The sequence below is a fragment of the Gilliamella sp. Pra-s52 genome (genome assembly GCF_009795805.1).
Lineage (GTDB): Bacteria > Pseudomonadota > Gammaproteobacteria > Enterobacterales > Orbaceae > Gilliamella.
The window spans coordinates 230,687-328,737 of sequence record NZ_WTEY01000002.1 but is presented as its reverse complement, the minus strand read 5'-3'; the positions used below and the strand labels follow the sequence as shown (position 1 = coordinate 328,737).

90 protein-coding genes and 7 pseudogenes (1 of these 97 cut by a window edge) are annotated in these 98,051 nt (G+C 35.4%); 44 read left to right on the top strand and 53 right to left on the bottom strand.

Translation table 11 applies throughout. The features are described 5' to 3' along the window. From GQ594_RS03700 to GQ594_RS03685, 4 genes and pseudogenes are all read left to right on the top strand, one after another. Window positions 1-242 (top strand): annotated as a pseudogene (locus GQ594_RS03700) (hypothetical protein); the annotation flags it as partial. Window positions 243-287: 45 nt separating this feature from the next. Further along, window positions 288-1,391 carry a DUF6708 domain-containing protein gene (locus tag GQ594_RS03695; protein ID WP_160411468.1) on the top strand — a complete coding sequence of 368 codons (1,104 nt, stop codon included), beginning with the start codon at window positions 288-290 and terminating at the stop codon, window positions 1,389-1,391. Between the two features lie 44 nt (window positions 1,392-1,435). After that, on the top strand, window positions 1,436-2,533 hold the full coding sequence (locus GQ594_RS03690; RefSeq protein WP_160411467.1) for a DUF6708 domain-containing protein: 1,098 nt from the start codon (window positions 1,436-1,438) through the stop codon (window positions 2,531-2,533). Window positions 2,534-2,577: 44 nt separating this feature from the next. Beyond that, a complete protein-coding gene (locus tag GQ594_RS03685; protein ID WP_160411466.1) occupies window positions 2,578-3,675 on the top strand; it encodes a DUF6708 domain-containing protein in 1,098 nt (365 codons plus the stop codon). Between the two features lie 155 nt (window positions 3,676-3,830). Here GQ594_RS03685 and GQ594_RS03680 read toward each other — a convergent pair. Both GQ594_RS03680 and GQ594_RS03675 read right to left on the bottom strand, forming a co-directional pair. Continuing rightward, a pseudogene (locus tag GQ594_RS03680) lies at window positions 3,831-3,986 on the bottom strand (integrase core domain-containing protein); the annotation flags it as partial. Between the two features lie 200 nt (window positions 3,987-4,186). Next, complete coding sequence (locus GQ594_RS03675) at window positions 4,187-5,518, bottom strand: replication-associated recombination protein A (protein WP_442903522.1); 1,332 nt, start codon at window positions 5,516-5,518, stop codon at window positions 4,187-4,189. A 179-nt stretch (window positions 5,519-5,697) separates the two neighbouring features. Here GQ594_RS03675 and lolA point away from each other — a divergent pair, with 179 nt between their 5' ends. After that, a complete protein-coding gene (gene lolA, locus GQ594_RS03670) occupies window positions 5,698-6,291 on the top strand; it encodes an outer membrane lipoprotein chaperone LolA (protein WP_160400269.1) in 594 nt (197 codons plus the stop codon). Between the two features lie 166 nt (window positions 6,292-6,457). On the opposite strand, the gene GQ594_RS03665 is transcribed toward lolA, so the two are convergent. The 6 genes from GQ594_RS03665 to smpB form a co-directional block, all read right to left on the bottom strand. After that, window positions 6,458-7,975 carry a UxaA family hydrolase gene (locus GQ594_RS03665; RefSeq protein ID WP_160411463.1) on the bottom strand — a complete coding sequence of 506 codons (1,518 nt, stop codon included), beginning with the start codon at window positions 7,973-7,975 and terminating at the stop codon, window positions 6,458-6,460. 70 nt (window positions 7,976-8,045) lie between these two features. After that, window positions 8,046-9,062 (bottom strand): zinc-binding alcohol dehydrogenase family protein, encoded by a 1,017-nt coding sequence (locus GQ594_RS03660; protein ID WP_160411480.1) that lies wholly within the window; start codon window positions 9,060-9,062, stop codon window positions 8,046-8,048. A 27-nt stretch (window positions 9,063-9,089) separates the two neighbouring features. Then, the gene (locus tag GQ594_RS03655; RefSeq protein WP_160411462.1) at window positions 9,090-10,529 is read right to left on the bottom strand and encodes a tagaturonate reductase; all 1,440 of its coding nucleotides are present in this window, start codon (window positions 10,527-10,529) and stop codon (window positions 9,090-9,092) included. 118 nt (window positions 10,530-10,647) lie between these two features. After that, window positions 10,648-11,565, bottom strand: coding sequence for a GntR family transcriptional regulator (locus tag GQ594_RS03650; protein ID WP_160411461.1), 918 nt, complete (start codon window positions 11,563-11,565; stop codon window positions 10,648-10,650). 92 nt (window positions 11,566-11,657) lie between these two features. Then, window positions 11,658-12,938 (bottom strand): MFS transporter, encoded by a 1,281-nt coding sequence (locus tag GQ594_RS03645; protein ID WP_160411460.1) that lies wholly within the window; start codon window positions 12,936-12,938, stop codon window positions 11,658-11,660. A 483-nt stretch (window positions 12,939-13,421) separates the two neighbouring features. Continuing rightward, window positions 13,422-13,904 (bottom strand): SsrA-binding protein SmpB, encoded by a 483-nt coding sequence (gene smpB / locus GQ594_RS03640; RefSeq protein ID WP_160400277.1) that lies wholly within the window; start codon window positions 13,902-13,904, stop codon window positions 13,422-13,424. Between the two features lie 33 nt (window positions 13,905-13,937). On the opposite strand from smpB, the gene GQ594_RS03635 reads away from it, so the two are divergent. The 5 genes from GQ594_RS03635 to GQ594_RS03615 are packed head-to-tail and all read left to right on the top strand — an operon-like array spanning window position 13,938 to window position 15,857. Beyond that, on the top strand, window positions 13,938-14,399 hold the full coding sequence (locus GQ594_RS03635; protein ID WP_160400278.1) for a type II toxin-antitoxin system RatA family toxin: 462 nt from the start codon (window positions 13,938-13,940) through the stop codon (window positions 14,397-14,399). A 1-nt stretch (window position 14,400) separates the two neighbouring features. Continuing rightward, window positions 14,401-14,679, top strand: coding sequence for an RnfH family protein (locus GQ594_RS03630; RefSeq protein ID WP_160400279.1), 279 nt, complete (start codon window positions 14,401-14,403; stop codon window positions 14,677-14,679). 16 nt (window positions 14,680-14,695) lie between these two features. Then, window positions 14,696-15,130, top strand: a complete 435-nt coding sequence (gene zur, locus GQ594_RS03625; protein ID WP_160411459.1) for a zinc uptake transcriptional repressor Zur — start codon at window positions 14,696-14,698, stop codon at window positions 15,128-15,130. Beyond that, complete coding sequence (locus GQ594_RS03620) at window positions 15,118-15,474, top strand: EamA family transporter (RefSeq protein ID WP_160400281.1); 357 nt, start codon at window positions 15,118-15,120, stop codon at window positions 15,472-15,474. The genes zur and GQ594_RS03620 overlap by 13 nt, the downstream gene beginning before the upstream one ends. Continuing rightward, window positions 15,474-15,857 (top strand): DMT family transporter, encoded by a 384-nt coding sequence (locus tag GQ594_RS03615; RefSeq protein ID WP_160400282.1) that lies wholly within the window; start codon window positions 15,474-15,476, stop codon window positions 15,855-15,857. The genes GQ594_RS03620 and GQ594_RS03615 overlap by 1 nt, the downstream gene beginning before the upstream one ends. Before the next feature lie 227 nt (window positions 15,858-16,084). Here the strand turns inward: GQ594_RS03615 and GQ594_RS03610 are convergent, their stop codons facing one another. The 6 genes from GQ594_RS03610 to GQ594_RS03585 form a co-directional block, all read right to left on the bottom strand. Further along, the gene (locus GQ594_RS03610; protein WP_160400283.1) at window positions 16,085-16,300 is read right to left on the bottom strand and encodes a DUF4177 domain-containing protein; all 216 of its coding nucleotides are present in this window, start codon (window positions 16,298-16,300) and stop codon (window positions 16,085-16,087) included. 296 nt (window positions 16,301-16,596) lie between these two features. After that, window positions 16,597-17,001, bottom strand: a complete 405-nt coding sequence (gene mutT, locus GQ594_RS03605; protein WP_065635591.1) for an 8-oxo-dGTP diphosphatase MutT — start codon at window positions 16,999-17,001, stop codon at window positions 16,597-16,599. A gap of 117 nt (window positions 17,002-17,118) precedes the next feature. Continuing rightward, a complete protein-coding gene (gene secA / locus GQ594_RS03600; protein WP_160411458.1) occupies window positions 17,119-19,848 on the bottom strand; it encodes a preprotein translocase subunit SecA in 2,730 nt (909 codons plus the stop codon). A 77-nt stretch (window positions 19,849-19,925) separates the two neighbouring features. Continuing rightward, on the bottom strand, window positions 19,926-20,270 hold the full coding sequence (locus GQ594_RS03595) for a hypothetical protein (RefSeq protein ID WP_160411457.1): 345 nt from the start codon (window positions 20,268-20,270) through the stop codon (window positions 19,926-19,928). A gap of 202 nt (window positions 20,271-20,472) precedes the next feature. Next, on the bottom strand, window positions 20,473-22,011 hold the full coding sequence (locus GQ594_RS03590; protein WP_160411456.1) for a multicopper oxidase family protein: 1,539 nt from the start codon (window positions 22,009-22,011) through the stop codon (window positions 20,473-20,475). A gap of 122 nt (window positions 22,012-22,133) precedes the next feature. Further along, window positions 22,134-22,511, bottom strand: a complete 378-nt coding sequence (locus tag GQ594_RS03585; RefSeq protein ID WP_160411455.1) for a hypothetical protein — start codon at window positions 22,509-22,511, stop codon at window positions 22,134-22,136. A gap of 218 nt (window positions 22,512-22,729) precedes the next feature. On the opposite strand from GQ594_RS03585, the gene GQ594_RS03580 reads away from it, so the two are divergent. Both GQ594_RS03580 and folA read left to right on the top strand, forming a co-directional pair. Continuing rightward, window positions 22,730-23,794 (top strand): MJ1255/VC2487 family glycosyltransferase, encoded by a 1,065-nt coding sequence (locus GQ594_RS03580; RefSeq protein WP_160411454.1) that lies wholly within the window; start codon window positions 22,730-22,732, stop codon window positions 23,792-23,794. 10 nt (window positions 23,795-23,804) lie between these two features. Further along, window positions 23,805-24,314: a type 3 dihydrofolate reductase gene (folA, locus tag GQ594_RS03575; protein ID WP_160400289.1), complete on the top strand. Its 510-nt coding sequence runs from the start codon at window positions 23,805-23,807 to the stop codon at window positions 24,312-24,314. A 48-nt stretch (window positions 24,315-24,362) separates the two neighbouring features. On the opposite strand, the gene relA is transcribed toward folA, so the two are convergent. The 11 genes from relA to trmB all read right to left on the bottom strand — a co-directional run bounded on the left by relA (window position 24,363) and on the right by trmB (window position 37,352). After that, window positions 24,363-26,621: a GTP diphosphokinase gene (gene relA, locus GQ594_RS03570; protein ID WP_160411453.1), complete on the bottom strand. Its 2,259-nt coding sequence runs from the start codon at window positions 26,619-26,621 to the stop codon at window positions 24,363-24,365. A gap of 3 nt (window positions 26,622-26,624) precedes the next feature. After that, on the bottom strand, window positions 26,625-27,962 hold the full coding sequence (gene rlmD, locus GQ594_RS03565) for a 23S rRNA (uracil(1939)-C(5))-methyltransferase RlmD (RefSeq protein ID WP_160411452.1): 1,338 nt from the start codon (window positions 27,960-27,962) through the stop codon (window positions 26,625-26,627). Window positions 27,963-27,980: 18 nt separating this feature from the next. Further along, window positions 27,981-28,469, bottom strand: coding sequence for a pantetheine-phosphate adenylyltransferase (gene coaD, locus GQ594_RS03560; RefSeq protein WP_160411451.1), 489 nt, complete (start codon window positions 28,467-28,469; stop codon window positions 27,981-27,983). A gap of 240 nt (window positions 28,470-28,709) precedes the next feature. Continuing rightward, window positions 28,710-29,708 carry a galactose-1-epimerase gene (gene galM / locus GQ594_RS03555; protein ID WP_160411450.1) on the bottom strand — a complete coding sequence of 333 codons (999 nt, stop codon included), beginning with the start codon at window positions 29,706-29,708 and terminating at the stop codon, window positions 28,710-28,712. Then, window positions 29,699-30,856 (bottom strand): galactokinase, encoded by a 1,158-nt coding sequence (gene galK / locus GQ594_RS03550; protein ID WP_160411449.1) that lies wholly within the window; start codon window positions 30,854-30,856, stop codon window positions 29,699-29,701. The genes galM and galK overlap by 10 nt, the downstream gene beginning before the upstream one ends. Beyond that, the gene (gene galT / locus GQ594_RS03545) at window positions 30,857-31,906 is read right to left on the bottom strand and encodes a galactose-1-phosphate uridylyltransferase (RefSeq protein ID WP_160411448.1); all 1,050 of its coding nucleotides are present in this window, start codon (window positions 31,904-31,906) and stop codon (window positions 30,857-30,859) included. 45 nt (window positions 31,907-31,951) lie between these two features. Further along, entirely contained in the window at window positions 31,952-32,968 is a 1,017-nt protein-coding gene (galE, locus tag GQ594_RS03540) for a UDP-glucose 4-epimerase GalE (RefSeq protein WP_160411447.1), read from the bottom strand. A gap of 44 nt (window positions 32,969-33,012) precedes the next feature. Further along, entirely contained in the window at window positions 33,013-34,287 is a 1,275-nt protein-coding gene (locus GQ594_RS03535) for an MFS transporter (protein WP_160411446.1), read from the bottom strand. A gap of 446 nt (window positions 34,288-34,733) precedes the next feature. Continuing rightward, entirely contained in the window at window positions 34,734-35,897 is a 1,164-nt protein-coding gene (locus tag GQ594_RS03530; RefSeq protein WP_160411445.1) for a histidine-type phosphatase, read from the bottom strand. After that, window positions 35,894-36,619 carry an oxygen-insensitive NADPH nitroreductase gene (gene nfsA, locus GQ594_RS03525; RefSeq protein WP_160411444.1) on the bottom strand — a complete coding sequence of 242 codons (726 nt, stop codon included), beginning with the start codon at window positions 36,617-36,619 and terminating at the stop codon, window positions 35,894-35,896. The genes GQ594_RS03530 and nfsA overlap by 4 nt, the downstream gene beginning before the upstream one ends. A gap of 31 nt (window positions 36,620-36,650) precedes the next feature. Continuing rightward, on the bottom strand, window positions 36,651-37,352 hold the full coding sequence (gene trmB / locus GQ594_RS03520) for a tRNA (guanosine(46)-N7)-methyltransferase TrmB (RefSeq protein ID WP_160400296.1): 702 nt from the start codon (window positions 37,350-37,352) through the stop codon (window positions 36,651-36,653). Between the two features lie 263 nt (window positions 37,353-37,615). On the opposite strand from trmB, the gene GQ594_RS03515 reads away from it, so the two are divergent. Beyond that, complete coding sequence (locus tag GQ594_RS03515; protein WP_160400297.1) at window positions 37,616-38,563, top strand: ribose-phosphate pyrophosphokinase; 948 nt, start codon at window positions 37,616-37,618, stop codon at window positions 38,561-38,563. Between the two features lie 75 nt (window positions 38,564-38,638). After that, entirely contained in the window at window positions 38,639-39,226 is a 588-nt protein-coding gene (gene pth / locus GQ594_RS03510; protein ID WP_160411443.1) for an aminoacyl-tRNA hydrolase, read from the top strand. 58 nt (window positions 39,227-39,284) lie between these two features. Here pth and GQ594_RS03505 read toward each other — a convergent pair whose 3' ends face one another. The 3 genes from GQ594_RS03505 to GQ594_RS03495 all read right to left on the bottom strand — a co-directional run bounded on the left by GQ594_RS03505 (window position 39,285) and on the right by GQ594_RS03495 (window position 41,996). Beyond that, entirely contained in the window at window positions 39,285-39,716 is a 432-nt protein-coding gene (locus tag GQ594_RS03505; RefSeq protein WP_160400299.1) for a DUF3597 domain-containing protein, read from the bottom strand. Between the two features lie 258 nt (window positions 39,717-39,974). Next, entirely contained in the window at window positions 39,975-41,156 is a 1,182-nt protein-coding gene (gene uxuA, locus GQ594_RS03500; protein WP_160400300.1) for a mannonate dehydratase, read from the bottom strand. 78 nt (window positions 41,157-41,234) lie between these two features. Further along, window positions 41,235-41,996, bottom strand: a complete 762-nt coding sequence (locus tag GQ594_RS03495) for a GntR family transcriptional regulator (protein WP_160411442.1) — start codon at window positions 41,994-41,996, stop codon at window positions 41,235-41,237. Between the two features lie 278 nt (window positions 41,997-42,274). Between GQ594_RS03495 and GQ594_RS03490 the strand changes: the two are divergent. The 7 genes and pseudogenes from GQ594_RS03490 to rpmE all read left to right on the top strand — a co-directional run bounded on the left by GQ594_RS03490 (window position 42,275) and on the right by rpmE (window position 49,304). Then, window positions 42,275-43,757 (top strand): annotated as a pseudogene (locus tag GQ594_RS03490) (mannitol dehydrogenase family protein). Window positions 43,758-43,803: 46 nt separating this feature from the next. Further along, window positions 43,804-45,147 carry a gluconate permease GntP gene (gntP, locus tag GQ594_RS03485; RefSeq protein ID WP_160411441.1) on the top strand — a complete coding sequence of 448 codons (1,344 nt, stop codon included), beginning with the start codon at window positions 43,804-43,806 and terminating at the stop codon, window positions 45,145-45,147. Window positions 45,148-45,412: 265 nt separating this feature from the next. Beyond that, complete coding sequence (locus GQ594_RS03480; RefSeq protein ID WP_160400305.1) at window positions 45,413-45,853, top strand: DUF721 domain-containing protein; 441 nt, start codon at window positions 45,413-45,415, stop codon at window positions 45,851-45,853. Window positions 45,854-45,915: 62 nt separating this feature from the next. Beyond that, complete coding sequence (locus tag GQ594_RS03475; protein WP_160411440.1) at window positions 45,916-46,302, top strand: YhcB family protein; 387 nt, start codon at window positions 45,916-45,918, stop codon at window positions 46,300-46,302. Window positions 46,303-46,406: 104 nt separating this feature from the next. Continuing rightward, complete coding sequence (locus tag GQ594_RS03470) at window positions 46,407-47,780, top strand: Do family serine endopeptidase (protein WP_160411439.1); 1,374 nt, start codon at window positions 46,407-46,409, stop codon at window positions 47,778-47,780. Window positions 47,781-47,894: 114 nt separating this feature from the next. Beyond that, window positions 47,895-48,947 carry an outer membrane-stress sensor serine endopeptidase DegS gene (degS, locus tag GQ594_RS03465; protein ID WP_160411479.1) on the top strand — a complete coding sequence of 351 codons (1,053 nt, stop codon included), beginning with the start codon at window positions 47,895-47,897 and terminating at the stop codon, window positions 48,945-48,947. Between the two features lie 141 nt (window positions 48,948-49,088). Continuing rightward, complete coding sequence (rpmE, locus tag GQ594_RS03460) at window positions 49,089-49,304, top strand: 50S ribosomal protein L31 (RefSeq protein WP_065636780.1); 216 nt, start codon at window positions 49,089-49,091, stop codon at window positions 49,302-49,304. Between the two features lie 80 nt (window positions 49,305-49,384). Here the strand turns inward: rpmE and metJ are convergent, their stop codons facing one another. Beyond that, a complete protein-coding gene (gene metJ / locus GQ594_RS03455; protein ID WP_202112447.1) occupies window positions 49,385-49,699 on the bottom strand; it encodes a met regulon transcriptional regulator MetJ in 315 nt (104 codons plus the stop codon). Between the two features lie 177 nt (window positions 49,700-49,876). On the opposite strand from metJ, the gene metB reads away from it, so the two are divergent. Next, window positions 49,877-51,043, top strand: coding sequence for a cystathionine gamma-synthase (gene metB, locus GQ594_RS03450; RefSeq protein WP_160400309.1), 1,167 nt, complete (start codon window positions 49,877-49,879; stop codon window positions 51,041-51,043). Between the two features lie 83 nt (window positions 51,044-51,126). Here the strand turns inward: metB and citX are convergent, their stop codons facing one another. The 7 genes and pseudogenes from citX to GQ594_RS03415 all read right to left on the bottom strand — a co-directional run. Continuing rightward, window positions 51,127-51,723 carry a citrate lyase holo-[acyl-carrier protein] synthase gene (citX, locus tag GQ594_RS03445; protein WP_160411438.1) on the bottom strand — a complete coding sequence of 199 codons (597 nt, stop codon included), beginning with the start codon at window positions 51,721-51,723 and terminating at the stop codon, window positions 51,127-51,129. Between the two features lie 16 nt (window positions 51,724-51,739). After that, window positions 51,740-53,269 (bottom strand): citrate lyase subunit alpha, encoded by a 1,530-nt coding sequence (gene citF, locus GQ594_RS03440; protein ID WP_237398354.1) that lies wholly within the window; start codon window positions 53,267-53,269, stop codon window positions 51,740-51,742. A 10-nt stretch (window positions 53,270-53,279) separates the two neighbouring features. Next, window positions 53,280-54,167: a citrate (pro-3S)-lyase subunit beta gene (gene citE / locus GQ594_RS03435; protein WP_160400311.1), complete on the bottom strand. Its 888-nt coding sequence runs from the start codon at window positions 54,165-54,167 to the stop codon at window positions 53,280-53,282. Next, window positions 54,164-54,454, bottom strand: a complete 291-nt coding sequence (gene citD, locus GQ594_RS03430; RefSeq protein ID WP_160400312.1) for a citrate lyase acyl carrier protein — start codon at window positions 54,452-54,454, stop codon at window positions 54,164-54,166. The genes citE and citD overlap by 4 nt, the downstream gene beginning before the upstream one ends. A gap of 21 nt (window positions 54,455-54,475) precedes the next feature. Continuing rightward, complete coding sequence (citC, locus tag GQ594_RS03425; protein WP_160400313.1) at window positions 54,476-55,510, bottom strand: [citrate (pro-3S)-lyase] ligase; 1,035 nt, start codon at window positions 55,508-55,510, stop codon at window positions 54,476-54,478. A gap of 4 nt (window positions 55,511-55,514) precedes the next feature. Further along, window positions 55,515-56,360: a fumarylacetoacetate hydrolase family protein gene (locus GQ594_RS03420; RefSeq protein WP_160411437.1), complete on the bottom strand. Its 846-nt coding sequence runs from the start codon at window positions 56,358-56,360 to the stop codon at window positions 55,515-55,517. An 89-nt stretch (window positions 56,361-56,449) separates the two neighbouring features. Beyond that, window positions 56,450-57,742, bottom strand: a pseudogene (locus GQ594_RS03415) (2-hydroxycarboxylate transporter family protein); the annotation flags it as partial. Between the two features lie 275 nt (window positions 57,743-58,017). Between GQ594_RS03415 and GQ594_RS03410 the strand changes: the two are divergent. From GQ594_RS03410 to GQ594_RS03395, 4 genes are all read left to right on the top strand, one after another. Then, window positions 58,018-59,607 carry an ATP-binding protein gene (locus tag GQ594_RS03410; RefSeq protein WP_160411435.1) on the top strand — a complete coding sequence of 530 codons (1,590 nt, stop codon included), beginning with the start codon at window positions 58,018-58,020 and terminating at the stop codon, window positions 59,605-59,607. A 15-nt stretch (window positions 59,608-59,622) separates the two neighbouring features. Continuing rightward, window positions 59,623-60,324 carry a response regulator gene (locus tag GQ594_RS03405; protein WP_160400317.1) on the top strand — a complete coding sequence of 234 codons (702 nt, stop codon included), beginning with the start codon at window positions 59,623-59,625 and terminating at the stop codon, window positions 60,322-60,324. 467 nt (window positions 60,325-60,791) lie between these two features. After that, window positions 60,792-61,652, top strand: a complete 861-nt coding sequence (locus GQ594_RS03400) for an RNA ligase family protein (RefSeq protein WP_160411434.1) — start codon at window positions 60,792-60,794, stop codon at window positions 61,650-61,652. Then, the gene (locus tag GQ594_RS03395) at window positions 61,652-62,794 is read left to right on the top strand and encodes an AAA family ATPase (RefSeq protein WP_160411433.1); all 1,143 of its coding nucleotides are present in this window, start codon (window positions 61,652-61,654) and stop codon (window positions 62,792-62,794) included. The genes GQ594_RS03400 and GQ594_RS03395 overlap by 1 nt, the downstream gene beginning before the upstream one ends. 75 nt (window positions 62,795-62,869) lie before the next feature. Here GQ594_RS03395 and citG read toward each other — a convergent pair whose 3' ends face one another. Both citG and GQ594_RS12390 read right to left on the bottom strand, forming a co-directional pair. Next, the gene (citG, locus tag GQ594_RS03390; protein WP_160401360.1) at window positions 62,870-63,781 is read right to left on the bottom strand and encodes a triphosphoribosyl-dephospho-CoA synthase CitG; all 912 of its coding nucleotides are present in this window, start codon (window positions 63,779-63,781) and stop codon (window positions 62,870-62,872) included. A gap of 99 nt (window positions 63,782-63,880) precedes the next feature. Next, window positions 63,881-66,922: a DNA translocase FtsK 4TM domain-containing protein gene (locus GQ594_RS12390; RefSeq protein WP_160411432.1), complete on the bottom strand. Its 3,042-nt coding sequence runs from the start codon at window positions 66,920-66,922 to the stop codon at window positions 63,881-63,883. Window positions 66,923-67,427: 505 nt separating this feature from the next. Between GQ594_RS12390 and GQ594_RS03380 the strand changes: the two genes are divergently transcribed. Beyond that, window positions 67,428-68,147, top strand: a complete 720-nt coding sequence (locus tag GQ594_RS03380; RefSeq protein WP_160411431.1) for an outer membrane protein — start codon at window positions 67,428-67,430, stop codon at window positions 68,145-68,147. 87 nt (window positions 68,148-68,234) lie between these two features. Here GQ594_RS03380 and rsuA read toward each other — a convergent pair whose 3' ends face one another. From rsuA to GQ594_RS03325, 11 genes are all read right to left on the bottom strand, one after another. Continuing rightward, window positions 68,235-68,924, bottom strand: a complete 690-nt coding sequence (gene rsuA, locus GQ594_RS03375) for a 16S rRNA pseudouridine(516) synthase RsuA (RefSeq protein WP_160411430.1) — start codon at window positions 68,922-68,924, stop codon at window positions 68,235-68,237. A gap of 25 nt (window positions 68,925-68,949) precedes the next feature. Continuing rightward, window positions 68,950-69,678, bottom strand: a complete 729-nt coding sequence (locus GQ594_RS03370; RefSeq protein ID WP_160411429.1) for a class I SAM-dependent methyltransferase — start codon at window positions 69,676-69,678, stop codon at window positions 68,950-68,952. Continuing rightward, window positions 69,665-71,692, bottom strand: coding sequence for an oligopeptidase A (prlC, locus tag GQ594_RS03365; RefSeq protein WP_160411428.1), 2,028 nt, complete (start codon window positions 71,690-71,692; stop codon window positions 69,665-69,667). The genes GQ594_RS03370 and prlC overlap by 14 nt, the downstream gene beginning before the upstream one ends. A 92-nt stretch (window positions 71,693-71,784) precedes the next feature. Continuing rightward, window positions 71,785-72,042 carry a BolA family protein gene (locus GQ594_RS03360; RefSeq protein ID WP_160401354.1) on the bottom strand — a complete coding sequence of 86 codons (258 nt, stop codon included), beginning with the start codon at window positions 72,040-72,042 and terminating at the stop codon, window positions 71,785-71,787. A gap of 113 nt (window positions 72,043-72,155) precedes the next feature. Beyond that, window positions 72,156-72,428 (bottom strand): STAS domain-containing protein, encoded by a 273-nt coding sequence (locus GQ594_RS03355; RefSeq protein ID WP_160401353.1) that lies wholly within the window; start codon window positions 72,426-72,428, stop codon window positions 72,156-72,158. Window positions 72,429-72,433: 5 nt separating this feature from the next. After that, a complete protein-coding gene (gene mlaC / locus GQ594_RS03350; RefSeq protein ID WP_160411427.1) occupies window positions 72,434-73,078 on the bottom strand; it encodes a phospholipid-binding protein MlaC in 645 nt (214 codons plus the stop codon). A 9-nt stretch (window positions 73,079-73,087) separates the two neighbouring features. Continuing rightward, window positions 73,088-73,678, bottom strand: a complete 591-nt coding sequence (gene mlaD / locus GQ594_RS03345) for an outer membrane lipid asymmetry maintenance protein MlaD (protein ID WP_160401351.1) — start codon at window positions 73,676-73,678, stop codon at window positions 73,088-73,090. A gap of 10 nt (window positions 73,679-73,688) precedes the next feature. Further along, window positions 73,689-74,468 (bottom strand): lipid asymmetry maintenance ABC transporter permease subunit MlaE, encoded by a 780-nt coding sequence (gene mlaE, locus GQ594_RS03340; protein WP_202112446.1) that lies wholly within the window; start codon window positions 74,466-74,468, stop codon window positions 73,689-73,691. After that, window positions 74,468-75,283, bottom strand: a complete 816-nt coding sequence (gene mlaF, locus GQ594_RS03335; RefSeq protein ID WP_237398456.1) for a phospholipid ABC transporter ATP-binding protein MlaF — start codon at window positions 75,281-75,283, stop codon at window positions 74,468-74,470. The genes mlaE and mlaF overlap by 1 nt, the downstream gene beginning before the upstream one ends. 209 nt (window positions 75,284-75,492) lie before the next feature. Beyond that, window positions 75,493-76,191: a methionine ABC transporter permease gene (locus tag GQ594_RS03330; protein ID WP_160411426.1), complete on the bottom strand. Its 699-nt coding sequence runs from the start codon at window positions 76,189-76,191 to the stop codon at window positions 75,493-75,495. A gap of 13 nt (window positions 76,192-76,204) precedes the next feature. Further along, window positions 76,205-77,236, bottom strand: a complete 1,032-nt coding sequence (locus GQ594_RS03325) for a methionine ABC transporter ATP-binding protein (protein WP_160411425.1) — start codon at window positions 77,234-77,236, stop codon at window positions 76,205-76,207. A 213-nt stretch (window positions 77,237-77,449) separates the two neighbouring features. Here GQ594_RS03325 and GQ594_RS03320 point away from each other — a divergent pair, with 213 nt between their 5' ends. Next, window positions 77,450-78,298 (top strand): MetQ/NlpA family ABC transporter substrate-binding protein, encoded by an 849-nt coding sequence (locus GQ594_RS03320; RefSeq protein WP_160411424.1) that lies wholly within the window; start codon window positions 77,450-77,452, stop codon window positions 78,296-78,298. A gap of 34 nt (window positions 78,299-78,332) precedes the next feature. Here the strand turns inward: GQ594_RS03320 and GQ594_RS03315 are convergent, their stop codons facing one another. Together GQ594_RS03315 and pepN are read right to left on the bottom strand one after the other, a co-directional pair. Then, the gene (locus GQ594_RS03315) at window positions 78,333-78,665 is read right to left on the bottom strand and encodes a rhodanese-like domain-containing protein (protein WP_160411423.1); all 333 of its coding nucleotides are present in this window, start codon (window positions 78,663-78,665) and stop codon (window positions 78,333-78,335) included. A 136-nt stretch (window positions 78,666-78,801) separates the two neighbouring features. Continuing rightward, window positions 78,802-81,435 (bottom strand): aminopeptidase N, encoded by a 2,634-nt coding sequence (gene pepN / locus GQ594_RS03310; protein WP_160411422.1) that lies wholly within the window; start codon window positions 81,433-81,435, stop codon window positions 78,802-78,804. Between the two features lie 155 nt (window positions 81,436-81,590). On the opposite strand from pepN, the gene pncB reads away from it, so the two are divergent. The 6 genes and pseudogenes from pncB to mdtH all read left to right on the top strand — a co-directional run bounded on the left by pncB (window position 81,591) and on the right by mdtH (window position 89,052). Next, the gene (gene pncB, locus GQ594_RS03305) at window positions 81,591-82,784 is read left to right on the top strand and encodes a nicotinate phosphoribosyltransferase (RefSeq protein ID WP_160411421.1); all 1,194 of its coding nucleotides are present in this window, start codon (window positions 81,591-81,593) and stop codon (window positions 82,782-82,784) included. Window positions 82,785-82,941: 157 nt separating this feature from the next. After that, window positions 82,942-84,345, top strand: a complete 1,404-nt coding sequence (gene asnS / locus GQ594_RS03300) for an asparagine--tRNA ligase (protein ID WP_160411420.1) — start codon at window positions 82,942-82,944, stop codon at window positions 84,343-84,345. A 285-nt stretch (window positions 84,346-84,630) separates the two neighbouring features. Beyond that, window positions 84,631-85,800: a porin gene (locus GQ594_RS03295; protein WP_160411419.1), complete on the top strand. Its 1,170-nt coding sequence runs from the start codon at window positions 84,631-84,633 to the stop codon at window positions 85,798-85,800. 301 nt (window positions 85,801-86,101) lie between these two features. After that, entirely contained in the window at window positions 86,102-87,247 is a 1,146-nt protein-coding gene (locus tag GQ594_RS03290) for a porin (RefSeq protein WP_160411418.1), read from the top strand. Between the two features lie 135 nt (window positions 87,248-87,382). Then, the gene (locus GQ594_RS03285) at window positions 87,383-87,841 is read left to right on the top strand and encodes a methylglyoxal synthase (RefSeq protein ID WP_160411417.1); all 459 of its coding nucleotides are present in this window, start codon (window positions 87,383-87,385) and stop codon (window positions 87,839-87,841) included. Continuing rightward, window positions 87,842-89,052: pseudogene (mdtH, locus tag GQ594_RS03280) on the top strand (multidrug efflux MFS transporter MdtH). Here mdtH and GQ594_RS03275 read toward each other — a convergent pair. Next, window positions 89,030-89,809: a class II glutamine amidotransferase gene (locus GQ594_RS03275; protein WP_160411416.1), complete on the bottom strand. Its 780-nt coding sequence runs from the start codon at window positions 89,807-89,809 to the stop codon at window positions 89,030-89,032. The pseudogene mdtH and the gene GQ594_RS03275 overlap by 23 nt on opposite strands. Window position 89,810: 1 nt before the next feature. After that, on the bottom strand, window positions 89,811-90,389 hold the full coding sequence (gene lpcA, locus GQ594_RS03270; protein WP_160401341.1) for a D-sedoheptulose 7-phosphate isomerase: 579 nt from the start codon (window positions 90,387-90,389) through the stop codon (window positions 89,811-89,813). A 391-nt stretch (window positions 90,390-90,780) separates the two neighbouring features. Between lpcA and ribH the strand changes: the two genes are divergently transcribed. The 10 genes and pseudogenes from ribH to hldE all read left to right on the top strand — a co-directional run. Continuing rightward, window positions 90,781-91,251: a 6,7-dimethyl-8-ribityllumazine synthase gene (gene ribH, locus GQ594_RS03265; protein WP_160411415.1), complete on the top strand. Its 471-nt coding sequence runs from the start codon at window positions 90,781-90,783 to the stop codon at window positions 91,249-91,251. 13 nt (window positions 91,252-91,264) lie between these two features. Beyond that, on the top strand, window positions 91,265-91,675 hold the full coding sequence (gene nusB, locus GQ594_RS03260) for a transcription antitermination factor NusB (protein WP_160401365.1): 411 nt from the start codon (window positions 91,265-91,267) through the stop codon (window positions 91,673-91,675). A 21-nt stretch (window positions 91,676-91,696) separates the two neighbouring features. Then, window positions 91,697-92,752, top strand: a complete 1,056-nt coding sequence (locus GQ594_RS03255; protein WP_160411414.1) for a TrmH family RNA methyltransferase — start codon at window positions 91,697-91,699, stop codon at window positions 92,750-92,752. A gap of 135 nt (window positions 92,753-92,887) precedes the next feature. Next, a pseudogene (gene nadR / locus GQ594_RS03250) lies at window positions 92,888-93,847 on the top strand (multifunctional transcriptional regulator/nicotinamide-nucleotide adenylyltransferase/ribosylnicotinamide kinase NadR); the annotation flags it as partial. 61 nt (window positions 93,848-93,908) lie between these two features. Further along, window positions 93,909-94,685, top strand: a complete 777-nt coding sequence (ubiE, locus tag GQ594_RS03245) for a bifunctional demethylmenaquinone methyltransferase/2-methoxy-6-polyprenyl-1,4-benzoquinol methylase UbiE (protein WP_160411412.1) — start codon at window positions 93,909-93,911, stop codon at window positions 94,683-94,685. Window positions 94,686-94,699: 14 nt separating this feature from the next. Next, window positions 94,700-96,241: a ubiquinone biosynthesis regulatory protein kinase UbiB gene (gene ubiB / locus GQ594_RS03240; protein ID WP_160411411.1), complete on the top strand. Its 1,542-nt coding sequence runs from the start codon at window positions 94,700-94,702 to the stop codon at window positions 96,239-96,241. Window positions 96,242-96,338: 97 nt separating this feature from the next. Beyond that, window positions 96,339-96,560, top strand: coding sequence for a twin-arginine translocase TatA/TatE family subunit (tatA, locus tag GQ594_RS12385; protein WP_160401364.1), 222 nt, complete (start codon window positions 96,339-96,341; stop codon window positions 96,558-96,560). 3 nt (window positions 96,561-96,563) lie between these two features. After that, window positions 96,564-96,857: pseudogene (tatB, locus tag GQ594_RS03230) on the top strand (Sec-independent protein translocase protein TatB); the annotation flags it as partial. A 59-nt stretch (window positions 96,858-96,916) separates the two neighbouring features. Further along, entirely contained in the window at window positions 96,917-97,684 is a 768-nt protein-coding gene (gene tatC / locus GQ594_RS03225; RefSeq protein WP_160401334.1) for a twin-arginine translocase subunit TatC, read from the top strand. 47 nt (window positions 97,685-97,731) lie between these two features. Continuing rightward, window positions 97,732-98,051, top strand: the beginning of a protein-coding gene (gene hldE / locus GQ594_RS03220) for a bifunctional D-glycero-beta-D-manno-heptose-7-phosphate kinase/D-glycero-beta-D-manno-heptose 1-phosphate adenylyltransferase HldE (RefSeq protein ID WP_160411409.1). Its footprint extends 1,105 nt past the window's final position; 320 of the gene's 1,425 nt are visible here — the first part of the coding sequence; it begins with the start codon at window positions 97,732-97,734; its stop codon lies off the right edge, out of view.

The window sequence follows — 98,051 nt, the reverse complement described above, 5'->3', positions numbered from 1 at the left end:
CTGTATTTTTAATTTTATTACCGTTTTACACCGTGGGTTACTTTATTTCGGAATGCCTGTGTTGGCAACCGCGATGGCCAAAAGTAATACGCCAAGCTGGTCAAGTGGGCAAACCGATCCCTAAAGAAACCACCTTAGCTGACTATCCCCCTAACATACAGCAAGCTCTATTAGATAGCCGTTTGCAATGGTGTGTGCGTGACGAAAAAACAGGAAAGCTCGTTGATTATGGTAATTCTTAATATAAAAAACACTTTTTAAAATAATAACAACAGGATTTAAAATCGATGTACGTTGGTGAATTTTTATTATGGTTTGGTAGTGCTATGAAAACCGAAACTCGCAAAAAATTAAAAATGGGTTATACCAGTGGCGATATGACGCTAAAAGAGGTTCAAAAAGATTACACGCAAGAATCCGTCAGTAATAATCCCAGACCAATAGGACCTTACTACGCCTATAACGATCGCTATTTAGAGATCCGTGGTGGCATGTTTGAAAATTTTCGGGGTATACTGACTTGGATTAGCTTGTTTATATTTACAATTCCTGGAATAGCAGGATATTTTGCTTTCAAAATAGCTTTTAAAATTCATAATAATCAATGGGATGAAACTAAAATAGGCTCTGGTATATTTGCTATTGTTTTTTTTTCAATCATTTGTTTAATTTCAACTTACTTATGTATCCGCTATTTCCGCTATATTTACCGTTTTGAACTATTTACCATCCGCCATATTCGGGTACGGTTTAATCGAGTCACAAAGCAAGTGTATATTCAACGCCCTAAATATTGTGGTGGCACGGTGGTATTTAAGTGGGAACATATTATGCCGGCTAACTTTGGCGAAACCGGCTCAGATATGGGGGGCACCAATATGGTTAACCTAATGACCTTTCACCCGTATAAAACTGGCTTTCCGGTTGCTCAATCAGTCGGCATTGGCAAAAATACTTATCATGCCCAAGATTATAAAGACGAATGGGAATTTATTCGCCGGTATATGGAGCACGGCCCCGAAAACTTGCCAAAACCACGCCTAAGCACCCATTTACCCATGCCTTTTCATGGCTTTGAGGGGCATATAAAGCCCATGATTCATGCAGCTAAAAATGCCCCAACGGCATGGGTGTATTTGCTGCTTATTCCTGTATTTTTAATTTTATTACCGTTTTACACTATCGGCTACTTTATTTCGGAATGCCTGTGTTGGCAACCGCGCTGGCCAAAAGTTATACGCCAAGCCGGTAAAGTGGGCAAACCGATACCTAAAGAAACCACCTTATCGGACTATCCCCCTAACATACAGCAAGCTCTATTAGATAGCCGTTTGCAATGGTGTGTGCGTGACGAAAAAACAGGAAAGCTCGTTGATTATGGAAATTCATAACATAAAAATACTTTTTAAAATAATAACAACAGGATTTAAAATCAATGTACGTTGGTGAATTTTTATTATGGTTTGGTAGTGCCATAAAAGCCGAAACTCGCAAAAAATTAAAAATGGGCTATATCAGTGGCGATATGACGCTAAAAGAGGTCCAAAAAAACTACACGCAAGAATCCGTCAGTAATAACCCCAGACCAATAGGGCCTTACTACGCCTATAACGATCGCTATTTAGAGATCCGTGGTGGCATGTTTGAAAATTTTCGGGGGATTTTGACTTGGATAACATTACTTATTTTTTTGATTCCTTATGTTAGTTGGAATTTAGGATTTAAAATAGCTTTAAACATATATAATCATGAAGATGACGGTATTATATCTGGGATGCTTTTTATAATAATATACTTAATTATTACTATAATTTTATCTTATTTATTGATCCGCTATTTCCGCTATATTTACCGCTTTGAACTATTTACCATCCGCCATATTCGGGTACGATTTAATCGAATTACAAGGCAAGTGTATATTCAGCGCCCTAAATATTGTGGTGGCACCGTGGTATTTAAGTGGGAACATATTATGCCGGCTAACTTTGGCGAAACTGGCTCAGACATGGGGGGCACCAATATGGTTAACCTAATGACCTTTCACCCGTATAAAACTGGCTTTCCGGTTGCTCAATCAGTCGGCATTGGCAAAAATACTTATCATGCCCAAGACTATAAAGACGAATGGGAATTTATTCGCCGGTATATGGAGCATGGCCCCGAAAATTTGCCAAAACCACGCCTAAGCACCCATTTACCCATGCCTTTTCATGGCTTTGAGGGGCATATAAAGCCCATGATTCATGCAGCTAAAAATGCCCCAACGGCATGGGTGTATTTACTGCTTATTCCTGTATTTTTAATTTTATTACCGTTTTACACTATCGGCTACTTTATTTCGGAATGCCTGTGTTGGCAACCGCGATGGCCAAAAGTTATACGCCAAGCTGGTCAAGTGGGTAAACCGATCCCTAAAGAAACCACCTTAGCAGACTATCCCCCTAAGGTACAACAAGCTCTATTAGATAGCCGTTTGCAATGGTGTGTGCGTGATGAAAAAACAGGAAAACGCGTTGATTATGGAAATTCATAACATAAAAATACTTTTTAAAATAATAACAACAGGATTTAAAATCAATGTACGTTGGTGAATTTTTATTATGGTTTGGTAGTGCCATAAAAGCCGAAACTCGCAAAAAATTAAAAATGGGTTATACCAGTGGCGATATGACGCTAAAAGAGGTACAGAAAAACTACACTCAAGAATCCGTCAGTAATAATCCCAGACCAATAGGACCTTACTACGCCTATAACGATCGCTATTTAGAGATCCGTGGTGGCATGTTTGAAAATTTTCGGGGAATTTTGACTTGGATAACATTACTTATTTTTTTAATACCCTTTACAACTTTTGACTTATTTATAATAACTGCAGTTCGATTATACAATCATGAAACAACTAAAATTGCCTCAAATACATTTGCTATGATATTTGTTCTCATTATATTTTTTACTTCAACTTACTTATGTATCCGCTATTTCCGCTATATTTACCGCTTTGAACTATTTACCATCCGCCATATTCGGGTACGATTTAATCGAATCACAAGGCAAGTGTATATTCAGCGCCCTAAATATTGTGGTGGCACGGTGGTATTTAAGTGGGAACATATTATGCCGGCTAACTTTGGCGAAACCGGCTCAGATATGGGGGGCACCAATATGGTTAACCTAATGACCTTTCACCCGTATAAAACTGGCTTTCCGGTTGCTCAATCAGTCGGCATTGGCAAAAATACTTATAATGTCCAAGACTATAAAGACGAATGGGAATTTATTCGCCGGTATATGGAGCACGGCCCCGAAAACTTGCCAAAACCACGCCTAAGCACCCATTTACCCATGCCTTTTCATGGCTTTGAGGGGCATATAAAGCCCATGATTCATGCAGCTAAAAATGCCCCAACGGCATGGGTGTATTTACTGCTTATTCCTGTATTTTTAATTTTATTACCGTTTTACACTATCGGCTACTTTATTTCGGAATGCCTGTGTTGGCAACCGCGATGGCCAAAAGTTATACGCCAAGCCGGTCAAGTGGGCAAACCGATCCCTAAAGAAACCACCTTATCGGACTATCCCCCTAAGGTACAACAAGCTCTATTAGATAGCCGTTTAGAATGGGGTGTGCGTGACGAAAAAACAGGAAAACGCGTTGATTATGGAAATTCTTAATATAAAAACCATTTTTTAAAACAATAACAACAGGATTTAAAACCTATAGAAGTCATTCGCATTTTTACAGTAATTTAAAAAATTGAGTAATAAACATAAAAAACAAAATTAACGTGTAAATACCCCCAAACTTAGTACACAACTCACGTAGAAAATTAAGCTGCCTGTTTTAATGTTTTATATTCGAGCGGTGTCATGTTATTTAATGCCTCATGTGGTCTTTCGGTGTTATAAATTGTTAGCCACTCTTCGGTTACCTTTCTTACCTGTTCCAGATTATTAAAAAGATATAAATCCAATACCTCTGTACGGTCTAAATAAAAACTTCAATAAAATCAATGCCTTTCCTGACCGATTTTTTATTGGCATAATAAAAATTGGTTTCTTATCATGATTATCGTTCAAATCAGTGAGTGTCAACCTTTTTAATATTGGCTTTGTTATATTCCCAATTCGTTTATATCTAAAACTAGCAGCATATTTTATCAATTTATTACCACCACCAAAGGTGTTAATTTTTTTTAGACTTATAACGTTGAATAGAACTTGCTTGGTTTTGAGCCTCTAGCCATGCTAATTTATCGGTGTAATTCTTCTCTGCACCACGAGGTGTTGGATGGTAGTATTTTGTGTCGGCCATTTCTTTCGGGAAGTAGTTTTCACCTGCGGCAAACGCGTTGGGTTCGTCGTGGGCGTAGCGATATTCAGCGCCGTAGCCGAGTTTTTGCATTAAGTTAGTTGGTGCGTTACGCAGATGCTCAGGGACATCGTAATCGGGTTTGGATTGAGCGTCACTCATTGCTTGTTTAAAAGCAAGGTAAACGGCATTACTTTTTGGTGCGCAAGCAAGGTAGATAATCGCTTGTGCAATTGCGCGTTCACCTTCGGCAGGACCTACGCGGGTAAAGCAGTCCCACGCAGATAGCGCCACTTGCATGGCTCTGGGATCGGCATTACCGACATCTTCTGAGGCAATGGCTAATAACCGACGAGCAACATAAAGCGGATCACCACCAGCCGAGATTATCCTTGCATACCAATAAAGTGCAGCATCGGGAGCGGATCCTCGAATCGATTTGTGGACGGCTGAAATTAAATCGTAAAAACGGTCTCCTTGGTTATCAAACCTAGCGCTGCGTTCACCCATGACTTCTTTTAGTAGTTCGGGTGTTAATGCCTGACCATCAGACATATCGACCAATAGTTCAAGTGTATTAAGCGCACGCCTTGCATCGCCACCGACAAATTCGGCAATCTGTTTTTTGGTTTCTTCAGGAAGTTGGATATTTTGATTACCGTAACCACGGTTTGGCTCGTCCATTGCTTGCTGTAAAATTTGCTCAATATCGTGTTGAGTTAATGACTTAAGCAGATACACTCGTGCGCGCGATAGTAAGGCTGAATTGAGTTCAAATGATGGGTTTTCAGTCGTAGCGCCAATAAACGTTACCGTACCGTTTTCAACATACGGTAAAAAGGCATCTTGTTGACTTTTATTAAAGCGGTGAACTTCGTCGACAAACAAAATAGTACGAACACCAGCTTGTTGGTTGATTTTTGCCCTTTCAATCGCTTCGCGAATGTCTTTAATGCCTGATGTCACGGCAGATACTCGCTCAACTTTTGCATTTGCATGGTGAGCAATAATTTCGGCCAATGTTGTTTTGCCTGTACCTGGTGGTCCCCAAAGAATCATTGAGTGTAAATTACCTGCTTCAATGGCTTTTGGGAGTGGTTTGTTTTCACCTAACAAATGAGTTTGCCCTATGTATTCTGATAAGGTTCTAGGGCGCATTCTGGCCGCTAATGGTTTAAATTCATCGGTAGTAAATTCAAAAGACATACTTGGCATGGCAGGTCATTATCCAAATTGGCAAATTGAATCTATTATATACTCGTTATTTAATAAGTGAAAAAAGAAAAGAAAATATCTTTTACCATTAGAATAAAAACGGTAATATTTTAAACTAATTTAGTTATTGGACTTTATTTAAGTTGTTAGATGAAACGTAAGGATTGGGCATGAAGAAGTGTTTATTGTTAATTGGATTGTTGGCAAGTTTATCAGTGTGGGCTGGTGATAAAGAAGTATTGCAACAACGTTTAGATAAAATTGAAGGGTTTTATGCTAGTTTTTCTCAAAATGTAAAAACGGCAGACAATCAACCCGTGCAGGAAGGTAAGGGGGATTTGTGGGTTAATCGACCTTATTATTTTAATTGGACAATGAATGAACCAGACCAAACCTCAATCATTTCTGATGGCAAAAATATGTGGGTATATACCCCTGCAGTTGAGCAAGTGAGCGTGATGGACTTAAAAAAAGCGGTAGATAATCGCTTAATGTTACTTATTACAGATAGTCATAACCCAATTTGGAATGTTTATCAAGTAACGCGTAAACAAGATTCCTTTACACTCAAACCAACGGATGGATCTAATCAAGATTTTATTATTTCGGTATTACCTACGGGGATGATTTCTAACTTTACGATTATTGAAGAAGATGGCCAACGCAGTTTTTATGACTTGTCTCGACAAAAATTAGGTAAAGTATCACTAGATAAGTTCCAATTTACGCCGCCATCAGGTGTGATGATTGATGATCAGCGTTAGTTGATTATAAGATCTTAAGGTGTTAATTTAATAACAATCTGATAGTTACTGATTTTATATTCGGTACCTGTCAGGTAAAGTGTCATTTTTAGTGATTAACGTTGCCAATATATTAAAGTATCAAAGCTTAACTTTAAGCACTATTTATCATTAATCGTTAGGTGCATTATTCTGTTACTCCATTTTTAAAGATAGAGAGATCACGAAATTCGTTAATTTCATTGCATGTTTGTTTGCCATTAACTAGTTGTACAATTAAATCAATAAACTGTTCTAACAATTTATCCATTTTTGTTCCGTTTACTAATTTCCCTGCATCAAAATCAATCCAGTGTGTTTTTTTGTGTGCTAATGATGAATTGGTTGATATTTTTACAGTTGGTACTACACCGCCATAAGGTGTCCCTCGTCCAGTTGAAAATAGCACCATATGGCAACCTGCTGCTGCTAAGGCTCCTGTTGCGACGGCATCGTTACCAGGAGCTGATAATAAATTCAAACCGGTTTTTTTGAGTCTATCGCCATATTCTAATACATCAACCACTGTACTGTTTCCTGCTTTTTGGGTACAGCCTAGTGATTTATCTTCTAGTGTCGTAATACCCCCTGCTTTATTGCCTGGCGATGGATTTTCGTAAATAGGCTGATTGTATGACATAAAATATTGCTTAAAGTTGTTAACCATATTGACTGTTTTTTCAAATATTTGTTCATTAATACAATGAGACATTAAAATTTTTTCAGCACCAAACATTTCAGGTACTTCAGTTAATACACTGGTGCCCCCGTGAGTAATAATATAATCAGAAAATTTTCCTAATAATGGGTTAGCTGTAATTCCTGATAAACCATCAGAACCACCGCATTCAAGCCCAAATTTTAGTTCACTTAACTTGCCTTGTTGGCGTTGATCTGATTTCATTACTTGATAGATTTCGTGTAAATAATTGACACCTTGTTTTATTTCATCTTCAACTTCTTGTGCGATCATGAAACGAATTCTCTCGTGGTCATATTCACCAAGACTTTCCTTAAATGCACTAAGTTGATTATTTTCACAACCTAAGCCAATGATTAAAACACCACCAGCGTTCGGATGTTTAACCATATCTTGTAATATCGTTTTGGTTGTTTGGTGATCAGTACCTAATTGTGAACAACCATAGGGGTGAGAGAGTAGATACACACCATCAAAATTAGGTGATTTTTGTGAGAGATCTTGAGAAATATTCGCTAAAAATTGTTTACGAATTTGTTCTGCGATACCATTAACACAACTTACGGTGGGAATTATCCAAAGTTCATTACGAATACCTACTTCTTTATTTTTTCTTCGATAAAGATTGACCTGTCTGTCGGAAAATGGTGTTGATATTTGTTCAATAATAGGTTGATATTGGTATTTATCAAGTTCGCCAAGATTGGTTTTTACATTATGGGTGTGGACATGTTCGCCTACTTGAATTGCTTGTGTGGCATGACCAATTGGAAAACCATATTTTACAATATTTTCACCCTTTGTAATTGGTTTTATGGCTATTTTATGGCCTGATGGAATATCTTGTAATGCAGTAATTTGTTGTTGGATTACTAATTGTTCACTAATGATTTTGTCTCCTTGCTGTAAAGTTTCTAATGCAATAATGACATTATCATTATCATTGATTTTAATTGTTTTTTTCATAATTCTATTCCTAAAACTACAGACTTCCGCTAATTTTGATAACGGAAGTCTGTAGTTGGTTGTTATTTGTTTAACCGATTTTAATTACTGATTTTAGTCGAGTACTTGGATCGTCACGCATTTCTTTGAATGCGTTTTCAGCATCAGCTAATTCGTATACATCGGTAATGATTTTTTTAACATCACATTTTCCTGAACTGACTAAATCAATTAACTCGACAAAATCTTTTTTGAGTGCATTACGGGAGCCAAAAATATCTAATTCTTTAGTTTGAATTTGGGTAAAGGCAAAATCTAATTTTTGCTTACTTACACCCACTAAACCAATACGCCCACGGAACGCAGCTGCATCAATACAGTTTTGGAAAGTTTGTGGTAGTCCAGCACATTCAATACAGACGTCAAAACCATTACCTTGTGTTAATTCTTTTACTCTTTCTTCAAAATTTTCTTTATCAGTACGAATCACATCCTTTGCACCAAGTGATAATGCTTTATCTAATCGTGACGGCATAACATCACTTACATAAACTTCCGCACCTTTTAATATCGCTGCCATAACCGCAAATAAACCGATAGGTCCTGCCCCCACAACGAGTACTTTGTCTCCTTCTTTTACTGAGGTACGTTGAATGGAATGGTAGCTAATACAAAATGGTTCAATCATTGAGAGAGTTAATGCATCTAATCCTTTACCATCATAAATACGTTCAATTGGCATACTGTAATATTCTCTAAAAATACCATCACGTTGTGCACCAAGAGTTTGATTGCTTGTACAACAGTTAACAAATCCACGACGGCAAGAGTAACATTTGCCACAATTAAAGTAGGGATTTGCTGTCACAATCATGCCTTTTTTGATGCCATAATCGTTTTCACCAACTTCTACTACTTCAGCCGAAAATTCATGACCAGGAATGCGGGGATAGCTAGCATAAAGGAATGTGCCTTTATATGTTCCCATGTCAGAACCACAAATCCCACCGTATAATACTTTTAAGATTGCTTCGCCCTTCTGTAAAGTCGGTTTTTCTGCTTCTCTGATTTCAACTTTCCCTGGTTCTGGAATAACAATATATTTCATTTTAGGCATTTGATTGACTCCTGATGTTTAATTGTTTGGAATATAATTTTTAATATTGTGGGATAAAATATTTTTTAGATTTTCCGAGACTAAATCGGTCAACCCAGTGACAGTATTTAAATCTTGTCCCCAATGTTCAGTCATTTTTAAGACGTTTGTTACTAATGTTTTGACGTCATTTTGATAAAGTGGCTGCCATTCTTTAAATTTTGCTAATAAGTGCGTATCATCAGTTAATGAAATCACTTGACCTTGGTACTCTCCACGATAAAAAGCAATAAGTGCGGCTAATGAAAACGAAATATATTTAGGAGGGCAGTTAAATCGTTGACTGTAGGTTAATAGCTGTGGTAATAAGCGAGTTTTAAATTTCGTTAATGAATTTAAAGAAATAGACATGAGTTCATGTTTGATGAATGGATTTTTAAAACGCTTTAATACTTCATCGGCAAATTTTTCTAGCTGCTTTTTATCTAAAGATAAGGTTGGGATCACTTCTTGATTCAAAAGATTTTTAACAAAGGTTTCAATTTGCGAATCATTCATACATTGACCAACAGTACGTAGCCCAGCAAGGTAAGCAACAGGAACCATTGCTGTATGGGCACCATTTAAAATGCCGACCTTTCTTTCTTTGTACGGTTTAATATCATCAACCACTAAAATGTTCAGATCTAATTGGTCAAGTTTTAATTTTTGTTTTAACCAATCTGGTCCTTGAATAACAAATAAATAGAAGTATTCAGCAGTATCTAAAAAACGGTCTTGATAACCAAGTTGTTGTTCAAGTTGTATGGCTTCGTCTTTTGGATAACCAGTGACAATACGATCGACTAATGTTGAACAAAATGTATTGCTTTCTTTGATCCAAGTAATAAAGCTATTACTAAGATTCCATAATTTTGCATATTCTAGTACTAGTTCTTTTAACTTTTCACCATTATAGTCAATAAGTTCACATGGAATAATAATTAAACCTTTATCTTTTTGTCCGTTAAAAAACTCGAATCGATGATGTAAAAAACAGGTTAGTTTAGCTGGGAAAGTCGTTGGTGGTGTATCGGTTGCTTTATCTTTATCGTTAAATGCGATTCCAGCTTCAGTGGTATTAGAGAAAATAAATTCTAAGTCAGGATTCTCAGCGCATTTTAAATATAATTGATAATCTTGATATATCAAAATTTCTCGGTTAACGGAATAGATAATTCTAGGTGTTGCAATAGCGTCACCTTGTTCATTCAACCCACGAATAATTGTGGTATAAAGTCCATCTTGTTCGTTGATGGATGGTTGATGAGTATCAATTGGTCTTACAATAGTTACGCCACTATTGAAATCTGTTTTTTGGTTTAGATTATCAACAATCCAATCAACAAATGCTCTTAGAAAATTTCCTTCACCAAATTGGAGAATTTTTTCAGGGTAGCTAGGGCCGGGAAAGTTAGTTCTATTTAATTGTTTTTTCATAGAATAGTTCTCTTTAATTATGTTGCGAGATAGTAAGTAAAGAGAACTATAAAAGAAGATAAAAAACAGTATTTATTTTTTTATTTGTTTCGTGTTGGGTATAAAAATTTTTTGTTTTTTATCTGTTTTTTATGGTTAATGTTCGACCAATCGATTCTTGCATTGATGTTTTAGCTGTATTTAAATGACGGCACAATGCTTCAATGGCATTGTGTTCATTTTTTTGTAAAATAGCTGTTAATACTGCTATATGTTCTGATACAGCAATACTATTGCGTTCTTTGAGGTCACTATTGTCCCACTGATAATGAAAGTGAAATATCACTGAAATTAAATCAAACGACTGCATAAAAAATGGATTATCATTACAAGATAAAATCAATTGATGGAAATCACGATCAAGTGTTGAAAAGTGCGTGTATTCATTTTGTATTTTTTGTTGAAAATTCTTATGGCGTTGTAATAATTCTCGTGCTTTTATCCAGTTAATATGGTTATCGGGTTGAGACATAAATGCTTTAAGTGCAAATATTTCTAAAACACTTCTAAATTCATAAAGCTTTTCTGCGTAGTCTTTAGCAAAGGTAACTAATTCCCATTCACCTTTTTTTATATTATTAATCAATCCATAGTGCAAAAAACGTAATAAAAATTCACGAACAACAATAGGATTTACTTTGGTTTCTTTCGCAAGTTGAATTTCATTAAAATTATCTCCAGGTAATAATTTTTTGTGATTGATTAAATCGTAAAAATAAGTTTCAAACTTTTTATCTTGTATTGATCTCTTTTCAAAAATACAGGCAATTTTATCCTCGTTTGTTGGTTCCCGTAATAAATGATATTCGTTATTGCTAAATAGTAAAATTTCAGTTCTACATAAATACTCAAGTACAGCTCGGATAGTTGTTCTACTCACGTTGAAAGCGTCAGCCAGAATTGAAATAGAAGGTAATGGAAAAGATAATATATTATTATTAATGCAATCAATAAATTGATTGATGGTATTTTGTCTTAATGTTTGACTTCTGCCCATATTATGTTTCTCGATAATGTTATTATAATAATAGGAGTTTGAAAAAATCCTACCAAATAGTCTTGCTAGGATTTTCTAATAAAATGGCTAATTTATAAAGTAGATTGACTTTCTGTAATTGGTTTAATGTCCTTTAATACGAGTAAATATACAAGTGCACCTATAGCACAAGCACACCCCGAAACCACTAATGCATACATAAATGAACCTGTTGCTCCAATAATATACCCTGTTACAATTGGACCTAATATACCACCACAATTTGAAACAGTGTTTTGGATTCCTCCTAAAACGGATGTCATATTTCTTGGTGCAATATCACCTGGTAGACACCAAATAGCTGAACCAGCAAAAGCAAGGCCAATATATGAAATACAAAGTAGTACCATCATGATAGTTATTGAATCAACTAAGCCAGCAAGTGAAATTGAAGTTGCAATTAACATTCCGCCAACTAAGTTAATTTTTCTTGCAAGATTGATGTTATTGGTTTTGATATAGATAAAATCAGTTAACCAACCACCGATCCATTGTCCAATGATGCCACATAAAGGCGGTAACATGGCAAGAAAACCCATTTCAGTCAAGCTTAAACCCCGTTCTTTCATTAAATAGGTTGGAAACCAAGTAATAAAAAAATAGACTGCATAATTAAGCATAAAAAAGCCAATACACATAGCAAGCACATTGCGGTATTTTAATAATTGATACCATTTCATGGGTTGTATATTGTCTATTCCTTCTTTTTTAATTTGACCTTCACGAATATATTTTAATTCTGTTTCACTAATCCTTGGGTGTTGCTCAGGATCTTGGTAAACACATAACCACCAAACAACCCAAAGAAGGCCCAAAGCGCCACAAATAAAAAATGCTGCATGCCATCCCCAACTAGCAATAATCCAAACAACAAGAGGCATTGCAAATGCTGTACCGAAGCGAGAACCACTATCAAACAGTGCCGTAACACGCCCCCTTTCTCTATCAGGGAACCATTTTGCGGTAATGCCACCATTACACGGATATGCAGCTGCTTCGCCAATGCCCATAAAAACTCGAGAGAAAATAAAACCAATTGGTGATGTTGCTAATGCTGTTGCGCCTGTAGCTAAAGACCACCACGTAACTGAACCTGCAAGGGTCTTTCTTTGTCCAAAACGATCAGCAAGGAAGCCAGCAGGAATTTGGCAACATGCATAGCTTAAGAAAAATGCAGACATGATCCATCCCATTGCCTCAGGTGAAATATTTAAATCAGTCGCAATAATAGGTGCAGCTGCAGACATTACAGTTCTATCTAAATAGTTAATCACAATAGCAAATAACATGAGTATTGCTATATGGAATCGAACACGACTATTTTTTTTAGGCATAAAAAAACCTCTTTCTATAAATTATTTAATAATATATTCATTTAGTTACCTTATTATTGATTAAGATAATAAAGATGATTAACGAATAAGCCATTTCACTAGAAATGGCTATATAGATAGTAGAGAAAAAATTCATTCGGATAAGGAATTGTTTGTTTGATTGTGGTCGGGATAATATTTTTCTGTTTTTTATTTGTTTTTTTATTTCTTTATTAATTGTATTACATCTTTTTTATATGTTCTTAGACTCGGGGGAATTGAGGTATATTATTTATGTAGTTGGAATATTTATCATAATTATTTTAGAAAACGTTCATCTTTTCAATTCATCTTTATTATCTGGTTATTATGATGGTTTGTTTTATAAAATTTGTTGAAGAAATTCAATAAATAGATTATGTTTACCCGCCAAACATAACTTTAGTTAAAGCTAATTGATGAGTAATTTGTTGCGATCAAGTTCAATCAAGGGAAAGCCAAACATTACCGATTGGCGTTCTTCATGATACGCGCTTTATCAACTTGCCATTGGCGTTCTTTAATATCGGAACGTTTATCGTACTCTTTTTTACCTTTGGCTACCCCAATTTTCACTTTCGCCCATGCATTCTTCCAATATAAAGAAAGGGCAACAACGGTATAACCTTGGCGATTGATTTGGCCAAATAATGAATTAAGTTCACGCTCATTTAGCAATAACTTACGGTTGCGCATAGGTTCGCAAATAACATGAGTTGAAGCAACATTCAACGGAGTAATGGTCGCCCCAAATAACCATGCTTCGCCATCTTTTAGCAGAACATAGCTATCGCTAATATTGACTTTACCTGCGCGCAGTGATTTGACTTCCCAGCCTTGCAGGGATAATCCCGCCTCGATTTCTTCTTCAATGAAGTACTCATGGCGTGCACGTTTATTTAATGCAATGGTTGCCGAACCTGGCTTATGTGATTTTTTCTTAGTCATAATGTGCGTTATTATAGAGTTACGTGATATTATATGCTACTAATTTTAGCTTTTTATTTTATTACTATGGCACATATTTTTCACGAAGTTATTGAACCTTATACCATTGAGCAAATGTTTGCTTTAGTCAACGATATTGAAAAATATCCAGAATTTATTCCAGATTGTATCGCAACGGGTATTATTAGAAAACAAAATAATACCATTGCCGCATTTATTGAGGTTGAAAAGTTCGGTTTTAAAAAATCGTTCACCACATTAAATCAAATTAACGAACCTAACTCAATTGATATGACGCTATTAGAAGGTCCATTTAAAAAATTATCAGGTCGATGGCAATTTGTTGAAATCGCACCCCAAAAAAGTAAAATCAGCTTTAATTTAGATTTTGAGTTCAAAAATAAATTATTGGATATGACTTTTACTCCCGTCTTTAAAGAGATCATGAACGGTATGGTTAATGCGTTTTCAAAACGAGCAAGGCAGATTTATTAAAATGATAAATATTCAAGTGGTTTATGCGTTACCGAATAACGCAACAGTCATTGATTGCAATGTCGATGAGCAAACGAATGTCTTGCAAGCAATTACAAAATCCAATATCTTATCGTTATGTCAGATTAAATTGGATGAACATCTAATTGGCATTTATGGAAAGCGTTGTGAACCGACTCAACGGGTAAAAGCGGGGGATCGCATTGAAATATATCGGCCATTAATCAACGACCCCAAAGAAATAAGACGAAGAAAAGCGACACAAAAAAATAATCGATAAAGGCAAAGGAAACTAAATGCATAATCTACTAATTGAAAAAATTGAAACTTTATGCAAAAAGCGTGGCATTAAACTGACAACGCAACGCCGAACCGTTTTAGACATTATGTTAACGGCTAATAAAGCGATGAGTGCGTATGATCTTTTAGATCTACTCAAAACCAGTGAGCCACAAGCCAAACCACCGACAATTTATCGTGCGCTTGAGTTTTTGCTTGAGCAAGGCTTTATCCACAAAGTGGAATCTTCTAATAGTTATATCATCTGTCCACATTTTCAAGATCCTGAACATATTTCCATTTTATTTATTTGTGATAAATGCCAACAAATTATTGAAAAACATTCTGAACAAATCGAAGAACAGCTAAAACAACTCGCACACCACAATCAATACTTAATAAAGCACAGTGTGCTTGAAATACATGGACTTTGTCAGCAGTGTCAACCTTAATTATTGCGCTTTGGCTCATTAACCTTACCTGCGACACGATCGGGCAAATTGCGTTTAAGTATGCGGCGATCACTTCTAAAAACAAACAAGGCTTACATTATTGGCAAAGATTATTTGCCAATATTTGGCTTTGGATTGGTTTTGGCTCTTACTTTCTTGGCTTTATATTTTGGCTAGCATTTTTAAGCGAAGTGTCTTTATCGGCAGGCATCTTATTAGGATCATTTAACATCATTACAGTTATGCTAGCAGGGCGCATCCTATTTAAAGAGCACCTTACCTTATTTCGTATTGTAGGGATACTTTTTATTACAACTGGCGTAGTATTAGTGGGGCTAACTTAATGAAAAAGTTTTACATTATCGGTTTTATCTTACTACTATTTTTTGATACTTTTGGGCAAACTAGCTTTAAATTAACTGCACTATCGGCCTTACCGTTTGAAATCAGTTTTGATTGGCTAGTGCGCATATTTTCTTATGGTTGGGCTTACTTAGTCATGTTGGGCTATACAGGGGCGTTTATCACATGGATGGTATTATTAAAAAAAGCTCCTGTCGGCCCAGCATTTGCGGCATCTCATCTACAGGTAGTTACTGTTATGCTGGTATCGGTAATTGTTTTTGAAGAACAAATCACCATAGCTCGGCTATTAGGGGCATTATGTATTATTATTGGCATTGTCTTTCTTGCTTTGGCTGAACAAAGATTACAGCATAAATCTTAGTTTCTCGCTTTTAGCTTTTTGTATTGAAACTTATGTTTAATTGCAAAAAATAAGCAATATTATTTTATGTATAAAAAAGGGAGGAGGAACGTTGAGTTGACTAAGCTAATGATCCTACTTAATAAATCACTATAGCAACTGCCAAATTAACTATCAGACATCCCTTATCTATTTTTGCTTTGTTAGACAAATTAGATACAAAAATAGATAAGCGAATTCAGTTTTATTTAGTTTCGTTCTCGTTCAAGTACCACTAAATAAGCTTCTCTTTTCCAAAATAAAAATAAGCGACGCATATCTTTTTCCATCGTGACAACTCGCCAACCCTGTTCTGCATTCTTATTTAACGCTTCTGTAAATTTAACTTCATTAACATTAGCATTACCCAAAAGCAATGAAGACAAAGCACCTTCTTGAAAAACAATAACCTTATATTCTTTCATAATAATTAGTTCCTTAATTTTTTATTAACATCATTCTCAATGGTAAGCACCATCAAAAATAGGCGGCATTATATACTTTTTAGCCTCTTATTCTCAACTTCTTAATAAATCTTTAAAAAATAGATGTTTTAATCCATTTTTTACGCCGTTTATTGTTAACTAATTTAAAAATAGTTTTTGAGCAATTGACAAAGCACATAGATATTATCATTTAATAAAATCACCACAAAAAATTGATCAGGAAAGGCATTGATTTTATTAAAGTTTTTGTTTTTTGCAAAAAACGAAATAATTCTCTATATCTGCTTATCTAAATTTTTTAGCATCTCAATAATCGGCCTATTGGCATCTGGAAATTCATCAGCATTTAGCTCTTCTTGATCAACCCAACGGCTTGGTTGCCCTTCTTTCGCAAATGGCACACCATCCCACTCTTCAACCAAATAGGCATGAATGGTGATATCTCGGTCTTCATAACTGTGCTCAAAAACTTTTAAAAACTGGGCTTGATGAATATGGATGTCAACTTCTTCGGCGATTTCTCGTTGTAAGGTTTGATATGGGGTTTCGTGGGCTTCTATTTTCCCTCCGGGGAATTCCCAAAAACCAGCAAGATGAGAATCTTCACCGCGTTGGGTAATAAAAATTTGACAATTTTGTGAACGAATAATACCTACAGCAATTTCAGTATGTTTTTTCATAATTCTGTCTGTTTATCTATAAATTTAGGGAAAGAGAGCATTTTTCCTTTTTATTAAATCACCGACTTTCATCGGTGATTTAAACATCAATTTATTTGATAATACTAAATTTTTGTCTTAATTAACAGCGCCATGACAATGTTTATATTTTTTACCTGAACCGCAAGGGCATGGATCGTTGCGTCCTACTTTGGCTTGTGCTCTCACCATGGGTTGTGGTGCTCCAGTTGGCTGCGCTTCACTTTCACCACTCATGCCTGCTAGTGATTCATGGTTAGCTTGCTGTTTAGCCATTAATTTTTCCATTTCGGCAAGGCGTTGGCGTTCTGCTTCGTCGACTTCTTCTTGTGAGCGAATTTGTACACGGCTTAAAATACCAATAACATCATATTTTAACGATTCTAACATGCTAGCAAACATATTAAATGATTCTCGTTTATATTCTTGTTTTGGATCTTTTTGTGCGTAACCGCGTAAGTGGATACCTTGGCGTAAGTAATCCATCGAGGCTAAATGCTCTTTCCATAGTGTATCAAGCGTTTGTAGCATGACGCTTTTTTCAAAATGTCTAAATGCTTCAGCGCCTGCGGTGTTTTCTTTTTCTAGGTATCGGTCTTGCGCCATTTGTAAAATACGTTCACGCAGGGTTTCTTCATGCAGATTTTGCTCTTCATCTAACCATTTTGCTATAGGTAAATCTAAGTCAAAGTCTGTTTTTAGTGCCGATTCCAGCCCCGGAATATCCCACATTTCTTCAATCGATTGTGGTGGAATGTATTGGTCGATTAAGGCGTTAAATACATCACCTCGGATCGAGTCTATGGTCTCTTTTATGTCGCTGTTATCAAGTAATCCGTTTCGCTCTTGGTAGATTACTTTACGTTGATCGTTGGCAACATCGTCATATTCTAGAAGTTGTTTACGAATATCAAAGTTACGACTTTCAACTTTCTTTTGTGCGTTGGCAATGGCTTTGGTTACCCATGGGTGTTCAATGGCTTCGCCTTCTTTCATGCCTAGTTTTCGCATCATGCCGCCAATGCGGTCTGATGCAAAGATTCGCATTAATGGATCTTCAAGCGATAGGTAAAAACGTGAAGCCCCAGGGTCACCTTGACGGCCAGCACGACCACGCAATTGGTTGTCGATACGACGTGATTCATGACGCTCAGTACCTAAAATATATAGCCCTCCTAGTGCAATCACTTCTTCGTGTCTTGCTTGCCAAGCTTGTTTGGCTTTTTCAATGTCTTCTGGCGTTGGGTTTTCTAGTTTTGCTATTTCGTTTTGCCAGTTTCCGCCTAGCATAATGTCGGTACCACGCCCAGCCATGTTGGTGGCAATGGTGACTGCGCCTTTGCTACCGGCATTAGCAATAATTTCAGCTTCTTGAGCGTGAAATTTAGCATTTAAAACATTGTGTTTAATGCCTGCTTTTTTGAACGCTTGCGATACGAGCTCTGATTTTTCGATCGAGGCGGTACCAACAAGGACAGGTTGTCCGCGTTTTACACATTCCTGTACATCAGCCACAATTGCATTGATTTTTTCTTTTTCGGTCATGTAGACAAGATCGGATTGATCTTTTCGTTGCATTGGGCGATTGGTTGGGATAACGATGGTATCTAAACCATAAATTTGGTTAAACTCAAATGCTTCAGTATCTGCTGTACCTGTCATTCCAGCTAGTTTTTCGTATAAGCGGAAATAGTTTTGGAAGGTGATTGAAGCCAGTGTTTGGTTTTCGTTTTGGATTTTAACGTGCTCTTTGGCTTCAACCGCTTGGTGTAAGCCATCAGACCAACGACGACCATCCATGGTCCGGCCAGTATGTTCGTCAACAATGATAATTTCATTGTCTTTAACAATATAATCAACGTCTCGGTGGAATAGGTGATGGGCGCGTAGGGCGGCATTGACATGATGCATTAATACGATGTTGCTTGGTGCATAAAGTGATTCTTCACCTTTCATGATGCCTTGTTTTATGAGCAATTCTTCAACTTTAATTAATCCACGCTCTGTTAAGTTAACTTGACGGGATTTTTCGTCAATCGAAAAGTCGCCATCGCCTTGAAATTGTTCAGAATCTTCTTTTTCTTGTCGAACTAGGTGTGGAATTATTTTGTCGACACTAATGTATTTGTCTGAGCTGTCTTCTGCTTGTCCTGAAATGATCAGTGGCGTTCTGGCTTCGTCAATAAGAATTGAGTCAACCTCATCGACTAAAGCGTAATGTAGTGGGCGCTGTACGCGTGATTCTTTGTTAAATACCATGTTATCACGTAGGTAATCAAAGCCATATTCGTTGTTGGTACCATAGGTGATATCAGCATTGTAGGCATCACGTTTTTCGTGTGGCGGCATGTTTGGTAGGTTGATGCCAACGGTTAACCCTAAAAATTCGAATAACGGGCGGTTATTTTCAGCATCGCGTTGTGCTAAATAGTCATTAACGGTAATGACATGTACCCCTTTGCCTGTTAAAGCATTTAAATAAGCTGGTAATGTTGCTGTTAAGGTTTTACCTTCACCAGTACGCATTTCAGCAATGCAACGTTCGTTTAATACCATACCGCCGATTAGCTGTACATCAAAATGACGCATACCAAATACACGTTTACTTGCTTCACGCACTACGGCAAAGGCTTCTTCTAAAATATCGTCTAATTGAGTTCCTTCTGCAATCTTTTGTTGGAATTCTGTGGTTTTGGCTTTAAGCTCAGCATCTGATAATGCTTCCATTGCAGGTTCAAGGGCGTTGATTCTTTCTACTCGCTTACGCATGTTTTTTAATACGCGCTCATTGCGGCTACCAAATACTTTTGTTAATAACTTTAATAACATAACTTTTCTCTTGTTTTTTAATACGGATTTTAAGGCATTCGTCTTGTATAAAAATTAGTTTTATTTGAGTGTAAATTCTAACAGGTCGTTTTTGGCCCAGCGCGTATGCCGTTGTAAGGAGATAGTCGGATTGCTTTGCTAGGGGAAAGATCATCATAATTAGGCGTTATTAAAAATGCTGTAATATGCTGTTTTTGGGTATGTGCTAGCGTTTGTGACTGTTTTGGGGCTGTTTCTTGGTGATCTTGTACAATTGATGTAATTGTCATGATTCCACTTTGAGAAACATCCGATTCTGACGGCAGCGCTTCGTTTTGACATAAACCAAATCCAGCAGCAATCACACCTAATAATAAGTGCGATAAAGCGGTTTTGATAATCAACCGTTTGCTGAGTTTTTGCCAATAATTAATGACGACCATAATCCGCGCATTTTAGCATTTTTTAGCAAAATAAAAAACCTTTATTACAAGGGGAATAATTTAATAAAAGGAATTTTAATAAGTGGATAGGCTTATAAAAACTCGCTTTTTTCGGTAGTAATAAGCGAGTTTTTGTTCATTTATCTTCCCTTAATCCAATCATATTAAGCGTTGAATTAAGGAAAGAAAGTAGGGGGGAATATTATTCCACCATTAATTGCCCCATCATGCCGAGTGTTTCATGTTCAATAATGTGACAGTGATACATGCGAAGCCCAGGAAGGTTTTGCTGTATTTTGATGGTGAGTTTTTCGTGTGGTCGTAAATTAATGGTATCTTTTAAGGCAATATAGTCTGGCTGAGTTTTTTTACCATTTAATTCGTGTGTTTGTACAATAAACTGTGCGCCATGGATGTGGAAGTTGTGATCCATATGGGAGTTATTGAATATTGTCCATTCTTCAATATCGTGAATTTTGCTTTTTAGATCAATTCGCGACATATCATGACGTTTGCCATTAATTAAAAACAACATACCACCATGTGGCTGTTTCATGTCCATTACTTCGGTGTATTCCAGTAATTTATGGGCGACAGCCGGCCCCATGTTAGGTAGTTGGTTTAATGTGTTTGGTAAGGTGATCGGATCGGATTTAGTCAGTACTAACTCGCCCAGTATTATATCTTGTTCTGGTGGTACATTGCCCATTTTATTGCGATCGTATCCGATTGATTGCAGATAGACAGTACCAGTTTGTTTTGGCATGATGACTAATTCAGCACGTTCAGCGGGTGTTAATAATAAGGGTTTGGTCAGTAGATAAGGTTTTGCTAATAGTCCGCCATCAGTGCCCACTAAATAGACATCGCAATTAGGGATAGAAAGATTAAGATATCGACCTGAACACGCATTCCATACTCGGATACGTGTGGCTGAACCTATTTTGATTTTTGGGCGGTAACTGCCGTTGATCAATACAAATTGGCCTTCACGTCCATTCATCCAATCGACCATTGAGTTATCAGCAATTTGACCTTTGTCGGTTAATTTTAGATCCGAAAAGAACCAATTTTGTTCAGGGATTGGTGTTAGTGGATCGTGTTTGCTGCGAACAATAAATGTGCCGGCTAAACCGCGATAAACTTGTTCGGCTACTGTATTGTGCCCGTGAGGATGGTACCAATAAGTGCCTGCAGACCCTTTAGGAATGGTAAATTCATAAGTTCGACTGCCTCCTGCTGGAATTTCGTTTTGTGGGTTGCCGTCTTGATCGGATGGAATGAGCAAACCATGCCAATGAACTGTCGTTGGTTGAGTTAGTTCATTTTTCACAGTGATTTTGACATGATCTTCTTCAAATACTTCGATTTTAGGGCCGGGTGTCATTCCATTATAGGTCCAAAATTCCGTGATTAAATTCGGAGTTAAGGCTATTTTTGTTGGTTTTAGATATAATGTTGCTTCAAAAAATCCTTTTTGGTTGCTGTCATTTTTTAAGTTGGTCAAAGTTGGTAAATCCATTCCTTGTGGTAGTGCTGAAGTCGGTAGGAGTTTTTGTGGCATTTGATTGTTATTCATGTTCATGTGTTGGTGCGTACCATCCCCTTTTTGACATTCATCAGAATTAATATCGCACACCATGTTATGCATGTTGTTGTGATCTATTTTGGCTATAGCTTTAGTTGCGACCAGTCCACCGATAGCCGCGGTAATATTCATCAAAAAATTTCGACGTTTCATAATATTCCTCAAAAATAGTTAAATTTAACAATAACTTAATGATTATGTTGATAAAACAAATATCAACATCATTTCGGTGATTGTGTGTTGTGTTACTTACTGCTTTTATTTACATAAATCAATTAAACAGTTTGCGGTGGTCTTAACTCTGGAACAAATTCGTTATATTGTGGAATAGGCTTTATAGGCAGATATCGTTCACTGCCAGACGAGATATAAAGTTTTAGAGGGAAATTAGAATCTAAAATACTGCATGTTGAACATTGATAAAATAAAGCACAAGCCGACATAACTGGTTTTTTTTGCAAAATCAAATCTTGCTGATGAGAAAGGGATGTGTGTTTGGTCGTTACTACAGATGAGGAACAAGCAGTATGACAAGTTAAAGGCGATGATAATGATAAATTAGATAAGTGCCATGAAGAGTAAATAAACCAAAATAGTATTGACGCCAATACAACTATTAAGCAAATTGATTTATTTTTAAGGTTTATGGGCACTTGAGCTCTCACTATTTTCGTAAAATAAATAACTGTTCTACTTAAAGTTTGAACATCACTTTAATGTAAGTAGTTTAATTTAATTGTATCAGTTTGTCGATTTATCTATCAATCATTAAATAATGTTAAAATTTTAAGTTTATGTGGCAAAAAAATAAGATAATTATAAAGTGTTCTGGTATGATATTTATCAGTAATAATTGGTAAATAATATTGATATGAAAATTCTTTTTGGTGTTCAAGGAACAGGAAATGGCCATGTCAGTCGTTGTAGAACTTTAGCTAAAGCACTGAAAAAGGTTGGAGCTGACGTTGATTATATTTTTAGTGGTCGTGATCCTAAAGACTATTTTGATATGCAAGACTTTGGCGATTATAAGACTTATCGTGGCGTCACCTTTGCTACGCTTAATGGTAAAATAAATTTTCGTAAAACTGTGCAACGAATTCGAGCTTTTAGGTTGATAAAAGATGTGCGTGAGCTTGATTTGTCGAAGTATGATTGCATTATTAGTGATTTTGAGCCAGTTAGTGCTTGGGCAGCGCATCACCAGAATCGTGAATGTTTAGGAATAAGCAATCAAGCTGTATGCCAATATCTGAAACCTAAAGAATATGGATTAGTCGCTAATGTTATTATGAAATATTATGCGCCTGTTACTAAGCCAATTGGTCTACACTGGTTTCATTTTGGGCATAAGTTGTTACCACCAATGATCGATTCATTCCAAGCAATACCAACAGAAGATGGCAATATTGTGGTTTATTTGCCATTTGAGAGCTTAGATAAAATCATTGCGATGTTAAAACAATTTCAGCATCATCAATTTATCTGTTTTCATCCTGATATAAAGTTAGAATCACAACAAGGCAATATTCATTTTCAGCCCCTTGGTCGTGATAATTTTACCAAAGCGTTAGTGAGTTGTTCTGGTATTATTTCAAATACAGGTTTTGCATTGATTTCTGAAGCATTAACGCTTGGCAAAAAGATTCTTACTAAACCAGTTTCGGGGCAATTTGAACAAATTTATAATGCGCAATGTTTGCAGTCACTTGATATGGCAACTGTGATGGAAAATTTAAACAGTATCAAACTTAAGTATTGGCTTGATTTACCATCACCAATGCCCATTGTTTATCCCGATGTGGCGACAGCACTAGCTAACTGGATTGTTGCTGGTCAAAAAGAATCATTGCTCTCTTTAAGTGAGCGGCTTTGGAGCCAAACTATCTTTCCCGATAATGTCAATCAGAAAATAAAATCTTTAGGGTATGTGTGACGGAACGAATATGATATTAAGTATTATTGTAGCCATGGCTGATAACCGTGTAATTGGCTTAGATAATCAAATGCCTTGGCATTTGCCCGCAGATTTGGCATGGTTTAAAAAAAATACGCTTAATAAACCTGTTATTATGGGGCGAAAGACATTTGAGTCTATTGGACGTCCGTTACCTGCTCGGCACAATATTATTATTTCAAGGCAAGCTTCGCCAGAAGCTAATTTAGTTCCAAACGTGAGTTGGGTACAATCGATAGATGCAGCTATATTGTTAGCACAAACACAGCATGTTGATGAGGCGTTTATTATTGGTGGTGGGAATATTTATCATCAGGCATTACCTTTAGTCGATCGGCTTTATTTGACTCATATTGATGCTAAATTGCAGGGCGATACTTATTTTCCTGATTATTTGCCTGAACAGTGGCAAGTTATTCATCAAGAAAGTCATCAACCCGATGATAAAAATCGTTATTTATGTCGATTTGAAATTTTAGAAAGAAAGCCTAAAGGTTAAGTATTGTAATTAAATCGCCACTAATTTTATAAAAGTGGCGATTTTTTATTAGCCTTGAAAACGTTTTGCTTCAACAACATCTGGCAGTTGTTTGATTTTATTGAGTACTCGATTTAACGAGTCTTGGTCAAATATTTCCATATCAACATCGATTGTTGCTAGTTGTTGTTTCGTATCTGAGCGACTAATTAGTCCTAGAACATTTACCTTTTCATTAGCTAAAATTGTTGTGATATCTCGTAATAAACCACTTCGATCGTTTGCAATAATTTGTACTACCATGGTGTAGCTTGAAAGGGTGTTATCACTCCAAACGGCATGGGTAATACGCTCAGGAGCATGATTTTTAAGCTCTTGTAACTGTTCACAATCAGCGCGATGAATTGAGATCCCTCGTCCTTGGGTAACAAATCCAGCGATGGGATCACCAGGAATAGGGCGACAGCAGTTTGCAATGGTGTACATTAAATTGCCCACACCCTCAATAATAATTTCACTTCCTTTTTTATTATTAGTTTTATTGGTGTTTTTAGTTTGTGTGTTTGATTTTTGAGCAATTTGTTTTAATACTGCTTCGTCAGCTTCTTCTGCTGTGGGTTTATTAAATTGTGCATTGATGAAGTTAATTAATTGATTAATTCTTACATCACCACTACCAATACCCGCAAGTACTTCGTCAAACGAATGCGCGTTATATTTGTTGATTAAGACCTTTTCAACACTTTTTATACTAATATTTAATGGTTCAAGCTCATGCTCTAAAATTTGTTGACCGGCGGCGATATTTTTATGTCGATCTTGTTTTTTAAACCAAGTTTGAATTTTAGCTCTGGCTCGGCTACTGTTTACAAATCCTGTGTTAGGATTTAACCAATCACGGCTTGGGTTGGGCTGTTTTTGGGTAATAACTTCGATTTGATCACCCATTTTTAAACGGTAGGTAAATGGTACAATTCGTCCACTTACTTTCGCACCAATACAACGGTGTCCAACATCGCTGTGGATATGGTAAGCAAAATCAAGCGGTGTTGAACCGGCTGGTAAGTCAACTACATCACCTTTAGGCGTAAATACATAGACTCGGTCATCAAAAATTTGACTACGGACAGCTTCTTGGATTTCGCCACTTTCTGACATTTCTTGTTGCCATGTTAATAATTTACGCAGCCAAGAGATTCGCTGATCATAGGCGGTCATTTTGTCAGTACTGCCTTCTTTATACTTCCAATGAGCGGCAACGCCTAGTTCAGCATCATTGTGCATTTGTTCAGTACGGATTTGAATTTCGATTGTTTTATCTTGCGGACCATAAACAACCGTATGGATCGATTGATAACCATTCGGTTTAGGGTTAGCAACATAATCATCAAATTCTTTAGCGATATGTTTATAATGACTGTGCACAATACCTAATGCATTATAACAATCTTCAATACTATCGCTGATAATACGTACTGCTCGAATATCATAGAGTTCTTCGAACTTAAGGTGTTTACGTTCCATTTTTCGCCATATACTGTAAATATGTTTAGGGCGACCATAAACTTCGGCACGAACGTGATCTTGATTCATTAGATTCTGTAAATGGCGAACAAATTGGTTGATATATAGTTCACGATCTAATCGCTTTTCTTGTAATTTTTTAGCAATAAAGTGATATTCATTAGGGTGTAAATAGCGGAAGCAAAAATCCTCTAGCTCCCATTTTAATTGCCCTATACCTAAGCGATTGGCTAAAGGTGCATAGATGTTAAAACACTCTTTAGCTGCTAGCACCTGTTCTTCTTGCGGTGCATTGATTAAATTGCGCAAATAGGTAATACGTTCAGCCAATTTTATAATAACACTGCGGAAGTCATTTGCCATTGCCAATAACATGCGGCGAATACTATCAATTTGTTCAGTGGTTGCACTGCCGTTACGAATTGCGCGGAGTTGACGGATTTCTTTCATTCTGACAATGCTAGAAATGATATGAGAAATTTCACGGTCGAAATCTTCAGGAATATCTTCTCGGCGAATTATTTTACTATCAACAAAAGGAAGTAATAAAGCCGCACATAAGCTATTGATGTCCATATTAAGTGTCGTTAATATCTCAACCATTTCTATTGAATTTTGGAAACAATAGACTTGCTCTGCTTCACCTGCGCTACTTTCAAAACAGAAGTCCCAGACTTCTCTAAATTTTGTATAAGATGCGGGGTTAGTTAGTAATAATTCTTGTTTTGCCCATCGTTCAACATCAAACTGGGTAAGTGGATAATGTTCTTCGCTATGTTGGTGTGCGCCTCTAATCGATACCATAATTTATGTTCCTGATTTCGTTAACAACAACATTGATTCAATGTGCTTAGTTTGTGGAAACATATCTAAAATTGCAACTTGCTCTATTTGGTATCCTGCTTGGATAAGCTGTTTGCTATCTCGGGCAATAGTTGCAGGATTACACGATATATAAACAATTTTTGTCGGGGCCAATTTTGCAATTTCTATTGTTGCATTAAGCGCTCCTGCTCTTGCAGGATCTAATAATACCTTATTAAATTGTGATTGACACCATATTGAAAATTGTTGGTTATCATCTAAGTTGCTAGTTAAAAAATTGGTTTCAGCACAAATTTTTGTATTATTTAATAGAATATTTAATTTCGCTTTTGCAACCAGTGCATCAACGCCTTCAACCCCCGTTACAGTTTTACATAATGTTGCCATAGGTAATGAAAAATTACCCATACCACAAAAAAGATCTAAAACTTGATCTGTTGACTTTAACGTTAGCCACTCAAGCGCTTGATTAATCATTTTTTGATTTATTTTACAATTTACTTGAATAAAATCGAGAGGACTAAACGTTAATTTTAGATTATTAATTAAATAAAAATGTTCAGTATTACCTGTAATATGCACTAAATCTTTGCCATGAAAATAAAGTGAAATATTGTTATCTTCAGCGAATTGTTTTAATAAATTGCTATCATGATCGGTTAATGGCATGGTGTGTCTTAAGACGATAATTATGCCACTATCGACTGAAATTAATTCAATATGACCAAGCGCTTTTTTCTGTTTGATACGGTTTAGTACGTTTTGTAAGGGTGCTAGCAAAAAATCTAACTCAACAACTAATACAGGACAATGCTTAATATTGGTTATTTGGTTTGATTCAGCTTGACGGAACCCAATCACCAATTCGCCTTTTACAATATTGATCGAAAGTCTCGCCCGTCGACGATAGTGGTAAGGCTGATCGGCAATAATGAGGGGGGTATTTTGAGTAATATGGGTTAATGGTTGTCCTGTTTCTTTTTGTAACAGTTTGATTAATGCATCATACTTTGCTTGTTGTTGCAAATGGGGCGAAATATGTTGCAATTCACAACCACCACATTTTTGATAATATTCACATTGTGGTTTAACACGGTCTTTACTTAAATTATGATATTTAATAACTTTGGCTTTAGCATAATTTTTTTTATTTTCAGTTACATCAATATCAACGGTTTCATTAGGTAAGGCTGATTTAACAAAAATTGTTTTACCGTTATGATTAGCAACACCCTGTCCAAAGGTATCTAAGGATGAGACTGTTACTGTCAATTTTTGTGGTTTGAGCTTCTTTTTCTGTGGAGTATAAAAATTAACCATATACGTTTTAAATTTATGTTAAGCTAAGCGCTTTAATAGTTCTGTTTGTACATGCAAAGGAACTAAGTTTGAAATGTCACCACCATGGTAAGCAACATCCTTAACTATTGTTGATGAAATAAATCCCATTGCGATTGATGGCATTAAAAATATCGTATCTAAATCTGATTTTAACGCGCGATTCATTTCAGCCAGTTGTCGTTCATATTCAAAGTCATTTGTGGTGCGTACGCCACGAACGATAACCGTGGCATTGTGTGCCAACGCAAAATTGGCCATTAAATTGTTAAAACCAATAACTTCAACGTTAAGTAAATGTTCAACAGCAGTTGAAGCTAAGTTAACTCGTTTTTCTAATGTAAAAAGTGTATTTTTATTAGGATTTTCAGCAACGGCAATAATCAAGTGAGGAAAGAGTAACGAAGCACGAGCAATAAGATCGATATGCCCATTCGTGATGGGATCGAACGTGCCAGGAAATATTGCGGTTAAAGCTTTACTTTTCATGAGTGATGTTATCCATTAGGTTTGATTTTTATATGATACCTAATTTTATAAATGAATGTTAGTTCAACCTTATAAATTCCGCATTGTTTTGTTTTTAAATGTCTCCTTTCCTGCAATTTTTTATGAAGAAAACAATTATGTGAAAACAATTGTATGAAAAATGAATACATAAAAAATCGTCAGGAAAGGTATTGATTTTATTGAATTTTTTATTTATTGTTCTTTAGGCAATTTTAACCTTTATTTGACAATAAATTGATAGGTTGTTTGATGGCTATAAATCTGATTTGGTTGCAACCAACAACTTTCTTGTGGCCATTTAGGGTGATGAGGGCTATCAGGCAAAAATTGCGTTTCTAATGCGATCCCTGCAAAATTATCATATTCACCGTTATGACGATTCGGTGTATGTTGTAAAAAATTCCCAGTATACACTTGTAAAGATGATTTGGTTGTTGTGATATTCATTATTACTTTTTTATCAGATGAAATGAGTTGAGCAGCTATTGGTTGATTTTTATCCAAAAGATAAGCATGATCATAACCACCTGTAATTTGTCGCTCAAGACTTACCAATAACCTGTCAGATATTCGTTTTGGTTTGCGTAAGTCCATATTGTTTTTGGTGACACAAACTAAATCATTACTTGGTATGCCATTGCTATCAACAGGTAGGTATAAGTTAGCATTAACTTGTAAGGTATGATTAAGGATATCCTTGCTAGTTTCTCCATCTAGATTAAAGTAAGCATGATTGGTTAAGTTAACTGGTGTTGTTTTGTTAGTTGTTGCTTTAAATTTTATAACGACTTCATTGTCATCTGTCAATTTATATATTGCTTGAACATTAAGTTTTCCAGGGAAACCTTGATCGCCATCAGGTGACGTTAAAGTAAATATAATTTGTTGGTCAGATTGAGATTGGATGTGCCATAATTGTTTATCAAAACCTAACTTGCCTCCATGTAATTGATTCACACCTTGATTCGCCACAAGTGGATAGTGTCTATCGCCAATATCAATTGTCGCATTGGCAATACGGTTAGCATATCGACCAATTGTAGCACCTAAATAAGCACTTTGCTTTTTATATTGTTCTAAGGTTTGGCAACCAAGTAATACTTCACGATTTAGTCCATTAACAGGCAATATACAAGAGAGCCAGGTGGCTCCCCAGTTTGATAGTTTAATTTTCATACCGTGCTTGTTTGAAAGTGTTATTATCTTTTCTATAGGCATATTACGTTAGCTCCTTCACTTGGGTGGCAGATATAGAAGTCTTCTTTAATACCAAATTTTTTAGCATAATTGTGGTTAACTATAGCTTTAACATCGTCAATTTTATCTTTCGACACTAAAGCGACCACACAACCACCAAAGCCTCCCCCTGTCATACGTACACCACCTTGTTCACCAATAACATTGTGGATAATTTCAACAAGGTAATCAATAGCAGGTACGGTAATTTCGAAATCATCGCGCATGGAATTGTGGCTTTGAGCCATTAGATTTGATAATAATGTGTAGTCACCATTAACTAGCGCTTGAGCTGCTTTTGTTGTCCGTTCGTTTTCAGTTATCACATGGCGAGCACGTTTATAAACAATTGGATCGAGCGTACTTTCAATTTGTTTTAAATCATCTAACGATGCATCACGCAGTGCTTTTACGCCAAGCACTTTAGCTGCTGCCTCGCATTGTTTGCGTCGTGTATTATATTCGCTATCAACTAATCCGCGTTTGATATTAGAGTTAATAATCACAACTGCAAAATTTTTAGGAATTGAAACGGGTTTAACTTCTAATGAGCGGCAATCAATTAGCAATGCATGTTGTGCTTTCCCAAGGGCGGATATCAGTTGATCCATAATACCGCAATTGCAACCAACAAATTGGTTTTCAGCTTCTTGACCGATCAATGCTAACTGAGTGCCATCTAATGGTAAATCATATAAAATCTGAAACATCTTCGCTACAGCAACTTCAAGTGATGCTGATGAGCTTAATCCAGCCCCTTGAGGTATATTGCCACTAATTGCTAAATCAACACCATGAATATTATTAGCGTATTTTTTAAGGTGTTTTATTACGCCACGGACATAGTTTGCCCATTGATATTTGGGGTGTTTTTCAATAGGTGAATCTAAAGAAAATTCATCTTGTTCGTTATTATAATCAATAGAAATAATACGAATTACATTATCTGAACGTCTGTGACAACTGATTACTGTTTGATAATCAATAGCACAAGGTAATACAAATCCATCATTATAATCGGTATGTTCACCTATTAGATTAACTCGCCCAGGTGCTTGTATAATAGTATCAGGTTGATAGCCAAATTCATTTTCAAAAGCTTGCTTAGTTTTATTGATTAATGCTTTCATTTATTCATCCTTTTTATCTTTATAATGCACATCACTGACGTTGCGTAGTTTTTCAGCTGCTTGTTCTGGTGTTAAGTCTCTTTGCACCTCAGCTAACATTTCATAACCGACCATAAATTTTTTTACTGTTGCTGAGCGAAGTAAAGGGGGATAAAAATGTGCATGTAATTGCCAATAGTCAACTTTATTTTCCATAAAGGGTGCTCCATGCCATCCCATTGAATAAGGAAAAGAGCAATGAAATAAATTATCATAACGGCTTGTTAACTTTTTTAATGCGACCGCTAAATCTTTTTGTTGTTCATTGGTTAATAGGTTTAAGCGTGGAATATGAATTTTAGGTAATAATAAGGTTTCAAATGGCCAAATTGCCCAAAAAGGAACAACGGCAAGCCAATACTTAGTTTCTACAACGATGCGGTCACGATTAATGAGTTCTTTTTGGGCATAATCAACCAATAAATTGCGATGGTATTTTTCAAAATAATTCCGCATGTTTAGATCTTCACGCGTAATTTCATTTGGTAAAAAACTATTAGCCCAAATTTGCCCATGGGGGTGAGGGTTAGAGCAGCCCATCGCCGAGCCTTTGTTTTCAAATATTTGTATCCAAGGGTAGCGTTGGCTAAGTTCTTGTAGTTGCTCGATCCAAGTCTTAATGACTCCTTCAATAGCGAGTAAATTAAGTTCAGGTAGTGTTTTACTGTGATCGGGGGAAAAACAGATAACCCGACTCGTTCCTTTTGCGCTTTGCATCTGAAACAGCGGGTCTTGGTGTTGTGGCGATTTTGGCGTATCTTCCATTAATGCAGCAAAATCATTGGTAAAAACAAACGTTCCCGTGTAATTGGGATTGATATCACCTGTTACACGTCGATTACTTGGGCACAAAAAACAGTTTGGATCGTAACTTGGTTTTTGTTCTTCGTTTAACGTTTCTTGTTGACCTTGCCAAGGTCGTTTCGCACGGTGTGGCGAAACTAATACCCATTGGCCTGTTAATGGGTTATAACGTCGATGAGGATGATCAACAGGGTCAAAATTAGCCATTTTTACCTCTTTTTTGATTTTGCTGAATTTATTGATTTATATCATTTAATCAGGATAACCTTGAGGGTTATTTGATTGCCAATTCCATGAGTCTTTTACCATATCATCTAGTGTTAGTTTGGTTTTCCAACCCAATTTTTGTTCAGCTTTTTTTGCATCAGCCCAAAAAGCGGGTAAATCCCCTGCACGTCTTGGCGCAAAGTGCCAATTGAGTGGTTTTCCTGATGCTTTTTCAAAAGCGGTGATAACTTGTAATACACTGTAACCAACACCTGAACCTAAATTGTAAATATGTACACCATGTTGGTTATGATCGGCTTTGAGTGCGGCAATATGTCCATCAGCCAAATCAACAACATGGATAAAATCACGAACACAAGTTCCATCTGTTGTTGGATAGTCATTACCAAAAACGGCTAATGATTCACGTTTGCCAACAGCAACTTGTGTGATATATGGCATAAGATTATTGGGAATACCAAGTGGGTCTTCGCCCATTAAACCACTAGGATGAGCCCCAACGGGATTAAAATAACGAAGTAAAGTTAATGACCAATCAGGTTCAGCAATCGCTAAATCCATAATGCATTGTTCAACCATTAACTTACTTTTACCATATGGGCTAGTTGGTAAACCTTGCGGTAACGTTTCAACATAAGGTACTGGCGCAATCTCACCGTAAACTGTTGCTGATGAGCTAAATACTAACTGTTTAACGCCTGCATTGCGCATTGCTTTCATTAGTACAATACTGCCGTAAACATTATTTTCATAATATTCAAGTGGTTTATGTACTGATTCTCCGACTGCTTTAAGTCCTGCAAAGTGAATAACTGCGCTAATGCTATGTTCAGCAAAGATCTTTGCCAATAATTGCGCATCACAAACATCACCTTGGTAGAATTCAACTTTTTTTCCTGTAATTTTTTGTATTCTATCTAATACTGATGCTTTGCTATTAAATAAATTATCAATCACAATTGGTGTATAACCTGATTGAATTAATTGGACACAGGTGTGACTACCTATATATCCACAGCCTCCCGTTACTAATATTTTCATGATAAACCTTTGTTTTTTTAAAATAATAGTGATGTAATTTTCTGTCAATTGTCAGATTTTTCACTGTTGTTATGTTTCCATAGATCCCATGGTCCACGGCCCGATAATGTGAAGGAAGAAATCAGCGTAAAACTAAATGCGATAAAACCAAGAACTAGATATGCTCCTTCAAAACCTATTTTAACATACATTAGACCTGCAAATATGGACATAAACATAATCGATAACTGTTTTGCAAAACAAAATGCAATTAAGTAAACAGTTGCTGATAAACGAATAGGGAAGTGTGTCGTAATATATTTAAATGCGCCAACAAGTAGTAGTGGTGCTTCAAACATATGTAACGTTTTTAATATAACAACTTCAACAGCAGTACTTGCAAATGCTGAACCAGTGATACGAATAGACATAATGGCACCAGCAACAAGTAAGGTATTTTTACTACCTATCTTCATTACAATTAATGGTGCAAAAAACATTACTGTTGCATTTAAAAATTCACCAAGCGTTGTGACATACCCGAATGCTTCTCGACCCACTTGTTCGCTAGAAAAAAATGAGGTAAAAAAGTTAGCAAACTGTTGATCAAATACATCATAAGTACAAGCAACCCCAACTATGTAAAGCATAAAGAACCAAGTTTTACGCATTTTAAGTAAATTAATAGCAAGTTTTAGATTAAATGGTTCAGGTTTATTTAATCCCATTTTATCAACAACTTCGGTTGTTGACGTTTTGGCGGGATCGGCAATTTTAACTAGAAATAGAAGAATCAATGCAAATCCAGAACATAGCCAATAAACAGTATTGACATCTTTAGAAATCATAATTCCAACAAATGAAGCACAAATTGCCCATCCCAAACAACCAAACATACGGCAACGACCAAATTCGAAATCACTACGTCTACTTATTTTTTCAACCAAAGCTTCAATAGCTGGTGCTCCTCCACTAAACACCATACCAAGATAAAATCCACCAGCAATGGCGCCTAAAGTGACATTAAATTGAAGTAAAGGACCTAAAATGAAAATGAAAAATGGGCCAAATAACACAAGAAGTAGTGTGATTATCCAAAGAAGGTGTTTTTTTAATCCTAGTTTATCAGAAATTAACCCAAATAAAGGTTGGAAAAAAAGTGCAAATAATGAAATAAATGAAAAAACATACCCAGTATTTGCTTCATTTAAACCATTCATTTTTAGCCAAACAGGAAAAAATGGAAAATATGCGCCCATAATAAAAAAGTAAAGAAAGAAGTAGATACTAAATACCCAATAATTCTTATTACTTAGCGATAACTTTATTTTTTGATTCATGATGAACTTCCTTTGCTAGGTTTTAAATGATTAACGCAACCACTTAGAAATCGTCTACACTTTTTTTGGACAGGTCAGTTATTTATGAAAGTAATAATAACATTAAAAAATGTTATAAAAAGTGATCTAGATAACATTTATGAAATCGTTTACATTGAAAAGCGCTATGTTGCTGTGTAAAAAAAATTTACAGAAAGTATGTTTTTTTAGTATAACCACATATTTTTATGATAGATAAAATTACTAATTAATAAGTTTTTTATTAAAAGAGTATTTGGAATGATTAGTTATAATGAGTTTAAGCCAATAAAACACTGCTTTTTGAAATCGATTACATTTATTGCTTATTTTATACTGAAACACAAAAATTATTTGATAATATAACCTTAGTTTGATTTATTATTAGGTTGTTAATTTCAGGCGAAATCAAATAATCTAAATGTTAACTAGTTTGTTTTGAAAGATTTTATTCGTTTTTCAAAATCTGACCAATTATGATAACCATCACTATTGATAGCCGAATTTTTTAGTTGAAGTTGATAATGTTCTGGTGGATTATCAACATCAAGAACGTGTCCGTTATGGAGTTGTTCAAAGCTTTGATAAATATATTCAGCCTTAAAAAAGTATTCTCCAGTAGATAAGTGTCGAAAACGTTGTAAAGCGACTTTTCCACCAATTGGTGTGCTTTCAAATTGTTTTGGTAGTTGATAAGTTTCAAACTCTAATGCCCCTAGCAATGATGCAATTGTGCTATCGTGCCCTACAAGTAAGTTCACTGTATTATCTTGTTGCATAAGACTGTCTATAGTATTGATGATGGGGGTAGCTGAATGTTTTGCCAGTGTTTTAGTGTGGCATATCAAATTAACATATTGATTACGAAGCTGAACAATTTGTTGCCACTGGGCTAAGTCATTTATTCTACCCCATGCAATATGTTCTTTAGGAAATGCTGAATAATATTGTAATAAAAAGGCATCAACTGCTGATGCGCCTATCGCTAGTGCGCCAAGTAATGCCGGCTCTTCATTTTTTTCCATATAAAGCTTAAGCGGAATATCAGCTAATGGGCATTGGTGTTTAGCATATAACGTTGAATGTCGATAATCTAAAATATCTGATAAAATTTCATAAGCGGGTGCTAAATTTTTAAAAATGGACTCTGCTTGATTGGTTTGTTCAATGTCATGTAATACCGCTTGTTTTAGTTCTGGTGAATCATCCCTTAGGCTGGGATCAAAAATAGGATCCATCTTTTCGATTGGGTATTTGTGGTTAATTGCTATATCATAACCTGCATAAGCACCAGCGATAATAAATTGTGCGGTTGCGACAGTTCGTTGTAGGCTATTAGCATAAACAAATATTTTTGGGGTAGTTAGCGATGGTTTAATATTATGAGTTTCAAGCCATTGTGATAAATAGTGTCCAAAATAGACTTCTAAAGCACCCCCTCGGGTTGTTAAATAACCATAAGGATGTCGCCATTTAGGCCATTTAAAAGGTGTCGCTTGTTCAAGAAACTCAAGTGTATTTTGTAACGGTGTGCGAATACCATGACGACTTAATATAACCACTTTATCTAATTGGTAGTGCCTATTTATCATTTTTTGATCCAACCTTGTTTATGTAGATAATCTAAAATAAAACTGCGCTGGCCTTTAATAATGGTATGAGCGATTTTATCACTCCAACCACCAGCTTTGGGATGAGTACTGCGTTGCTGATAATAAGTATTCATTTGAGTATCATATTGTGCAAGTAGCGCATGATTAATCGGTTGATAATTATTTTCAAAAAAGACGAGTTCTTTTGGCAATCGTGGTTTTATTTCAGGATTTTGATCTGGATAACCAATGCAAAGCCCAAAAAGTGGAATAACATATTTAGGTAGCGTTAGTAATTCAGTTACTTTATCGATATTATTGCGTAATCCACCTATATATACAGTACCTAAACCTAAAGATTCCGCTGCAATTACCGTATTTTGTGCCATAATTGCTGTATCAATACAACCGACTAAAAGTTGTTCTGCTTTTTCAAGTGGTATGCTAGGTTCAATCTGATAATGTCTGTTAAAATCAGCACAAAATACCCAAAATTCGGGGGCTTGATTTATGTAGCTTTGATCGCCTGCATAGTGAGCAAGTTGTTTTCGTATACTTGTATCGGTAATACGAATAATTGTCGTGCATTGTAAAAAATTGGAACTAGAAGCCGATTGTGCGGCTTGAATAATAGATTCTATTTGTACCTGTGTTAACGGGGTTGATTTATAAGCTCGAATAGAACGGTGGCGACAAATCAAATCAATTATTTCATTTTGCATAATGGCTCCTTAATGGATTGTTATTTATCCATTATTTTTTTATAAATTGTAAATCCCATACGCCATGACCTAGATTTTGCCCTCGTTTTTCAAATTTCGTAATCGGTCTATCATCAGGTCTTGGTATGTAATCTCCCGTTGGTGATAAATTTTCAAATCCTTCAGCTTGGGTTAAAACCTCTAACATATGTTCTGCGTAATGTTGCCAATCTGTTGCAAGATGTAAAACGCCGCCCAATTTTAATTTTTTGTAAATTAATTGCACAAATTTTGGCTGAATAATTCTACGCTTGTTATGTCTTGCCTTATGCCAAGGATCAGGGAAAAAGATTTGTACTTTATCTAGTGAATGATTAGGAATCATGTTTTCTAATACTTCCACTGCATCATGACACATTACTTTTAAGTTTGATAATTGGTTTTCTTCAATTGCCATTAAACAAGCGCCAACCCCTGGTTTGTGTACTTCAATGCCTAAAAAATTTTTATTAGGTGCATTTTTTGCCATTTCAATTAGCGAAGCTCCCATACCAAAACCGATTTCTAGCACTGCTGGTGTGTTAGTGTCAAAAGTAATAGGAGAATTTGCATTATATTCAATACCAAATATAGGCCATAAATTGATTAATGCTTGCTCTTGTCCTTTGGTTAAACGACCTTGCCTTAAAACAAAACTACGAATGGTTCTTTTAGGGTTGGTATTTGGGTCATTAGTTTTTAATTGTTCGTTCATTGTGTTATCTGTTTATGTTTAATAATCTGTGAAATTAATTGTTTACTATAGCTAATAATGAATAGTAGTTTACCCGATTTTTGTGCCACTTCAAAAAAACATATTATCTGTTTATTTTCTATTTATTATTGTGATACATGTAAAATATTTTTAATAAATTTCTATAATGTTGTTGAGCATAATCTGTAAATGATTATATAATTGTCACCCCGATTTAACCGATTACTTATAAGTAATCATGATAACATGCTTGAGGATTTCTCGTGCCTGATATGAAGCTTTTTGCTGGCAATGCCACACCAGAGCTAGCAAAACGTATAGCTAATCGTCTTTATACCTCTCTTGGCGACATTGTCGTAAGCCGTTTTAGTGATGGTGAAGTTAATGTCCAAATCAATGAAAATGTCCGTGGTGAAGATGTTTTTATTATTCAATCAACCTGTGCTCCGACTAACGATAATTTGATGGAATTGCTTGTAATGATCGATGCGATGCGCCGTGCATCTGCTGGTCGTATTACTGCCGTTATTCCTTATTTTGGTTATGCAAGACAAGATCGTCGAGTTCGTTCTGCTCGTGTGCCTATTACTGCTAAGGTTGTTGCTGACTTTTTATCAACAGTTGGTGTTGATAGGGTATTAACCGTTGATCTCCATGCTGAACAAATTCAGGGCTTTTTTGATGTTCCTGTGGATAATGTATTTGCAAGTCCTGTGATCTTAGAAGATATGTTACAGCGTGATTTTGAAAGACCAATTGTAGTCTCTCCTGATATTGGTGGTGTAGTACGTGCTCGAGCGATAGCCAAACTTCTTAATGACACAGATATGGCGATTATTGATAAACGTCGTCAGCGTGCTAATGAAGCAGAAGTAATGAATATCATTGGAGATGTTGCTGATAGAGATTGTATTTTAGTTGATGATATGATCGATACAGCAGGAACGCTTTGTAAAGCCGCTGATGCTTTAAAAGCTCGTGGAGCAAAAAGAGTATTTGCCTACGCAACGCATCCAATTTTTTCAGGTAAAGCAGTTAGTAACATTAAAAACTGTTCTATTGATGAAATTGTTGTTTGTGACACTATTCCATTAACGCCGGAAGTAAAAGCATTAAAAAATGTGCGTCAATTAACGCTATCAGGCATGCTTGCTGAAGCTATTCGTCGAATTAGTAACGAAGAATCAATTTCGGCAATGTTTCACCAATAATCTATTTATTATTGATTTAAATGCCCCTTTTAGGGGCTTTTTTGCAATAAAATCTTTAACAATAAACATATTATTATGACAACAACGATAAAACTTATTGTAGGCCTTGCCAATCCAGGAAATGAATATGCTGCAACAAGACATAATGCAGGTGCATGGTTTGTTGAACAATTGGCTGAACGTTATAATCAACCATTAAAAAATGAGCCTAAGTTTTTTGGTTATACATCAAGAGTTAGTATTTTAGCCCATGATGTGCGGTTGTTAGTTCCAACTACCTTCATGAATTTAAGTGGCAAAGCTGTGCAGGCAATGGCTACATTTTACCAAATTAAACCAGAAGAAATATTAGTTGTTCATGATGAGTTAGATCTTAATCCTGGTATAGCCAAGTTTAAATTCGGTGGTAGTCATGGTGGACATAATGGGCTAAAAGATATTGCCAATAAATTGGGCAATAATTTGAATTTTTATCGATTAAGAATTGGCATTGGCCATCCTGGCGATAAAAATAAAGTTGTTGGTTATGTACTTAATAAACCTTCTAAACCAGAGCAAGAATTAATTGATAAAGCTATTGACGAATCAGTGCGATCTATTAATGTTTTGTTTTCTCAAAGTATTGAAGCTGCGATGAATCAGTTACATGCTTTTAAGGCGTAGTTTATATAAAAAATCCACCCGAAAATCAGGTGGATTATTCTACTTTTAGTTTTTAATATTAAGAAAATAGATGAGTAACATTACCACCTTTTTCAGCTATTTTTTTCATCACTTCTTTGATTAACCATGTATTCATGGCTGCGGTATCATCAGTACTACCAGTATAATTTAGCTCATGAGCCAATTTTTTACGCGCATCTAAACTACTATCAATGCCTAGTAATTTCAATAAATCGACGATAGATGTTTTCCAGTTGAGAACCTCAGGATGTTTTTTAGCTAAACCATCAAGAATAGATGTCACATCAACATTAGCTGCAGATGAGCTTTGTTCTACCTTTTCTTTAACTTGCTCTGAACCATTTGATACTGTATCTTTGACTGAGTTGGTTATATTTTCAACTTTATCTTTCACTGTATCAACGGCATGGCCTACTGCTGCTTGAGCGCTAGGAAATACTTTTGAAAAAATATTATTTAAAATACCCATATTACACTCTCCACTGTTTTAATTGTTGAACTATTTCGATGTAGAAACTAATACATATATAACGCCTAGAAATTAGAAATGTCAAAGCAGTTATTCTTCAATAGCATTTTATGTATTACCGTGTAATATTTATTAATTATTATTGTGACTCTTATCTTCTTGTTAGGTTGGTTTTTTATAAAAAAAATGCCCTTAGAAGGGCATTGAAACTGTTAGTATTGTTGTCTAGATTAATTATAATTGATTACATTCGTTCAATTAATTGAAAAAAGCTCGACGAATTGCATACTCAACACCACGAATTTCAGCTAAACCTTTTAAACGGCCAATTGCAGAATAACCTGGGTTAGTTTTCTTGGTAAGATCATCTAACATTTGGTGTCCATGATCTGGTCTAACTGGTATAGAGCGTTTAATACCTGCTTTTTTGCGTCGTTCTTCTTCTGTGACTAATGCTTTAATTACTGCATACATATCGACATCACCCGCTAAATGATCGCCTTCATGGAAAGAGAGGGGATTGTCTTCTCTAACTGTTGCCCGTAAGTGAATAAAATGAACGCGGTCGGCAAATTTTTCGGCCATTGTTGCTAAATCATTATCATTGCGGACACCATAAGAGCCAGTACAAAAACAAAAACCATTATGAATACTGTCAACTGTATCTTTAATCCATTGCATATCTTCGATAGTTGAAACTATACGAGGTAAACCTAAAATTGGTCTTGGAGGATCATCAGGATGCACTGTTAACACTACACCAACCTCTTCAGCAACTGGGACAATAGCTTTTAAAAAATAAGCATAATTTTCGCGTAATTTAGCCTTATCGATACCATCATAGGTTGCAAGATGTGCTCTAAATTGATCGAGAGAATAGCCTTCCTCTGCACCTGGTAAGCCTGCAATGATATTGGCAATAAGCTTATCTTTTTCTGCTTGTGTCATTTTTTCAAAATAAGACTTAGCTAAAGCGATATCTTCTTTTGAGTAATCTTTTTCTGCATTAGGTCTTTGTAATAGGTAGAGATCAAATGCGGCAAAAGCAGTTTGGTCAAAACGTAACGCTCTTGAGCCATCAGGTAACTCATAAGCAAGGTCAGTACGAGTCCAATCCAAAACGGGCATAAAATTGTAACAAACAGTATCAATGCCACAAGCGGCTAAATTGCGAATAGATTGTTGGTAATTTGCAATATGTTGTTCAACGTTACCTGAATGTGTTTTTATCTCTTCATGAACAGGAATACTTTCAACGACAGACCAAGTTAGGCCTTTTTCTTCAATAATATTTTTTCGTTTTTGAATTTCTTCAATTGTCCACACTTCACCATTTGGAATATGGTGTAAAGCTGTAACAATTCCAGTCGCTCCAGCTTGTTTGATATCATCTAATGATACTGGATCATTTGGTCCAAACCAACGCATCGTTTGTTCCATATAAATCTCCTTAACGATTTAATTTATTTATTTTTCTTAAAATAATAAAGATCTATAAACAATGCTGATTATTATTACCTATTGATTAACAATGTTAACCGGAATTGAGTCAAATAAGTAACCATCAAAATTTGGATCTTCGCTATCAGAAACTGCCATTAATGTTTGTTTAACATTTTCTAAATGTTGCCACATAGCATGACGTGCTGACATTGCGTCTTTTACCTGTAATGCTTGTAAAATTTTTTCATGATCATAAAGCCATTTTTTTCGATAACTATGATCGGTAATTCGACTGTGTAATTGCCCCCACATTTTGCTAACGGAACGTTTTTGCCATAAATCATCTAACAAACTTTCAAGTATTGAATTCTTGGTCGCTCTTGCTATCGCAATATGAAACATTTCATCTGCACTGTAATCGTCTAACATACCTTGTTCTAAAATTTGTCGTTCTTGTTCCAAAATCGCTCTTAATTCAATAATATCTGATTTTACAATTTGTGAAGCGGCAAAAGCGGCAATATTACTTTCAATTAATTGCCTAGCTTGTAATAATTCGAACGGACCAAAATCCTCTTCTTCTATTTTTTTATCTTTTTCTGATAATATTTCATTTGGTAAACCAATTACATATACGCCAGAACCTTTTTTTACTGTGACTAGATTTTCGAGTTCTAGCATAATTAGCGCTTCTCGCACTACGGTTCGACTTACACTAAATGCCTCTGCAATATCTCTTTCTGGTGGTAATCGGTCACCAATTTTATAGGTGCCACTTTTTAATAATGATTTGAGTTCATTACCAATTTCTTGATATAGCCGATTAACCGCTAGCATTATTTATAATCCTCATTCTAATTTTGGTCTAATTTGGATAATTATACGCTAATTATTACAAGGACTATAAGTCAATTATGGTATAAATGCATTTTACTTTATGATTGGGATACCAATATAATTTTTTATTATAGAGGTTTTTTGAATATTTTATATGAAATAAACCAAAAAACGTGATACGAGTCACAAAAAAGAAAAAATTGAGATGAAATATTTATCAGCAAATGAAAATATGTCTAACCAATAGGGTAGATAAACAGATAATCATGGTGAATAAAATGTTAAATTTATTAAACCTTCCTGAATCAATCCTGCATAAACCTTTGTATGACAGGAAAAAAATAACCTCACGAATTGTCCATTTGGGATTTGGAGCTTTTCACCGCGGTCATCAAGCGTTATTGACGGATCGTTTACTTAACAAAGGAAATTGTGACTGGGGTATTTGTGAAGTTAATATTGTTGGTGGTGAAGAATTAATTAATGAAATTCGTAAACAAGACCATTTGTATACTGTGTTAGAAAAAGGTGCAACATCAAAAGAAGCATTTATTATTGGTAGTGTAAAAGAATCATTGTTAACACTAACAGATGGTATAGATGTAATTTTAGAAAAGATGGCAGATCCAGTAGTTGAAATTGTTTCATTAACAGTAACGGAGAAGGGTTATTGTATGTTTCCAGGTGGAGCAGAGAGCAGAGTTAGATTTGAATAATGCATTAATTAAAGCTGACTTAGCGAATCCAACAAAGCCTATATCTGCTCCAGGTGTTATTGTCGAGGCACTTTATAGAAGAATGCAACGAGGGATAAAGTCATTTACTGCTTTATCATGCGATAATATCCCCGAAAATGGATTAGTTTTAAAAAGAGCAATATTAGGATTAGCTAACGCTCGATATCCACAATTAGCAAATTGGATTGAGTCTAATACAACATTCCCATGTACTATGGTTGATCGCATTGTTCCTGCTGCATCAACCGAAACCTTAACTGAAATTGAAAATACATTAGGCGGTATGTTTGATCCATGTGGTATTGCTTGTAAACCTTTTATTCAGTGGGTCATAGAAGATAATTTTGTGACTAACCGCCCTAATTGGAATGAAGTTGGTGCTGAATTTGTTGATAATGTTGTTCCATATGAAGAAATGAAACTTCGTATGCTAAATGGTAGTCATTCTTTTTTAGCCTACTTAGGTTATTTGGCTGGTTACGAGCACATTAATGATTGCATGAATGATATTAATTATAAAAAAGCAACTCTAGCATTGATGATGCAACAACAAGCACCAACACTCAATGTCCCTAATCATGTTAATTTGCAAGAATATGCAAACAAACTTATTGAACGTTTTAGCAATCCATCACTAAAACATAAAACATGGCAAATTGCGATGGATGGTACTCAAAAATTGCCTCAAAGAATGCTGGATTCAATCCGTTGGCATATCAAAAATGGTTCAGATTTTTCATTATTGGCATTGGGCGTTGCTGGGTGGATGCGCTATGTTGGTGGAATTAATGATAACAATCAGCCAATAGATGTGTGCGATCCAATGAGTAAGCAACTAAGAGCTATTGTTAATTCTAGTAGAGAAGGTATTGAGCGAGTAAATTCATTACTAAGTTTGGATGCTGTTTTTGGTTCAGATTTACTTAATAATAAATTATTTAAAGAAAAGGTTACTGAGCACTATCTTTCTTTAAAGAACTACGGCGCAAAACAAACAGTTCACCATTATGTTTTATCTAATTAATTTTTAACTAATAAAAATAAAATCTAAAATAGGGGAGTTATTCTTCATGGAATTTTTAAATATTCTTTGGGTTATCCTTGGAATAGGATTAATGTTAATATTAAATATTCGTTTTAAAATAAACTCAATGGTTGCATTATTAGCTGCCGCAATATTTGTTGGCTTGATGGCTAAAATGGATTTATTAAGTATTCTTAAAACGATTAAATCAGGATTTGGTGGAACTCTTGGTGAATTAGCTATTATTGTTGTTTTTGGGGCAGTTATTGGCAAATTAATGGTTGATTCTGGTGCTGCTCATCAAATTGCTCAAACATTATTAAAAAAACTTGGAATTAAATATGTAAAACTAGCGATCATTATTATGGGGCTTATATTTGGTCTAGCAATGTTTTATGAAGCTGCATTTATCATATTAGCTCCGTTAGTCATTGCATTAGCAAAAGAAGCAAAAATTCCATTTTTGAAATTAGCTATTCCTGGAGTTGCAGCGGCAACAACCGCTCACTCTTTATTCCCACCACAACCAGGACCCGTAGCTCTAGTAAATGCATATAACGCCGATATGGGAATGGTCTATATTTATGGGTTAATTGTTGCGATTCCTTCGGTCATTTTTGCTGGATTGATTCTTCCTAAAATTTTAGGTAATTTAGAAAGACCAACACCTCAATTTTTACAATCTGAAGCGCCTGTTGATGAAAATAATCTTCCTTCTTTTTTTTCATCCATTACTGTTCCTTTGATTCCGGCTTACATTATGATTGCAACGACAATAGCAAATATATGGTTAGAAAAAGGAACAACTGTTTACTCAGTTCTTAATTTTATTGGCTCATCTCAAATTTCAATGTTTATTGCTATGATTGTTGCATTTATATTATTTGGAAAAAAACTTAATCATTCAATGGAATGGGTTATGCATTCTTTTGACAATGCAGTAAAAGGTATTGCAATGGTTGTATTAATTATTGGTGCCGGCGGTGCATTAAAACAAATTATTATTGATACTGGAATTGGTGATACTATTGGACAATTGATGTCAACGGGAGGGGTCTCACCTTATATTATGGCGTGGTTAATTACTGTGCTAATTCGTTTAGCAACAGGGCAAGGAGTTGTTTCTGCAATGACAGCGGCTGGTATTATTGGTGCTGCTGTTATTGATCCAACAACAGGTGTTATGAATGGAGTTAATCCAGCATTACTTGTGCTTGCTACTGCAGCTGGTTCTAATACATTAACACACATCAATGATGCGTCTTTTTGGTTATTTAAAGGTTATTTTGATTTATCGATTAAAGATACTTTAAAAACATGGGGACTGTTAGAATTAGTTAATTCAATTGTCGGTTTAATTGTTGTTCTTGTTATTAGTCTTATTGCTTAATAGTGACCTTTCTAAAAAGATTAACCGCTATAATTTACAGTTAGTCTTTTTTTATTATTTTTATCTATTATCTTTAATTAAAGTTTAAAATTTAACTTAATAAAGTAATCGTTATCAAACTGTAAATATATTTTTTAAACAGGACATTTTTAATGAAATGAGGTAAATTATTTAATATTGAATTGTTCATTTATACCGAATTAATTGACCTATTTTTATTAAGAAGTAAAGGTAAAAACAAAATATGCGCTATAATGAGCCTCAAATGTTATCATCAATATTATCTCAGGAATCATGTTTATCTGAGATAAAAGATAGAACATTTGCATTGAGTAAATTAAGTCATGTTATCAATGAGTTGTTACCATCGCCATTGAAACAACAGTGCCGAGTGGCTAATTATCGCCAAGGGGTTCTTGTTCTTGAAGTTAGTTCAGCAAGTTGGTTAACTAGATTGAAATATGAACAAAGCAATTTAATCTCTGAGATACGGAAAAACATTTTACCGTCACTATCCTCTATCCAATATCGGATTAATCCAAACATTTCGGTAACATTGTCACAGTGCCATTTTAATGTTTCTAAATTACCTTTAGGCTCAAGTTTGATGACCGAAAAAAGTGCAATGTTTTTATATGAGTTAGCAGAAAATGCGCCAGATAAATTGAAAAAACAATTGATAAAACTTGCTAACCATGCAAAATAAATACTGATAATCGAGTTTCAATTTTATAAAATTATATATCTTAAAAATACAAGGAGTGGATTATGGATAAAGATATGTTGATTTATCTTATAATTGGGTTAGCAATTGGTTTTGTTGTTGGTTTTATTTTTACGAGCATTATTAGCCCTAAAGCTCGTAAATATGCCAAAGTTAAACAAGAGTTAGAGCAAACGAAAGATGAATTAGTAGCACAAAAACAAATGATTGCTAAACACTTTTCACATAGTGCAGAGATATTAGATAATATGGCGAAAGATTTTCGTCGTCTTTATCAACATATGGCTGAAAATTCTAGTCAATTTGTGGATAATGATAGTATCCAGTCTTTGGATTTCGATTCTAGCTCTGATTTAAAATTGGACGGAACAGACGAAATTACACTTGGTAAACAACCTAGAGATTATTCTGATAATCCTTCTAATTTATAAAGCAGATGGAAATAAATCTTAATTATTAGCGATTTATTCACCATTATTTCATGGCAAAGCATTTTTATAGAGATTAATTTTTTGTAAAGGCGAGAGATTTTAAAATGATTGATTCATTAAGAAAACAAAAAAAATTGTTAAGTATTTGGGCATTAGGTTTGGGACTAAGCCTGTCTTCAGTGCTGAATGTTTATGCTTCTTTTCCTTCCATCCCAACTGATAATAACGCACAGCAACCAAGTTTAGCTCCTATGCTTGAAACAGTATTACCTTCAGTTGTCAGTATTAAAGTTGAGGGTACTGCGCAAATGCAAAATGATATGCCAGAGGAATTTAGACGATTTTTTGGTTATCCTGATAGTCAATCAAGAGCCTTTTCTGGGCTAGGATCAGGTGTAATTATTGATGCTGAAAAAGGATATGTTGTTACTAATAATCATGTTATTGATAATGCTGATAAAATAACGGTTTCATTAAATGACGGACATGAATACAAAGCAAAACTTATTGGCAAAGATCCACAAAGTGATATTGCTTTACTTAAAGTCGAAGATGCAAAAAAATTAACCGCAATTAAGCTTGCTGATTCAGATAAGCTACGTGTTGGTGATTATGTGGTTGCAATTGGAAATCCATTTGGCATTGGGCAAACTGTCACTTCAGGAATTATTTCAGCACTTGCTCGAACTGGTCTTAATATGAATGGTTTTGAGAATTTTATCCAAACTGATGCATCAATTAATCAGGGTAACTCCGGTGGGGCACTGGTTAATTTGAATGGTGAATTAGTCGGTGTAAATACTGCAATTATTGCACCTAGCGGAGGAAATGTTGGTATCGGTTTTGCAATTCCGAGTAATATGGTGAAAAGTTTAACTTCTCAACTTATTGAATATGGTGAGGTTAAACGCGGTGTGCTTGGTATAAAAGGTAACGAGTTAACATCTGATATTGCAAAGGCATTTGATCTAGATATACAAAAAGGTGCATTTGTCAGTGAAGTTCTAGATGATTCTGCGGCAAAAGCGGCTGGAATTAAGTCTGGGGATGTTATTGTTTCAATGGATGGTAAACCAGTAGATAGTTTTGCTGAATTAAGAGCTAAGATTGCAACAACAGGTGCTGGACGAACAGTAAAATTAGGATTAATTCGCGATGGAAAAGAGATAACTGTTAATGTTAAATTAAAAAATAGCGATGAGTCGTCTACTGAAGCCAAATCTCTTCATGCAGCCCTTGATGGCGCAAATTTAAGTAATGGTGAAGTAAAAGGACAAAAAGGTGTGTTAATTGAAAGCATTGCTAAAAACTCTCCTGCATCTCGTTTAAGTTTACAAGAAGGTGATCTTATTACTGGTGTTAATAAAGAAAGAGTGAATAATATTGCCGAGTTGCGTAAAATCATTGATAGTAAACCATCAGCTATTGCTTTGAATATTATACGAGGTAATAGTCGAATTTACCTTATTTTACGCTAATTATGAAGCCTCAATTTCGCCGATATCTTTATCGGCGAAAACTCTCATATTAAGCTTTGATTAGATATGGTAGAATTTCATCTATCATCTTATTACTACCCAAATAACCCACAAATGCTTAAAAAATTTTTATGGCCAATATTAATTGGTACGGTTTTAGCTATTGTTTTATTGATTATTTTTCCTTCTTTGCAAAAAGGGAATCAATCAAATTTTCCAAGTTCAATTTTTAGTGATAACCCATTAAGTTATTCTAGTGCAGTTAAAATAGCAGCTCCTGCAGTGGTTAATATTTATAGTCGCTCAATTAATTCTTTATCTAAAGAATCACAAGCTAGCGCAATAACTCCGCTTGGTTCAGGAGTAATTATGAGTGAGCAAGGTTATATTGTTACTAATTATCATGTTGTTGACGGTGCAGAACAAATTATTGTTGCATTACAAGACGGGCGGATTTTTGAAGCGCTGCCTGTTGGTTCTGATAAGTTAGTGGATATTGCAGTGTTAAAAATTGAAGCAACTAATCTTCCAACTATATCCATAAACCCAAATCGTGAGCCCCAAATTGGTGATGTAGTTTTAGCAATTGGTAATCCTTACAATATAGGTCAAACCATTACACAAGGTATTATTAGTGCTACTGGTCGTGATGGGTTAAGTCCTTATCGACGACAAAATTTTATTCAAACTGATGCATCAATAAATCATGGTAATTCTGGTGGAGCACTCGTTAATACTAAAGGTGAATTGATGGGAATTAATACACTCACTTTTGCAAAAAATTTAGGTAATGATGTTCCTGAAGGCATTGGATTTGCAATTCCAACTTCTTTGGCTGTAAAAATTATGAATAAATTAATTCAGGATGGAAAAGTTATTCGTGGTTATATTGGGATTGATGGTTTAGAGTTTGCGCCCACTCAAAATCCAAGTGATATACCCGTGGTATTAGGTATTTTAGTTACCAATACTGAAGGTCCTTCATTACAGGCGGGCATACAAACTAATGATATCTTGATTATGGTAAATAATAAGCCTGTTAAATCAATAGTTGAAACAATGGATCAAATTGCTGAGTTGAAACCGGGTACGACTGTCCCCATTATTGTATTGCGAAATGGTGAAAAGGTTGAGTTACAAGTAACAATAGGGTTGTTACCTGTTTAATTAGTTTTTTGTCGCTTGATTATTTAAGCTTTAAGGCATATAATTCGCAACCTTATCATGTTTTTTAACACTCGTATGGTGTATAGATTTTGCTTTTATAGCCGTTTATATAGCGATACGAACAAACTTTAGAGGTTTATTATGAAAGAAGGTATCCATCCAGAATATACTGCAATTAATGCAACTTGCTCTTGCGGTAACGTAATTAAAACGCATTCAACTATTGGCCATGATATTCATCTTGACGTATGTGGTGAATGCCATCCGTTTTATACAGGTAAACAACGTGATGTTGCAACTGGCGGACGTGTAGATAAATTTAAACAACGTTTTGCTATGGTTGGTGGTAAAAAATAATATTGCGATAAGCAATAATAAAAAGGCGCTTAGTGCGCCTTTTTATTATTTAAGAAAAATTAATATTGAAAAATAATTTTTTACTCATCAATTAAATCTGGATCGATGCCTAATTTTCGCATCATTTTTTGTGTTTTTATTGGGATACCATCTTCTCGGTCTTTTTGCAAATCTTCATCACATGGTAAAGGTTGACCTGTGTAAGCATGAAGAAAAGCTTCGCACAATAATTCACTATTTGTGGCATGACGCAAATTATTCACTTGTCTGCGAGTACGCTCATCAGTTAGTATTTTTAATACTTTAAGTGGAATTGATACTGTGATTTTTTTTACTTGCTCACTTTTTTTACCATGCTCTGCATAAGGGCTTATGTATTCGCCGTTCCATTCCATTATTGTTCACCAAAATTACATCACAAATAATGTGGTTAATTTTATCTTTTTTTTCATATTACTGCAATCTACACATCAAGACAGTTAGACGTCTAGACATGTTGACGTCTTTTTTTTATATGTTATGCTTACAAGACTAATCTTATATTAAATAAAATATTGTTTGAGGGCATTATCATGACTATTCAAACTGAAAACTTAAGTCAAGGGACGATTGCTGTTCGCGGTGGATTAAATACCGACGATCAATATGGCAGTGTTGTTCCAGTTATCACACCATCTACTTGTTATCGCTATGAGGCTTTTGCAAAACCAAGAGAGTTTGACTACGGTCGAAAAGCCAATCCTAGCCGTCGCTTGGTAGAGCAAACGATTGCTAAATTAGAAGGAGGCATTGATGCCATTTTAACTAATTGTGGTATGTCGGCAATTCATTTGATCAGTGTTGCATTATTAGCTCCTAATGATTTAGTTGTTGCACCACATGATTGCTATGGAGGTAGCTATCGCCTTTTTAATAGCTTAAGTCAACGTGGTTATTTTAAAGCCAAATTTGTTGATCAATCCGATCCTGTTGCATTAAAAGAAGCGCTTAGTTTACGCCCAAAATTAGTATTAATTGAAACACCAAGTAATCCTTTATTACGTGTTGTTGATATTCAAAAAATTGCAGAGCAAGCTCATCAAGTTGGGGCATTAGTTTTAGTTGATAACACCTTTATGACCCCGATATTACAAAAACCGCTAGAACTTGGTGCCGATATTGTTAGCCATTCTTGTACTAAATTTTTAAACGGACATTCAGATTTATTAGCGGGAATTTTAGTCTTTAAAGATCAGCAACTAGCTACAGATGTTTTATGGTGGGCTAATAATATTGGTACGATGACGTCATCATTTGATAGCTATCTTCTGTTGCGTGGATTAAGAACACTTTCAGCGCGAGTAAAACTACAGCAGGACAATGCACAAAAAGTTGTTCAATACTTAGCTAATCATCCAAAAATAGCTAAAGTCTATCATCCATCTTTACCGTCAAACCTTGGGCACGATATCGCCCAAAAACAGCAAAAAGGCTTTGGCTCATTACTTAGTTTTGAATTAGTAGGTGATGCTGATACCATGCCAACGTTTTTAGAGTCGCTTAAAATTTTCACCTTAGCTCAATCACTTGGCGGTGTTGAAAGCCTTGTATGCCATCCTGCAACGATGACTCACTCAGGCATTAGTGCTGAGGCTCGAAAAACAGCAGGGATTTCAGATCAGTTATTGCGTATTTCTGTCGGCTTGGAAGATATTGCCGATTTACTTGCTGATTTAGAACAAGCATTGGCAAAAGTGTAGTGTCTATTTTTGCGCATCTATATTTAGCTATTTGGATTAATGAAATAGATTTATTTCGTTAATCCTATTGGTTTTTATATTCCTTAATACATTGGCAAGCTAAAATAGTCGTTTGTTATTTTTTTAATGGCAGAAAAGACCTCATCAATAGTGTGTTTTCTGCTTCGACTACATACTTTGGCCATTTCTTGGCAGACTAAACATTGCCTTGAGTGGTGATCAAATTTAGCGCGAGAAATACTTTGTTGGGTTATTGGGTCAATAACATCAATATCCCATAGGCGACCTAAAGGATGATTATCTTCGATATTAATACAGCATTGCTTTAGTATATCGGCTGAGCATTTTGCGACAATAATGGCTTCACAGCCAGTAATGTGATGAAAATGGGTTTCATGTATTAATGAAATATCATTTTTTGATAGGGTACTGTGTATAGTGGCAATGGCCTCTTTAAATAATCGATTCGCGCCACTACTATTTTTTATTGGTCCGGGGATAACTAAACTTAACGAAATAAGTGGATAATGATAACGTTTTATTGCTTCTTGTTGGCTTTGTACACGTTTTTCTTTAGCCAATAACATCTGTTCAAGTGTGATGGGGGTGCCATCATCAAATTTAATTAATATATCATTCATAATGAAAAAGATAAGTAGCATGGCATCAGCTAATGTCATGCTACTTTGTGGTTAATTAGTCCTTAACTTGACGAACCACATCAATGATTGAACCATCACGGAAATGAACAACACCAACGATTTTATCATTAAATTCAATTGGTTTTGGTTCACCCGTTAACGAAACAGCACGTTGATATAGCTCTTCAATACTCATGACTGGTAAATTAGCCGCTTTTAATCGTTCTGCAATTTCAGGACGAGCAGGGTTAACCGCTATACCATGGTCAGTAACAAGAACATCGACACTTTCACCCGGTGTCACAACCGTTGTAACTTTCTTAATTACAGTAGGGATTCGGCTACGAATGAGTGGCGCAACAATAATAGTTAAATTTGCACCAGCAGCTGTATCACAGTGACCACCTGATGCGCCACGCATAACACCGTCAGAACCGGTTAACACGTTAACGTTATAATCAAGGTCAATTTCTAACGCACTAAGGATCACAATATCTAACTCATCGACACTAGCACCTTTAGAGGCTGGATTTGCATAGACATTAGTTGAAACTTCAATATGATCTTTATTTCGACCTAAAGATTGTCCAGCTGTACCATCAAAGCTTTGAGTATCAAGTAAACGTTTTACTAAACCTTTTTCATGAAGATCAACAATACTAGCCGTAATACCACCTAAAGCAAATGATGCGGTGATATTTTTAGCACGCATACGATTTTCTAGGAAACGTGTTGCTGCGGTTGAAGACGCACCAGAACCAGTTTGAATAGAAAAACCATCTTTAAAATAGCCTGAATATTCAATAACATCTGCTGCATAACGCGCAATCATCAGTTCACGAGGGTTACTAGTGATACGTGCAGCACCAACGCTGATCTTAGTTGGATCACCAACCTCATCAACTTTAACAATATAGTCAACTTGATCTTGGCGAATACTTGCTGGATGATTTGGGTAACCAACAATATCTTCAGTAAGTAATACGACTTTCTTAGCAAATTGAGCATCAACCATAGCATAACCTAATGCACCACATTGTGATTTACCAGATACACCATTAGCATTACCTTGTTCATCAGCAGTTGAAACCGCCAAAAATGCAATATCAATATTAATTTCGCCACTTTGAATCAATTTTACACGTCCGCCGTGAGAATGGATATGAACAGGGTTATCCATCAAACCATGTGAAATGGCATCAGCTAATTTACCACGTAAACCCGATGTATAGATTTTTGTAATTACACCCGATTCGATATGAGGGATAAGTGCTGAATTACAACTTAATAGTGAGCTTGATGCTAATGTTAAGTTTTTAATGCCTAATTTGCTAATTGTTTCAACGACTTTATTGATAACTTTATCGCCTTCACGAAATGCATGATGGAAAGAAATTGTCATACCATCACGCAATTCACATTTATGAATCGCTTGTTCAATAGAGTCACACAATTTACGCGTATATTTAGACTCATCTTTTAAATAAGGAGTCGTAGCGTTAGCGTCAATAAATGGCGTGATATTCTTGAGATCTGGATGCTGTTTAAGCAAATCATCAATTTTTTTATTTATAGAAGTCATCATTTTAATCCTATCAAATTTCTTTACGTACACCGGAATATTTTGCTAACTCAATCACTTTTCTAGCACGAGCAATAATCGGTGCATCAATCATTTTGCCATTTAGAGAAATAACACCAAGGCCTTTTCTTTCACCTTCTTCAGCAGCTTCAACCACTTTTTGGGCGTTTTCAACTTCAGCAGCGGTTGGTGCATAAGCATTGTGTAACAGTTCAATTTGTCTTGGATTAATAAGTGATTTACCGTTATATCCAAGTTTCTTGATTAGGCTGACTTCTTTTAAGAAGCCTTCATCGTCATTAACATTTGAATACACCACATCAAAAGCATCAATGCCAGCCACTCGCGCGGCATGTAAAACAGCACAGCGAGCATAAAATAACTCAGTACCATCGCCACGTTCAGTTTGCATATCGACAAGATAGTCAAATGCAGCTAGAGCAATACCAATTAAACGAGGTGAAGATTTAGCGATAGAAACCGCATTCACAACGCCTTGAGCAGATTCAACAGCGGCCATCAGTTTAGTGCTGCCTACTTCACGTCCACACTCTTTTTCAATTCGTTCTACATGTGCTTCTAGTTCGTGAATATCTTCAGCACAGTTGGTCATTGGTAAACGTATAACATCAACACCAGCTCTTACTACGGCTTCAAGGTCTTTTAAACCAAATGGAGTATTAAGTGCATTGATTCGTACCACTGTTTCAATTCCATGCTCTTTATAAACAGGAAGACGTAACGTTTGTGCTACTAATAAACGAGCTGAATCCTTTTCTTTAATTGAAACCGCATCTTCAAGGTCAAACATAATTGAATCGGGTTTATAAACAAAAGAGGTTGATAGCATTGCCGCATTTGCGCCTGGAAGAAATAGCATACTTCGACGTAATTTTTTCATAGTAATTTACTCCAATCTAAGTTTTCTTCTTCTGCGCCACGTAATACTGCACATTGAATTCTTGCTTTGATAGCACAATCAAGTGCGCCTTTATCATCAATAATAATTAAGCCATCTGTTACGTTCAGATCTTGTAATGTTTGCTCAACCACAGCGCGAATTTGATCACCAAATTGCTTATTAACATCGCTATTAATAACAATTTCAATCCCGGTATTAGGCATGACTTTGACTAACAAATCACTTGATTCGAGAGTCCCTGCCATGGCTTCTTTTTGTATTTTCATTTTTTTACCTTTTAAAATGTATTAAATTTTAAATTTATCTAAATTAGCTGAAAGGTAATTCCACGTTGTTGGTGGAACTAGCTTTTTTACCTGTTCATATTGCTCAGATGCTAATAATTTCCTCACTAATGAGGCTGATACAATAGTATCCCCTTCGGTTATTCGTGGAACCTCAACAACAGTAATCGCTGATTGTACACTGATAGCTTTATCTTCAAGCCAATAAGACATTGCTTCGTTATAAGCTTTAGTGACTTCATCATATGGTTCAGTTCCAACAAAGCGATAGGTGATATTCAGTGCTGGCGCGATATAGTTTCGGAATATAAGCAGATCGATGCCCATATAAGCTCGATCTATTTTTGCCTTATCTTTTAGAAAATAAGTAGGAAACGTTGCTCTTGAAATAATATAAGGCGAGCTTGCGTGTACTGTAACATTTTTTATGTGTTTAGATCCATCTTTGACTAATTGTAAACGAGTCTCAAACGAAAATAGCGACGCATTTTCATTAACAACAAAAACGTGCAACCAGTCACACTGGCTAGCTGCGTACTGTATAAGATATTGATGACCTTTTGTGAAGGGGTTAGCGTTCATTACAATACTACCGATTTTTTCCCCTTCTTTTTGTTGTGTATTGAGTTTTTTACAATACTGCCTAATACCGACTGGGGTGTTTTCCATCAGAACAGCCAGATCGGTGATTTCAACAATAGGATAAAAACCACATCCCTTAAAAAAATCTATGTTTTCAGGTTTAGTATATAAAAAAAGGTGAAAATAACCATTCTCGTTAGCATATTTTATGGTGTGATCCATTAACGTCAGATTTAGTTGATTACCACGATAATCAGGATCAACAGCAACACATTTAATAATATCCCGATCAATACCTGCACAAGCAATAATTGTAGTGTTAAATTTTGCCACAACAAAAATAGTAACTTGAGAATCTAGCTTAAGATCGGCTCGCGATAATAACTGCTCAACACCTTGATAATCTTGTTTTGATTGAGAAATATCAATAACTGTATAATCAACCAAATCGTACATAAATTTACCTTTTTTCAGCGACTACATAATTGGTTAAACGGCCAATCCCCGTAATTTCAACTTCTATTGTATCACCATCTTGCATAAATACAGGAGGATTACGTTTTTTCCCTACACCACCTGGTGAACCGGTTAGGATCACATCGCCTGGTGATAAACGGGTAAATGTACTAATATAAGAAATTAATTCAGGGACAGTATGCACAAGATTTTTGATTGAATCATGTTGCATTTCTTGACCATTTAAATAAGTCGTTAACGATAATACTTTGGGATCAGGAATTTCATCACTTGTTGTAATACATGGACCAAATGCACCTGTGCTTGGCCAGTTTTTACCTGCGGTAAACCAAGTATATTGCCAGTCACGAATTGAACCATCCATATAACAGCTATAACCTGCCACATGAGATAACGCCTTTTCTTGGCTAATACGAAAACCCGCTTTACCAATAATAATAGCTAATTCACCTTCATAGTCTAATTCATTAGTGATAGCTGGTTTAATGATATTGGTTTTATTTCCTGTTTGAGAATCAGGAAAGCGAACAAAAAGAGTGGGTGCTGAACTGGTTTCATTAAATTCTGCTCGTTTTTCAGCATAATTCATACCAACACATAAAATTTTATTTGGATTTGGAATAACCGGTAAGTAAGTAATATCTTGTTCATCAATGTCGCTTGGGGCATCAAGATAGGTTTTAGCCATCGCTAGACCTTCATCATCGGCAAGTAATGATTTTAAATCGGCGTATTTATCACCTAATTTTTGTTTCAAATCAACAATGCCATTGTGAGTAAGAAGACCAAAACTTGCTCTATCAGAGACAAGATAACTGACAAGCTTCATGAAAACTCCTTAAAAGCTGTTTGTGCTAATTGTAACTATAAAATAAACAACCCTAGTATAAACTAAGGTTGTTTTTTGAAATGTAAAATCTATACTAAGAAATTGCCCAGAATAAGTAATGATACAGACACATTGATTGCACCACCAATACGCGTTGCGATTTGTGCAAATGGCATTAATTCCATACGTTCAGCAGCAGTTAGAATTGCCACGTCACCAGTTCCGCCTTGACCACTTTGACAACAAGAGATAACCGCAGCATCAACGGGATACATACCAAGTGCTTTTGACACAAAGAAACCAGTAGTAACTAAGCTCACAACAGTACAAACAATAACAATTAAGTTAGTAATAGTGAAAGCATCAACAATTCTTTCCCATGGAGTAATTGCCACACCTACTGCAAATAGAATAGGATAAGTTACAGATGTTTGGAAAAATTTATAAACAACTTGTGAACCACTTAATACTTTTGGTGAAACACCTGATACTAACTTAACAAAAACGGCAGCAAATAACATTCCAACTGGCGCTGGAAGGCCGATTAATTTGTGACCAATCATACCTACCATATAAAGGATAGCGGCTAATAAAACACCTGATGCAAATGTTGTAACGTCAATTGCCATTTCAGTTTTAGCATTTTTTTGGTTCATTGACTCATCATCTTTAGACGCAGGTAATAAACGACCATTACCAGTTAAATGTGGATAAGCTTTACCAATACGGTTAAGAACACCACCACAGATAATACCGGTTAAACCACCAAGCATAACAATTGGTAACACACGACCAAGTGCATCGCCTTGTTCCATACCTAAAATTGTAGCATAACCGATTGAAAGAGGAATCGCCCCCTCACCAACACCACCAGCCATAATCGGTAATACTAAGAAGAAAAATGTTTCAAACGGTGTTAAACCAAGAAAATAACCAACAGACACGCCAACAATCATACCAGCAATTTCACCACAAAGCATTGGTGCGAAGATTCTTAAGAAGCCTTGAATAAGTGTTCGCTTATCCATGTTCATGATACTACCCACGATAATACAGCAGATATATAAGTAAAGGATATGGGTATCTTTATAGAATTTAGTTGTTGCTTCAACAACTGGTTTAGGCAAAATACCATAATAAACTAGTGCAGATGGAATAAACGTTGCACAAATTGCCGCAGCACCCATTTTACCAACGATAGGTAAACGCTTACCAATTTCACCACATAGAAAGCCAAAGAAAGCACAAGTAACGACCATTACAACGATTTCGCTAGGTAATTTACCAGTTACTAACACTTCTACACCAATAAGAATACCGGCGATAATAAATAGTGGAAGTGGGATGACACCAACTTTATAATTATCCATTAGTCGCCACCAATTATATGGCCAGCCACTTAGGTTTTGTTCAACAGTTTTACTTGTTGATTTTTTGTCGTTATAGTTCTTTTCAGATGAGTTGAAATTCACCATTACTTTTTTTCTCCAAAATGATTTTATTTATTCGAACGTAATGGCGCGTATCTTTACAAAAATTTAATAAAATTTTTGTGATATAAATCATAAATTAACTGTGGTTTTTATGGTTTTAAAGGCTATATGTTTTTTAATGCTGTGTTACACTTACTCTAATCTAATACAAAAGTTGTGTAAACATGCTAAAAAAATCCCAGTTAACGTTTACAACAAAGCTATTTTTATCGCTTTTGTTGTTTTCATTGATTGTTCTTGCATTATTGCAAAGCTACATTTGGAATACAACAGAAACCAATTTATACAGAAGCCTCGGTGAAAAGGCGCAAATTCAAGCAAAAGAGTTATCTGTTTTACCAAGTTTAATTCAATATGTCAAAAATAATGATACAAATGAAATAGCTAATTTAATTAACGATATATTTGAACAAAGTGATGCAAGCTATATTGTTATTGGTGATGCCAATGCAAATCGACTATTTCATACCGCAAATAGTCCGTTGCATTCGCCTATGGTTGGTGGCGATAACCGAGAGGTTCTTAATGGCAATAGCAGTGTTACCATTAGTCATGGATCTCTTGGCCTAGCGTTACGAGGCAAAGCACCTATTATTGATAACGGAAACGTTATTGGCATTGTGTCTGTTGGCTATATGATCGACGATATTTATGAATTACATATCAGCCAGTTTATACCGATTATTGTTTTTTGTTCGCTACTTTTTTTGGCATTATTTATTTTCTCATTTTGCTTTTCAAAATCGATAAAAAAACAGATGCTCAACTTAGAACCAAATGAAATAGCACTGTTAGTGAAAAGCCAAAAATCGATTATGGAGTCCATATTTGAAGGCATTATCGCCATTGATACTCATTATCAAATAATTAATATTAACCAATCGGCTAGATGCATGTTAGATATTACTAATAGCGATGAATTGTTAATCAACCGTAAATTAAGCGACTTTATAAAATCTAATGATTTTATTTATGGCAGTGACAACCAACATCAAGATATACACGACCACATCTGTTACTTTAACGATATCAGCGTCATCGCCAACCGAATCCGTATCATTGTTGACGAAAAGATCCAAGGATGGGTTATCACTTTTCGCAATTTTAACGATATCAACCTATTGAGTATGCAACTAACACAAGTAACCCAATATGTTGATAATTTGCGCGCTATTAGGCATGAACATCTTAATTGGTTGGCAACATTATCGGGATTGATTTATATGAAACGATATGAAGAAGCACAATCATTTATCGCCTTACAATCCGCTGATAACCAAAACAATTTGGATTTTATTACTGAAAATATCCAAATCCCCGCAATTTGTGGATTACTGATTGGCAAATATTCAAAAGCGCACGAAATCGGCCTAAAACTCATATTTGACCCCGCATGCCAATTAAGTGTATTACCGGCACTTATTAGCGAAACAGAATTTATGTCAATTTTAGGTAATTTACTTGATAATGCTTTCAATGCTAGCTTAAAAAATGAACAAAGCGATAAAACAATTTATTTATATCTTAGTGACGCAACGGACGAAATTGTCCTTGAAATTAGTGACCAAGGTTGTGGGGTCGATCAAGATATTCGTAACTCTATTTTTGAGCCTGGAGTTACCTCTCAAGAAGGTAAAGAACACGGTATTGGGTTACATCTTGTTTCAACCTACATAAAAAAAGCCAATGGTTACATTACATTTGAAGATAATACCCCATATGGAACGATTTTTTCTGTATTTATGCCCAAATAATAGAAAGGTAATTGTATGAACGAATTTCAAGAAAACGCCATCAAAGTACTTATTGTTGAAGATGAACCAATATTAGCCGAATTAAATGCAGAATTTATTCAAAAAGACACCAAAGTCAAAGTCATAGGCATCGCATCAAATCTAGACGAAGCCAAAATTATGGTTGAAAAACTAAAACCGACTTTAATTTTGCTTGATAACTATTTACCTGATGGTCAGGGAATTGAATTATTTGAATATATAATCAATAATCAGCTAAACAGTTATGTTATTTTTATTACCGCAGCAAGCGACATGGATACTTGCAGTAAAGCGATTCGTTATGGCGCATTTGACTACTTAATAAAGCCCGTATCTTACCAACGGCTAAAACACTCGCTTGAGCGTTTTGAACTATTTTTATACCGACAAAGCCTACAAAAACACGTCAATCAACGCAAAATTGATGAACTGTTCAACTTACAAACCAAAGACTTTGTTAACATGAATCGCCGCTCAAAAGGTATTGAAGAAATCACATTACAAAAAGTAAAAGACCTATTTATGCAAACAGATAAAGCGCTCACCGTCGACGAAATCGTAGAAAAGGCTAACATCAGCAAAACAACTGCACGGCGGTATTTAGAATATTGCGTCCAAATCAAATTACTAACGGTAGAGCTTAATCATGGGAAGATAGGTCGACCAGAACGATTATATAAGCGGTTAGGGAAGTAAGGCTTTAAGGAAAGGAGGCGTTTTGTAAAAAAATGGTCAGGAAAGGTATTGATTTTATTAAAGTTTTTTTTGATTGTTTTTTTCATAAAAATCAACTGTTTGCATAATTAGGGTAGCCCACTGACAACTAATAAATTAACAAAACCAATAATAACATACTCTGGATAATAGCCAATTAACGGTCAAAAAGTGATTAGTGGAAGGTATTATTTTTAACAATACTAACTATTTCTTATCATTAAACTTGACAATAAATTAGCAACTCTTGATAATAGCGCCGTTTTTTTAATCTAATAACTTCATTATAACGAGGTAGCAAAATGCCTGTAATTAACACTTTATCTTAATGCCGACTTGGTATTTCTATCATATTGTCTTTTGCTTAGTTTTTTCTAAGCTTCTTCGTTGCAATTCAATCTATAGATTTTTGCCTTGTCGGTTTTCCCTTATTTTTTGGAGAAAACATTATGACAACGGAATCTTATATTCAAAATTTAGAATTAATTAAATATCCACGAACACCTCATTTAGAAGGATCACGCTTACAATTCGGTGATAGTGAACATGGACAGCGTCCTTATAAACAGTTAACTGGTCAGTATATTGTTGTTGAAGAAAAGCTTGATGGTGCAAACTGTGCAATTAGTTTTTCGGCAAGTGGTGAACTTTTGCTTCAATCCCGAGGACATTATTTGATAGGGGGAGCTAGAGAGCGTCAATTTAACCTATTAAAACACTGGGCTTGCGTGCATGAAAACTGGCTACTTGAGCGTTTAGAAGATCGTTATATCCTTTATGGTGAATGGTTACATAAAAAGCATGCTATTTTTTATGATGCATTACCTCATTATTTTTGTGAATTTGATATTTGGGATAGGCAACAAAACTGTTTTTTATCGACTTTAAAACGGCATCAGTTATTAGCTGACGGTCCTATTTTATCGGTACCTGTGTTGTTTGCAGGGCTTGCTCCCGCTAAATTAAGTGATTTATTAGCGTTAATTACATCTTCTTTAGCTAAAACCGCCAATTGGCGTGCTTGTTTTGAAAAGATGGTAATGCGTGAAAAACTTGATTTAACTAGAGCTTGGCAACAATGTGATGATTCTGATTTGATGGAGGGATTATATATTAAAATCGAATCGGAAGAGCAAACGCTTGATCGCTTAAAATGGGTTAGGCAAGATTTTGTTCAGGCGATTTTAGATGCAGGACAGCACCATAGTGAACAGCCTTTTATTCCAAACCAATTGGCTCAAAATGCTCAGTTATATACGCCACAATTGACGGTGAATTGGAATAATCGATGCCTAAATGGAGGTAAGTGATGAATTACCAAGCATTAAAACAGCAAATAGCAAGTACCTTGGCAACTGATGATTTTAGTCCATGGTTAACGTGTATTCCTGAATTGAATGACTTAATCATTACACCGCAAGATCCCTCGCACCATGGCGAGGGTAACGTTTGGATTCATACGCAAATGGTGATACGGGCATTATTGGCAGAAGAAGAATTTGCCAATGCAACAGAAGATGAGCAGTTTGTATTATTTATGACGGCTTTGTTGCATGATATCGCTAAACCTGAAACCACGGTTATTGATGAAGACACAGGTAAAATTACGCAACCACGGCATTCCAAAAAAGGCGAGATTCGTAGTCGTATTTTATTATGGCGAATGGGTGTACCATTTGATTTACGTGAGCAAATTTGCCGAATCATTAGTGTACATCAAGTGCCTTTTTTTGCATTAAGTGATGCGCAAAAAAAGAGATCGCCTGAGTTTTTAATTCATCGTTTATCATGGCAATTGCCTATTTGGATGTTATGCCTGCAAGCAAAAGTGGATATGAAAGGGCGCATTTGTGCTGATAAAAAAAGAGCACTTGATGAAGTTGAATTATTCAAGCAGTTGGCGCTTGAGGAGGCGTGTTTATATCAGCCTCGCCAATTTGTTGATGATTATACTCGAGTGCAATATTTTCGAGGCAGTAATGTGTTACCTGATTATCCATTGTTTCCGCAAAAAGGTTCTCATGTGATTATGCTATCGGGTTTACCTGCTTCAGGTAAAAATAGTTGGATCAGTCAGCATTACCCAACTTGGGCGGTTGCTTCTTATGATGATGCTAGAACTGAGCTAAAATTAAAGCATGGTGAAAACGAAGGGCTTGTTATTCAATTTGTTCTGGCAAAGGTTAAACAGTGGTTAAGAGCAAAACAACCTTTTATTTGGAATGCGACTCATTTATCGCAAGAGATGCGTCAAAAAGCATTGGATTTGCTTTATGCTTATCATGCGAATGTGGAAATCGTCTATCTTGAACAGCCAGAAAAAGAGTTGTATCGCCGTAACTCTGCGCGGGATACGACCTTGCCAAATAAAACCATTCAACGGTTATTAAATAAATGGGAAGTTCCACTACAGACTGAAGCGCATAAGGTGAGTTATTTAATTAATTCATAACACTATTATTCATATTATATCATACTCATTGGGGCTGATATTAAGCCCCAAAATTGGTTGAATGATAGTGATAATTTATTTTTTTTGCTTATTTTCTTTATTATATTGAAACAAAAACCAAGTCACCGCAATTAAATCCGCCGTGCCTCCTGGGCTTAAATTACGTTTAATTAATTCAATATCAAGCTGATGAAGGTTCTGCCGTGCTTGAGGATGAGCAATACCGCCTTGTTTGATCAGTTTTTGGGCTTGCTCTTGAACAAAAGCCAACCCTTCAAGTCCACCTCGAGCAACCAAGTTGGTATCTTGATTAAAGGCAAGCAAATGTAACATTACTTGTAATAAGCTAGTTTCTTCGTCGTAACTGTGATTTTGCATTTCTTGATAAATAGGTAATGAAATGTTTCTAACTGTCGCATAACCTGATTCAGCTTCACCTCGTGCGCCAGAGAGTTTGTGGCGTTTAAATAATTTTTCGCCTATTGAATTAGCTTGGTTATTTTGTTGTAGTTCGCTGTGGACGATGCCTTGGCAAATTGCTGAAACTTGCTCACAAATGCTTTGTGCATTGGTCGACAAGCCGAGTTGTTCTAATCGACCTATCGCCCCTAACAACAATCCAAAGGCAAAAATTCCTCCTTTATGGGTATTTATTTGGTTAGTAGCTTGGAACATGGCTTGTTCGCACTCAATACCAATAGGTCTAATACCGGCTAAAAATAGGTTGTTATCGTGTAAAGCTGATGTTTTTCCGTAGTTGTAAAAATGTTCAAACCAGTGACTAATGGCGTTGATGCTGTGGACAAAGGTTTGAAAATCCATGTCACGATGGGAGCCACTATTATTCATGTCAACCAGTCCGGGCTTAGGTGACAGACAAATTTCTTTAATGAGCGCTTGGGTTGCCAGTTTTGCAGGTAAACATCGGTTGGGGTCATTATTGAGTTTTAGTTCTAATAATGCTATTTGCTGATAATAATTATTCATTATTATTTTTACCTATTGGGATGAGAGTTAGTATGTTGTGCGCTACGATGGTGTAATAAACCAATCCATTGTTTTAAATGGTTTGGTTTATTATAAAAATTAGTAATCACTAGTTGATACAGCAAGTACTTCCCGATTGCCGTTGTGGCTTGGGGCGCTAATGATGCCCTCAACTTCCATTTGTTCTACAATTCGGGCAGCACGGTTATAGCCGATTCTAAATTTTCGTTGCACACTAGAAATAGACGCTCGTCGGGTTTCGACAACAAATGCGACAACTTGATCAAATAATGGATCAAGTTCTTCGCCTAACATATCAGCGTTGCTGTTTTCGCTATCATCGCTCGCTACAGTGACATTTTCAATATATTTTGGCGTGCCACGCGCTTTCCAATCTTGCACAACAGCATGCACTTCTTCATCACGGACAAAGGCGCCGTGTACACGAATTGGTATAGAGCTATTCGGGGCTAAATATAGCATATCCCCCATGCCAAGTAGTGATTCTGCACCCATTTGATCTAAAATAGTGCGTGAGTCAATTTTGCTTGATACGGTAAAGGCAATCCGTGTAGGAATATTGGCTTTGATTAATCCAGTAATGACATCGACCGATGGGCGTTGTGTTGCTAGTACAAGGTGTATGCCTGCCGCTCTTGCTTTTTGTGCAAGCCGTGCAATTAGTTCTTCGACTTTTTTACCAACAGCCATAATAAGGTCAGCAAATTCATCAACCATAACGACAATGTATGGTAACTTTTCAAGCGTTGGCATGTTAAGATCCATGCTGTCGGTTGGTTTCCAAAGTGGATCAGGAATTGGTCTGCCCATTTGTTCTGCTAATTTTATTTTTTCGTTATAGCCTGCAATATTGCGTACGCCTAATGCTGACATTAAGCGATAACGACGTTCCATTTCGTTAACACACCAGTTGAGCGCATTAGCAGCATCTTTCATGTCGGTTACTACTTGAGTTAGTAAGTGAGGGATCCCTTCATAAATAGAAAGCTCAAGCATTTTGGGGTCGATCATTATAAACCTGACATCTTCGGGTTGTGACTTATATAAGATGCTTAGGATCATTGCATTGACGCCGACTGATTTTCCCGATCCTGTGGTACCTGCAACCAGTAAATGTGGCATTTTTGCCAGATCAGCAACCACTGATTGCCCAGAAATATCTTTACCTAATACCACGGTGAGAGGAGATTGTGCGTCTTTAAATTGTGGGCTGTCTAAGACTTCTCGAAAATAGACTGTTTGGCGATTTTTATTCGGTAATTCAATACCAACATAAGGTTTGCCCGGAATCACTTCAACCACACGTACCGAAGGCATGGAGAGTGAGCGTGCTAAATCTCGGTCAAGTGTTGAAATTCGTGCAGCTTTAATGCCTGGGGCAAGTTCAATCTCAAAACGGGTTATAACAGGGCCAGGCATGTAGTCAACCACTTTTGCTTTAACGCGGTAGTCAGATAAGCTTTTTTCAATAAGTTCAGACATTGCGCTGAGTGCCGCATGATCCACTTCAATGCGTGCCGTTGGTGGTGCAGTTAATAAGTTTAAAGACGGCAGTGGTGTGGTCGGTTTCGGTAATGGTTTGTCATTACGTCTTAATAATGGGTGTATTAAGCTGTCTTTGTCATCTTCTTCAATGTGTTGAATTTGTTCAATTTCTGGAACTTGTTCAAATTGTTCAAATTGCTCACTTTTTGGGGCGTTTTCAATCCTCGCTTCTTCTGGGTAGATGTCGTCGATAACTGGGTTTTCTTTTTTGAGTGCTTCGGTATCAACGTATTCTTGTTGTTCTATGTTTATGTTTGTTTCCGTTTCGGTATCTGTTATAAGCTCTATATTTGCCGAGTTTTCTGTGTTTGTTGTAACTTCTGATTCTGGTATAAATGGTTGTTTAGTTTCCGCTATTTCAATTGTGGAAACGTCGAGGGTTGCTTCAGATGGTGTTTGTTCATTAGTAAATGTAATTTCAGGTTCATTATGTACTGAAGTAAATAAGGGTTTACTTGGTGCATCTGAAATTGTGTACTTTTCAGATTCTTCGAATGGTAATTTTTGTTCTGATTTTTGTGTTTGTATGACTTGTTTTATTTGCTCCATCGATGAAGATAGCGTTTTTTCTTGCTCTGGCGTTGCTTGATTGTTATTCATGTTTTGAATAATTGATTCAAGGCGAGATAAGATCTCGTCTGGGTCGAGCTCTTTTTTTGATTGGCTATCTGTTTTAGGTGATGTTTCTACCGTCTGGGTCGATGTTGTTAATGTTGGTAATTGTGCATCTTGATGGCGATTGAGTAGTTCGTCTGTTGTTTTTATTGTTATTGTTTCATCTTGTATCGATGCGCTGTTATCCAAAGATTCTGCTTGAGATGCTTCGTTATTAACGATAGATGGTGATTGAATTAGATTGCAATTATCCTCTTTTTGATCGAAAGGAATGGTAAATTGCGGTTCTTTTGTTTCTTCATTGGTTGATGCAATTGGGTTTTTTGATATTGCATCTGTTTGCTCTATTTTATGGGTTTTTCTTGGGGTCATTAACCATCTAATTGGTAAGAGTAATAACATGACAAAAGCGCCCAATTTTTCGATTAGATTCAACCATGATAATCCCGTTAATAACGTGACACAGGCTAAGCAAGTTCCAAGAAGAATTAAGGATAAAGCAAAGCGATCTATAATGGGTAAAAGACTTTCAATCACTATTGCACCAAGGTAGCCACCCGCTTCAAATTGTTCAGCATCACCAATATTTAGCGCAAAAAAGCCAGTAGCGCTAAATATAAATGCTAAAACGCCAATAATCCGAAACGATAAGCTAAAGTAGTTAATCGGATCATTGGTATGTTTATAAAAATAAACGCTTAGCTGTAAACAAATAAAAATGATAATGAAAGGTATGCTATAAGCAATAAAGCCTAAAAATTGGAAAAAAATATCGGTGGTATAAGCACCAATATAACCGCCAAAATTGTTAATAGGATCATGCCAAGCCGTACGAGACCAGGCAGGATCAGATGGATCGTAAGTGAATTGTGATAAAAATAAACAAACAGCTAACCCAATTATTGTTAGTAAAATAAATTGAGTTGTAATCTGTTTTCTTGTAATTTTTGGCTTTTTCAAACACGTACCTAAACATTGTCGTTATTAAATTTGTGGGCATTTTATCATAAATTGCACTCTCTCAAAGAGTGAATATAAAGATAAAACGTCATTAATTGTTATCATTAATTAAATAATACAAGGTTTTCATTAAATCATATGACAATGCGAATTGTTTTTAATTTATGATTAAAATAGTTTTCTAAAAACTCATAAAAAATTTTCCTAAAAATTACTTTATATGGTTTAACTGTATTTTAACAATTAATAACTTGCTGAATTTTTTTGTTTTCTATTTTTTAAGTGTTTATGATGATAAATATCTCCATTAAAGCATGTATCGCTTTTTATTGTTTTATCAAACAATTGACAAGCATATAAGAAGGTATAATAGAAACTAAATTTGAAATAATTAAGTATTTTTTATTAATGTTTAATTAATGGACTTCTATATTAGACTATTCTATAATTTCCTAGTTTTAATAAACTAAAAACAGTAAATGAAAGTAAAGGAAAGTAAAAGAAAATGAAAAAGACATTAATTGCATTAACAACTCTTGTGGGATTCTCTGGTTTGGCTCATGCTGAAAATGGGTTTTATCTTGGCGGTCAATTAGGGGCTTCAGTGCTAGGCGTAAGTAATTTTGAAAATAGCTTGCATTATGGTAGTAGAGGAGTTTTGAAGGATGACCTTTTTGATTCAATGCATAAAACTAAATTAGCAGGTGCTTTGAATTTAGGTTATAATTTCTCAGATTATGATATCCCTGTACGAGCTGAATTATCTTTTACACTACGTGGTAATGCAGAGAAAAAGGAAAATAGACACAATACATACGAAGATTATACTCTTCGTTCTACTCAAAAAACTAAAGCACGAATGAATACATTAATGTTAAATGGTTATTATGACATTGATATGGATTCAGTAGTTACTCCATTTATTGGTGTAGGGTTAGGTGTTGCATTCACTAAATTAGGAAATAGTCATACAGAAAAATATAATGTTTCTGTTGACGGTGTTGATTACGAGCGTTCATTATCAAAAACAAAAACTAAATTTGCATGGAATCTTGCTGCTGGTGTAGCTTATAAAGTTAATAATAATATAAATATTGACTTCACAGCTCGCTATGTTGATGCAGGTAAAGTTACCATTAAGAAACGAAATGAATATTATCAAAATAAAATAAGTGGCGATTTAAGCTCAGTTGATTTATTAGCTGGTATTCGTTATAGCTTTTAAACAATGAACTAAATAAGCTGAAAAGGGAATAACCCTTTTCAGTTCTTTATAGTCTTAACAATGTGTCATTATAATAAAATTCAATACTTATCTAAATGAATCAATTTCATCTTGTGTAAGAGGGCGATATTCGCCTTCTGGAATATCAACAATTATTTTACCTATTTGTTTGCGATGCAACGCAACAACATGGTTATTGACTGCTGCAAACATGCGTTTAACTTGGTGATAACGCCCTTCACTAATGGTTAGTTCGGCATGGTATTGATCGATAATATTTAATTTAGCGGGTTTAGTCAGTGATTTTTCACTTTTTAATTGAATGCCGTTTTTAAATATATCAATGAGTTCAGTTTGTAATGGTTGTTCAACTGTGACGATATAGACTTTTTCGCAATGATGTTTGGGTGATGTGATTCGGTGTGACCATTGACCGTCATCAGTTAGTAAAACAAGCCCAGTCGTATCAAGATCAAGCCTACCTGCTGCATGCAATTTTTCAGGCATGGGTTCATCAATAAAATAGAGTATAGTTGGGTGATCTGGATCATCAGTCGAGCAGACATAACCTTGAGGTTTATTGAGCATAAAGTAACGATTATTGGTTACGGGGATGATTTCATAGCCATCATACTCAACCACGTGTTCCGGTAATAGCTGGTAAGCACCTGATTTTACTACTTCACCATCGACGGTGACTTTTTTAGCTTTCAGTTTTTTGTTAACAATTGTTCTACTTATGCCTAAATGATGAGCAAGAAATTTATCTAATCGCATAATCTAAATCATTTATCCTTATGAATTAAAGGGGAGTGTAAATGTCAAAACGGTGATTTTTAGTTTTAATTTCTGCCGTTGGTTTTTGGTTGGCTAAAAAGGGTGCGTAATCTGGCCTTTTTACTACCACGCGTTTTTTTGCGAGTTGCCTTGCGGGTTCTAATAAGCTGTCAGCATCGTTGTCGCTACCAACTAATAGTTGAAAAATACGCATTTCTTTTTTGACAAGCGCACTTTTTTGACGATGTGGAAACATTGGGTCAAGGTAAACTACGTCTGGTTTTTCAAGTTGCGAATTTAAGCCTGTTTGGCTTGAACTATAATTCAATTGTAAGCGTTGTTGTAGCCAGTCTCCGATTTTAGGGTCTTGATAGCCACGTTGTAAGCCATCGGCTAATAACGCCGCAACCACTGGGTGTCTTTCAAACATTGTTACATAACACCCAAGTGAGGCAAGTACAAAGGCGTCTCGTCCAAGTCCTGCTGTTGCATCAACAATAGTGGGTAAATACTCACCTTTTATTCCAACTGCTTTTGCAATAGCTTCCCCACGCCCACCGCCAAATTGGCGACGATGCGCCATTACACCCGATAAGAAATCCACCGTTATTGCTCCTAATTTAGGTTCATCGGTTTTTTGTAAGGCAAGATGATTTTCTTGTTGTGTTAATGTAAAGGGAAGATCTTTATTTGTGGATAACCACAGTTCAGCTAACTGTGTTAGCTGAACTAAGTTAGAACTAGCGGATGCCATAATGATGAAGTAATGCCTCTAGTTGTGGTTCACGACCTCGGAAGTTTTTAAATAATGTCATTGGTTCATCGCTACCACCTTGTGACAAGATGTTATCAAGAAACGCATTACCTGTTTTGGCATTAAAAATGCCTTCTTCTTCAAAGCGGGAAAATGCATCGGCAGAGAGTACCTCGGCCCATAAATAACTGTAATAACCTGCCGCATAACCACCTGCAAAAATATGGCTAAAGGCATGAGGGAATCGTCCCCATTCAACAGTTGGCACAACGGCAACTTGTTTTCTGACTTCAGCTAATGTGTTTAAAATATCGGGGTTTTGTTGGGTATGTAATTTAAAGTCAAAAAGCCCAAATTCTAATTGACGTAGAATAAATAGCGCTGCTTGATAGTTTTTAGCATCTAGCATTTTTTCTAACATTTCAGTAGGGAGTGGTTCGTCAGTTTGATAATGTCCTGAAATAAAAGCAAGGGCTTCAGGTTGCCAACACCAGTTTTCTAAAAATTGACTCGGTAACTCAACAGCATCCCAAGGAACGCCATTAATTCCTGCTACAGAGGATACATCAATTTCGGTTAGCATATGGTGCAAGCCATGACCAAATTCATGAAATAGGGTTGTTACTTCGTCATGAGTAAATAAGGCAGGCTTGTCGCCAACAGAGCGATTGAAGTTACAGGTTAAATAAGCAACGGGAGTTTGTACATGACCGTCAGTAAAGCGCATACGACCAATGCAGTCATCCATCCATGCGCCACCGCGTTTATGTTCTCGTGCATATAAGTCAAGATAAAAGCTACCTTTTAATTCACCATTAGCTGTATATAGATCATAGAATTTGACTTCAGGATCCCAAACTTCAACACCTTGTCGTTCTTTGGCTGTAATGCCAAAAATGCGGTGTACTACTTCAAATAGACCATTTATCACTCGTTGCTGAGGGAAATAAGGACGTAATTCTTCATCGTTGATGGTGTATAAGTATTGTTTTTGTTTTTCGCTATAATAAGCAACATCCCATGGTTTGATGTCGCTTGCACCAAAAAATTCATAGGCATAACGTTTAAGTTCCGCTAACTCTTTTTCACCTTGTGGTTTGGCTTTGTTTGCTAAATCCGTTAAAAATTCGATAACTTGAGTAGTTGATTTGGCCATTTTTGTGGCTAGGGATTTATCCGCATAGGTATTGAATCCAAGTAATTGGGCTAGTTCATCACGTAATGTTAATATTTGTTTGATGATTTCGGTGTTGTCCCATTTACCCGCATTAGGACCTTGATCCGATGCTCGAGTGTTATAAGCTTGATAAAGTTCAAAACGTAAATCACGGTTATCACAATAGGTCATGACAGGTAGGTAACTTGGTATATCTAAGGTAAGCAACCATCCCTCTTTGTCTTTCATTTTTGCTTGTTCTTTTGCTGCTGCAAGAGCACTTTCAGGCATACCAGAAAGTGCTTTAATATCGGTAATTAATTTTGACCATCCCATGGTCGCATCTAATACGTTGTTGCTATATTGTGATGATAATTCTGATAGTTTTGCAACTATCTCACCGTAGCGTTTTTGTTTATCATCAGGCAATCCAATTCCCGATAATTCAAAATCACGCAATGCATTGTCAATAACTTTTTTTTGCGCTTTGCTTAAAGTAGCATAGTGTTGGCCTTCTTTGATTTGTTTGTAAGCTTGATATAAAGGTTTATGCTGTCCAACCCATGTGCTGTACTCAGATAGTAGTGGTAAGCAAGCTTCATAAGCCTCTCGTAATTCAGGGCTGTTTTTAACCGAATTAAGATGGCTAATAGGTGACCAAGCGCGACTGAACTTTTCGTCCATTTCGTCAATAGGTTGAATTAAATTATCCCAAGTATATTGGCTGTTTTGCTTTAATACTGTTTCAATGGTATTTTTGCAGTTTTTTAAGGTTTCTTGTATAGCAGGCAAAACATGCTCGGGCTTAATTTGTGAAAAAAGGGGTAATGGGGCTTCTGTTAATAATGGATTGGTCATGTTGCAATACCTTTATACAAATGGAGTTTGTTGATTAAACATAATATGGTGGCAAATGCTGTTAATTCAAGGGATGTTGTTTTAGGGAATATTTATAATCCCATCAATTTACGTTCGCGTTGCCATTCAGTAGGTGTATATGTTTTTATAGAAAGTGCGTGGATACGGTTATCGCTAATAAATTCAGCCAAAGGAGCATAGATTGCTTGTTGTTTTTTTACTCGAGTTAAATCAGCAAATAATTCTCCCACTGCAATAACTTGAAAGTGACTGCCATCGTCAGTTAAAACATGAATATCATCAAGTTCGAGTGAGCTGTTTAATTTGTCTATAATTTCTTGTTTATTCATTAGTAATACTCATCATTAATATAAATGTAGGGCTATTTTTGTTAAAAGGTTCTAGGTAACGCTGTATTGTGGTGCGTTTTTTGCATGATATTTCATACGAAACCTGACATATTTTAAATGTTGATTACGGGTTGTAGATCATACAAGGTAATTAATGTTTGTAACTGAGGATTGATACCTTTGAGCTTGACATGATATTTATTGCAAAAATAAATTAAAGTCGCGAGCCCTGAAGAATCAACCCGAGTCAGTTGCGCTACATCAATGTATTTTACACCATTTAGAATGGTGCTTTGTGTTGACCATAAATCATTTAAAGAGTGAACATCAAGTTCACCCTGTAAAGACAATACTTCTTGTTGTTTTTCTGTTTTTATTCGCGACATTATCACTAGCCTTTAGGTTTAGCGTTTGGGTCTATATTGCGATTTGAAAGTTCATTTAATTGTTTGGTTAATGCATCAATACCATCTTGACGTAAAATTGTTGACCATTCATTTTGTTTGGTTGTTATCATGCTAACGCCTTCGGCAATTAAATCATACGCTTTCCATTCGCCAGTCACTGAATTTTTACGCCACTGGAAATCAATACGCAATGGTTGTTGATTTTTATCTGGTTGATTTAATAAAACACGAATAGAAATAAGTGTTTTTCCAGTTAAATCTTTAGGAGATTCAACTTGATAAGTTTGACCATTATACATAGATAACGCTTGAGCAAATGCTTGTACTAGGTAGTTTTCAAAAGCAGTAAAGTAAGCTGTACGTTGTGCTTCTGTAGCGCTTTTATAGTAATTACCTAAAATTAATGCGCCAGCATACTTTACTTGCACATAAGGTAATAAATCTTTTCTTACAATCTCTTTAAGTTTATTAGGGTTTGATTTTAGTGCAGTAGATTGTGAATTCATAGTGCTAAAAAGTTTATCAGCAGAAACTTGCATTTCTTTATAGGGATCGTTTTCAGCAAAGGCTGTAGAACTAAACAATAAAGCTAATACTAAAAGAATGGTTGTTTTAAATTTGTTTAACATGTTAACTCCTTAGTTTTCAGTTGTATCTTCTTTTTTATCTTTGGTAGCTTTGTCTTTATCTGATGAGCCACCTATGCTGTAAAGGAATTTACCAATAAGATCTTCTAAAATGATGGCTGGTGTGGTGTTTTGCACAACAAAACCTTCGAGTAAGTATGGCGGAGTTTTATTTTTTTCTGCTTTAGCTACAACAGCAGGGTCAACGCCTATTGCGTCAACATTAAATTCTGTTTCTCTATCAACGCCTATATTGATATCAATAAATTGTTCTCCAAGTATTCCAGATGTCTTAATTGCAAGTGAACTTGAACTTGGAATTTTGTTATATTGTGTATCGATATCCATTGCTACATAAGGTTTGTATTGATTACCATTCGACGAATTTAGCGAAATATTATTGACGCGACCAATGACTACCCCACCAATTTTGATAGGTGAGCGAGCTTTTAATCCTCCGATATTTTCAAACACAGCATAGACACGATAAGTGTTATGGCTAGCAAATGATGTTGGATCAGTAACTCTAAAACACAAAAATAGCACTGAGCAAATAACCAGCACCATAAATAATCCAACGGTAATTTCAACTTTACGATTCATGTCTATGACCTCAATGACTAAACATTAATGCGGTTAAAATAAAATCTAACCCCAAAATAACTAATGATGAATAAACAACAGTATTTGTTGTTGCTCGACTAATTCCTTCTGATGTTGGTACGCAATCATAACCGTTAAACAGTGCAATCCAAGTGCTTGCAATGGCAAATGCAAAGCTTTTAACAAAACAGTTTCCTAAGTCATGCCACCAATCGACATTGCTTTGAATCGATGACCAAAAGAATCCTGAATCAATACCTTTCCAATCAACCCCAACCAACATACCGCCTAAAATGCCAACCGCAACAAAAATAGCTGTTAGAAATGGCATGCAAAAAAATCCAGCCCAAAAGCGTGGCGCAATGATGCGTCTTAACGGATCAACTGCCATCATTTCTAAACTTGATAGTTGTTCAGTAGCTTTCATTAAACCAATTTCAGCGGTTAAGGCTGAACCAGCACGACCAGCAAATAGTAGGCCGGCAACAACAGGGCCTAATTCACGAAGTAGCGCAAGGGCAACCATCATCCCTAAACTTGCTTCGGCACCAAAGGTGGTTAGAATAAAGTAACCTTGCAGGGCTAAAACCATGCCAATAAAAAGACCTGATACCATAATAATGGTTAAGGATTGAACGCCAACAAAGTAAAATTGTTTAATCAGTAAAGGGAACTGTTTTTTAAATTGTGGTTTACCAATTAATGCTCCAAAAAGCATAACACCAGAACGGCCAATCATCGCAATGATATTAATAATCCATTGTCCTAATTTTGCCAATAAATTCAACATTATTTTATACCTCTGCTTAGGTCTAGTTTGTAATCATCAGCAGGATAATGAAAAGGCACTGGACCATCTGCCAATCCGTCAAGAAACTGTTTTACTCGTAAGTCATCATTATCACGTAATTGTTGTGATGTACCGCCTGCAATAATATGTTGTTCAGCTACAATATAGGCATAATCTGCAATACTTAACACTTCGTTTACATCATGGCTGACAACAATGCAGGTTAACCCTAATGATTGGTTTATTTCAGATATCAGCTTAACAATAACTCCCATTGAGATAGGATCTTGCCCCGCAAAAGGTTCGTCAAACATAATTAGATCAGGATCAAGCGCAATAGCTCGAGCTAAAGCAGCACGCCTTGCCATACCTCCTGAAAGCTCTGATGGCATCATTTTAGCTGCACCTCGTAGGCCAACAGCTTGTAATTTCATTAAGACCAAATTATGTAATACAGGGTCAGGTAATTTGAAGTGTTCACGTAACGGATAAGCAACATTATCAAATACATTTAGATCGGTAAATAAAGCCCCTGATTGAAATAGCATACTCATTCGTTTGCGGACTTCATATAACCTTGAGCGCGACATGCTTGGCACATCTTCGCCATCAAATAGAATTTTCCCTGATTGTGGTTTTAATTGACCACCAATGAGTCGTAGTAGCGTTGTTTTACCAATTCCTGATGGCCCCATTATAGCGGTGACTTTGCCTTTAGGAACGTTCAAACTCATATTTTTATAAATAGGCCGCGTTCCACGATAAAAAGACATGTCGTGAATTTCAACCAAATTTTGCTGTAATGCGTTTGTCAAAGTGATTCCCTACACTACTGATCTAAAGTTGTCGCTATTTTACTTGATAATTGAGAATAAAGGAAATGTATTAAAGTTATTGTTTATCATAATGATGCTAATTATCGATATAACGTACCCATCTTACTCAGGATAAATAATAGTAAAGAAAAGCAAAATCTTTTTTGTCTTTTTTAGTATCATCACCTTAAGTTTTTTTATATTGTGTATTATTGATGTCTTGCTTTTCGTGCCAAGTAGTTCCCCAAACTTTGAATAAATTGTATAACAATAACCAAAATGATCACGCAAATAATGGTAACGGTTGTATCAAAACGTTGATAACCATACGAAATAGCTAAATCACCAATTCCGCCAGCGCCAATTGCACCAGCCATTGCTGTTGCACCAATTAAGCCAATGGTGGCGGTTGTTATGGTTAAGACTAACGAACTAAAGGCTTCGGGTAACATAAAATACCAAATAATTTGTAATGGTGTTGCTCCCATAGATTTGGCTGCTTCAATAATGCCATTATCAACTTCAAGTAACGAGTTTTCAACTAATCGGGCAATATAAGGGGCTACATAAATGGTTAAAGGTACAATAGCCGCTAATGTACCAAAAGAACTACCAACAATCAGTTTTGTTAATGGAACAATGGCAACAAGTAATATAATAAAAGGAAGCGATCGGAGTGTGTTTATGATTGGATTTAATATTCGATAAATTAGTGAGTTTTCTAATAGCCCTGTTGGTCTTGTTGTGACTAAACAGATGCCCAGCAAAATACCAAATATCCCCCCCATACTTAGAGAGAAAAGAACCATAATAAAGGTGTCATAACAAGCCTGAATAAATTGTATTGTTGTAACTGATGTTGAAAAACAAGAACTTAAGTAGTCAATAATGGTATTGAATTGTTTCATTTTAGTTGATCTCCTAATGATTAATTTCGGTGACTTGTACCCCATGATGATGTAGGTAGTGTACTGAATCGTTGATACTATCATCGCTTCCTTTTAGTTGCACAAACATGCTACCTAATATCGTGTTTTGAATCTCAGACATATGTGCAAATAAAATATTAACCACAACTTTTTGTTGAAGTATTAATAAATTAACCACTGGTTCAGATGCCGAGCTTCCTAAAAATTCAAGTTTGAATAAGCGAATATTGTTTTTTGTTTTTTCTAGTGCTAGCAAATTTTTGACTACACCCGCAGGAATCTGATCGTTGATAATGGTACTGACAAAATTTTGTGTAGTTTGATGTTTTGGGTGACCAAATACTTCGAGCACATTACCATGTTCAATCATTTTGCCGTTTTCCATGACAGCGACTTTATGACAAATTTGTTCAATGACATGCATTTCATGGGTGATTAATACCACTGTTATTTGGTATTCTTCATTAATTTTTTTTATTAAATCTAAAATATCTTGCGTGGTTTGAGGATCAAGCGCTGAAGTTGCTTCATCACATAATAAGATATCGGGGTTATTTGCTAAAGCCCGAGCAATACCTATTCGTTGTTTTTGTCCGCCTGATAGCTCTTTAGGGTAGTTATTTGCTTTTTCACTTAATCCAACAAACGCTAAAAGCTCGTTGACTCTTTTTTTGATGGTTTGTCTATTTTCTCGAAGTAAAATTAGTGGCATTGCAATATTTTCAAATACAGTTTTTGTTTCTAATAAATTAAAATGCTGAAAAATCATGCCAATTTTTTGTCTTATTTTACGTAATTCACTATTTGATAATTGGTTAAGAACTTGATTTTGAATAATGACATTACCTTGGGTTGGTTTTTCAATAAAGTTAATTAATCGAACTAATGTGCTTTTACCTGCACCGCTATAACCGATGATACCGAAAATATCACCTTTACCAATGGTTAAATTAATATTATTTAATGCTTGGGTAGTGACGCCATTTCGCTTATATTGTTTAAAGACATTTTCAAACCTAATCATTATTTGTAACCTATTTGTTTAATTTGAGTTGACTATTTAGATAATCAACTAACGATGTAGTTTTTTTAACAGTAGCATAGGTTAGTTTTTGGCTCTAATAATCGTTTTTTATATCTTATTCCTAAAAGTTATAAGATAGAATAACTTGGAATAAATGAACTGCTTTTTTTGTGCTACAGTGATTAGTGTTTACAATTTATAGAGGTATTTTTTATGAAAGCATTTTTTACTGAACAGAAATTTTTTAGATATATAGTTCTTATCTTAGCAGTTAGCTCGACAAGCTTAATTACGGCTTGTGATAGCTCAACAACCCAAGCGAATAATCAAACTAAAAAAGAAATTAGCATGGGCGTATCACCTGGACCTTATAATGATTTATTTAATGATGCGGTTAAACCAATACTTGAATCTGAGGGTTATAAAGTTAAACTAGTTAGTTTCCCACACTTGCTTGAATCAGATATTGCTTTAACCGAGGGCAGTATTGATTTGACCGTTGCACAACATACCGCTTATATGGATGTATTTAATGCACAACGCAAAGCACATTTAAAATCAGTTGTACATGTACCATCGGTGCCTGCTGCAGTATTTTCGAATAAATATACCTCATTAAAGCAAGTTTTTTCTGGCGCTAAAGTTGCAATTCCACAAGATGCCTCTAATGCTGCTCGTTCATATAATTTATTAGAAAAAGCGGGGTGGATAAAATTAAAAACGAGTACAAATCCTATTATCGCTAGCAAAAATGATATAGCTGAAAATATCGCAGGGATTGATATTATTGAAATGGATTCTGCTAATATTCCTCGTGTATTAGATGAGCTAGATTTTGCGGTAATTCCTGGCAGTATTGTTTATTCTGCCAATATTGATTCAAATAGAGCTCTTCTTTCAGAAACCATCATCCCAGACTTAGAAATTATGGTTGTTGTTAATGAGGGGAATGAAAATAGCCAATGGGCACAAGATATTAAACGTATTTATCAATCCCAATCATTTAAAGATTATATGAAAACGCATAATCAAAATGGCTATTGGGTGATGCCACAAGAATAATTTTAGATAAATCACCCGTTTTATTACGGGCGATTTAATACCTTGCCATCTGTTTTTCAACCGTTAAAGCCCAAGCATCAATTCCACCTGTAAGATTGTAAAGATAATCGCTATCAAAGCCATTTTCAGCTAAATAATTGGCGACATTAAGGCTTCTTATACCATGATGGCAATAAATAACAATATCGACTTCATCTGGAATTTTGTCTAAATAAAGAGGAATTAGATTCATTGGAATATGTGTTGAACCATGAATGTTGCAAATTGCAACTTCGTTAGCTTCGCGTACATCAAGTAAAAAAATATCATTGGACTGGTTTAATTTTTGTGCTAGTTTGGTTGGGGTTATTTCTTTTATTGTTGCCATAATGATCAGCCTTCAAAATAGTTGTCAAAAAGTGTTTGGTAGTATCTGCGCTTAAAAAAATACCGGTTGAATTTGGCAACTGTTTTCTATGATAAAGATCACCCTGTTAGTAATTAACAGGATGATCGGTTTTAGATTATGCCTCTAACGCTTTATTGATTTTTTCATATAAATCTTTAGAAAGATTTTCGATTTTTAGTAATGCTTCGAGTGATTGTCGCATTTGTTTTTGGCGATTTTCGTCATAACGTTTTAATCGAATCAATGGATCGATAAGTCTTGCGGCAACTTGAGGGTTTTTTTGGTTTAACTCAATGAGAATCTCAACTAAAAATTGATAACCACTGCCATCTTCAGCGTGAAATGCCACAGGATTATTATTTACAAAAGCTCCAATTAATGCACGAATCCGATTTGGGTTACTGAGTGTAAATGAGCGGTGAGTTAATAATTTTTTCACGGTAGCAAGAACATTCTTTTCTGGGCTTGTTGCGTTTAGTGTTAACCATTTGTCCATAACAAGTCCATCTTGATGCCATTTGTCATCAAAGTTAACCAATAACTCAGTTCGACAATCAAGTTCAGCTTTTACAGCTATACTCAAGGCAGCTAAACAATCGGTCATATTATTGGATTGGTGATATTGTTGAGTAACAAGTGAATTAATTTGCGTTTTATTATCAGCATATCCAAGTAAAGATAAACAACAATTTTTAAGTGAGCGTTTGGCAATTTCAATATGTTCAATATGATATTGTGTTGTTTTATTGTGGTAGTAAACTGCTAATAACTCATCATAAAGTTGATTGGCAAATTGTGTTAAGAAAAACAAACGTACTTGATGAATAGCAATCGGATCAACCACAGTAAATAAATTCGCTAATTCGTTTTCAGATGGGAGCGTTAATATTTGAGCAATTAATGCAGGATCGATTGAATCAGAAAGTAACACAGCTCTAAAAGCGTCAATGACAACTTCTGGCAATATTTGCTTTTTATTTTGTTGGTAATTGTGGACATTTATTCTGACATATTTGACCAGTAACATTTGTGCTGCATCATAGCGACTAAATGCATTAGTGGCATGTTGCATTAAAAAAATTAGGTCATTATCTTGGTAATCATAGTGTAATTTTACAGGAGCTGAAAAATCACGTAATAATGAAATAATTGGTTTTTCACTGACATTGTCAAATACAAACTGCTGTTTTTCCTTGGTTACATTTAAAACATGCTGAACAGGCTTACCTTGATGTTGCAATGCAATAATATCGCCATTTTTTTTGTATAATTCAATATCAAGAGGAATATGTAAGGCTTGTTTTTGCTGCTGATCTTGTGTTGGCTTTGTACATTGCTCAACTGTTAAGGTGTATTGTTGAGTTTTTTCATCATAACTATCAGTTACCGTTAATTCAGGAGTACCTGATTGGCTATACCACAATTTAAATTGACTTAAATCGATACCAGAAGCATCTTGCATGGCAGAAACAAAATCATCACAAGTTGCGGCGCTACCATCATGGCGCTTAAAATAAAGTTTCATGCCTGCTTGGAATTTGTCTTCACCTAATAATGTATGCATCATGCGAATAACTTCAGCACCTTTTTCATACACTGTAACCGTGTAAAAATTGTTCATTTCGATAACTTGATCGGGGCGAATAGGGTGAGACATCGGGCTAGCATCTTCGGCAAATTGCACGGTTCGCATCAGTTTTACGTCATCAATTCGTTTAACGGCCCTTGAACCTAGGTCGGCACTAAACTCTTGATCACGGAATACAGTTAAGCCTTCTTTTAGACCGAGTTGAAACCAGTCTCGGCAAGTGACTCGATTGCCTGTCCAGTTATGGAAATATTCATGACCAATCACGCCTTCAATACCAAGATAATCATCATCTGTTGCGGTTTGTGGTTTGGCAAGTACATATTTTGAATTAAAGATATTCAAACCTTTGTTTTCCATCGCGCCCATATTGAAAAAATCAACCGCAACAATCATAAAGATATCTAAGTCGTATTCAAGTCCAAAACGCGTTTCGTCCCAACGCATGGCATTTTTTAAACTGGTCATTGCCCAATGTGAGCGTTCTAAATTACCTTTATCAACATAAATTTCTAAATCAACTTTACGTTTTGATTGTGTAATAAACTGATCTTTTAAAATATCAAAATCACCAGCAACTAGTGCAAACAAATAAGCGGGTTTTGGAAACGGATCTTGCCATTGTACCCAGTGTCGTCCATCAGATAGATCGCCTTGTGCTACACGATTTCCATTTGAAAGTAGGTAAGGGTAGTGTTGTTTATTGGCGGTGATGCGTGTTGAAAACCGAGCTAATACATCGGGTCTATCAAGGTAATAAGTGATATGTCGAAATCCTTCGGCTTCACATTGTGTACAAAGCGCTTCGCCTGATACATATAATCCTTCAAGTGCGGTATTATCAATGGGCTTGATTTCATTAACAATTGTTAAAGTAAATTCTGCGGGAACACCTTGAATCAGCAATCCTGTTTTTGTGATTTGATAATCATGCCACGGTTGCTCATCGATATTAACAGAAATCAATTTCAGATCTTCACCATCTAAAATAAGATCATTAACGTTATTATTTTTTCGAATTACATGACTACGTGCTGTAACGGTTGTTATTTCAGGGGCTAAATCAAAATCAAGATCAATGTCAGTAATAGTAAAATCGGGGGCTTGATAATCTAGACGATATTTTGCCTTTGGTTGAGATTGAGTTGTAGTTGTGTTCATTATTATAGAGCCTTTTATTTATACTTTGTTCAAGTTTTATCTGGTTAATAGTATAACCGATTAAAAATAATCTTATTATATAATTAATCTATATCTTCATTATTATTCTGCTATAATCTTTGACATTTTAATTAGAGTATTAACAATAAAGCCACATGTTACCAGCGATAATTACATCACTATTAGACACAGATGCTTATAAACTGCATATGCAACAAGCTGTTTTTCATCACTATCCAAATGCAACAGTAACAGCAGAGTTCCGTTGTCGTAGCGATGATTTATTGGGGAAATATGCTGATGAGATAACTCATCAAGTTAAATTAATGGAATCGTTATCACTTTTAGATGATGAGTTTGAGTATTTATCTCGTATGCCTTTTTTTAAACCTGATTATTTGAATTGGCTCAAAAATTGGCGTTTTAATAGTGAGTTACTGACAATTGAAAATCAAGAAGGCTTGCTAGTTATTCGTATTGAAGGTAAGTGGTTAGATGTTATTTTATGGGAAGTGCCATTACTTGCTGTAATTAGCGAAATTGTGCATAAAGCTCGATCGCCAAATATTGGCGTTCCCGAGGCACTTGCCCGACTAAAAGATAAATTAACGTTATTTAATGAACAGACAGCCGATATGGATATGTCGAACTTTAATTTAATGGACTTTGGTACACGTAGGCGTTATTCGTTTGCGGTACAAGAGGCAGTTGTTGGTTATTTGAAAAATCATTTTACTAATTTTCATAGTACGAGTAATTATTTGCTTGCTTATCGTTTAGGACTTACGCCGGTTGGAACACAAGCGCATGAATGGTTTCAAGCACATCAGCGTTTAAGTCCGAATTTAGAGGATTGCCAAAAAAATGCATTGCAGGTTTGGTTAGATGAATATCACGATGATTTGGGCGTTGCTTTAACTGATTGTATTACGATGGATGCATTTTTACGGGATTTTGATCTTCATTTTGCTTCGCATTATCAAGGATTGCGTCATGATTCAGGTGATTCAATTCAATGGGGTGAAAAGGCAATAGCCCATTATCAGCAGTTAGGTATCGATCCTAAAACAAAATTATTAGTATTTTCAGACAGTTTAAATTTTGATAAGGCACTTAATATTTATCGGCATTTTAATCATCGGGTAAAATTATCTTTTGGTGTAGGTGGTTTTTTAGCTTGCGATATTCCCTCTAAAGAGGCCAATACGAAAGCATTGAATATTGTCATCAAATTAACAGAGTGTAATAATCAATCCGTTGCTAAATTATCAGACAGTCCTGGTAAAACCATATCTCAAGATTTAGCTTTTATTGATGAATTAAAACGAACTTTTAGTGTTAAATATTGATAATCATTAGCCTATTATTAATATTAAAATAAAAAATCAGTGATAAAGATTTTCTTATTGACTAATTCCATTTAGTTACGGAATAAACCTTAGAATATATTTATATTACTTAAATATGACTTAAACAAATTAATTAATGTAGAGATGGATAATTAAAATGAACTCAGTTGCATCTATTGTTGATGTGTTACAAGGCAAAATTGCTGTTGGTAGCACAATTTCTGTTCAAGGTTGGGTAAGAACTCGACGTGATTCTAAAGCCGGTATTTCATTTTTGGCTGTTTATGACGGTTCTTGCTTTGATCCTATCCAAGCCGTTATTGAAAAAGATCTTCCTAATTATGAGCAAGATGTTTTACGTTTAACGGCAGGTTGTTCGGTTAAAGTCACCGGTAAAGTGGTTGAATCACCGGGTCAAGGTCAACAATATGAGCTGCAAGCAACGCAAGTAGAAGTATATGGGTTTGTTGATGACCCAGAAACCTACCCAATGGCAGCAAAACGTCACTCTATTGAATATCTTCGAGAAGTAGCACACTTACGTGCAAGAACCAATATTGTTGGTGCCATAACGCGTGTGCGCCATACGCTTGCGCAAGCAATTCATCAGTTTTTTGATGAACGTGGCTTTTTTTGGCTATCTACCCCAATTATTACCGCGTCTGATACTGAAGGCGCGGGTGAAATGTTTCGCGTTTCAACGCTTGATCTATTAAATCTTCCTAAATCAGATAATGGTAAAGTCGATTTTGATAAAGATTTTTTTGGTAAAGAAGCGTTTTTAACTGTTTCTGGGCAATTAAATGCTGAAACTTATGCTTGTGCGCTTTCTAAAGTGTATACTTTTGGTCCAACATTTAGGGCAGAGAACTCAAATACTACGCGCCATTTAGCCGAGTTTTGGATGATGGAACCTGAAGTAGCGTTCGCTAATCTAGATGATAACGCTAAGCTTGCCGAAGATATGCTCAAATATGTTTTTAAAGCCGTTCTAGAAAAACGAGCTGATGATATGCAATTTTTTGCTCAGCATGTCGATAAAGAAGCCATTAATCGACTTGAAAACTTTATTAAAGCTGATTTTGCGCAAGTGGATTACACTGACGCTATCACAATATTACAAAACTGTGATGCTAAGTTTGAAAATCCAGTCAGTTGGGGAATTGATTTAGCATCAGAACACGAACGTTATTTAGCTGAACAACATTTTAAAGCACCAGTAGTTGTTAAAAACTACCCTAAAGACATTAAAGCGTTTTATATGCGAATGAATGATGACGGTAAAACGGTAGCAGCAATGGATGTATTAGCCCCAGGAATTGGTGAAATCATTGGTGGCTCACAACGTGAAGAGCGTCTAGATATGTTAGATAAACGCATGGATGAATTAGGGCTCAAAAAAGAAGATTACTGGTGGTATCGTGATTTACGTCGTTATGGTACAGTGCCACATTCGGGATTTGGTCTTGGTTTTGAACGTTTAATTGTTTATGTGACTGGTGTGCAAAATGTACGCGACGTAATCCCGTTCCCAAGAACGCCACGTAATGCCAATTTTTAATTTAATCGAAAGTCCTCCCAAGTTTGATTAGAATTAAAAATTAACAAATTTTAATCTTTAATCGATTAAAAAATAATCTAACAGGATTGAATTTGGGGTTAGACATCACATTTAATTAAAAGTTCGCTTGATTTTAGAAAAAATTTATACATAATTTACGATACTGTAAAAAGTGAATAAAGATAATCTAAATATAATTATCTTTCGGATGAAGAATTTTTAAACAAAAATGACACTAAACTTATGGGATGTGTCTTTTTAAAAAAATAACCATGAGGGTAAAAAATGAAACGTAATCTATTAGCAATCGCTATCCCTGCACTTTTAGTTGCAGCTGGTGCAAATGCATCTATCGAAGTTTGGAACAAAGACGGTAATAAAGTTGATTTTTACGGTCGAGTAAAAGCAGCTAACCATATCACTGATCGTGGTCAAAAAGGCGAAGGTGATGATACTTCAGCTCGTTTAGGTATGTCAGGTCAAACTCAAATTACTGATAGCGTAACTGGCTATGGTCGTTGGGAATACGAAGCGAAAGCGGGTAAAAATTCTGATAATGAAGTGCGTTATGCATTTGCTGGTTTAAATTTTGGTGATGCTGGTTCATTCGATTATGGTCGTAATGACGGTGTGTTAAAAGCAATTACTGCTTATACTGACGTATTACCAGAATTTGGTGGTGATGCATCAAATAATGATTGGCATGTTCTTTCAGCTCGTACTAAAGCAGTTGCAACTTATCGTAACAACAACTTCTTCGGTTTAACTGACGATTTAAGCTTTGCATTACAATATGCTGATAATGGTGATAACTCAAATAAATATAGACAAGACTCTATCAGAGGCGAATCTCGTGAAGCCTATGGTGCAAATATTCAATGGAATATTTTTGACAGCGGTTTAACTGCTGGTGCGGGTTATGCTCAAACTTCAAACAGCAATGATCGTCAAAGTACTTGGGCTGGTGGTCTTAAATATGATAACTACAATCTATATTTAGCAGCTAACTACTTTCAAAGCAAACTGAAGAATAGCCTTGCTACTTATTATCATGATTCAGTAAATGATAAAGATTATTATTTGAGAAACACTGATTTGAAAGTCAGAGGATTTGAATTAGTTGCTCAATATGGTATTGATCTTGAGGTTGGTCGTTTAACTCCATCTTTAGCTTATGTCCAACACAAATTAAAATCTACTGATTATGATAATTTTTCTAAATATGGTTACCTTTGGAAATACAGAGGTTTCAATTCACCAGAAGTTAAGTATGTATCTTTAGGTGCGACTTATGATTTAAACAAAAACTTTAGTGCGATTGTTGAATATAAATTCAATCTTCTTGATCGTAAAGATATCGGTGCAGCAGATAATACAAAAACTCAGCGTGATCGTCACTTGAATAAACCAGGTACTAAAGACGTGTTAGGTGTTGGTTTAATTTACCAATTCTAATTGTTTCTTAATATCTTAAAAAAGGCACCTAGGTGCCTTTTTTTATCTCTTAAATCTCTTTCAAACCAAAAGCACATTTTGTTATTAAAATATTTTACATTAAGTATTAAAATAATCGTAAATTCGCAGAATTAATCTAATTATTATTGTTAAATAAGCAATATGTACAATAAGATCTATTTTATCTAATAAAAATAGATGTCACAGTAATAATATAATTGTTATTTGTTAACAATTATTTATTAAACCAAAGCAAAGTAATTTGCATCTTTAATAACATAAAATACCTATGAGGGTAAAAATGAAACGTAATCTATTAGCAATCGCTATTCCTGTGCTTTTAGTTGCAGGTGCTGCAAGCGCTTCTATCGAAGTGTGGAATAAAGATGGTAATAAAGTCGACTTTTATGGTCGAGTTTATGCATTAAATTATATCACTGATCGTAATAATCAAACTGGTGAAGGTGATAACACTACAGCACGTTTAGGTATGTCAGGTCAAACTCAAGTAACTGACGGCATAACGGGTTACGGTCGTTGGGAATACGAAGCTAAAACAGGTACTAATTCCGATAATGAAGTGCGTTATGCATTTGCGGGTTTGAACCTTGGTGATTTTGGTTCATTCGACTATGGTCGCAATGATGGTGTGTTAAAAACATTAACGTCTTATACTGATGTTTTACCAGAATTTGGTGGTGATGCTTCAAATAATGATCTTTATGCGTTAACCGCTCGAACAAAAGCCGTTGCTACTTATCGTAATTCAGATTTCTTTGGTTTAGCAAATGGTTTACGTTTTGCTGTTCAATATGCGGATAATGGTGATAATAGCTCAACTAGTTATTTAAATAACCATGTGCGTGATGATGATAAAAATGATAGTGCTGAAGCATGGGGTTCAGTTGTTGATTGGGATGTGCTTGATACGGGGTTATCAGTTGGTGCTGGTTATGCTCAAACTGGTGGTCATAAAGATGCTAAAGCATGGTCTGCAGGTGTAAAATATAATAACGCCAACCTTTATTTAGCGGCATTATATATTCAAGGCAAGCAAAAATATGGTTGGGATAATGCATCATCTATTCACCGTGCTAATGACTTAAAAACCAAAGGTTATGAACTTGTTGCTCAATATGGCATTGACTTTGAAGTAGGACGTTTAACACCATCAGTTGCTTATATCCAACATAAAGTTAAGGATGCATCTAGTTATTCAAGTGATGCAGGACTTAAAGGTAATGATTTAGCTAAATATGTTGATGTTGGTTTAACCTACGACTTTAACAAAAATCTACAAGCTATTATCGATTATAAAATCAACTTGTTAGATAAAAATGACATTGGTGCTCGTCGTGCTTTATATGAAGATGGTTCATTTACAAAATCACAAATCAATGGCACAACCAAAGATACAGTGGCACTTGGTTTAATTTATCAATTTTAATTGATTAAATTTTGGTATATTACAAAGGCACTTCGGTGCCTTTTTTATTATCTTTTACAAATTAAATATTTCTTGCACTTTAACTAATACTCTGTTAAAAAATTATAAAAATAATAATAAATCAGGATAATAATAATGCTTTATACCACACGCAAATTGCCAGCTAAAAAGAATATTGCTTTAGTTGCCCACGATCATTTGAAAGACTCTTTACTTAATTGGTGCAGAAAAAATCGTGAGGAACTTTCTCGTCATAATTTATGTGGCACGGGTACCACTGGAACATTAATAAAGCAAGAAATAGGGCTAAATATCACGCCAATGCTTAGTGGTCCTATGGGGGGCGATCAGCAAATAGGTGCTTTAATTGCTGAAGGTAAAATTGATATTTTAATCTTCTTTTGGGATCCACTTAATGCGGTGCCTCATGATCCCGATGTCAAAGCACTTTTACGGTTATCAACGGTTTGGAATATTCCTGTTGCTACTAATCAAGCTACAGCTAACGCATTAATTCAATCTTCTATTTTTACGCAGGAAGTTGACATTGAGATACCTGATTATCAAAGATATTTAGCTGAAAGAATCAAATAAATGCCAATACCATCTCAAATACGTAAAACTGGCAGACAAATACTGCTGCTTGATAATTTGTTTATTGTCTTAGGTTTTTATGTTGTTTTTCCACTTGTATCCACTCATTTTGTTAGCCAAGTGGGTTGGAGTGCTTTATTTGTTGGTTTTGCCTTAGGATTTAGGCAATTTGTACAACAAGGTTTTGGTATTATTGGTGGCGCTATTGCTGATCGTTTTGGTGCAAAACCTATGATTGTTGCTGGCCTGTTTTTACGTTGTGTTGGTTTTATTTTTATGGCAATTGCTAGCAATCCTTGGTTATTATTACTTTCTTGTTTATTTTCAGCGTTAGGAGGATTACTGTTTGATCCGCCTAGAATGGGGTTGACGATTAAATTTACGCGCCCTCACGAGCGTGGTAAATTTATATCATTATGATGATACAAGATAACGCTGGTGCTGTTATTGGTGCCCTTATTGGTGGTATTTTAATTGATTATGACTTCCATTTAGTCTGTTGGTGTGGCGCTTTTATTTTTTTCTTATGTGGTATTTTTAATATCTTTTTTCTGCCTGCTTATCATATTGCTATTGGCAAAACGCCTATTATTAGCGGTATGAAAATGGTTATAAAAGATAAGAAGTTTACACGTTATGTTCTTACGTTAACGGGGTATTATGTGTTGTGGGTACAAATTATGTTAATGTTGCCTTTAACAATTACAAGCGTATCAGGTAGTCCTAGTTATGTAAAATGGATGTATGCAATTCAAGCTGGGATTTCACTTTTACTTCTTTATCCTCTTGCTCGTTGGAGTGAAAAACGTTTCAGGTTAGATCAGCGTCTCAAATTTGGTCTATTTTTGATGTCAATGGCCTTTATTATTATTGGTTTTACCACACAATTATTAATATTATTATCGCTTATTGCGCTCTTTTATTTTGGCGCTATTATAGCTGAACCAGCACGAGAAACCTTATCAACAATGCTCAGTAACCCAAAAGCAAAAGGTAGCTATATGAGGTTTAGCCGTTTAGGGCTCGCCTTAGGTGGATTTATTGGTTATACAGGTGCGGGCTGGTTATATGATGTAGCAATAAAAATAGGGTTTCCACATATTCCTTGGATAGTACTGACTATAATTGGATTATTAACATTAAGTTATTTGCAATATCAATTTAAAAATGAGCCTCCAATACGATACTCTAAAATGAAAAAGATTGGCTAATTTCACCACCTTTAAATAGAATCGCTTCACTAGTATTGAGTTTATGCCATGTTTCATTGGATGTTAATGGTAGCGTAGAAATAATAGTCACGATATCATTAGGAGTAGTATGTTGTTGAAAATCAATTTCAACATCTTCATCCAGTAATTTTGCTTTACCAAATGGTGCTTTACGGGTGATCCAGTGTAAATTTGTTGTGCAGTAGGCAAAAACATATTGCCCATCGGACAGTAGCATATTAAAAATACCTAGTTGACTTAGTTGATTAGCGCATTGTTTGATAAAATTAAACAACTCAAGATCATCGCTAGGTTTTTGCGAATATTTTTGTTGTAATTGATTAATTAAATAACAAAAAGCATATTCGCTATCGGTTTCTCCAACTGGTTGAAATAGACCTGTATCTAAATCTTGGTAATTGGTTAGTTGTCCATTGTGCGCAAAAGTCCAGTTTCTTCCCCAAAGCTCGCGGGTGAATGGATGGGTATTTTCAAGTGCAACACCGCCACGGTTTGCTTGTCGAATATGAGCAATCACCGCTTTAGATTTTATTGGGTAATCTTTAACCATTTTCGCAATTATCGAATGGCAACAAGGCTCTGGATCTTTAAATGTTCGGCAGCCTTTACCTTCATAAAAAGTAATTCCCCAGCCATCTTTGTGAGGACCTTTGTCCCCACCACGTTTTATTAGGCTTGTAAAACTAAAACAAATATCGGTTGGCACATTGGCGCTCATACCCAATAATTCGCACATATTATTTAGCCATCTCTTTTTCAATAAGCATAATAAGAATATGAATAACTTTGATGTGAATCTCTTGCACACGATCAGCATAACCAAAGTGTGGAACACGAATATCAACATCGGCAAGCCCATTCATCTTACCACCATCTTTACCTGTTAATGTAATGATTTTCATTCCTTTTTGTTTTGCTATTTCAATTGCTTTAAGAACATTGGTTGAATTACCAGAAGTTGAAATACCCAAAAGCACATCGCCTTTTTGCCCAACTCCCTCAACATAACGAGAAAAAATATTATCAAACCCATAATCATTACCAACACAAGAAATATGACTTACATCAGATATTGCTATCGCTGGGTAAGCTGGACGGTTATCACGATAACGCCCTGTTAATTCTTCAGCAAAATGCATTGCATCACAATGAGAACCACCATTGCCACATGAAAGAACTTTGCCGCCTTGTTTAAATGAATCTGCAATTAAAATTGCTGCTTGTTGAATCTGTTCAAGGTTTTTATCATCCGAAACAAATTGAGTTAACACATCAATAGCTTGGTTTAACTCATTACGAATATTGTTAATGTACACTACTATTCTCCTCAATAAATTTATATACCATTTTAATTCGTTCCAAATAGCTTGCAAGTAATAAAATAAAATTCCCAATTTTGAACAATATTTTCAAAAAAGCATGTGTTTAAGTATAAAAAAGAATATCGAAATAAAAATAAACTAAAATTGTTACTATTAATAAAAAACAAAATGACAACAAAATTTAAATTAATTTTAATGTTAACAAGCGTTGTTTTTACAATAGTGAAATTCTTTGCATTTTTTTTAAATAATATCTTGTATATAACTTGGTCGTAACGCTATTTGCCAATAGGATAAGTCTTTAATTCGTGATACAATTTAATGAGTATTTTTCGCTTATAAAAAAGTGAAATAGCATTTAAAATAGAATCAATAAGGAATTGATATGCAAACAATTGAAGGTAAAGTAGCTGCGCCGAAAGCTAAAATTGCAATTGTGGTGGCACGTTTTAATCATTTTATTAATGATAGCCTAGTCAGTGGTGCAATTGATGCATTAACACGTATTGGGCAGGTCGATGATAAAAATATTACGGTTATCTGGGTTCCTGGTGCTTATGAAATTCCACTTGCCGCAAAAGTAGCTGCACAGTCAAAAAAATATGATGCAATTGTGGCATTAGGTACGGTTATTCGTGGAAGCACTGCACATTTTGATTTTGTTGCTGGTGAATCAAGTTCAGGTTTATTAAGTGCAAGCTTAGATAACACAATTCCTGTTGGATTTGGTATTTTAACTACTGAAAGTATCGAACAGGCCATTGAACGTGCAGGCACTAAAGCAGGTAATAAAGGTGCGGAAGCGGCATTAACTGCACTGGAAATGCTAAATATTATTAAAGCAATTAAGGAGTAATTTAGTGGCATTAATTAATCCTCGTCGTCGAGCAAGAGAGTGTGCGGTACAAGCAATTTACTCTTGGCAAGTTTCTAAAAACGATCTTGCTGATGTTGAGTCCAGCTTTATTGCAGAACAAGATATGAAAGGTGTTGATGCCAAGTACTTTCGTGAATTATTAAACGGTGTGGCAAAAAATACCGCCGAATTAGATGTCAAAATGACACCATACCTTACAGAACGTACTGTTGACGAATTAGGTCAAATTGAATTAGCGATACTTAGAATTGCGCTGTACGAATTAATGAAACGTCAAGATGTACCTTATAAAGTTGTGATTAACGAAGCTATCGATCTCACAAAAACGTTTGGTGCAGCTGACAGCCATAAATTTGTTAATGGTGTATTAGATAAAATCGCCCCAACTATTCGTACGCGATAATCGATTAATAGTGAGATTGATATGAACGACAATACCGAAAAAAGCAAACCAACTATTTTTTATGCTAAAAATAGTGAACCTAAAAAGCATTCTCGCTCAGCTCAAGAAAAGCCCATAGCGTGGAAAGGTAAGCGTAAGGATAATTCATCTCAGTTTAAGTCTAAACGTGATCGTAATGACCGTATTGAAACGTTTAAACCTAAGAATGACGAAACAAAGTTTGTCAAAAAACGTTTTACAGTTGAACTTAATCAATCTCAACTAGCTATTGACAATGGTTCACCATGGCAGAAAAAAGTGCGTGCAAATGACCAAACCCCCACATTTGGTTATGATGGCTATCGTCAACGCAAAGAAGAGACATTAGTCTATAGTGAAAATAGCTGTAAAGCGGTTTTCAAACATCGACGCACAGCCATTATTAAATTATTTATTGTTCAAGAAATGACTTATCAGTTTAAGGAATTAATCAACTGGTTAGTTCAGCAACGTTTAGGCTATGACGTTGTTACAAATGAACAATTGAATAAAATAACCGAAACGCCGCACCATGGTGGTGTCTGTTTAATTGTTAAAAAGCGCGCGCCACTTACATTATTGGATTATTTAGAAAGCAATCGTGATAAAGATCATGATTGTATTTTAGCGATTGACGATGTCAACAATCCTCATAATCTAGGTGGATTAATGCGAAGTGCAGCTTTTTATGGTGTTAATGGTGTTATGTTACGCCAAACCAATTTACTTGATAGTGGCTCAGCTATGCGAGTAGCCGAAGGTGGAATAGAAGCCGTTGCAGCAATTAAAAGTGACGATTTTATTGCCTCAATTGATATGCTTAAACAACATGGTTACCAAGTTGTTGCGCTATTGCCTTGTCAGATAAAATCCATTGCATCTACCGAATTGCATAAAACCCGATTTAACCAAAAAGTAGCTTTGGTTATTTTTCAGCAAATCAATATGAAGTTGGTTAATCATGCTGATGTCATCTTGCATTTACAAGGTAATGAAAATATGCCGGCACTTAATATTTCAGTAGCAACGGGTATTTTATTATCAAATTTGCAAAAGTAAATATTCGTACATTTTATCTTTCTCATTAGATTAACTAATGAGAAAGATAATAACGTTATTTTTCATCGATGATTAATATCAATAGCATCATTTGATTAGAAATAGGATTTTTTTTCTGTAGAGTGTGTAAGCAAGTATTTAAATATGTCGGTAGCAGTTATGTTGTCTAAATATAAAGTTGGTTTAATTTTTGGTAAGTTTTATCCTTTACATTGTGGTCATATTTATTTAATTGAAAAAGCTGCAAGCCAAGTTGATGAGTTGCATATTTTACTTGGTTGTGAAGCATCACGAGATAAACAACTATTTAATAAAAGCCGACTTTCTAAACAACCTCAAGTTAGTGATCGCTTTTCGTGGTTAAAAGAAACATTTAAAGATCGCCACAATATTCATATTCATGTTCTTGATGAAGCTGGCATTGAGTTTTACCCTAATGGATGGCAAGATTGGAGTGATCGTGTTAAGCACATCCTTGCTGAGCATAAAATAACTCCCGATGTTATTTTTACTAGTGAACCTCAAGATGTCAAAAACCATGAACACTATTTTGGTTGTTCAGTTTCCATTGTTGATGCTGATCGGCACTTTATGAATATCAGTGCCACACAAATCCGTGAAAACCCCTATAAAAACTGGTTATTTATTGCGCAATCGGCAAAGCCTTTTTTTGTTAAAAAAGTGGCTATTATTGGTCAAAATAGATTTTGTGACTTACCTATTCAACTTGCTAATATTTATAATACTAATTATGTGTCAAATGGTTATATTAATTATATTGAGCGAGAAATCTCAATTTTTCATAACAAGCGTTATTTGAGTGAATCCGATTATATTAAAATTGCAATGCTACATGTTGAACGACTATCAAAAGCAGTTGAAACTGCGAATAAACTTGTTTTTACCTCAATTGATTTTGAAACATTAGCGCAGTATTACAACCAAATCTTTGAAAAAGAAAATGAAGTTTTAAAAGCTCTTAAAGACAGTTATCATTTTGATTTGGTTATTCACGAAAAAGACTTAAAACAGCAATGCTCCCAACTGGAATATTTTGAAACAATTTCAAAGAAGGTTGAAGCATTATTGATTTAGTTCATCACATTTATGATGGCTTGTGTTAAAATAAGCTAAATATTTGTGCTAGGTAAATTTTATGTCTCAATCTTCTGATAAATCAGACAACACAGACCAAGAAAACATTGATTTTGGTTACACACAAGTACCCAAACAAGAAAAAGTAAAACGTGTGGCTGAAGTATTTCACTCAGTTGCTGATAAATATGATGTCATGAATGATCTCATGTCATTTGGTATCCATCGAATTTGGAAAAAAATCACCATTGAATATAGTAGTGTGCGCAAAGGTCAAAAAGTTTTAGACCTTGCTGGTGGCACAGGTGATTTAACTGCAAAATTTTCACAACTTGTTGGCGATGATGGATTAGTTATTTTAGCCGATATTAACGAATCAATGTTAAAAGTTGGGCGAGATAAATTACGCGACAAAGGCTTAATTAAAAATATTGAATATGTACAAGCAAATGCTGAAGAACTTCCTTTTGCTGATAACTATTTTGATTGTATCACTATTTCATTTGGTTTACGCAATGTGACCGATAAAGAAAAAGCCTTACGCTCTATGTGGCGTGTATTGAAGCCGGGTGGGCGTTTATTAATTCTTGAATTTTCTAAACCACAATATCAAATTTTAAATAAAGCCTATGATCTTTATTCATTTACCATGTTACCGCTAATGGGTAAAATTGTAGCAAATGATTCTGAAAGTTATCGCTATTTAGCCGAATCGATTCGTATGCATCCAGATCAAAATACATTGAAAAAAATGATGGAAGATGCTGGATTTGTTGATGTGAAATATCACAATATGACTGGTGGCATTGTAGCATTACATACTGGCTTTAAATTTTGATGCGATGAAACATAATGACATTCTTTCGAATTTTTAAAATATTAACCGTATTTCGAGCTTATCAATTAAATGAACTGTTACCTAAACACCGTTCATCAAAATGGCTTCGCACTTTGTTATTCTGTCTTTTTTGGATTAGACCTAAAGCAAAACATCAAGAAATTGGTGAGCGTTTACGGCAAGCATTGCAAGAGTTAGGACCAGTTTGGATCAAATTTGGGCAAATGCTCTCAACTCGGCGCGATGTTTTACCGAAAGACATAGCAAATGCTTTAGCTAAATTACAAGATCAAGTTGATCCTTTTGATGGAAAAATTGCCAAACACCTGATTGAACAAGCATTAGAAAAACCAATTGATTATTATTTCAGTGATTTTGACGAGAAACCACTCGCATCAGCATCAATTGCACAAGTTCACACTGCGATATTAAAGTCTAGTCAGGCCGAGGTTGTTATCAAAGTTTTGCGGCCTAATATTTTATCTGTTATCCAAGCCGATATTGGTTTAATGTATTGGGTTGCCAACCAATTTACAAAACGAATAAAATCAGGCGAAAGATTACGCGCGGTTGAAATCGTGCATGATTATGAAATAACGCTATTAAAAGAGTTAGATCTACGCAAAGAAGCTTATAACACAGCTAGATTGCGTAACAATTTTATCAATAGCGATGTTTTATATATTCCTTATGTATACCAAGATTTATGTCGAAAAACTATTATAGTTGAAGAACGTATTAAAGGTGTACCAATTGCCGATATTGACTTACTTAAACAACATAATGTTAATATGAAATTACTTGCTGAACGAGGTGTTCAAACCTTTTTTACTCAAGTTTTTCGTGATAACTTTTTCCACGCTGATATGCATCCCGGTAATATTTTTGTTGATATTACCGATCCACAAAATCCACGCTATATTGGCATTGATTGTGCCATTGTTGGTATATTGAGCAATGACGACCAGCACTACCTTGCTGAAAATTTCTTAGCATTTTTTAATCGAGATTATCAAAAAATAGCTGAAACTTATATTGCATCAGGTTGGGTTCCTGCAAATACTGATGTCATTGCTCTCGAAATGGCAATGCGCAATGTTTGTGAACCTATATTTGCCAAACCACTGGCTGAAATCTCATTTTCACAAATTTTACTGCAATTATTTCAAGTAGCAGGGCAATTTGAAATGGATATTCAACCCCAACTTACCCTTCTTGAAAAAACGCTCTTTTATATTGAAGGACTTGGTCGTCAGCTTTATCCTGAACTTGATTTATGGCAAACGGCAAAACCATTTTTAGAAGAGTGGTATCAAGATAAATACAGCGCAAAAAAGATACTACAACAAGCTTGGGGAGCACTACCTAAATGGCGCAATATATTGCCTCAATTACCAGATAAATTAAACAATTACGAACGCATCACCAAACAGATGAATGTACAGCTAAAGCAAATTGAACAACAATTACAGCGAAGCAAAAAACGTGAACGAAACTTACATGGAATACTTGGATTAGTTTGTGTTTTATGTATTACTATACTGATAGCCAATTAAAACGGGACACTAACAATACACATTAAGTTGGACATATTTGGAATATTATAATTTACGTGTATAATTTGGTTTAATACCACCATTGGAGACAATCATCATGATGCCAAGCTTACCGCAACTACTCATATTAATAGCTGTAGTCGTATTATTATTCGGAACAAAAAAATTACGTTCATTAGGCTCAGATCTTGGTGAGTCAATTAAAGGTTTTAAAAAAGCGATGAGTGATGATGACGGTAAAAAAGATAGTGGTAATTCACAAAAAATCGAAAATACCGAATCATCTGATACTAATACCAATAATAACAAAGAAGAGTAACCCGTGTTTGATATCAGCTTTGGGCAATTATTATTAGTATTAATTATTGGTCTGGTGGTATTAGGGCCAGAACGATTGCCTATTGCAATAAAAACAGTGGCAGGGTGGATAAAAGTATTACGCCGAATGTCAGCCACGGTACAGTTAGAATTAAATAAAGAACTAAAATTACAAGAATTACAAGATAGCCTGAAAAAAGCTGAACAAAGTGGGTTAACTACGCTTACGCCAGAAATTCAAGAATCTATTGATGACTTGAAACGTGTAACAGAATCATTAAAAAATGAAATCAACTCGGCAACGCAAATCGAACCACAAACACAAGTTGATTCACAAACACATTCAGATAAAAAATCATGACAGACGACGCTACTCAACCATTAATTGGGCATCTTGTTGAACTTAGAACACGGCTTCTACGCTCAATCATCTGTATTTTGCTGGTCTTAGCCTGTTTGCTCTATTTTTCTAATGATATTTATCATATTGTGGCAAATCCGCTCATTAGCCAGTTACCTCAAGGTAGTAGTATGATCGCAACCGATATTGCTGCGCCATTTTTTACACCGATTAAACTGACTGCAGTGGTGGCAATATTCATCTCTATACCGTATGTGTTATACCAAATTTGGGGCTTTATTGCACCAGCACTTTACCAACACGAAAGACGCTTGGTTATGCCTTTAATTGTATCAAGCACGATCCTTTTTTATATGGGTATAGCGTTTGCTTACTTTGTGGTGTTTCCACTAGCATTTTACTTTTTTATTCATACCGCACCGATTGACGTAGCAATCAACACCGACATTACCAAATACCTTGATTTTGTTATGACTCTTTTTGTGGTATTTGGTTTTGCTTTTGAAGTACCTGTTGCGATTATTTTAATCTGCTGGACAGGTATCACTACACCTAAAAGTTTACGTAAAAAACGCCCATATATTATTGTTGGTGTATTTGCTATTGCCATGTTTGTTACACCACCCGATGTATTTTCACAAATATTATTAGCTGTACCTATCTGTTTACTGTTTGAAATTGGTACTTTTTTTGCAAGGTTCTATCAACCACGCAAAAAGGACAATGATGATGAGTATTATCATGACTCAAACAATGAACAATAAATAAGGGAATAGTGATTAAAATGATAAGTAAAGGATAAGTATTGATAATGAAAACATCATTACCAGATTTTAATTGTGCCAATGTATTAGTTGTTGGCGATATTATGTTAGATCGCTATTGGTATGGGGGAACTAACCGCATATCACCCGAAGCCCCAGTACCTGTAGTTAAAATAGACTCTCTAGAAGAAAGACCCGGTGGTGCAGCCAATGTTGCAATGAATATTACTTCACTTTGTGGTAATGCACGATTGATTGGATTAACTGGGATTGATGAACCAGCTAAAATTCTTGATGAACAGTTAAGTAAACACAAAGTACAATGTGATTTTGTTTCTGTTTCAACTCACCCAACCATTACCAAACT

What these genes read in the sequence shown, in the direction of transcription:
- GQ594_RS03695 (WP_160411468.1), top strand. Translation starts at nt 288, where the DNA reads ATGTACGTTGGTGAATTTTTATTATGGTTTGGTAGTGCTATGAAAACC.
- GQ594_RS03690 (WP_160411467.1), top strand. Translation starts at nt 1,436, where the DNA reads ATGTACGTTGGTGAATTTTTATTATGGTTTGGTAGTGCCATAAAAGCC.
- GQ594_RS03685 (WP_160411466.1), top strand. Translation starts at nt 2,578, where the DNA reads ATGTACGTTGGTGAATTTTTATTATGGTTTGGTAGTGCCATAAAAGCC.
- GQ594_RS03675 (WP_442903522.1), bottom strand. Translation starts at nt 5,518, where the DNA reads ATGTCTTTTGAATTTACTACCGATGAATTTAAACCATTAGCGGCCAGA.
- lolA (WP_160400269.1), top strand. Translation starts at nt 5,698, where the DNA reads ATGAAGAAGTGTTTATTGTTAATTGGATTGTTGGCAAGTTTATCAGTG.
- GQ594_RS03665 (WP_160411463.1), bottom strand. Translation starts at nt 7,975, where the DNA reads ATGAAAAAAACAATTAAAATCAATGATAATGATAATGTCATTATTGCA.
- GQ594_RS03660 (WP_160411480.1), bottom strand. Translation starts at nt 9,062, where the DNA reads ATGAAATATATTGTTATTCCAGAACCAGGGAAAGTTGAAATCAGAGAA.
- GQ594_RS03655 (WP_160411462.1), bottom strand. Translation starts at nt 10,529, where the DNA reads ATGAAAAAACAATTAAATAGAACTAACTTTCCCGGCCCTAGCTACCCT.
- GQ594_RS03650 (WP_160411461.1), bottom strand. Translation starts at nt 11,565, where the DNA reads ATGGGCAGAAGTCAAACATTAAGACAAAATACCATCAATCAATTTATT.
- GQ594_RS03645 (WP_160411460.1), bottom strand. Translation starts at nt 12,938, where the DNA reads ATGCCTAAAAAAAATAGTCGTGTTCGATTCCATATAGCAATACTCATG.
- smpB (WP_160400277.1), bottom strand. Translation starts at nt 13,904, where the DNA reads ATGACTAAGAAAAAATCACATAAGCCAGGTTCGGCAACCATTGCATTA.
- GQ594_RS03635 (WP_160400278.1), top strand. Translation starts at nt 13,938, where the DNA reads ATGCTACTAATTTTAGCTTTTTATTTTATTACTATGGCACATATTTTT.
- GQ594_RS03630 (WP_160400279.1), top strand. Translation starts at nt 14,401, where the DNA reads ATGATAAATATTCAAGTGGTTTATGCGTTACCGAATAACGCAACAGTC.
- zur (WP_160411459.1), top strand. Translation starts at nt 14,696, where the DNA reads ATGCATAATCTACTAATTGAAAAAATTGAAACTTTATGCAAAAAGCGT.
- GQ594_RS03615 (WP_160400282.1), top strand. Translation starts at nt 15,474, where the DNA reads ATGAAAAAGTTTTACATTATCGGTTTTATCTTACTACTATTTTTTGAT.
- GQ594_RS03610 (WP_160400283.1), bottom strand. Translation starts at nt 16,300, where the DNA reads ATGAAAGAATATAAGGTTATTGTTTTTCAAGAAGGTGCTTTGTCTTCA.
- mutT (WP_065635591.1), bottom strand. Translation starts at nt 17,001, where the DNA reads ATGAAAAAACATACTGAAATTGCTGTAGGTATTATTCGTTCACAAAAT.
- secA (WP_160411458.1), bottom strand. Translation starts at nt 19,848, where the DNA reads ATGTTATTAAAGTTATTAACAAAAGTATTTGGTAGCCGCAATGAGCGC.
- GQ594_RS03595 (WP_160411457.1), bottom strand. Translation starts at nt 20,270, where the DNA reads ATGGTCGTCATTAATTATTGGCAAAAACTCAGCAAACGGTTGATTATC.
- GQ594_RS03590 (WP_160411456.1), bottom strand. Translation starts at nt 22,011, where the DNA reads ATGAAACGTCGAAATTTTTTGATGAATATTACCGCGGCTATCGGTGGA.
- GQ594_RS03580 (WP_160411454.1), top strand. Translation starts at nt 22,730, where the DNA reads ATGAAAATTCTTTTTGGTGTTCAAGGAACAGGAAATGGCCATGTCAGT.
- folA (WP_160400289.1), top strand. Translation starts at nt 23,805, where the DNA reads ATGATATTAAGTATTATTGTAGCCATGGCTGATAACCGTGTAATTGGC.
- relA (WP_160411453.1), bottom strand. Translation starts at nt 26,621, where the DNA reads ATGGTATCGATTAGAGGCGCACACCAACATAGCGAAGAACATTATCCA.
- rlmD (WP_160411452.1), bottom strand. Translation starts at nt 27,962, where the DNA reads ATGGTTAATTTTTATACTCCACAGAAAAAGAAGCTCAAACCACAAAAA.
- coaD (WP_160411451.1), bottom strand. Translation starts at nt 28,469, where the DNA reads ATGAAAAGTAAAGCTTTAACCGCAATATTTCCTGGCACGTTCGATCCC.
- galM (WP_160411450.1), bottom strand. Translation starts at nt 29,708, where the DNA reads ATGCCTATAGAAAAGATAATAACACTTTCAAACAAGCACGGTATGAAA.
- galK (WP_160411449.1), bottom strand. Translation starts at nt 30,856, where the DNA reads ATGAAAGCATTAATCAATAAAACTAAGCAAGCTTTTGAAAATGAATTT.
- galT (WP_160411448.1), bottom strand. Translation starts at nt 31,906, where the DNA reads ATGGCTAATTTTGACCCTGTTGATCATCCTCATCGACGTTATAACCCA.
- galE (WP_160411447.1), bottom strand. Translation starts at nt 32,968, where the DNA reads ATGAAAATATTAGTAACGGGAGGCTGTGGATATATAGGTAGTCACACC.
- GQ594_RS03535 (WP_160411446.1), bottom strand. Translation starts at nt 34,287, where the DNA reads ATGAATCAAAAAATAAAGTTATCGCTAAGTAATAAGAATTATTGGGTA.
- GQ594_RS03530 (WP_160411445.1), bottom strand. Translation starts at nt 35,897, where the DNA reads ATGATAAATAGGCACTACCAATTAGATAAAGTGGTTATATTAAGTCGT.
- nfsA (WP_160411444.1), bottom strand. Translation starts at nt 36,619, where the DNA reads ATGCAAAATGAAATAATTGATTTGATTTGTCGCCACCGTTCTATTCGA.
- trmB (WP_160400296.1), bottom strand. Translation starts at nt 37,352, where the DNA reads ATGAACGAACAATTAAAAACTAATGACCCAAATACCAACCCTAAAAGA.
- pth (WP_160411443.1), top strand. Translation starts at nt 38,639, where the DNA reads ATGACAACAACGATAAAACTTATTGTAGGCCTTGCCAATCCAGGAAAT.
- GQ594_RS03505 (WP_160400299.1), bottom strand. Translation starts at nt 39,716, where the DNA reads ATGGGTATTTTAAATAATATTTTTTCAAAAGTATTTCCTAGCGCTCAA.
- uxuA (WP_160400300.1), bottom strand. Translation starts at nt 41,156, where the DNA reads ATGGAACAAACGATGCGTTGGTTTGGACCAAATGATCCAGTATCATTA.
- GQ594_RS03495 (WP_160411442.1), bottom strand. Translation starts at nt 41,996, where the DNA reads ATGCTAGCGGTTAATCGGCTATATCAAGAAATTGGTAATGAACTCAAA.
- gntP (WP_160411441.1), top strand. Translation starts at nt 43,804, where the DNA reads ATGGAATTTTTAAATATTCTTTGGGTTATCCTTGGAATAGGATTAATG.
- GQ594_RS03480 (WP_160400305.1), top strand. Translation starts at nt 45,413, where the DNA reads ATGTTATCATCAATATTATCTCAGGAATCATGTTTATCTGAGATAAAA.
- GQ594_RS03475 (WP_160411440.1), top strand. Translation starts at nt 45,916, where the DNA reads ATGGATAAAGATATGTTGATTTATCTTATAATTGGGTTAGCAATTGGT.
- GQ594_RS03470 (WP_160411439.1), top strand. Translation starts at nt 46,407, where the DNA reads ATGATTGATTCATTAAGAAAACAAAAAAAATTGTTAAGTATTTGGGCA.
- degS (WP_160411479.1), top strand. Translation starts at nt 47,895, where the DNA reads ATGCTTAAAAAATTTTTATGGCCAATATTAATTGGTACGGTTTTAGCT.
- rpmE (WP_065636780.1), top strand. Translation starts at nt 49,089, where the DNA reads ATGAAAGAAGGTATCCATCCAGAATATACTGCAATTAATGCAACTTGC.
- metJ (WP_202112447.1), bottom strand. Translation starts at nt 49,699, where the DNA reads ATGGAATGGAACGGCGAATACATAAGCCCTTATGCAGAGCATGGTAAA.
- metB (WP_160400309.1), top strand. Translation starts at nt 49,877, where the DNA reads ATGACTATTCAAACTGAAAACTTAAGTCAAGGGACGATTGCTGTTCGC.
- citX (WP_160411438.1), bottom strand. Translation starts at nt 51,723, where the DNA reads ATGACATTAGCTGATGCCATGCTACTTATCTTTTTCATTATGAATGAT.
- citF (WP_237398354.1), bottom strand. Translation starts at nt 53,269, where the DNA reads ATGATGACTTCTATAAATAAAAAAATTGATGATTTGCTTAAACAGCAT.
- citE (WP_160400311.1), bottom strand. Translation starts at nt 54,167, where the DNA reads ATGAAAAAATTACGTCGAAGTATGCTATTTCTTCCAGGCGCAAATGCG.
- citD (WP_160400312.1), bottom strand. Translation starts at nt 54,454, where the DNA reads ATGAAAATACAAAAAGAAGCCATGGCAGGGACTCTCGAATCAAGTGAT.
- citC (WP_160400313.1), bottom strand. Translation starts at nt 55,510, where the DNA reads ATGTACGATTTGGTTGATTATACAGTTATTGATATTTCTCAATCAAAA.
- GQ594_RS03420 (WP_160411437.1), bottom strand. Translation starts at nt 56,360, where the DNA reads ATGAAGCTTGTCAGTTATCTTGTCTCTGATAGAGCAAGTTTTGGTCTT.
- GQ594_RS03410 (WP_160411435.1), top strand. Translation starts at nt 58,018, where the DNA reads ATGCTAAAAAAATCCCAGTTAACGTTTACAACAAAGCTATTTTTATCG.
- GQ594_RS03405 (WP_160400317.1), top strand. Translation starts at nt 59,623, where the DNA reads ATGAACGAATTTCAAGAAAACGCCATCAAAGTACTTATTGTTGAAGAT.
- GQ594_RS03400 (WP_160411434.1), top strand. Translation starts at nt 60,792, where the DNA reads ATGACAACGGAATCTTATATTCAAAATTTAGAATTAATTAAATATCCA.
- GQ594_RS03395 (WP_160411433.1), top strand. Translation starts at nt 61,652, where the DNA reads ATGAATTACCAAGCATTAAAACAGCAAATAGCAAGTACCTTGGCAACT.
- citG (WP_160401360.1), bottom strand. Translation starts at nt 63,781, where the DNA reads ATGAATAATTATTATCAGCAAATAGCATTATTAGAACTAAAACTCAAT.
- GQ594_RS03380 (WP_160411431.1), top strand. Translation starts at nt 67,428, where the DNA reads ATGAAAAAGACATTAATTGCATTAACAACTCTTGTGGGATTCTCTGGT.
- rsuA (WP_160411430.1), bottom strand. Translation starts at nt 68,924, where the DNA reads ATGCGATTAGATAAATTTCTTGCTCATCATTTAGGCATAAGTAGAACA.
- GQ594_RS03370 (WP_160411429.1), bottom strand. Translation starts at nt 69,678, where the DNA reads ATGGCATCCGCTAGTTCTAACTTAGTTCAGCTAACACAGTTAGCTGAA.
- prlC (WP_160411428.1), bottom strand. Translation starts at nt 71,692, where the DNA reads ATGACCAATCCATTATTAACAGAAGCCCCATTACCCCTTTTTTCACAA.
- GQ594_RS03360 (WP_160401354.1), bottom strand. Translation starts at nt 72,042, where the DNA reads ATGAATAAACAAGAAATTATAGACAAATTAAACAGCTCACTCGAACTT.
- GQ594_RS03355 (WP_160401353.1), bottom strand. Translation starts at nt 72,428, where the DNA reads ATGTCGCGAATAAAAACAGAAAAACAACAAGAAGTATTGTCTTTACAG.
- mlaC (WP_160411427.1), bottom strand. Translation starts at nt 73,078, where the DNA reads ATGTTAAACAAATTTAAAACAACCATTCTTTTAGTATTAGCTTTATTG.
- mlaD (WP_160401351.1), bottom strand. Translation starts at nt 73,678, where the DNA reads ATGAATCGTAAAGTTGAAATTACCGTTGGATTATTTATGGTGCTGGTT.
- mlaE (WP_202112446.1), bottom strand. Translation starts at nt 74,468, where the DNA reads ATGTTGAATTTATTGGCAAAATTAGGACAATGGATTATTAATATCATT.
- GQ594_RS03330 (WP_160411426.1), bottom strand. Translation starts at nt 76,191, where the DNA reads ATGAAACAATTCAATACCATTATTGACTACTTAAGTTCTTGTTTTTCA.
- GQ594_RS03325 (WP_160411425.1), bottom strand. Translation starts at nt 77,236, where the DNA reads ATGATTAGGTTTGAAAATGTCTTTAAACAATATAAGCGAAATGGCGTC.
- GQ594_RS03320 (WP_160411424.1), top strand. Translation starts at nt 77,450, where the DNA reads ATGAAAGCATTTTTTACTGAACAGAAATTTTTTAGATATATAGTTCTT.
- GQ594_RS03315 (WP_160411423.1), bottom strand. Translation starts at nt 78,665, where the DNA reads ATGGCAACAATAAAAGAAATAACCCCAACCAAACTAGCACAAAAATTA.
- pepN (WP_160411422.1), bottom strand. Translation starts at nt 81,435, where the DNA reads ATGAACACAACTACAACTCAATCTCAACCAAAGGCAAAATATCGTCTA.
- pncB (WP_160411421.1), top strand. Translation starts at nt 81,591, where the DNA reads ATGTTACCAGCGATAATTACATCACTATTAGACACAGATGCTTATAAA.
- asnS (WP_160411420.1), top strand. Translation starts at nt 82,942, where the DNA reads ATGAACTCAGTTGCATCTATTGTTGATGTGTTACAAGGCAAAATTGCT.
- GQ594_RS03295 (WP_160411419.1), top strand. Translation starts at nt 84,631, where the DNA reads ATGAAACGTAATCTATTAGCAATCGCTATCCCTGCACTTTTAGTTGCA.
- GQ594_RS03290 (WP_160411418.1), top strand. Translation starts at nt 86,102, where the DNA reads ATGAAACGTAATCTATTAGCAATCGCTATTCCTGTGCTTTTAGTTGCA.
- GQ594_RS03285 (WP_160411417.1), top strand. Translation starts at nt 87,383, where the DNA reads ATGCTTTATACCACACGCAAATTGCCAGCTAAAAAGAATATTGCTTTA.
- GQ594_RS03275 (WP_160411416.1), bottom strand. Translation starts at nt 89,809, where the DNA reads ATGTGCGAATTATTGGGTATGAGCGCCAATGTGCCAACCGATATTTGT.
- ribH (WP_160411415.1), top strand. Translation starts at nt 90,781, where the DNA reads ATGCAAACAATTGAAGGTAAAGTAGCTGCGCCGAAAGCTAAAATTGCA.
- GQ594_RS03255 (WP_160411414.1), top strand. Translation starts at nt 91,697, where the DNA reads ATGAACGACAATACCGAAAAAAGCAAACCAACTATTTTTTATGCTAAA.
- ubiE (WP_160411412.1), top strand. Translation starts at nt 93,909, where the DNA reads ATGTCTCAATCTTCTGATAAATCAGACAACACAGACCAAGAAAACATT.
- ubiB (WP_160411411.1), top strand. Translation starts at nt 94,700, where the DNA reads ATGACATTCTTTCGAATTTTTAAAATATTAACCGTATTTCGAGCTTAT.
- tatA (WP_160401364.1), top strand. Translation starts at nt 96,339, where the DNA reads ATGATGCCAAGCTTACCGCAACTACTCATATTAATAGCTGTAGTCGTA.
- tatC (WP_160401334.1), top strand. Translation starts at nt 96,917, where the DNA reads ATGACAGACGACGCTACTCAACCATTAATTGGGCATCTTGTTGAACTT.